General features: G+C 59.9%; 75 protein-coding genes (1 of these 75 running past the window's edge). 30 read left to right on the plus strand and 45 right to left on the minus strand.

The features are described from left to right. The 7 genes from cmk to mtnA all read right to left on the minus strand — a co-directional run. Window positions 1-601: the 5' portion of a (d)CMP kinase gene (gene cmk, locus GPL81_RS25045; RefSeq protein ID WP_007939921.1), read on the minus strand. It extends 89 nt beyond the left edge of the window; the window shows 601 of its 690 coding nt (coding positions 1-601); its start codon is at window positions 599-601; its stop codon lies beyond the left edge, outside the window. Further along, window positions 598-2,805, minus strand: a complete 2,208-nt coding sequence (locus tag GPL81_RS25050) for a bifunctional prephenate dehydrogenase/3-phosphoshikimate 1-carboxyvinyltransferase (protein ID WP_246218983.1) — start codon at window positions 2,803-2,805, stop codon at window positions 598-600. The genes cmk and GPL81_RS25050 overlap by 4 nt, the downstream gene beginning before the upstream one ends. 28 nt (window positions 2,806-2,833) lie before the next feature. Then, the gene (hisC, locus tag GPL81_RS25055) at window positions 2,834-3,946 is read right to left on the minus strand and encodes a histidinol-phosphate transaminase (RefSeq protein WP_160108894.1); all 1,113 of its coding nucleotides are present in this window, start codon (window positions 3,944-3,946) and stop codon (window positions 2,834-2,836) included. Between the two features lie 12 nt (window positions 3,947-3,958). Further along, window positions 3,959-5,053 (minus strand): prephenate dehydratase, encoded by a 1,095-nt coding sequence (gene pheA, locus GPL81_RS25060; RefSeq protein WP_007939916.1) that lies wholly within the window; start codon window positions 5,051-5,053, stop codon window positions 3,959-3,961. Then, on the minus strand, window positions 5,053-6,138 hold the full coding sequence (serC, locus tag GPL81_RS25065; RefSeq protein ID WP_160108895.1) for a 3-phosphoserine/phosphohydroxythreonine transaminase: 1,086 nt from the start codon (window positions 6,136-6,138) through the stop codon (window positions 5,053-5,055). Before serC ends, pheA begins: the two co-directional genes overlap by 1 nt. Before the next feature lie 239 nt (window positions 6,139-6,377). Further along, window positions 6,378-9,047: a DNA gyrase subunit A gene (gyrA, locus tag GPL81_RS25070; protein WP_160108896.1), complete on the minus strand. Its 2,670-nt coding sequence runs from the start codon at window positions 9,045-9,047 to the stop codon at window positions 6,378-6,380. Window positions 9,048-9,472: 425 nt separating this feature from the next. Beyond that, complete coding sequence (mtnA, locus tag GPL81_RS25075; RefSeq protein WP_096512819.1) at window positions 9,473-10,549, minus strand: S-methyl-5-thioribose-1-phosphate isomerase; 1,077 nt, start codon at window positions 10,547-10,549, stop codon at window positions 9,473-9,475. Window positions 10,550-10,657: 108 nt separating this feature from the next. Here mtnA and GPL81_RS25080 point away from each other — a divergent pair, with 108 nt between their 5' ends. The 5 genes from GPL81_RS25080 to GPL81_RS25100 all read left to right on the plus strand — a co-directional run bounded on the left by GPL81_RS25080 (window position 10,658) and on the right by GPL81_RS25100 (window position 15,438). Next, window positions 10,658-11,989 (plus strand): TRZ/ATZ family hydrolase, encoded by a 1,332-nt coding sequence (locus GPL81_RS25080; protein WP_160108897.1) that lies wholly within the window; start codon window positions 10,658-10,660, stop codon window positions 11,987-11,989. A 62-nt stretch (window positions 11,990-12,051) separates the two neighbouring features. After that, complete coding sequence (gene ubiG, locus GPL81_RS25085) at window positions 12,052-12,750, plus strand: bifunctional 2-polyprenyl-6-hydroxyphenol methylase/3-demethylubiquinol 3-O-methyltransferase UbiG (RefSeq protein ID WP_096512821.1); 699 nt, start codon at window positions 12,052-12,054, stop codon at window positions 12,748-12,750. Window positions 12,751-12,754: 4 nt separating this feature from the next. Further along, the gene (gene mupP, locus GPL81_RS25090) at window positions 12,755-13,426 is read left to right on the plus strand and encodes an N-acetylmuramic acid 6-phosphate phosphatase MupP (protein WP_160108898.1); all 672 of its coding nucleotides are present in this window, start codon (window positions 12,755-12,757) and stop codon (window positions 13,424-13,426) included. A gap of 159 nt (window positions 13,427-13,585) precedes the next feature. Next, entirely contained in the window at window positions 13,586-14,326 is a 741-nt protein-coding gene (locus tag GPL81_RS25095; RefSeq protein ID WP_160108899.1) for a YciK family oxidoreductase, read from the plus strand. Between the two features lie 185 nt (window positions 14,327-14,511). Continuing rightward, window positions 14,512-15,438 (plus strand): GGDEF domain-containing protein, encoded by a 927-nt coding sequence (locus tag GPL81_RS25100; protein WP_160108900.1) that lies wholly within the window; start codon window positions 14,512-14,514, stop codon window positions 15,436-15,438. Between the two features lie 138 nt (window positions 15,439-15,576). Here the strand turns inward: GPL81_RS25100 and GPL81_RS25105 are convergent, their stop codons facing one another. The 7 genes from GPL81_RS25105 to GPL81_RS25135 all read right to left on the minus strand — a co-directional run bounded on the left by GPL81_RS25105 (window position 15,577) and on the right by GPL81_RS25135 (window position 23,628). Next, window positions 15,577-16,338: an iron-containing redox enzyme family protein gene (locus tag GPL81_RS25105; protein WP_372237723.1), complete on the minus strand. Its 762-nt coding sequence runs from the start codon at window positions 16,336-16,338 to the stop codon at window positions 15,577-15,579. Window positions 16,339-16,416: 78 nt separating this feature from the next. Further along, complete coding sequence (locus GPL81_RS25110; protein WP_160108901.1) at window positions 16,417-18,876, minus strand: EAL domain-containing protein; 2,460 nt, start codon at window positions 18,874-18,876, stop codon at window positions 16,417-16,419. 329 nt (window positions 18,877-19,205) lie between these two features. Next, complete coding sequence (locus GPL81_RS25115) at window positions 19,206-21,023, minus strand: ABC transporter ATP-binding protein (RefSeq protein ID WP_160108902.1); 1,818 nt, start codon at window positions 21,021-21,023, stop codon at window positions 19,206-19,208. Beyond that, window positions 21,016-21,654, minus strand: coding sequence for a DsbA family protein (locus tag GPL81_RS25120; RefSeq protein ID WP_160108903.1), 639 nt, complete (start codon window positions 21,652-21,654; stop codon window positions 21,016-21,018). Before GPL81_RS25120 ends, GPL81_RS25115 begins: the two co-directional genes overlap by 8 nt. Window positions 21,655-21,657: 3 nt before the next feature. Beyond that, a complete protein-coding gene (gene trhO, locus GPL81_RS25125) occupies window positions 21,658-22,599 on the minus strand; it encodes an oxygen-dependent tRNA uridine(34) hydroxylase TrhO (RefSeq protein WP_096512829.1) in 942 nt (313 codons plus the stop codon). A 192-nt stretch (window positions 22,600-22,791) separates the two neighbouring features. Further along, on the minus strand, window positions 22,792-23,091 hold the full coding sequence (locus GPL81_RS25130; protein ID WP_160108904.1) for a BolA family protein: 300 nt from the start codon (window positions 23,089-23,091) through the stop codon (window positions 22,792-22,794). Between the two features lie 12 nt (window positions 23,092-23,103). Next, window positions 23,104-23,628, minus strand: a complete 525-nt coding sequence (locus GPL81_RS25135; protein ID WP_096512831.1) for a DUF2059 domain-containing protein — start codon at window positions 23,626-23,628, stop codon at window positions 23,104-23,106. Between the two features lie 192 nt (window positions 23,629-23,820). On the opposite strand from GPL81_RS25135, the gene GPL81_RS25140 reads away from it, so the two are divergent. Then, window positions 23,821-25,215 (plus strand): class II fumarate hydratase, encoded by a 1,395-nt coding sequence (locus tag GPL81_RS25140; RefSeq protein WP_160108905.1) that lies wholly within the window; start codon window positions 23,821-23,823, stop codon window positions 25,213-25,215. A gap of 125 nt (window positions 25,216-25,340) precedes the next feature. Here GPL81_RS25140 and GPL81_RS25145 read toward each other — a convergent pair whose 3' ends face one another. Beyond that, window positions 25,341-26,300 (minus strand): DMT family transporter, encoded by a 960-nt coding sequence (locus GPL81_RS25145; RefSeq protein ID WP_160108906.1) that lies wholly within the window; start codon window positions 26,298-26,300, stop codon window positions 25,341-25,343. 210 nt (window positions 26,301-26,510) lie between these two features. Here GPL81_RS25145 and GPL81_RS25150 point away from each other — a divergent pair, with 210 nt between their 5' ends. Then, window positions 26,511-26,705: a DUF6316 family protein gene (locus tag GPL81_RS25150; RefSeq protein WP_160108907.1), complete on the plus strand. Its 195-nt coding sequence runs from the start codon at window positions 26,511-26,513 to the stop codon at window positions 26,703-26,705. A gap of 113 nt (window positions 26,706-26,818) precedes the next feature. Here the strand turns inward: GPL81_RS25150 and GPL81_RS25155 are convergent, their stop codons facing one another. Both GPL81_RS25155 and pap read right to left on the minus strand, forming a co-directional pair. Continuing rightward, window positions 26,819-28,003, minus strand: a complete 1,185-nt coding sequence (locus tag GPL81_RS25155; protein WP_160108908.1) for a thiolase family protein — start codon at window positions 28,001-28,003, stop codon at window positions 26,819-26,821. A gap of 102 nt (window positions 28,004-28,105) precedes the next feature. Further along, window positions 28,106-29,620 (minus strand): polyphosphate:AMP phosphotransferase, encoded by a 1,515-nt coding sequence (gene pap / locus GPL81_RS25160; protein WP_160108909.1) that lies wholly within the window; start codon window positions 29,618-29,620, stop codon window positions 28,106-28,108. 203 nt (window positions 29,621-29,823) lie between these two features. Here pap and mnmC point away from each other — a divergent pair, with 203 nt between their 5' ends. Beyond that, entirely contained in the window at window positions 29,824-31,806 is a 1,983-nt protein-coding gene (gene mnmC, locus GPL81_RS25165) for a bifunctional tRNA (5-methylaminomethyl-2-thiouridine)(34)-methyltransferase MnmC2/FAD-dependent 5-carboxymethylaminomethyl-2-thiouridine(34) oxidoreductase MnmC1 (protein WP_160108910.1), read from the plus strand. 5 nt (window positions 31,807-31,811) lie between these two features. Here mnmC and GPL81_RS25170 read toward each other — a convergent pair whose 3' ends face one another. Then, on the minus strand, window positions 31,812-36,620 hold the full coding sequence (locus tag GPL81_RS25170) for an NEL-type E3 ubiquitin ligase domain-containing protein (RefSeq protein ID WP_160108911.1): 4,809 nt from the start codon (window positions 36,618-36,620) through the stop codon (window positions 31,812-31,814). 284 nt (window positions 36,621-36,904) lie between these two features. Here GPL81_RS25170 and GPL81_RS25175 point away from each other — a divergent pair, with 284 nt between their 5' ends. The 4 genes from GPL81_RS25175 to GPL81_RS25190 all read left to right on the plus strand — a co-directional run bounded on the left by GPL81_RS25175 (window position 36,905) and on the right by GPL81_RS25190 (window position 42,187). Beyond that, complete coding sequence (locus GPL81_RS25175; protein ID WP_160108912.1) at window positions 36,905-38,677, plus strand: N-acetylglutaminylglutamine amidotransferase; 1,773 nt, start codon at window positions 36,905-36,907, stop codon at window positions 38,675-38,677. Between the two features lie 3 nt (window positions 38,678-38,680). Then, the gene (ngg, locus tag GPL81_RS25180) at window positions 38,681-40,429 is read left to right on the plus strand and encodes an N-acetylglutaminylglutamine synthetase (RefSeq protein WP_160108913.1); all 1,749 of its coding nucleotides are present in this window, start codon (window positions 38,681-38,683) and stop codon (window positions 40,427-40,429) included. A 157-nt stretch (window positions 40,430-40,586) separates the two neighbouring features. Next, complete coding sequence (locus GPL81_RS25185) at window positions 40,587-41,777, plus strand: osmoprotectant NAGGN system M42 family peptidase (RefSeq protein WP_160108914.1); 1,191 nt, start codon at window positions 40,587-40,589, stop codon at window positions 41,775-41,777. Window positions 41,778-41,959: 182 nt separating this feature from the next. After that, window positions 41,960-42,187, plus strand: coding sequence for a YheU family protein (locus GPL81_RS25190; protein WP_160108915.1), 228 nt, complete (start codon window positions 41,960-41,962; stop codon window positions 42,185-42,187). Here the strand turns inward: GPL81_RS25190 and csrA are convergent. The 3 genes from csrA to GPL81_RS25205 form a co-directional block, all read right to left on the minus strand. After that, window positions 42,176-42,367 carry a carbon storage regulator CsrA gene (csrA, locus tag GPL81_RS25195; RefSeq protein WP_160108916.1) on the minus strand — a complete coding sequence of 64 codons (192 nt, stop codon included), beginning with the start codon at window positions 42,365-42,367 and terminating at the stop codon, window positions 42,176-42,178. The two genes, GPL81_RS25190 and csrA, sit on opposite strands and share 12 nt — an antisense overlap. A gap of 153 nt (window positions 42,368-42,520) precedes the next feature. Next, window positions 42,521-42,853, minus strand: a complete 333-nt coding sequence (locus GPL81_RS25200) for a YnfA family protein (protein ID WP_096512842.1) — start codon at window positions 42,851-42,853, stop codon at window positions 42,521-42,523. Between the two features lie 64 nt (window positions 42,854-42,917). Then, window positions 42,918-43,733 (minus strand): SDR family oxidoreductase, encoded by an 816-nt coding sequence (locus GPL81_RS25205; protein ID WP_160108917.1) that lies wholly within the window; start codon window positions 43,731-43,733, stop codon window positions 42,918-42,920. A gap of 280 nt (window positions 43,734-44,013) precedes the next feature. Here GPL81_RS25205 and GPL81_RS25210 point away from each other — a divergent pair, with 280 nt between their 5' ends. Beyond that, the gene (locus GPL81_RS25210; RefSeq protein WP_170948722.1) at window positions 44,014-44,172 is read left to right on the plus strand and encodes a DUF3309 family protein; all 159 of its coding nucleotides are present in this window, start codon (window positions 44,014-44,016) and stop codon (window positions 44,170-44,172) included. Between the two features lie 73 nt (window positions 44,173-44,245). Here GPL81_RS25210 and GPL81_RS25215 read toward each other — a convergent pair whose 3' ends face one another. From GPL81_RS25215 to GPL81_RS25260, 10 genes are all read right to left on the minus strand, one after another. Beyond that, entirely contained in the window at window positions 44,246-46,345 is a 2,100-nt protein-coding gene (locus GPL81_RS25215; protein ID WP_160108918.1) for an LTA synthase family protein, read from the minus strand. A gap of 390 nt (window positions 46,346-46,735) precedes the next feature. Continuing rightward, the gene (locus tag GPL81_RS25220; protein WP_160108919.1) at window positions 46,736-47,341 is read right to left on the minus strand and encodes an START domain-containing protein; all 606 of its coding nucleotides are present in this window, start codon (window positions 47,339-47,341) and stop codon (window positions 46,736-46,738) included. A 40-nt stretch (window positions 47,342-47,381) separates the two neighbouring features. Continuing rightward, window positions 47,382-47,636, minus strand: coding sequence for a YkgJ family cysteine cluster protein (locus GPL81_RS25225; protein WP_160108920.1), 255 nt, complete (start codon window positions 47,634-47,636; stop codon window positions 47,382-47,384). 165 nt (window positions 47,637-47,801) lie between these two features. Continuing rightward, entirely contained in the window at window positions 47,802-48,269 is a 468-nt protein-coding gene (locus tag GPL81_RS25230; RefSeq protein WP_160108921.1) for a translation initiation factor 2, read from the minus strand. Between the two features lie 99 nt (window positions 48,270-48,368). After that, window positions 48,369-49,808, minus strand: coding sequence for an aminotransferase-like domain-containing protein (locus tag GPL81_RS25235; RefSeq protein ID WP_096512847.1), 1,440 nt, complete (start codon window positions 49,806-49,808; stop codon window positions 48,369-48,371). Window positions 49,809-50,118: 310 nt separating this feature from the next. Beyond that, the gene (locus GPL81_RS25240; protein ID WP_160108922.1) at window positions 50,119-50,931 is read right to left on the minus strand and encodes an OmpA family protein; all 813 of its coding nucleotides are present in this window, start codon (window positions 50,929-50,931) and stop codon (window positions 50,119-50,121) included. Beyond that, a complete protein-coding gene (locus GPL81_RS25245; RefSeq protein ID WP_096512849.1) occupies window positions 50,928-51,284 on the minus strand; it encodes a DUF4398 domain-containing protein in 357 nt (118 codons plus the stop codon). The genes GPL81_RS25240 and GPL81_RS25245 overlap by 4 nt, the downstream gene beginning before the upstream one ends. A gap of 9 nt (window positions 51,285-51,293) precedes the next feature. Further along, window positions 51,294-52,118 carry a substrate-binding periplasmic protein gene (locus GPL81_RS25250; RefSeq protein WP_160108923.1) on the minus strand — a complete coding sequence of 275 codons (825 nt, stop codon included), beginning with the start codon at window positions 52,116-52,118 and terminating at the stop codon, window positions 51,294-51,296. Between the two features lie 163 nt (window positions 52,119-52,281). Continuing rightward, the gene (locus tag GPL81_RS25255; protein ID WP_160108924.1) at window positions 52,282-53,211 is read right to left on the minus strand and encodes an electron transfer flavoprotein subunit alpha/FixB family protein; all 930 of its coding nucleotides are present in this window, start codon (window positions 53,209-53,211) and stop codon (window positions 52,282-52,284) included. Next, the gene (locus GPL81_RS25260) at window positions 53,212-53,961 is read right to left on the minus strand and encodes an electron transfer flavoprotein subunit beta/FixA family protein (protein WP_007987229.1); all 750 of its coding nucleotides are present in this window, start codon (window positions 53,959-53,961) and stop codon (window positions 53,212-53,214) included. A gap of 62 nt (window positions 53,962-54,023) precedes the next feature. Between GPL81_RS25260 and GPL81_RS25265 the strand changes: the two genes are divergently transcribed. Both GPL81_RS25265 and GPL81_RS25270 read left to right on the plus strand, forming a co-directional pair. After that, on the plus strand, window positions 54,024-54,365 hold the full coding sequence (locus GPL81_RS25265; protein ID WP_160108925.1) for a hypothetical protein: 342 nt from the start codon (window positions 54,024-54,026) through the stop codon (window positions 54,363-54,365). 143 nt (window positions 54,366-54,508) lie between these two features. Beyond that, complete coding sequence (locus GPL81_RS25270; RefSeq protein ID WP_160108926.1) at window positions 54,509-56,173, plus strand: electron transfer flavoprotein-ubiquinone oxidoreductase; 1,665 nt, start codon at window positions 54,509-54,511, stop codon at window positions 56,171-56,173. A 234-nt stretch (window positions 56,174-56,407) separates the two neighbouring features. On the opposite strand, the gene GPL81_RS25275 is transcribed toward GPL81_RS25270, so the two are convergent. The 6 genes from GPL81_RS25275 to GPL81_RS25300 form a co-directional block, all read right to left on the minus strand. Next, window positions 56,408-57,826 carry an amino acid permease gene (locus GPL81_RS25275; RefSeq protein WP_160108927.1) on the minus strand — a complete coding sequence of 473 codons (1,419 nt, stop codon included), beginning with the start codon at window positions 57,824-57,826 and terminating at the stop codon, window positions 56,408-56,410. Window positions 57,827-58,704: 878 nt separating this feature from the next. Further along, the gene (gene rluB / locus GPL81_RS25280) at window positions 58,705-59,937 is read right to left on the minus strand and encodes a 23S rRNA pseudouridine(2605) synthase RluB (RefSeq protein WP_160108928.1); all 1,233 of its coding nucleotides are present in this window, start codon (window positions 59,935-59,937) and stop codon (window positions 58,705-58,707) included. A gap of 261 nt (window positions 59,938-60,198) precedes the next feature. Next, on the minus strand, window positions 60,199-61,188 hold the full coding sequence (scpB, locus tag GPL81_RS25285) for an SMC-Scp complex subunit ScpB (protein ID WP_160108929.1): 990 nt from the start codon (window positions 61,186-61,188) through the stop codon (window positions 60,199-60,201). A gap of 11 nt (window positions 61,189-61,199) precedes the next feature. Beyond that, window positions 61,200-61,898 (minus strand): segregation and condensation protein A, encoded by a 699-nt coding sequence (locus GPL81_RS25290; protein WP_172901685.1) that lies wholly within the window; start codon window positions 61,896-61,898, stop codon window positions 61,200-61,202. Window positions 61,899-62,018: 120 nt separating this feature from the next. Then, window positions 62,019-62,648, minus strand: coding sequence for an L-threonylcarbamoyladenylate synthase (locus tag GPL81_RS25295; protein ID WP_160108930.1), 630 nt, complete (start codon window positions 62,646-62,648; stop codon window positions 62,019-62,021). A 13-nt stretch (window positions 62,649-62,661) separates the two neighbouring features. Then, window positions 62,662-63,525: a PHP domain-containing protein gene (locus GPL81_RS25300; protein WP_160108931.1), complete on the minus strand. Its 864-nt coding sequence runs from the start codon at window positions 63,523-63,525 to the stop codon at window positions 62,662-62,664. Window positions 63,526-63,612: 87 nt separating this feature from the next. Here GPL81_RS25300 and GPL81_RS25305 point away from each other — a divergent pair, with 87 nt between their 5' ends. From GPL81_RS25305 to GPL81_RS25330, 6 genes are all read left to right on the plus strand, one after another. Beyond that, window positions 63,613-64,209, plus strand: a complete 597-nt coding sequence (locus tag GPL81_RS25305) for a septation protein A (protein ID WP_160108932.1) — start codon at window positions 63,613-63,615, stop codon at window positions 64,207-64,209. Between the two features lies 1 nt (window position 64,210). Further along, entirely contained in the window at window positions 64,211-64,510 is a 300-nt protein-coding gene (locus GPL81_RS25310) for a YciI family protein (protein WP_160108933.1), read from the plus strand. Window positions 64,511-64,632: 122 nt separating this feature from the next. Then, entirely contained in the window at window positions 64,633-65,043 is a 411-nt protein-coding gene (locus GPL81_RS25315) for an SH3 domain-containing protein (RefSeq protein WP_160108934.1), read from the plus strand. A 7-nt stretch (window positions 65,044-65,050) separates the two neighbouring features. Further along, window positions 65,051-65,728 (plus strand): response regulator transcription factor, encoded by a 678-nt coding sequence (locus GPL81_RS25320; protein WP_096512861.1) that lies wholly within the window; start codon window positions 65,051-65,053, stop codon window positions 65,726-65,728. A gap of 223 nt (window positions 65,729-65,951) precedes the next feature. After that, entirely contained in the window at window positions 65,952-66,401 is a 450-nt protein-coding gene (locus tag GPL81_RS25325; RefSeq protein WP_160108935.1) for an LTXXQ domain protein, read from the plus strand. A 175-nt stretch (window positions 66,402-66,576) separates the two neighbouring features. Beyond that, complete coding sequence (locus GPL81_RS25330; RefSeq protein WP_160108936.1) at window positions 66,577-67,920, plus strand: sensor histidine kinase; 1,344 nt, start codon at window positions 66,577-66,579, stop codon at window positions 67,918-67,920. Window positions 67,921-68,029: 109 nt separating this feature from the next. Here GPL81_RS25330 and GPL81_RS25335 read toward each other — a convergent pair whose 3' ends face one another. Then, window positions 68,030-68,596, minus strand: coding sequence for an NAD(P)H nitroreductase (locus tag GPL81_RS25335; RefSeq protein ID WP_096512864.1), 567 nt, complete (start codon window positions 68,594-68,596; stop codon window positions 68,030-68,032). A 120-nt stretch (window positions 68,597-68,716) separates the two neighbouring features. Between GPL81_RS25335 and GPL81_RS25340 the strand changes: the two genes are divergently transcribed. Beyond that, entirely contained in the window at window positions 68,717-70,171 is a 1,455-nt protein-coding gene (locus tag GPL81_RS25340) for a TrkH family potassium uptake protein (protein ID WP_096512865.1), read from the plus strand. On the opposite strand, the gene GPL81_RS25345 is transcribed toward GPL81_RS25340, so the two are convergent. Beyond that, a complete protein-coding gene (locus tag GPL81_RS25345; RefSeq protein ID WP_218585664.1) occupies window positions 70,128-71,189 on the minus strand; it encodes an AraC family transcriptional regulator in 1,062 nt (353 codons plus the stop codon). The genes GPL81_RS25340 and GPL81_RS25345 overlap by 44 nt on opposite strands. Before the next feature lie 160 nt (window positions 71,190-71,349). Here GPL81_RS25345 and GPL81_RS25350 point away from each other — a divergent pair, with 160 nt between their 5' ends. Then, window positions 71,350-71,661 (plus strand): Mpo1-like protein, encoded by a 312-nt coding sequence (locus tag GPL81_RS25350; RefSeq protein WP_096512867.1) that lies wholly within the window; start codon window positions 71,350-71,352, stop codon window positions 71,659-71,661. Window positions 71,662-71,676: 15 nt separating this feature from the next. Further along, the gene (locus GPL81_RS25355; RefSeq protein WP_160108937.1) at window positions 71,677-72,267 is read left to right on the plus strand and encodes an HD domain-containing protein; all 591 of its coding nucleotides are present in this window, start codon (window positions 71,677-71,679) and stop codon (window positions 72,265-72,267) included. A gap of 128 nt (window positions 72,268-72,395) precedes the next feature. Here the strand turns inward: GPL81_RS25355 and GPL81_RS25360 are convergent, their stop codons facing one another. Further along, window positions 72,396-73,211 carry a UDP-2,3-diacylglucosamine diphosphatase gene (locus tag GPL81_RS25360; protein ID WP_096512869.1) on the minus strand — a complete coding sequence of 272 codons (816 nt, stop codon included), beginning with the start codon at window positions 73,209-73,211 and terminating at the stop codon, window positions 72,396-72,398. 146 nt (window positions 73,212-73,357) lie between these two features. Here GPL81_RS25360 and GPL81_RS25365 point away from each other — a divergent pair, with 146 nt between their 5' ends. Both GPL81_RS25365 and GPL81_RS25370 read left to right on the plus strand, forming a co-directional pair. Beyond that, the gene (locus tag GPL81_RS25365; RefSeq protein WP_096512870.1) at window positions 73,358-74,116 is read left to right on the plus strand and encodes a helix-turn-helix transcriptional regulator; all 759 of its coding nucleotides are present in this window, start codon (window positions 73,358-73,360) and stop codon (window positions 74,114-74,116) included. 76 nt (window positions 74,117-74,192) lie between these two features. Continuing rightward, window positions 74,193-75,086, plus strand: coding sequence for a DMT family transporter (locus GPL81_RS25370; RefSeq protein WP_160108938.1), 894 nt, complete (start codon window positions 74,193-74,195; stop codon window positions 75,084-75,086). Here GPL81_RS25370 and GPL81_RS25375 read toward each other — a convergent pair. The 4 genes from GPL81_RS25375 to recQ all read right to left on the minus strand — a co-directional run bounded on the left by GPL81_RS25375 (window position 75,080) and on the right by recQ (window position 80,006). Further along, a complete protein-coding gene (locus tag GPL81_RS25375; RefSeq protein WP_160108939.1) occupies window positions 75,080-75,367 on the minus strand; it encodes an Rdx family protein in 288 nt (95 codons plus the stop codon). The genes GPL81_RS25370 and GPL81_RS25375 overlap by 7 nt on opposite strands. A gap of 153 nt (window positions 75,368-75,520) precedes the next feature. Then, window positions 75,521-77,197 carry a motility hub landmark protein FimV gene (locus GPL81_RS25380; protein WP_160108940.1) on the minus strand — a complete coding sequence of 559 codons (1,677 nt, stop codon included), beginning with the start codon at window positions 77,195-77,197 and terminating at the stop codon, window positions 75,521-75,523. Window positions 77,198-77,325: 128 nt separating this feature from the next. Further along, entirely contained in the window at window positions 77,326-77,760 is a 435-nt protein-coding gene (locus GPL81_RS25385; RefSeq protein ID WP_096512873.1) for a MarR family transcriptional regulator, read from the minus strand. A 119-nt stretch (window positions 77,761-77,879) separates the two neighbouring features. Continuing rightward, window positions 77,880-80,006 carry a DNA helicase RecQ gene (gene recQ / locus GPL81_RS25390; RefSeq protein ID WP_096512874.1) on the minus strand — a complete coding sequence of 709 codons (2,127 nt, stop codon included), beginning with the start codon at window positions 80,004-80,006 and terminating at the stop codon, window positions 77,880-77,882. Between the two features lie 274 nt (window positions 80,007-80,280). On the opposite strand from recQ, the gene GPL81_RS25395 reads away from it, so the two are divergent. The 4 genes from GPL81_RS25395 to lapD all read left to right on the plus strand — a co-directional run bounded on the left by GPL81_RS25395 (window position 80,281) and on the right by lapD (window position 84,128). Continuing rightward, complete coding sequence (locus tag GPL81_RS25395) at window positions 80,281-80,868, plus strand: UPF0149 family protein (protein WP_007975277.1); 588 nt, start codon at window positions 80,281-80,283, stop codon at window positions 80,866-80,868. 10 nt (window positions 80,869-80,878) lie between these two features. Beyond that, on the plus strand, window positions 80,879-81,274 hold the full coding sequence (locus tag GPL81_RS25400) for a YbaN family protein (protein ID WP_160108941.1): 396 nt from the start codon (window positions 80,879-80,881) through the stop codon (window positions 81,272-81,274). Between the two features lie 184 nt (window positions 81,275-81,458). Beyond that, a complete protein-coding gene (gene lapG, locus GPL81_RS25405; protein ID WP_160108942.1) occupies window positions 81,459-82,166 on the plus strand; it encodes a cysteine protease LapG in 708 nt (235 codons plus the stop codon). Window positions 82,167-82,187: 21 nt separating this feature from the next. Further along, on the plus strand, window positions 82,188-84,128 hold the full coding sequence (lapD, locus tag GPL81_RS25410; RefSeq protein WP_160108943.1) for a cyclic di-GMP receptor LapD: 1,941 nt from the start codon (window positions 82,188-82,190) through the stop codon (window positions 84,126-84,128). Window positions 84,129-84,263: 135 nt separating this feature from the next. On the opposite strand, the gene GPL81_RS25415 is transcribed toward lapD, so the two are convergent. After that, a partial coding sequence (locus GPL81_RS25415; RefSeq protein WP_160108944.1) for a beta strand repeat-containing protein occupies window positions 84,264-88,408 on the minus strand: 4,145 nt, incomplete at its 5' end.

Here is an 88,408-nt window from a genome sequence, read left to right on the forward strand (position 1 = left end):
CGTCAGCCGCCGGCTTGAGCGGGGCTACCGCTCGCTGGGTGTCACGCTCATCGCGTGCACGTATCTCATCTAGCAGACTCGACAGACTAACACCATCGACTTTGCCCTTCAACTGCAAGTATCGACGGCGCGCACGCTCCTCGGCACTGGCAGTGAGGAAAATCTTCAGTGGCGCATCCGGAAAAACCACTGTACCCATGTCGCGACCATCGGCTACCAGACCCGGTGCTTCCTGGAAAGCTCGTTGCCGTTGCAGCAGCGCCTCGCGTACGGCGGGCAATGCAGCCACCTGGGAGGCGCCGGAGCCAACGCTTTCCGTACGGATCACGTCACTGACTTCGTCGCCTTCCAGAATGATGCGCTGCAGCTGACCGTCGGTCGCAGCAATGAACTGCACATCCAGATGAGCGGCCAGTTTTTTCAGCAGCTCTTCATTGGTCAGGTCGACACCGTGGTTATGCGCGGCGAAGGCCAGCAAACGGTACAACGCACCGGAGTCCAGCAGGTTCCAGCCCAGGCGCTTGGCCAGTATCCCGGCGACGGTGCCTTTTCCGGAGCCGCTTGGCCCATCAATAGTGATGACCGGTGCAATGCTGATCACGACTGAGCCTCTTGTGCCACGCGAATGCCAGTTTGTGCACACAGCGCCAGGAAGTTGGGGAACGAGGTCGCGACGTTGGCGCAATCATGGATACGGATCGGCGCAGTAGCACGCAGCGAGGCAACGCTGAACGCCATGGCAATCCGGTGATCGCCGTGACCGTGCACTTCGCCACCACCGATCGAACCACCATCGATAATGATCCCGTCCGGAGTCGGCTCGCATTTGACGCCCAGCGCCAGCAAACCATCGGCCATGACCTGAATACGGTCCGACTCCTTGACGCGCAATTCCTCGGCGCCACGCAGCACGGTGCGCCCTTCAGCGCAGGCAGCAGCCACGAACAGCACCGGGAATTCGTCGATAGCCAGCGGAACCAGCTCTTCCGGAATCTCGATACCTTTGAGTTTAGCTGCACGTACACGCAGGTCAGCCACCGGCTCGCCGCCAACTTCACGCTGGTTTTCCAGGGTGATGTCAGCGCCCATCAGACGCAGGATGTCGATCACCCCGGTACGGGTCGGATTGATGCCGACGTGCTCGAGCACCAGTTCCGAACCCTCGGCGATAGATGCTGCCACCAGGAAGAACGCCGACGACGAGATGTCGCCCGGTACTTCAATGTGGGTCGCGGTCAGCTTGTTGCCGGACTCGACCGATGCGGTTGCGCCGTTGACAGTGACCGGGTAGCCAAAGCCGCGCAGCATGCGCTCGGTATGGTCACGGGTCGGTGCAGGCTCGGTGACGGTGGTCTTGCCATCGGCGTACAGACCCGCCAGCAGCAGGCAGGACTTCACCTGGGCACTGGCCATCGGCATGGTGTAGGTCAGGCCCTTGAGCTTGTTGCCACCACGAATGGTCATCGGTGGACGGCCATCAGCGGCAGTCTCGATCACGGCACCCATTTCACGCAGCGGATTGGCTACGCGATTCATCGGCCGCTTGGACAGCGAAGCGTCGCCGGTCAGGGTGCTGTCGAAGTTCTGCGCGGCCAACAGACCGGACAGCAGACGCATCGAAGTACCGGAGTTGCCCAGATAGATCGGACCCGGCGCAGGCTTCAGTCCATGCAGGCCGACGCCGTGAATGGTCACGCGACCGTGGTGTGGACCTTCGATCACGACACCCATGTCACGGAAAGCCTGAAGTGTCGCCAGGGCGTCTTCGCCCTCGAGGAAACCTTCCACTTCAGTGACGCCCTCGGCCAGGGAGCCAAGCATGATCGAACGGTGGGAAATCGATTTGTCACCCGGTACGCGAATCCGACCGGACAGGCGGCCACCAGGTTGAGCCAGGAAAATCAGATCGTTGGAATTCATAGCGTCCACATAGGCCCTGCGGGCCAGGATTTTACTGAAATGCTCGCGGGCAACCCGGGCGCGAGTGAAAACGCCCAACAATTGGTGCCCATCCCCTGCATCGACCGCGTCGCGCAAGGCGTCGAGGTCGCTGCGAAATGTATCGAGTGTGCGCAGGACAGCTTCGCGGTTAGCGAGGAAGATGTCGTGCCACATCACCGGGTCGCTTCCGGCGATTCTTGTGAAATCGCGGAAACCGCCCGCAGCGTAACGGAAGATCTCAAGGTTTTCATTGCGCTTGGCCAACGAATCGACCAGGCCAAACGCCAGCAAGTGCGGCAAATGACTGGTAGCAGCCAATACTTCATCGTGGCGCTCGACCTGCATGTGCTCGACATCGGCGCCCAATTCGCGCCACAAGCGGTCAACCACAACCAAGGCTTCTGGATCGGTCTGATCCAGCGGCGTCAGAATCACTTTATGGCGACGGAACAACTCGGCGTTGGAGGCTTCCACCCCGCTCTGTTCGGAGCCGGCAATTGGATGGCCCGGCACAAAACGCGACGGCATGCCGCCGAACGCTTCGGTAGCAGCACGCACGACATTGCCTTTGGCACTGCCGACGTCGGTCAGGATGGCTGCGCCCAGATCCATGCCCGCCAGTCGAGCGAGCAGTTTTTCCATGGCGAGGATCGGTACCGCCAACTGAATGACGTCCGCCCCCTGACAAGCCATTGTCAGGTCGTCTTCACAGCGATCCACCACGCCCAACTCAACCGCGAGCTTGCGCGACTGAGGATCGAGATCGACCCCGACCACTTCGCGGCACAGGCCACTTTCACGCAAACCCTTGGCAAACGAACCACCGATCAAACCCAGACCGACCACCACCAGGCGACCGATCATAGGTTCAGCAGATTGCAGCGCAGTGACATCAACCACGAGCCAGAACCTTGGTCAGCGCCTCGAGGAAGCGACTGTTTTCAGCCGGCAGACCAATGGTGATGCGCAAGTGATTCGGCAGGCCATAGTTAGCCACCGGGCGCACGATGACGCCTTCGCGCAGCAGGCCCTGGAACACAGGGGCCGCTTCACGCCCGACATCAACACAGATGAAGTTGCCCTTGGAAGGAATCCAGCTCAGCCCCAGCTCGCGGAACCCTGCTTCCAGTTGCTGCATACCGGTTTCGTTCAGGCGACGGCTTTCGGCCAGGTATTCGGCGTCTTGCAAGGCCGCGCAGGCAGCGGCCAGGGCCAGGCTGTTGACGTTGAAGGGCTGACGCACACGATTCAGCACGTCGGCAACCACAGCGGTGGACAAACCGTAACCCACACGCAGCGCCGCCAGGCCATAGGCCTTGGAGAACGTCCGCGAAACCAGCAGGTTCGGGTAGGCCGCGAGGAAATCCAGACCGTCCGGCAAGTCGCTGCCCTCGGCGTACTCGATGTACGCCTCGTCCAGCACCACCAGCACATGCTCCGGCACGTCCTGCAGGAATTCGTCCAGCGCCTCGGTATCGAACCAAGTGCCGGTCGGGTTGTTCGGGTTGGCAATGAAAACCACGCGGGTATTGGCGTCAATCGCCGCCAGCATGGCCGGCAAATCATGCCCCCAATTCTTGGCCGGGATCACCTTGGCCTGGGCGCCGACGGCCTGGGTCACGATCGGGTAGACCGCAAACGCGTGTTCGCTGAACACTGCATTGAGGCCTGGCGCCAGATAGGCACGGGCGACCAACTCAAGAATGTCATTGGAGCCGTTGCCCAATGTCACCTGATTCAGCTCGACGCGGCATTGGTCGGCCAGCAGGGTCTTCAGCGCAAAGCCGTTGCCGTCCGGATAGCGGGTCAGCTCGGCCAGCTCTTCACGGATCGCAGCCAGGGCCTTGGGGCTCGCGCCCAGCGGGTTTTCGTTGCTTGCCAGTTTGACGATGCTGGCCGGATCGATGTTCAGTTCACGCGCCAACTCGTCCACAGGCTTGCCCGGAACGTAAGGAGAAAGTTGTTGCACGCCCGGCTGTGCCAGAGCGAGGAAATTGCCACTCATTTGCTACCGCCCTTAGAGAACTGCTTTCGGGTAGGAACCCAGCACCTTGAGTGCTACTGCTTCCTGACTGATCTTTTCCAGCACACCTTTTACCAGCGGATCGCGGTGGTGGCCGACAAAGTCGATGAAGAACACGTAGGTCCATTTACCGCTGCGCGACGGACGGGTCTCGATTCGCGTCAGGTCGATGCCGTTGTCATGGAATGGCACCAGCAACTCGTGAAGCGCACCAGGCTTGTTGCTCATGGAAACGATGATCGAGGTCTTGTCGTCGCCGGTCGGCGGCACTTCCTGGTTGCCGATCATGAGGAAACGCGTGGAGTTGTCCGGACGGTCCTCGATTTTCTCGGCCAGGCGAGTCAAGCCGTACAGGCCGGCCGCCATGTCGCCAGCAATCGCCGCCGAATTCCATTCACCCTTGACCCGCTTGGCCGCTTCGGCGTTGCTGGACACTGCCACGCGCTCGACATTCGGGTAATGGGCGTCCAGCCACTTGCGGCACTGAGCCAGGGACTGGGCATGGGAGTAGATACGACTGATGCTGTCGGTCTTGGTATTTTCACCGACCAACAGGTGATGGTGGATGCGCAGCTCGACTTCGCCGCAGATCACCATGTCATGCTCGAGGAAACTGTCGAGAGTATGGTTGACCGCGCCTTCGGTGGAGTTTTCCACCGGAACCACACCGAAGTTCACCGCACCGGCCGCCACTTCGCGGAACACTTCGTCGATCGCCGCCATCGGCTTGCTGATTACGGCGTGACCGAAATGCTTCATCGCAGCGGCTTGAGTGAAGGTGCCTTCAGGGCCGAGGTACGCCACTTTCAGCGGCTGCTCGAGCGCCAGGCACGACGACATGATTTCGCGGAACAACCGCGCCATCTCTTCATTGCCCAGCGGCCCCTGATTGCGCTCCATGACACGCTTGAGCACCTGAGCTTCGCGCTCAGGACGATAGAACACCGGCACTTCGCCTTCGGCCAGCGAGGCCATCTTTACTCGCGCGACTTCCTGGGCGCAGCGCGCACGCTCACTGATCAGCTCCAGGACCTTCTCGTCCAGGGCATCAATGCGCAGGCGCAGTGCCTTGAGTTCTTGCTCAGACATTAGCCGTGTTCCTTCTCGAACTCTGCCATGTACGCCACCAGCGCGTTGATCGCGTTGATGTCGACGGCGTTATAGATGGAGGCGCGCATGCCGCCCACGGAGCGGTGGCCCTTGAGGTTCAACAGGCCGCGCTCTTCGGCACCCGCCAGGAACGGCTTGTCCAGACGGTCGTCTGCCAGGCGGAACGGAACGTTCATCCACGAGCGGTCCGACTTGTTGATCGGGTTGCTGTAGAGGCCGCTGGCATCGATGAAGTCATACAGCGTGCGCTGCTTCACTTCGTTGAGCTTGCCGATGGCTTCAACGCCGCCCTGCTCTTTGAGCCACTCGAACACCAGACCGGACAGGTACCAGGCCAGGGTCGGCGGGGTGTTGTACATAGAACCGTTATCGGCCGCGACCTTGTAGTCGAGCATGGTCGGGCAGAAAGAACGGGCGTGACCCAACAGGTCTTCGCGCACGATATTGACCACGATGCCGCTCGGGCCGATGTTTTTCTGGGCGCCGGCGTAGATCATGCCGAAGCGCGAAACATCCATCGGACGCGAGAGAATGTCCGAAGACATGTCGGCGACCAGCGGAACATCGCCGGTTTCCGGAACCCACTGGAACTCCAGGCCACCAATGGTTTCGTTCGGTGCGTAGTGAACGTAGGCCGCGTCCTTGGACAGCTTCCACTCGTTCTGGCCAGGGATGGCGAAATAATCGTAAGGCTTGGCGGTAGCGGCTACGTTGACGTGGCCGAAGCGCGAGGCTTCTTCGATGGCTTTCTGCGACCAGATACCGGTGTCGATATAGTCGGCAGTGCCGTTTTCCGGCAACAGGTTCAGAGGAATCTGAGCAAATTGCTGGCTGGCGCCACCTTGCAGAAACAGGACTTTATAGTTCGAGGGGATATTCAGCAGATCACGCAGATCCTGCTCGGCCTTGGTGGCAATGGACACGAACTCATCACTGCGATGGCTCATTTCCATGACCGACAGGCCCTTGCCATGCCAATCAAGGAGTTCACCCTGGGCGCGCTGCAGGACAGCTTCGGGAAGCGCCGCAGGACCGGCACAGAAGTTATAGGCTCTCTTGCTCACATCCAATCTCGCTCTGATTTGGTAGTAACACGCGATAAATCACAATATCAATCGACACACGATTCCTGCCGAAGCAGGCAACCTGTGGGAGCGAGCCTGCTCGCGAATGCATCACCGCGGTGTTTCAGAGGTACCGCGGCGCCTGCTTCGCGAGCAGGCTCGCTCCTACAGGGGATCTCATTATTTCAAAAGGGACAAACAACAAGGGGGCGAATTTTCATCCGCCCCCTCATGTCCACTTACTCTTGTGGCTCTTCGTCAGCAGCGGCGTCGAGTTGCTGGTCTTCTGCGGCGTCGTCGATCACGACCTTACCGACAAACCCTGCACCCTCTTCACCTTCAAAGCCTTCACCTTCGAGCTCTTCACCCTCGACTTCCGAAGGCTCCTGAACCCGCTCGAGGCCGACCAGGGTTTCATCCTTGGCCAGTTTGATCAGGGTCACGCCCTGGGTGTTACGACCCAGGCTGGAGACTTCGTCGACACGGGTGCGCACCAGGGTGCCCTGGTCGGAAATCAGCATGATTTCCTCACCGTCGAGCACCTGGACCGCGCCGACCAGACGGCCGTTACGCTCGTTGCTGACCATGGCGATAACGCCCTGACCGCCACGCTTGTACTCAGGGAACTCGGTGATCGCCGTGCGCTTGCCGTAGCCACGCTCGGAAGCGGTGAGGATCTGGCTGCCTTCTTCCGGGATCAGCATGGAAATCAGCTTCTGGCCTTCCGGCAGACGCATGCCGCGTACACCACGGGCAGTACGGCCCATGGCGCGAACGTCGGATTCCTTGAAGCGAGTCACCTTGCCGCCATCGGAGAACAGCATGACTTCACGTTCGCCATCGGTGATCGCAGCCGAAATCAGCACGTCACCTTCGTCCAGCTCCAGCGCGATCAGACCAACGCTGCGCTGACGGCTGAAGGATTCCAGCGGGGTCTTCTTCACGGTGCCGTTAGCGGTCGCCATGAAGATGTAGTGACCTTCGGTGTATTCCTCGACCGGCAGCATGGTGGTGATGTATTCACCGTCATCCAGCGGCAGCAGGTTGACCAGTGGGCGACCACGGGCTGCGCGGGATGCTTCAGGGATTTCGTAGGTCTTCAGCCAGTACACCTTGCCCTTGCTGGAGAACAGCAGCAGCGTGGTATGGCTGTTGGCAACCAGCAGGTGAGCGATGTAATCCTCATCCTTGACGCCGGTAGCCGACTTGCCTTTACCGCCACGACGCTGAGCCTGGTACGCAGCCAGCGGCTGGGTCTTGGCGTAGCCGCCGTGGGAAATGGTCACGACGCGCTCTTCTTCCGGGATCATGTCACCCAGGGTCAGGTCGAGTCGGGCGTCGAGGATCTCGGTGCGACGCACGTCGCCGTATTCGGCGCGAATCACTTCCAGCTCTTCGCGGATCACTTCCATCAGGCGCGTGGCGCTGTTGAGGATGCGGATCAGCTCGCCGATCTGGTTGAGGATCTCTTGATACTCGGCCAGCAGCTTTTCGTGCTCCAGACCGGTCAGACGGTGCAGACGCAGTTCCAGAATGGCTTGCGCCTGTTCTGGCGACAGGAAGTACTTGCCGTCGCGCAGGCCGTATTGCGGATCGAGGTTTTCCGGACGGCACGAATCGGCGCCGGCACGCTCGACCATCGCGACCACCGCGGAGGACTCCCAAGGGGTGCTGACCAGCGCTTCCTTGGCTTCCGACGGAGTTGGCGAGGCCTTGATCAGTGCGATGACCGGGTCGATGTTCGACAGGGCAACCGCCTGGCCTTCCAGGATGTGACCGCGCTCACGCGCCTTGCGCAGTTCGAACACGGTACGACGGGTCACGACTTCGCGACGGTGACGGACGAAGGCTTCCAGCAGGTCCTTGAGGTTCAGGATCCGCGGACGGCCGTCGATCAGCGCGACGATGTTGATACCGAACACCGCTTGCAGCTGGGTCTGGGCATAGAGGTTATTGAGGATGACCTCCGGCACTTCGCCACGACGCAGCTCGATCACGACGCGCATACCGTCCTTGTCGGACTCGTCGCGCAGTTCAGTGATGCCTTCGAGTTTCTTCTCTTTTACCAGCTCGGCGATCTTCTCGATCAGACGCGCCTTGTTCAACTGGTAAGGGAGTTCGGTGATGACGATCTGCTGACGGCCACCGACCTTGTCGATGTCTTCGATGATCGAGCGGGCGCGCATGTAAATGCGGCCACGACCGGTGCGGTAGGCTTCGATGATGCCGGCGCGACCGTTGATGATCGCGGCGGTCGGGAAGTCCGGACCGGGGATGTATTGCATCAGTTCATCGACGGTCAGCTCGGGATTGTCGATGAGCGCCAGGCAACCGTCGATGACTTCACCGAGGTTGTGCGGTGGAATGTTGGTCGCCATGCCCACGGCGATACCGCTGGAGCCGTTGACCAACAGGTTGGGAATACGGGTCGGCATGACCGCAGGGATCATTTCGGTGCCGTCGTAGTTCGGCACCCAGTCCACGGTTTCCTTGTGTAGGTCAGCCAGCAGCTCGTGCGCCAGTTTGGTCATGCGCACTTCGGTGTATCGCATGGCCGCGGCGTTGTCGCCGTCCACCGAACCGAAGTTGCCCTGACCGTCTACCAGCAGGTAGCGCAGGGAAAATGGCTGCGCCATCCGAACGATGGTGTCGTACACCGCGGTATCACCGTGCGGGTGATACTTACCGATCACGTCACCGACAACACGGGCAGATTTCTTGTACGGCTTGTTGAAGTCGTTACCCAGCTCGCTCATCGCGAACAGCACGCGCCGGTGCACGGGCTTCAAGCCATCGCGCGCATCCGGCAGTGCCCGCCCGACAATTACGCTCATCGCGTAGTCGAGGTAGGACTGCTTCAGCTCGTCTTCGATATTGACCGGGAGGATTTCTTTGGCCAGTTCGCCCATGAGAAGCCTGATTCCTTTTTCTGGTGAAACTTCGTCACATCCATATGGGACGAACGAAGCTCGCCGCTGCAGGCTGAGTGCCATGCACCGACTTACGACAAATCAACGAGTTATGCCATGGATCTGCGCAGTAAAGGTTGCCCTGCCGGGCAACTCTGGAAACCGCCGGATGTTATCACAAGAGCCGCCACGCACCTATCCCCCAGATGCGCATGGAGTGTAGTTAGTTGACTGGTGGCAGGCTTGAAGGGGATCAGAGGGGCTTAGAGCCGGATTGAATGTAGAAATCGGGCCTGATTCAGGGATTTCATTGACCTTTAGGGCCTCATCGCTGGCAAGCCAGCTCCCACAGGATCTGCGTGCGCCGCAAAACACTGTGGGAGCTGGCTTGCCAGCGATAGCAATTTATCAGACGCCAGAGATCATTAGTGCAGACGCTTGCGGCACATCAACTGCGCCATCTTCGCTGTATCCGGCCGCTCGACGATGCCTTTTTCGGTGACGATGGCATCGATCAGGTCCGCAGGCGTCACGTCGAACACCGGGTTGAACGCATCGACCTCAGCCCCGACCCGCTTGCCGCCGACCTCCAGCAACTCACGGCCATCACGCTCTTCAATCGGAATGTCGTCGCCGCTGGCCAGGTTCATGTCGATGGTCGAACTCGGCGCCACCACCATGAAACGCACGCCGTGGTGCATGGCGTTGACCGCCAATTGATAAGTGCCGATCTTGTTCGCTACATCACCGTTGGCGGTGATCCGGTCCGCGCCCACGATCACCCAGGTAATACCCTTGGTTTTCATGATGTGGGCGGCGGCGGAGTCGGCATTGAGGGTCACCGGGATGCCCTCGTTGGCCAGCTCCCAGGCCGTCAGCCGCGAGCCCTGCAGCCATGGACGGGTTTCGTCGGCATAGACACGCTCGACCATGCCTTCGATGAACGCCCCGCGAATCACCCCCAGCGCCGTACCGAAGCCACCGGTGGCCAGCGCACCCGTATTGCAATGGGTCAGGATCGCCTGAGCATTACCCTGATGCTTGCGGATCAGATCGACGCCCAGTTGCGCCATGGTGAGGTTGGCTTCGCGATCACTTTCGTGAATAGCGATCGCCTCAGCCTCCAGCGCTGCCAGCGGATCGGCATTGTCTTTCAGACGATCAAGCCGATCGTGCATGCGACCCAGGGCCCAGAACAGATTGACCGCGGTTGGGCGGGAATCGGCAAGCAGCATGAAATCCTCTTCCAGCGCCGCGTACCAGTCGCCCCCTTCGGCAATCCGGGTACGGGCTGCCAGTACGATGCCATAGGCGGCACTGATACCGATCGCCGGCGCACCGCGCACCACCATCGAGCGAATGGCCTCGGCCACACCAGCGGCGCTGGTGTAGGCAATCCAGGTTTCCTCGAACGGCAAAATACGCTGATCCAGCAGGTACAGGGCGCCATCACGCCAATCGATGGCCTTCACCTTCTCCGCAGCCAACAGTCGATCGCGCATCCCACACCCCGCACTCATGAACAAAAGCCGCCGATTATAGCGATCCCCCCGCGAAGACGCTCGGGTATACTTCGCCATCCTTCACAAAAGCACTGGAACCGACCCTCGATGCCGAACACCGCCGCTGCGCTCGACCTGTTATTGCTGCCGACCTGGCTGGTACCCGTCGAACCCGCCGGCGTTGTCCTCAAGGACCATGGCCTGGGCATCCGCGACGGGCGCATCGTCTTCATCGGCCCACGCTCCGCCGCACTGAAGCTTAACGCAACCGAAACCCGCGAACTGCCGGACATGTTGCTCAGCCCCGGCCTGATCAATGCCCACGGGCATGCGGCAATGACCCTGTTCCGTGGTCTGGCCGATGATTTGCCCCTGATGACCTGGCTGGAAAACCATATCTGGCCGGCCGAGGCCAAATGGGTTGACGAGGATTTCGTTCGCGACGGCACGGATCTGGCCATTGCCGAACAACTCAAGGGTGGCATCACCTGCTTCTCTGACATGTATTTCTTCCCGAAGGTTGCCAGCGAGCGTGTACACAACAGCGGTATTCGGGCGCAGATCGCGATCCCGATCCTCGACTTCCCGATTCCAGGCGCCAGCACGGCGGACGAAGCCATTCGTCAGGGCGTCGAGTTATTTGGCGATCTCAAGCACCATCAGCGCATAAAAATCACCTTCGGCCCCCATGCACCCTACACCGTGGGCGATGAAAACCTGGAAAAAATCCGGGTGATCACCGAAGAACTGGACGTTGCGATCCACATGCACGTGCATGAAACCGCTTTCGAAGTGCAGCAATCGGTCGAGCAACGTGGCGAACGCCCACTGGCCCGCCTCGCTCGGCTGGGCATGCTGGGGCCGCGCTTCCAGGCGGTTCATATGACCCAGATCAGCGATGAAGACCTGGCCCTGCTGGTAGAAAGCAACACCAGCGTGATTCATTGCCCGGAGTCGAACCTGAAGCTGGCCAGCGGGTTTTGCCCGGTAGAGCGCTTGTGGCAAGCCGGCGTCAATGTCGCCATCGGCACCGATGGCGCCGCCAGCAACAACGATCTGGACCTGCTCGGCGAAACCCGCACCGCTGCCCTGCTGGCCAAGGCCGTGGCTGGCTCGGCAACCGCCCTGGATGCCCATCGCGCCCTGCGCATGGCCACCCTCAACGGCGCCCGCGCCCTGGGAATCGAAGCTGAAGTCGGGTCGCTGGAAGTCGGCAAAGCCGCCGACATCGTCGCGTTCGACCTCTCGGGCCTTGCCCAGCAACCTGTTTATGACCCGGTTTCGCAGCTTATTTACGCCACGAGCCGGGACTGCGTGAAACACCTTTGGGTCGCCGGCAATCAACTGCTCGATGATCGTCGCCTGACACGCCTGGATGAACAACAGCTGGTCACCACCGCCAAGGCATGGGGCCAACGCATCAGCGGTCGCACCGAATAGATAGCACCCCGGATTCAACGCCGGGACATCAGGATTTTTCAAGTTTTTCGAGGACTTAAACCATGAGCAACGTCGACTACGCCGAAATCGCCAAATTCGAAGCCCTGGCCCATCGCTGGTGGGACCGCGAAAGCGAGTTCAAACCGCTGCACGACATCAACCCGCTGCGGGTCAACTGGATTGATGAGCGCGTCAATCTGGCCGGCAAAAAAGTCCTCGACGTCGGTTGCGGCGGCGGCATCCTCAGCGAATCCATGGCTCAGCGCGGCGCCACCGTGACGGGCATCGACATGGGCGAAGCCCCGCTGGCGGTCGCGCAGCTGCATCAGTTGGAGTCCGGTGTGAACGTCGAGTACCGGCAGATCACCGCCGAAGCCCTGGCCGAGGAAATGCCGGAGCAGTTCGACGTGGTCACCTGCCTGGAAATGCTTGAGCATGTGCCGGACCCGTCCTCGGTGATCCGCGCCTGCTTCCGCATGGTCAAGCCCGGCGGCCAGGTGTTCTTCTCCACCATCAACCGCAACCCGAAGGCGTACCTGTTCGCCATCGTCGGCGCCGAATACATCATGAAGCTGTTGCCCCGCGGCACCCATGACTTCAAGAAATTCATCCGACCTTCCGAACTCGGCGCCTGGAGCCGCATGGCCGGCCTGACCGTCAAGGACATCATCGGCCTGACCTACAACCCGCTCACCAAGCACTACAAACTGGCGGCCGACGTGGACGTCAACTACATGATCCAGACCCTGCGCGAGGAGTAAGCCGATGCCAATCAGAGCAGTTCTTTTCGACATGGACGGCACTCTGCTCGACACCGCGCCGGACTTTATCGCGATCTGTCAGGCGATGCGTGCCGACCGTGGCTTGCCGCCAATGAACGACAAACACATCCGCGACGAAATCTCCGGTGGTGCCAAAGCGATGGTTGCCGTGACCTTCGCCATGGACCCGGAGTCACCGGGGTTCGAGGAACTGCGCCTGGAGTTTCTAGAGCGCTACCTCGTGGGCTGTGCAGTCCATAGCAAACTGTTCGACGGCATGGGCGAACTGCTGGCCGACATCGAAAAGGCCAATCTGATCTGGGGCGTGGTAACCAACAAGCCGCTGCGCTTTGCCGAGCCGATCATGCAACAGCTTGGGCTGGCCGAACGTTCGGCGCTGCTTATTTGCCCGGATCATGTGAAGAACAGCAAACCGGACCCGGAGCCGCTGATCCTCGCCTGCAAGATGCTCGACCTGGACCCGGCCAGCGTGCTGTTCGTGGGTGATGACCTGCGCGATATCGAATCGGGTCGCGATGCCGGCACCAAAACCGCGGCGGTCACCTTCGGCTATATCCACCCGGACGATAATCCGCGGCATTGGGGGGCGGATGTGGTGGTCGATCATCCGCTGGAGTTGCGCAAGGTTTTGGATAGCGCGCTCTGCGGCTGCTGAGTTTTTTGAGACCGACCCTTGTGGGAGCGAGCCTGCTCGCGAAAAACCTGAGAGCGCCACGGGGCACCAGGCTTATCGTGTAATCGTTGACGACCATCGCGAGCAGGCTCGCTCCCACAGGGATAGCGCTGGACCTGAATATTTTTTGTTGAGGTTTTTATGTTTGATTATTCCGCCCGCCCCGACCTGCTCAAGGATCGAGTCATTCTGGTTACCGGCGCCGGTCGTGGCATCGGTGCCGCCGCGGCAAAAACCTATGCTGCCCACGGCGCGACCGTACTGCTCCTGGGCAAGACCGAAGCCAACCTGACCCAGGTCTACGACGAAATCGAATCCGCCGGCCACCCGCAACCGGCCGTGATTCCGTTCAACCTGGAAACCGCCCTGCCCCACCAATACGATGAGCTGGCGGCAATGATCGAAAGCGAATTCGGCCACCTCGACGGTTTGTTGCACAACGCCTCGATCATTGGTCCGCGCACACCGATCGAGCAGCTCTCCGGCGAGAACTTCATGCGCGTGATGCAAGTGAACGTCAACGCCATGTTCATGCTCACCAGCACCCTGCTGCCACTGCTCAAACTGTCCCAGGATGCCTCGGTGGTGTTTACTTCCAGCAGCGTCGGACGCAAGGGACGTGCGTACTGGGGCGCTTACGGCGTCTCCAAGTTCGCCACCGAGGGCCTGATGCAGACCCTGGCCGACGAAGTCGATACCGTGGCGCCGGTGCGCTCCAACAGCATCAACCCGGGCGCCACTCGCACCAGCATGCGCGCCCAGGCGTATCCAGGGGAAAACCCGCTGAACAATCCAACGCCCGAGGAGATCATGCCGGTCTACCTGTACCTGATGGGGCCGGACAGCACCGGCATCAACGGCCAGGCATTCAACGCCCAGTAATGCCGTACGTCGCTTTTGTGCCGCGCCGACTTCCCGTCGCGGCATTTGAGCAACCTATTCTTGTACAAAGCAGATTAAACTTGTACGAAATGTCCTACGGGACTGACGGACCAGTATGACGCGCAGCCCAAAGCCGCTCTCACCCAGCTTGTAAGACAGCCTTACTGCTCAAGGGCGCACGCCATATGAAATCACCTTCCCAGACCAACGCAATTGACTTCGATAGCGCCAAATTGCAACGCCTGGGCTTTGGTCAGCAGCAACCGACTCTGGAAAGGCCCGTCAGTCTTGCGCAACTGCGCCAGCAACTGAGCATGCAGCTGCAAACCAGTCTTGAGCCACAACGTATTCTCGGGCTGTTTTTTCGCGAAATTCAACGCCTCGTACCGCTTGATGCCTTGAGCTATGAGCACAAGAGCAGTGACCTGCGCCTGGAATTCGGCCAACGCGGCCACCACTCGATCAGCTACAGCCTCAGCCATGAAGGCGAACATCTGGGAGAGCTGGTGTTTCGCCGCAATCAGCGTTTCAGCGAACAGGAACAGGGCAGCCTCGAGTCGCTACTGGCCGCGCTGCTCTACCCTGTGCGCAACACCTTGCTCTACCGCGCCGCGACCCAAAGCGCATTGCGCGATCCGCTCACGGATACCGGGAACCGCATCGCCATGGACCAGACACTGTTGCGGGAAATCGAAGTCTCGCGACGTCATCTGCAGCCGTTGTCGTTGCTGATGCTGGACATCGATCACTTCAAACAGATCAACGACACCCATGGGCACAGTGTCGGCGATGACGTGCTCAAAGCGGTCGCCGCCTCGATCAAGCACCAATTGCGCAACGTGGACATGGTGTTTCGTTTTGGTGGGGAAGAGTTCCTGATCGTGCTGTCCAACACCAGCCGCGAAGCAGCGGCCATGGTCGGCGAGCGGCTGCGATTTGCGATACAGGCCGAGGAGTATGTGGCTGAGGAACGCTCGATCCTGCTGACTGTGAGCCTCGGCTGCTCGACCCTGCTGCCCGGCGAATCCGCCGAGAGCCTGTTGCGAAGGGCCGATAATGCGCTGTACGTCGCCAAGCGCGAAGGGCGTAATCGGTTGACGATGGCAGGGTGAGCTTTTAACAGCACTGCAGAACCAATGTGGGAGCGAGCCTGCTCGCGAAAGCTTTCTAACATTCAACATCTTTGGTGAATGTCAGGCAGCCATCGCGAGCAGGCTCGCTCCCACCGTTTTTATTGCCTGGTAATTGGATCAGCTTTCGGCCAACGCCAGTCGCTCACGGGCCACCGGCATTTTTTCCGCGTGCTCCAGCTGCATGCAGCGTTCCAGGAACAGGTACATGTAGTCGTAGCTCTTGCACACGGCCTGGCGCAATTCCACTTGCAGGGCCCTGCTCGGGTTCATGCCCGCCAGCGTGCAGATGATTTCCAGCGCTTCCCATGGATGGGCATCGTCGTACTGGGCGTGCATCTTCAGCCACTTCATGGCGCGCTTGCGATCTTCCTCGGGGAACGATGCCGCGTACACACCATTGGAACAGACGACCGCCGACCACTCTCCGGTCGCGCCCTCAATGGCATAGTTGGTGGCGGCAATGGCGACGATCAGAGAATCCGCAGAGCTGGTGTGCCAGCACCAGTGACTCAAGGCGTGAAGTTCCGGTGCCACTTGTTGCGCCTGCAGGTCTTCCAGGCTGACACCGTGAGCGCGGCTCCAATTCACCCAGTAGTCGGCATGGTTCAATTCGACGCGAATGTTGCGCATCAACCAGCGACGCGCCATGTCTTCGCCCGGATGACGGGCAAAACGGGTCTTGGTCAGGTTTTGTGCCATATATAACGCGAACTGTTCGACCACCGGCCAGCCACCGATCAGGTACTGACGCATGGTCTTTGCGCTGAGCTTGTTGTCACGCATGCGCTGATACAGTTCGTGTTCGACAACCCGGCGCTTGCTCTCGCTGCAATCCTGGATCAGGCGCTGGGCCCAGGCAGGATAACTTGCAGCTTCCATGAGGGGTCCGGTTCTGTTGAATGTGTCGATCACTGTCGAGCTCCTTTTGATTGTGATTGTTTTGACCGGCAAGAGACTTCAACGGAACGTGCCAGGTGCCTTGAACAAAAGAGGCTGAGGCCTGGCGGGACGACTTTGCAAACTGTCGCAGGTAAACAGTTGCGGGCGTTCAATGACATACCCTTGAGCGTAATCCACCCCGATCTCCAGTAATGCCTGCTCGATCTGGGGCGTCTCTACAAACTCGGCAATCGTACGTTTACCCATGACATGGCCGATGTGATTGATCACCTCGACCATGGCGCGGTTAATCGGGTCGTCCAGCATATCCTTTACGAAACTCCCGTCGATCTTCAGGAAGTCTACAGGCAAATGTTTCAGGTAAGCGAATGAAGACATACCGGCGCAAAAATCGTCCAGCGAAAAATGGCATCCCAAGCCTTTGAGTTCATTGATAAAACGAATTGCGCTGCCAAGATTTGAAATTGCACTGGTTTCGGTGATTTCAAAACAAATCATTTCAGGCGGAATGGAATAAGCGACGAACTGCTCCCGCAGGAAGTCCAGAAATGCCTCATCTCCAATGGTCGTGCCTGACAGATTGATCGCACACATGGCCAGTGGCCCCTGCCGTTTCTCGACGCGGCATTGGGCGATGATCTTGAAAACATTCTCCACCACCCAGCGGTCAAGGGACGTCATCAAACCATAGCGTTCGGCGGCCGGGATGAAACTGTCGGGAAGAATCATGCGGCCGGTTTCATCATGCAGGCGCAACAGGATTTCGATATGCCCGGCGTCCCTTTCGGTGCTGCCCAACGGCGCAATTTCCTGGGCATACAGGCAGAAGCGATCCTCTTCCAGCGCCATGTGCAGGCGCTGCACCCAGGCCATTTCGCCGAAGCGCAGGGACAGTTCCGAATCGTCGGGGTGATAGACCTGAACCCGATTGCGACCTTTTTCCTTGGCCATGTAGCAGGCCATGTCGGCAGCACGCAACGAGGCTTCAAGGGTCGTCGGATTGTGCGCGACATGGACCAGACCGATGCTCACCGTGGTCACGAAAGGCCGGCCCTTCCACACAAAGTGCAGGTTCTGCACGGTCTGACGCAGACCCTCGGCAATTTTCTCCGCCGCCTCCGGCCCACAGTTCTCCAGCAAAATGCCGAACTCGTCGCCGCCAAGCCGCGCCAGTGTGTCGCCCTCACGCAGACCTGATTGCAGCAACGCGCAGATATGCCGCAGCAGTTCGTCACCCGCCGCATGGCCGCAAGTATCGTTGACCAGTTTGAACTGGTCCAGATCGAGGAACATCAAGGCATGCCGCCCCGGCTGCCGCGTCAGGTTGTGCAGCGCCTGCTCCAGGCGATACTCGAATTCGCGGCGGTTGGCCAGGCCGGTCAAGGCGTCATGGGTTGCTTGCCAGGACAGATTGGCAATGTATTGCCGCTCCTGAGTCATGTCGTGCAACACCAGCACAGTGCCGCTGACCTTGCCGGCGTTGCGGATCGGCGCGCCAACCAGCGTCACCGACACCGTGCTGCCGTCCAGGCGTTGAATCAGCTTGGAATGCTCGCTGCCGCCGCTGAGCTGGCCGCTCAAAATGCGTTCGATGAGGGTGAAACCATCGGTCTGCGCGTTGTCGTCCAACAGATTGAACAGCGCCGCCAACGGTAAACCGGTCGCCTGCTCCGCCTTCCAGTGGGTCAATGCCTCGGCGGCCGGGTTCATGTAGGCGATGGCACCCTCCACATTGGTGGTGATCACCCCGTCACCGATCGATTGCAGAGTGATCTGCGCCCGGTCTTTTTCCAGCTGAAGGGCGTCGGCAAAGGCATGGCGCTGCTTGAGCAGTTTACGGGTGCGCATCAGGGCCAACGCAATCAAGCCCAGGGCAGTGGCAAGGTTAATCACCAGCAGCAAACGAAGAATGACCCGCGACCCTTCCCCCAAGGCATCGCTGAAGGCTTTCGCCGCCGGCGTCACCTCATCGTTGATTGCGAAAATCTGCGCCTTCCAGCGCTGGATGTCCGCATCGGAGGCCGGGCTGGCAGTGATAAGCCGATGCATGTCCTGCGCAACGTCATCGAGCTTGACCAGATACGCGTCACCCACGGTCCAGAGATCGATGGCCTTTTCGAGGTAGCTGAAGTGACGGAAATTGAGGTACAGCCAGATCAGGCTGGAGACGTCATCGGGATGGTTACCGCCCTTGAGGATCGCCGCGCGTGCCGCTTCGATATTCGGTGGCTGGTGATCCAGTGCCACACGCAACTCGTGACCACCCTGGGGCACGGCAATGGCGTTCTGGTACTTATGAAAAATCGCTTCATCGCCGTTGTCGGCATAAAGATTGAGGTAATAAATGGCGTCTTTCTGACCCTTGGACCATAGGCTTTCGCCGGCAACGTAGCCACGGACAGCCGAAAGTACATAAAGACTGACACCGCCCAACAAGGCCTGAAACACCACAACGGCGATAAATGGCCAGACGATGCCCAACAACCGGGGCGTTCCGAGAGTCCGCGTTTGATTCATGAGTTCCCTTGCATTAGCACTGCTTGATCGTCTTCCGGACGAAATCGCTACAACGAGACTAGGTTGCGTTCCAAGTCCCGGCAAGTAAGAACCTGTCGTTACCAGCGAGCGACCAAGGGATGAATAAGAATCCATCCTTGAGCCCCCACTCAATATACATGTACTGCACGGATTCTATTGCGGGTCGTTGTAATCGGTAGCGATCCCCCTTGCAGAGCCGCAGGGAACCGCCCAAAACAATACAAGAGAAGACCTACCATGCAAACAACGGCCCTGAAAATCGATGACACGATACGGCAATTGCAAAAAATCAGGCAGCGCGAGATCTGTCAGTGCTGCTGCAAATGCCCATACAGCTTGGCGTACAGCCCACCATCGGCAATCAGTTGCTGATGGTCGCCATCTTCGGCAATTTGCCCGCCATCAAACACCAGTACCCGATCGGCCTGTTTAACCGCTGACAACCGGTGCGCAATGATCAACGTGGTGCGGTTGCTCAGGAAACGCGACAACGCCTGGTGCAGGTTGTATTCGGTGGCGGCATCCAGCGCTGAAGTGGCCTCATCGAGGATCACCACTTTCGGTTCCGCCAACACCATCCGCGCAATCGCCAGGCGTTGCCGCTGGCCGCCGGACAAACGCACGCCGGAACGCCCGACGATACTGTCCAGACCGTTGGGCAATTCACGAATCGTGGCATGCAATTGCGCAATTTCCAGGGCCTGCCAGCAAGCTTCATCGCTGCGTTCGCGGCCCATGGTCAGGTTGGCACGTACGGTGTCGTTGAACAGTGCCGGGTGCTGCAGGACCACGGCGACATTTTCGCGCACGGTTTCCAGGCCGATTTCCTGCTGGGTAGAACCGCCGAAGCGGATGGTTCCGGCCAGCGGCGTGTATAGACCCAGCAGTAACTGCACTAGCGTACTTTTACCGCCACCGCTGGCACCGACGATCGCCACTTTTTCACCCGGGGCGATGGACAGATTCATCTGGTTCAACACCAACTCGTCGCCATAACCGAAGCTCAACCCCTGAACTTCGATGCCCACGGTCTCGCGGCCGTGGAATGGGTCGACGCCGCTGGGGTACTCCGGCTCATCGGCGCGGGATAACAGTTCATTGATCCGCGACAGCGCACCGCCGGCCGCGTAGTAGGCATATTGCAGGTTCAGCAATTGCTCCACCGGACCGATCATGAACCACAGGTAGCTGAACACCGCGAGCATCTGGCCGATGGACAGGTCGGAAAACAGCACGGTCAGCATGGCGGCGGCACGAAAAATATCGATGCCGAACTGGAACAGCAAGCCGCTGGCACGGTTCGAAGCGTCGGTTTTCCACTGCGAACTGACCGCGTAATCGCGAACTTCCCTGGCGCGCAGGCCCAGTCGGCCGAGGAAAAAGCCCTGGCGGTTACCGGCGCGGACTTCCTGGATGGCGTCCAGGGTTTCAGTCAGTGCCTGAGTGAAACGCGAGGTACTGTCGTTCTCGAGCTTCTTCAGGTGCTTGACCTTTTTGCCCAACTGCACGGTGGCGTAGATCACCAGCGGATTGAACAACAGAATCAGCAGTGCCAGCTTCCAGTGCATCCACATCAGGATCCCTGCGGTGCCGACCAGCGTCAGCATCGCCACGAGGAAACGGCTGAGGGTTTCGCCGACGAATTTGTCCAGGGTGTCGAGATCGGTCACCAGGTGGGTGGTCACCGTGCCACTGCCGAGGCTTTCGTATTCCCCCAGCGAGATGCGCTTGAGGCGCTCAATCAGGCGGATGCGAATGCGGTACACGATGTCCTTGGCCAGTGCGGCGAACAACCGCGCCTGCACCACGTTGAACAGCAATGCCGCGCAACGCAGGGCCAGGGTCACCAGCAGCATCAAGCCGATGTAGCCCGCGGCTTTTTGCCAGACCGCGGGAAGTGCGAGGTTCATGATTTGCAATGCCGCATCACCGTGTCCCAGCAGTACTTCGTCCACCAGCAGCGGCAGAAGCAATGGGATGGGTACGCTGCACAGGGTCGCCAGCACGGCCACGCCGTTGGCGATCCACAGGGATTTCTTGTGATGAAGGGCCAGACGTCGGATTTCCGCCCAGCTCAAGCGGTCGACACGTTTTGCGGTTGGAACGTCGTCGGGCAGGTCATGCACAGGCGGCGCGCTCCAGCCAGCGGCCGAGCAGTGGAGACAGCACACTGAGCGGCTGATAGCCGTTGGTCAGCAATGCCAATTGACCATTTCGCTCAGCCAGCAAGGTAGGGAAGCCGGCAATGCCCAGATCCTGGACCCAGGTGAAGTCGGCGGCCGTTGCGGTATGCATATCGGCACGGTCAAACGCGGCGGCGAATTCGATACGCGGCAAACCCGCCTGTTCAGCCAGCTCAACCAGAACACTGGCGTGGGTCACATCGCGGCCTTGCGCGTAAAACGCATGTTGAATAAGCCCGAGCAATTTCCACGCACAGTCCGGCGCCAGGTTGCGTGCCGTCACCAGTGCCCGGCACGCAGGCTCCGTGTCGTAGACGAATCCCTCAGGCAAGGCACCTTCCAGCTTGAACGGCTGGCCGGTGGCTTCGGTGACCGCCTGCCAGTGTTCAAGGATATAGCGCCGGGTCGTTGGTTCCAGCGCCGAGCCGCTGCCGGTGCGCAAACCGCCCACCACCAGATGCACGTCCACACCCGCGGCGGCCGCCTGCTCGACCAATGCATTGGCCACCGGCGCAAAACCCCAGCACCAGGAACACATCGGGTCCATCACATAGAGCAGGCGCGCAGCGTTCATGGTTCAGGCCTCGGAGGATGCTTGTTTGTAGTTGTAGCCGATCGGGTGAGGCATGTTGCGAGCCTTGGCCAATTCGATCTGTTTTTGCCGATCGATGGCGCTGCGGCGGGTTTTCTCGCTCAGCGAGTTCCAGCAATGCGGGCAACTGATACCGGCTACATAATGTTCGGATGCGCGATCTTCGACGCTGACCGGTGTGCGGCAGGCATGACATTGATCGTAGTCGCCTTCGCTCAGGTCGTGGCGAACCGTCACGCGGTTATCGAACACAAAGCAGTCGCCCTGCCACTTGGTTTCTTCCTGAGGTACTTCTTCGAGATACTTCAGGATACCGCCCTTGAGGTGGTAGACCTCATCGAAACCTTCGCTGAGCATGTAGCTCGACGCTTTTTCGCAACGAATGCCGCCGGTGCAGAACATCGCAACCTTCTTGTGCACGGCCGGGTCGAAGTTGGCTTTGATGTAGTCGGGAAATTCGCGAAAACTGGTGGTTTTCGGATCGATCGCGCCTTCGAAGGTGCCAATCGACACTTCGTAGTCGTTGCGGGTATCGATCAGCAGCACTTCCGGATCGCTGATCAGCGCGTTCCAGTCCTGCGGATCAACGTAGGTACCGACCTTTTTGTTCGGGTCCACGCCGTCAACGCCGAGGGTCACGATTTCTTTCTTGAGCTTGACCTTGGTGCGGTAGAACGGCTGCTCATCGCAGTACGACTCTTTGTGGTCGATGTCGTCCATGCGCGGGTCGTTCTTGAGCCAGGCCAATAGCCCGTCGATACCTTCGCGGCTGCCGGACACGGTGCCGTTGATGCCTTCTTCGGCAATCAGCAGCGTGCCTTTGATGCCATTGTCGACCATCGCTTGCAGCAGTGGCTCGCGCAGGGCGACGTAATCTTCCAGGGTGACGAACTTATACAGTGCCGCCACGACAATCTGTTGTGTCATGGGTAAATCTCCAGGTGGCTACCCTCGTAAGGGGTGAACCGGATGCGAAAAAAAACGCGCCGGGTTAGCGGCGCGTTGCATAGTCTAACAAAATTTGTGGGAGCAAGGCTTGCCCGCGATTGCGATCTCAAATACGCCATCGCGGGCAAGTCGGATCGCCGCACCGCTTGCTCCCACAGGTACTGCGGCGTGTCAGTGTTTACTGCCACCGGCACAGGTCGGCGAGGCCGGAGCCGCGTCGATCTGCGCCCATTCTTCAGGCGTATAGGTATGCAGCGCCAACGCATGGAATTCGCCCATCAGCTCGCCAAGCGTGCCGTAGACTTTCTGGTGACGCTTGACGCGATTGAGCCCTTCGAACTGCTGGCTGACCACCACGGCCTTGAAATGGGTCTGCAACCCGCGGCTGTGCATGTGGCTTTCATCCAGCACTTCCAGATGCTGGGGCTGAAGCAGGCCCAGCGTCGATTCGATGCGTTGTTGCATGGTCATACCGAACTCCGCTTACGGCTTTTTCTTGGCTGGAGCCGCTGCGTCTTTCGGCGTCAGCTCGGCAGTCATGTCAGCCAGCAGTTTGTTGACCACAGGCACCGCGCTTTCCAGCTTGGCCTGAGTCATCTGGGCCGATTGCTGGGTCAGCTGCGGCATTTTTTCCAGGACTTTCTTGCCCAGCGGCGACTGGTAGAACGCCACCAGGTCCTTGAGCTCGGATTCGGTGAAGTTGGTGGTGTAGAGCTTGACCATGTCCGGTTTCAGCTTGTTCCAGCCGATGGCCTGGTCCAGGGCGGCATTGGCCTTGGCCTGGTAGGTTTCCAGTACGGCTTTTTTCGAGTCCGGCGCTTTGGTTTGCTGGAAGCGCTGAGCAAACATCTGCTGGACTTGCATGTACACCGGAGTGCCCAGTTTGTCAGCATGTGCCAGGGTCAGGAAAGCCTCGGCACTGGCGTTGTGGCTGGCGGTATCGGCAAAAACCTGGCCGCTGGCACAAACCAATGCAACCGCGGTACAGATGGCACGAAGACGAGTCATCGAGTTTCCTTTTCTAGCAGGCGAGGTAAAACCCCAAGGGCGACCATTCTGCGCCTAAAAAAGTGTGTCGCTCAACCCCAAGCCTTGTCGGGCCTGATTTAGAGGGGTTCAATGGACAGAATTGAGACTGATGGAACCCCGGCCGTCGATCACGGCCTAAACTGCGCAATCAGACTTACAGGAGTGTGACCGATGAGCCGTATCGAAACCGACAGCCTTGGCCAGGTTGAAGTCCCGGATGAAGCCTACTGGGGCGCTCAGACGCAACGCTCGCTGGTCAACTTTGCCATCGGCAGCGAACGCATGCCGCTGGCGGTGCTGCATGGCCTGGCGCTGATCAAGAAAGCCGCGGCACGGGTCAACGACCGCAATGGCGACCTGCCCGCCGATATCGCCCGCCTGATCGAACAGGCTGCCGACGAAGTGCTCGACGGCAGCCACGACAGCCAGTTTCCACTGGTGGTCTGGCAGACCGGCAGCGGCACCCAGAGCAACATGAACGTCAATGAAGTGATCGCCGGGCGCGCCAACGAACTGGCCGGCAACCCGCGTGGCGGCAAGTCCCCGGTACACCCCAACGATCACGTCAATCGCTCCCAGAGCTCCAACGACTGCTTCCCCACGGCCATGCACATCGCCGCGGCCCAGGCCGTGCAGCAACACTTGCTGCCGGCCATCGCCGAGCTGTCCGGGGGCCTTGCCGAGCTGTCGGCTCGGCACATGAAACTGGTGAAAACCGGACGCACCCACATGATGGACGCGACGCCGATCACCTTCGGCCAGGAAGTGTCCGGATTCATCGCGCAACTGGATTACGCCGAACGGGCAATCCGCGCTGCGCTGCCGGCGGTCTGCGAACTGGCCCAGGGCGGCACGGCGGTGGGTACCGGACTGAACTCGCCCCACGGCTTTGGTGAAGCGATCGCTGCCGAGCTGGCGGCGCTTTCCGGCCTGCCCTTCATCACCGCACCGAACAAGTTTGCCGCGCTGGCCGGCCATGAGCCGCTGACAACGCTCTCCGGTGCGCTGAAAACCCTCGCCGTGGCCCTGATGAAAATTGCCAACGACTTGCGCTTGCTCGGTTCAGGCCCACGCGCCGGTTTCGCCGAAGTGAAGTTGCCAGCCAATGAGCCGGGAAGCTCGATCATGCCTGGCAAGGTCAACCCGACCCAGTGCGAAGCGCTGTCGATGCTGGCCTGCCAGGTACTGGGCAACGACGTCACCATCGGTTTCGCCGCGAGCCAGGGGCACTTGCAACTGAACGTGTTCAAACCGGTGATCATCCACAACCTGCTGCAATCGATTCGCCTGCTGGGCGATGGCTGCAGCAACTTCCAGCAGCATTGCATCGCCGGCCTGGAGCCGGACGCCGGGCAAATGGCTGAACATCTGGAACGCGGCTTGATGCTGGTGACGGCACTGAACCCGCATATTGGCTATGACAAATCAGCGGAAATTGCCAAGAAGGCTTACAGCGAAGGGCTGACGTTGCGTGAGGCCGCGTTGCAGCTGGGGTATCTGACCGATGAGCAATTCGATGCGTGGGTGAGGCCGGAGAATATGTTGGAGGCTGGGGCCAAGGGCTGAAATTTTCGGTGATTGATAGTCAGTCATCGCGAGCAAGCTTTGCTCCCACAGGTTTGGTGCAGTACACAAGGATCAACACCAAACCTGTGGGAGCAAAGCTTGCTCGCGATGAACGATAACGCGAATTAACCTGCTGCCATCCTCACCTTCCGGGCCTTGAGCCCGGCAATCAACGAAGGCCCCAACGCCACCAGCGCCGACCCCAGCACCACCAGTATGGCGCCGCCATACCCCAGGCCATTGATCGTCTCGGCATGTACAAAATCCGGCCACCACCACGCGGCCAGGGCGACGGCGCCGAAGGTCACCAGCGGCGTGATTGCCAGTGTCGCGCTGACCCGGGACGCTTCCCAGTGGGCCAGGGCTTCGGCAAAGGCGCCGTAGGCAATCAGGGTGTTCATGCAGCACGCCAACAGCAACCAGCCTTGCAGCGGATTCAGTTGCAACGCTTGCAGCGGATGCACCCACGGTGTCAGCAACAGCCCGCAGAACAGGTAGATCACCATCATCACCTGCAGCGAATTCCACACCGTCAGCAATTGCTTTTGCCCAAGCGCATAAAAGGTCCAGACCGTGGACGCCAACAGCACCAGCAACACACCGGCGGTGTAATCGGTCAACGAGGTGAGCAGCTCACTCAGACGCTGATTGAAAAACAGCGCGAAACCGATCAGCAAAACCAGCAAGCCAATCCCCTGCCCCAGGCTGAAACGCTCCTTGAACACAAACACGCTGGCGATCAGCAGCATGATCGGCCCCATCTGCACCACCAGTTGCGCGGTGCCGGGGCTGAGCAGGTTCAGCCCCATCAAATACAGCACGTAGTTGCCCACCAGGCCGAGCACCGCCATCAACACCAGCCAGCCGCCGCGCGGCCCGAGCACTTTGCGGCTCGGCAGGCGCCTGGTCGCAGCCAGGTAAATGAACAGGCAGCCACCGGATACCATCAGGCGAAACCAGGTCACGGTGACCGGGTCCATCACCAACAACACCTGTTTGAGTTTGATCGGCAGGATTCCCCACAGCAGCGCGGTCAGCAAGGCCAGGAATAAACCGTAAACCCAGCGACCGGATGAAATGTGCATGCGAACCCCATAGCCAAGTGTCAAGAACCGTCATTCTAGGCGCACTGCCGTGTGGCACACAGGGACAGTTTGCACCTCGCCGCGAACGAAACTGTGCAGGTCGCACCATTAAATTGGCGATATGCCGTCGATCCGATAACCAGGCATCGCAAGTGGTTCATGCATAAGCTCATTGGATCCACTCACCGCAACCTCCCGCAGGAGATCGCCATGTACGGCAAGCGCGCCCAGGACAACGCCCCCGCCACGCGTTTTCGCAGTGACCGGTTATGTCGGGTGAATGGGGAGTTGTACTTCAGCACTCGGGAAAACACGCTGGAGGGGCCGTTTGCCAGTGCCGAGGTGGCTGCGCGGGAAGTTCAGGCTTATATCGAGCGGATGCAATCTTTGAGTTTGAACAGGTAGACCGAGTCGTCTGCATCGCGGGCAAGCCTTGCTCCCACAGGATTCGTGTAATCCCTGTGGGAGCAAGGCTTGCCCGCGATGGCTATTAGACAGTCACTACGAATGCCAGAGATTTAACGCACCGCCTCGAACAATCCAGTAGCCCCCATCCCACCGCCCACGCACATGGTCACGATGCCGTACCGCAGATTGCGCCGCTGCAATTCACGAACGATGTGCCCGACCTGACGCGAACCGGTCATGCCGAACGGGTGGCCAATGGAAATCGAGCCGCCATTGACGTTGTACTTGTCGTTATCGATCTCCAGCCGATTACGTGCGTACAGGCACTGCGAAGCGAACGCTTCGTTGAGTTCCCACAAGTCGATATCGCTGATCTGCAAGCCTTTGGCCTTGAGCAGCTTCGGCACGGAAAAAACCGGACCGATGCCCATTTCATCCGGCTCACAACCCGCCACGGTGAACCCGCGGAAGAACGCCTTGGGCTTCAAGCCCAGCGCCAGGGCTTTTTCCAGGCTCATCACCAGCGTCATGGAAGCACCGTCTGACAGCTGCGAAGAGTTGCCGGCGGTGACCGAACCGTCTTCGGCGAATACCGGCTTCAACCCGGCCAGGCTTTCCAGCGTGGTGTCGGGGCGGTTGCAGTCATCGCGATCAACGATTCCGTCGAGGATCTGCACCTGGCCGGTGGCCTTGTCTTCGACACGGTATTTCACCGCCATCGGCACGATTTCATCGCCGAACAGCCCCGCTGCCTGCGCCTGGGCGGTGCGCTGCTGGCTTTGCAGGGCGTACAGATCCTGTTCTTCGCGGCTGACGTTGTAGCGGCGCGCGACGACTTCGGCCGTCTGCCCCATCGGGAAGTAGATACCCGGCACCTGCTCCTTGAGCAGCGGGTTGATCAGGTTGTCGGTGTTGACGCTTTTCATGGTCAGGCTGATCGACTCGACGCCGCCAGCGACGATGATGTCGCTGCAACCCGAAGCAATCTGGTTGGCGGCGATGGCAATCGCCTGCAAGCCCGACGAACAGAAACGGTTGAGGGTCATGCCGGCGGTGCCGATACCCAGTCGCGACAGCACCGCAACGTTACGACCGATGTTGAAGCCCTGTGCCCCTTCGTTGGAGCCGGCGCCGACGATGCAGTCCTCGACGCTGGCCGGGTCGATGCCGGTGCGCGCCAGCAATGCATTGACGCAGTGCGCGGCCATGTCGTCCGGGCGGGTCTGATTGAATTTTCCGCGAAAGGATTTGGCCAGGCCGGTCCGCACGCTGTCGACGATCACCACTTCACGCATGGCATACCTCATTGTTGTTGTCGGTTTAGAGTGAACCGAGCATAAGCCCACCCAATTACCGACCGCGACAATCATTCACCCCGCGTATGCGCAACCATCGCCTCACTTCTTGCCCTTGCGCTCTTGCTTGTCGGACCTTTCGAACGCTTCTTCCAGCGCACGGTTGATCGTGCGCAGGACCTTGACCCGTGCCCAGCGCTTGTCATTGGCTTCCACCAGGGTCCATGGTGCGATCTCGGTGCTGGTGCGGTCGACCATGTCGCCGACGGCGGTGCGATAGTCATCCCATTTGTCGCGATTGCGCCAATCGTCCTCGGTGATCTTGAAGCGCTTGAAGGGTATTTCCTCGCGCTCCTGGAAGCGCTCCAGTTGCGTCTGCTTGTCGATGGCCAACCAGAACTTGACCACGATCACCCCGGCGTCGGTGACCTGTTCTTCGAAGTCGTTGATTTCACTGTAGGCGCGCAACCAGTCCGCCGGACTGCAAAAGCCTTCGACGCGCTCGACCAGCACCCGGCCATACCAGGAGCGATCGAAAACGGTAAATTTGCCCCGCGCCGGAATATGCCGCCAGAAACGCCAGAGGTAGGGCTGCGCCCGTTCCTCTTCGGTCGGCGCGGCAATCGGCACGATGTTGTACTGGCGCGGATCCAGTGCCGCCGCCACCCGGCGAATCGCCCCGCCCTTACCCGCCGCGTCGTTACCTTCGAACACCGCCATCAGCGCGTGGCGGCGCATGCGTTTGTCGCGCATCAACCCGGAAAACCGCGCCTGCTCGGTGATCAACTGTTCCTCATAATCGTCCTTGGTAAGACACGAGGCCAGGTCGAGGCTGTCGAGCAGGTTCACTTGGTCAACGCTGGGGAGCACCGGTGCGGCACTGACTTTTTCCGGATGAATTTTCGGACGTTTCAACGCGGCTAGCAGGCCTTCGAGCAAAATTTTCCCCACCACCAGACTGCGATAGTGCGCATCCATTCCCGCGATCACGTGCCAGGGCGCATAGTCCCGGCTGGTGCGACGCAGTACCCGTTCGCCGAATTTCACGAACTTGTCGTAGGTTTGTGATTGCTGCCAGTCCAGCGGACTGATGCGCCAACTGTGCAGCGGATCATCGGCCAGCGCCTTGAGGCGCGCTTTCATCTGTTTCTTGGATAGGTGAAACCAGAACTTGAAGATCAGTGCGCCTTCGTCGCACAACATTTTTTCCAGGCGTTCGGCGGCATTGATCGCCTGATCCAGCCGAGGGTCCTTGAACTCCCCATGGACCCGCCCCTGCAACATCTGGCTGTACCAGTTGCCGAAAAAAATCCCCATGCGTCCCTTGGCCGGAAGCATCCGCCAATAGCGCCAGGCCGGTGGCCGCGCCAGCTCTTCGTCAGTTTGCTGATCGAAGGTGCGGACCTCGATCAGACGCGGGTCCATCCATTCATTGAGCAATTTGACCGTCTCGCCCTTGCCGGCACCTTCGATGCCGTTGATCAGGATGATCACCGGGAAGCGTTTCTGCTGCTGAAGTTCGAACTGTGCTTCGAGCAAGGCTTCGCGCAGGGCCGGGACTTCGGCTTCGTAGGTTTCTTTGTCGATGGCGTGATCGATTTCGGCGGATTCGAACATGGATGGCTCCCTTCCAGATGTGAGAAGACTAGCGGATAGACCCTGTAGGAGCGAGCCTGCTCGCGATGAACTCAAGAGCGGTGCGTTTATTCAGAAAGCACGCCTCATCGTTAACGTCCATCGCGAGCAAGCTTGCTCCTACGGGATCAGGCACCTGGCCCGCGATCGGCTAGAATGGCCGCCTTGCCGTTGCCGAGCCTGCCATGAAACCTGTAATGCCCCACGCCCAGCTCGACTGGGACGACCAGGGACGCCCGTATTCGCGAGTGTTCGATGATGTGTACTTCTCCGATCTATCGGGGCTGGACGAAACCCGCTACGTGTTCATCGAACAGAACCGTTTGGCCGAGCGCTTTGCCGCCTTGCCGCAAGGCGGTCGCCTGGTCATCGGCGAGACCGGTTTCGGGACGGGGCTGAATTTCCTGTGCGCCTGGCAAGTATTCGAACAACATGCGCCGACCGATGCGCGACTGCATTTTGTCAGCGTTGAAAAGTACCCGTTGAGCCCTGCCGACCTGCAACGTGCCCTGGCCCTATGGCCGGAACTCAAGGTGTTTGCCGACCAGCTGCTGACGCAGTACGTAGCCATCCATCAAGGCTTTCAGCGGCTGGTGCTCGATGGCGGTCGCGTCACCCTCACCCTGCTGATCGGCGATGCCCTGGAGCAGTTGCCACAACTGGATGCGCAAATCGACGCCTGGTTTCTCGATGGTTTCGCCCCGGCAAAAAACCCGGACATGTGGACCGCCGAACTGTTTGCCGAACTGGCAAGGCTGGCGGCGCCCGAATCAACCATCAGCACCTTCACCAGCACCGGTTGGGTACGGCGCTTGCTCAACGCCGCCGGTTTCAAGATGAAACGTACGCCGGGCATTGGCCACAAATGGGAAATCCTGCGGGGCACGTTCATCGGCTGGCCCGCAGAAATTCCCGCGCCTGCCGTGGCCAAACCGTGGTTTGCGCGCCCGGTGCCGCTGGCCGGTGAACGTCGAGCACTGGTGATCGGTGCCGGCCTGGCCGGCTGTGCGACAGCGGCCAGCCTGGCTGCACGGGGTTGGCAAGTGAATCTGCTGGAGCGTCACGATGCACTGGCGCAAGAAGCCTCGGGCAACCCTCAGGGCGTGCTTTACCTCAAGTTATCGGCCCATGGCACGGCGTTGTCGCAACTGATTGTCAGTGGATTCGGTTACACCCGACGCTTGCTCGAGCAGTTGCAACGGGGCGTCGATTGGGACGATTGCGGCGTCTTGCAACTGGCGTTCAACGAAAAGGAAGCCGAACGTCAGGCGCAATTGGCGGCAGCCTTTCCCGAAGACTTGCTGCACACGCTCGATCAAGCGCAGGCCGAGGCTCGCGCCGGTATCGCGCTGCAATCGGGTGGCCTGTTTTACCCCGAAGGCGGTTGGGTGCATCCGCCTGCCCTGTGCCAATGGCAGGCGGCGCAATCGAACATTCAGTTGCAGACGCATAACGAAGTGCTGGAACTGCGCCGTTTGGACGGGCGGTGGCAAGCGTGGGATGGCGACAGGTTGCTGGCCGATGCGCCTGTGGTGGTATTGGCCGGTGCTGCCGAGATCAAGCGCTTCCCGTACAGCAGCGAGTTACCGCTCAAACGCATTCGCGGGCAGATCACTCGTTTGCACCAGACACTTGAAAGCCAAAGCCTGAGCACCGTGGTCTGCGCCGAAGGTTATGTTGCTCCGGCACGATTGGGTGAACACACGCTGGGTGCCAGTTTCGATTTCAACAATGACGACCTGACACCGACAGCGGCCGAGCATGCAGGCAACCTGCAGATGCTCGAAGAAATCTCGCTGGATCTGGTCGCCCGGCTCGGCGCAGACACCTTGCAGCCGGCAGCACTTGAAGGTCGCGCAGCGTTTCGCTGCACCAGCCCGGATTACCTGCCGATTGTCGGTCCCTTGGCCGACAGCCCGGCATTCGTCGACGCCTACAGCGTCTTGAGCAAGGATGCCCGGCAAACCCCGGACATCCCTTGCCCATGGCTGGACGGTTTGTACGTCAACAGCGGCCATGGTTCGAGAGGACTGATCACCGCGCCGTTGTCGGGCGAATTGATCGCTGCGTGGCTGGACAACGAACCGCTGCCATTGCCCAGGGCCGTGGCCGAGGCGTGCCATCCGAACCGCTTTGCCTTGCGTCGCTTGATTCGAGGCAAGGCCTGAGGCGTTCAATCCAGCGCAAAACAAGCCTTTGACTGGTCAGCCGTCATGGCCGCTTCGGTCAAACGCTTCAACAAGGCGTCCTCAGCCCTGTTTTGTTCGGCTGCAATACTGCCCACTTCTGTCAGGTAGTCCACGCCAAACGTCGGGTCGTTTTCAGCCGCCGTCTCCATCCGCACGTGAAAAGGCGCAGTCAGGTCGTTGAACTGTTTGCCATGGTGCTGTCGCAAAAAATCGCTCCAGAACGTGCGGCCGCTGATGTAAGTCGATAGTTCAGCAGGTGTTTCTGCGGCGAGGACCTTGTTGTAGGCCGTATCCAGATCGTTTGGTTTTACGCCACTTAGCGATGCGTAACGCATATGCAGGGGCTGGCCGACCAGTTCAAGCCTGTCGGCCAGGCCAGTGCGGTAGGCCAGTTCCACTTCCACCGGATCGAGCGCCTGATTGGCCAATGCATGCTCCCGAGCGAGTCTGGCGAGATAATCCAGTCGAAACAGGCGCCGTCCAAGACTCAGCAGCCGCGCCGCCTGATCGTGAGCATTGCCGGACTGGCGCACCACCCGATCGATATCCACTGCCACCTCAAGATTGCTGAAGATGGTGGCCGCAGAATCAGCGCAATTGGCTTTTACCGCCATCGACAGCAATTGAGCGCGTAATGCCGAGTCAATCTGAGTCGCTTCAATGACACTCCAGACTCGCCGGGTCATGTCTTCATGCACAAAACGGCTATCCGCGGAACTTCCAAGTTCTGACAGCAGCTCAAGGAATCCATTGGAATCGGGTTCGTTTTTCAGGGCCAGCCATGCCCGATTACAACTGGCATAGGTTTCTTCAACCGTTTTTGGCATCCACAAATCTCGAGCCCGTTGCTCGCTGAGCACCTCGGCTCTGTCGTCCAGAACCCCCATTCCGATGCCCGTGTTGTCACGGTAGTTTTCCAGCCTGGTACGGCTCGCTGCGGAGATGGGGTTGAAGCGCAGGTTGATTGCCCGGGTGAATCGCTGAGGGGCCCGGAGCAGCCAGTCCGGCAGCTCCCGAATCTGGTTACCTCGCAAGTCCACCATGTCCAGATAGGGCGGCCGGGAAAGCCCGACGGGTAGCTCCGTGGCGTGGGTATTGCTCAGGAACAGAGATTGCAGATCCAGCATCTTGCTGACATCGATCGTCGCCCCCAATTGATTGCCACTGAGCCCCAAGGTACGCAAATTTCGCAGGTCGGCCAGTTTGCGCAACGTGTGTTCGGTCAGCTTTATCTGATTGCCGTCCAGACTCAAGTGCTCAAGATTGGGCATCTGCGACAACGCCTCAGGCAATCGTGTGAGTCGATTGCGGTCCAGCTCCAGAGTGACCAGGCCTTTGAACGGTCTGAGGAAATACGCCAGCTCATCACCGGCCTGCATGTCCTTGATGGAAAGGCTGCGCACATGGGCGACATCCTGCTCCGTCAACGTCGGCAACGGCCCCACCGGGCTACGGTCCACCGTGAGCGCTGTAGAAGGCTGATTTTGCCGAGCCACCCGGCGCCAGCAGTTTTCGATGGCATTGGCCACCTGACGACGATTCACACGTATGTCGTCGAGTTGCCCCGGTAGCGTCTTCATTTGCGCTTCATCGTCACGCCAGGCATGCAGCACCCCGAGCAACTTCTTCAACTGCTGCCCCAGCTCCTTGATTCGATTCACCCGCGCCAGCTGAGTACTGCCGGCGTTGTCGAGAAATGACGAAACCTGGGCATCGGTGAACAACGGATAGAGTTTTCTGACTTTACGAACCAGGCCCAGCGAATAGGAACTCGCAGCGGGAGGATTCGCCTGGACACAGGCAGAAAGGTGTTTCGGTGTCTCACTGCGCTCCCCCCGTAGCAGCCGAGCGGTATGCACCGGATCGCCGGTAGCTGCCCTGGACAAGCGTGAACGCAATGTTGGGACATCCAATGCATCGTTGCCCGTGAAACCCATGCCGGTGCGTTGAGTGGCAGGCAGCGCATCCAGTATCGACTGAAGGAGCGTTTCGCTCTTCAGCGTGGAAGACACACTGCCATTGATTTGAGTGACCTGAAAGCCGCTGGACGTCTTGATGATCACTGCGCGCGACTGCGCACCCGCATCGCCCACACTGTCCAGCAAGGTGCCGGTCATTGAGCCCTGCCGTACTTCAAGTCGACAGCCGTCACCCCAACCCTGCACCCGATCCATCAGCCCGAGCGTCAGATTGTCAGTATCGGGATTGGCCAGTTGCGGCAGATGCAAGCCCGTAATTGCGCGGTCCTGCCTTAACACAGCCTGGGCTTCGTCGACCTGCCGGGCGAGTTCCATTCCAAGGGTCTTGCGATCACGCAGAAAGCTGCGATCCCTGCCAGAGGCGTTCTCCAGCAACTCCTGGCGCACACGGACGGGAAGGTCGGCAGCGTGTTCGCCCAGCGTAGCAACCTCACCGGTGGCGGTGCCGTCCCAGGATTTATAGAGCCACTCAAACAACGGCTGGCGATTGCTCTTGAGATGGCTGGCGATTTTCCGCGCCAACAGCAGCGACTTCGACTCGGTAGTCGACACACCAATCATCGCCTCGACTTCTTTCGGATAGAGGCCCGGGATGACGGTATCGAGCAGTTTTCCTGAATCAAGCTGCACCTGGGAAACATGCACAGAGTTGATCTCGTCATCCGTTGGTGCCGCTTCCGGGTAACGCGCGATAATCGCTTCTTCTCCGTCGAGCACTTTAATAAAGCGCTCCGCCGGCCAGCCAGGTAACCTCGGTAGCGTATGAAGTTGCTCCTGAATGAAGTCCGTATTCGCAGTTTCTCCCCGATCCATCGCCTCGACCAACGCGCTGATGCGCCGGTCGATCTTGAAGCGCTCGACACTATCATTCAGCCATTGCGGTAACTTGAGGTGGCTTTCATGGAGCTGGTGCAGCTTGTCAGGCGTCATGTCGGTGATGTCGGCAATGGCTTCCAGGTCAGTGCCGAGATCGTTCAGGCGCGGGTCCGTGCGCCCCAACGCATAAGCACCGTCACGCCACTCGTGCGCATGTTCGTGAACATGCCGCCAGCCACCTTCCACGTTTCGCTCGACGGCAGGCTGATAGGCGTCAGTGCGCACAGGATGGTTGAGGGTCCAGGCCGATCCGGCAGTTTTGCGGGTGACTTGAAAGGTTGCTCCATCCATGACGATCGATGTCTGTCCGGCATGCTGGAGGAGCCCTTGCGAATCAGGTTGCACGTTGGCTGGCAGCGTCCTGATTTGTTGATAGGGTTTGAGATCGGGTTTCCATAACCTCGCTTTACCATCATGAGTGATGGCCTCTAAGCCGTCGAAGAAGGCCTCCTGCTCTTTCACGCCTTTACTGATAGCAGTCGCGATTATTTTTCCGCCCGCGACAAACGCCGCCAACTGCGCGACGTTTTCGACCACATTCAGCAAATGGGACAACGCCTCTGTCCGCTCGCCATGGGTCCAGTCAACCACACCTTCATACACCTCGCTGACGATGTCGACGACCGCCGCTGCCAGCATCAATTGGCCAATCACCGGGACGAAAAAAGAAGCCGCGTTCAATAGCATTAGCCCGCCATCCAGCAATAATTGAATGGTTTTTTCCCGTAGTTGCTCATCGACGTCTTCGGTTGGAACGGCAAGGATCCGCGCGTCTGCTTGAGTCGTGCTGATAAATGCACTGAAGAAAAAATCGCCAATACAGGTATCGGCGGGGGCGGCTTTAAGCGTGCCCAAGGTCTTGCCCTTGTCAAACGAAGTAAAGAATCCGGTTTTATCGTGGCCGTGCAGATACTGCTCGACGAACGATTTTCTGTAGCTTTTGCTTTGCAAATGGAGGGTCAGGTAAACCTTGAATTCATCCAGCGAAGCGTATTCATACAACGGTCGTCGGGGTTCGTTGGGCATGTAAACCACGCATCTGGCCTTCGGGGCGGTATCGATGGAGACTTTGGTAAACACCAGCACCCCACAAATGCAGGCGTCATGAATCATCAGCCCCTGCCAAACCACTGGCCCGCCATCGAACAGCGCGTCCCTGGTTTGGCCCGCAGGGGCGTCCTGTTCGACCACGCTCAGCAACATCGTATAGGCAGCCTGGGTGATGTCCTTTTTCAGGTAGGCCATGTGAAGGGCGACTTGCATGTCCAGCACCTTCAAACGCCGGATGTCAGCCGCGGAAGCTCGATCATCGACAGGCATACCCCTCACCGGTTTGACCGGCAACGCCAGGGCTTCATCGATATGGCGCTGATACCGGGTGCCCAGGTCGAGTTCGCGACAGAGCGTCGCGAAATTTTCTGGGGTTATTACAGTGCCTGATTGGGCCTTCGCATCGATTCGTATCAGTGAGCCTGCCGCCATCCCGCCGATCTCCGCTTCCCCGGAGGTGAAATTTTCCATGGCGGCATGGAGCAAGCTGCGTGAGAGGGTGTCAGCGTTATTCAAGTAGCCGATAGGGAACAGTCCCGTTGACGAATACTCTTTTTTTGGGCCTTCCAGTGTGTCTCGCCCGACGTCGAGATCGACCGCCCATTTACCCTTGAGGAAGACGGTCAATTGCTCTTTGCAGAATTCGTCCAGCGGCTTGAGCTTTTCGAGCGCTGCCCTGGCCTTGGTTTGAGCCAGAAAAGACTGCTCGAACGCGGCTTTCAGCGCCTGCACCACGCTCAAATCCGCTTTCGCCAGCCATTCTGGAATGGACGCTTGCAGCACCTGGGCCTTGTCCAGATCGCCTGTGCGTTCCAGCAACGCCTCGAGACGTTGTGCCGGTGTCATCGGTACCGCCGCAGGGGCGGCCTTGGGTGTTGTGGGTTGCATGAGCAATGTCCTTATTGCGTTGAGGGCTGCTCAGTTTATGAAGCTCGACAGCCGTTTGATAATTCGAATACCGGGTCGAATCGGAGCGCATCCCAGCAACTATTTCCATGCATCACCTCATTAATTACCACCACCGCCCTGCGCGCCTGTGCTTGTCCGGCAACGCCTGCTTATAACCGATCGGTCTAAAACTCCCGTTACCGAGGCGGGTCAGTTTCTGAGTACCCGCCGTTTTGGCCGGGTATCGATTGACCCTCCCCAACGGAAAAACCGGTAAGGAATTTATGTGCGGATTAGCTGGCGAGTTACGTTTTGACGATCAACCTGCAGACCTTGCAGCCATTGAGCGAATCACCCATCACCTGGCGCCACGCGGCCCTGACGCCTGGGGTTTTCACAGCCAGGGGCCGATTGCCCTGGGCCATCGACGCCTGAAAATCATGGACCTGTCGAACCGCTCGGCGCAGCCGATGATCGACCATCAACTGGGTCTTTCCCTGGCCTTCAACGGCGCGATCTACAATTTCCCCGAACTTCGCACCGAGCTGGAAAGCCTGGGGTATGCCTTCTATTCCGGTGGCGACACCGAAGTGCTGCTCAAGGGGTTTCACGCCTGGGGTGAGGCGCTGCTGCCCAAGCTCAATGGCATGTTCGCGTTCGCCATCTGGGATCGCGATGCCAAACGTCTGTTCATCGCCCGCGACCGCCTCGGCGTGAAGCCGTTGTACCTGTCGCGCACCGGCCAACGCCTGCGCTTCGCCTCGTCGCTGCCGGCGTTGCTCAAGGGCGGCGACATCAACCCGGTCCTCGATCCGGTCGCACTCAATCACTACTTGAACTTCCACGCCGTGGTCCCCGCGCCACGCACCTTGCTGGCGGGCATCGAAAAACTGGCGCCGGCCACCTGGATGCGCATTGAAGCGGATGGCACCACCGAGCAGAAAACCTGGTGGAGCCTGCCCTACGGTCCTCGCGCCGATGAGCTGAATCTGACCCTCGAAGACTGGCGCGACCGGGTGCTCGACAGCACCCGCGATGCGGTGGCGATCCGTCAGCGCGCGGCGGTAGACGTCGGCGTGCTGCTGTCCGGCGGTGTCGACTCGAGCATGCTCGTCGGTCTGTTGCGTGAGGTCGGCGTGGAAAACCTCTCGACCTTCTCCATCGGATTCCAGGATGCCGGCGGCGAGCGTGGCGACGAGTTCCAATACTCAGACCTGATCGCCAGACATTACGGCACCGAGCACCATCAATTGCGCATCGACGAAAAAGAGATCATCGAACAACTGCCCGCCGCGTTCCGCGCGATGAGCGAGCCGATGGTCAGCCATGACTGCATCGCGTTCTACCTGCTGTCGCGGGAAGTGGCCAGGCACTGCAAAGTGGTGCAAAGCGGCCAGGGTGCCGACGAATTGTTTGCCGGCTACCACTGGTATCCGCAGATTGACGGCGCCGACGATCCATACGCGGCCTATCGCGAGGCGTTTTTCGACCGCAGCTACGAGGACTACGCCGCCACCGTGCAACCGAAATGGCTGACCGCAAACGACGCCGCCGGTGACTTCGTCAAAGAGCACTTCGCACAACCGGGGGCCGACGCAGCGGTGGACAAAGCCCTGCGCCTGGACAGCACGGTGATGCTGGTGGATGACCCGGTCAAACGCGTCGACAACATGACCATGGCCTGGGGCCTGGAAGCGCGCACGCCGTTTCTCGACTATCGCCTGGTGGAGCTGTCGGCCCGGGTGCCGGCCAGGTTCAAGCTGCCGGACGGCGGCAAGCAGGTGCTCAAGGAAGCGGCACGGCTGGTGATTCCAAGCGAGGTGATCGACCGCAAAAAAGGCTACTTCCCGGTGCCAGGCCTCAAGCATTTGCAGGGCGATACGCTGAACTGGGTGCGTGAACTGCTGCTCGATCCGAGTCAGGATCGCGGCCTGTTCAACCCGGCGATGCTCGACCGTCTGCTGACCGACCCGCAAGGCCAATTGACCCCGTTGCGCGGTTCCAAGCTGTGGCAACTGGCAGCGCTGAACCTGTGGCTCAGCGAACAAGGAATCTGAGCGATGAAACCCCACTCCACTGCAATCAACCAACGCCTGTTGCGCGGTCAGGCGCCCTCTTACGAACGTTTGCAGGCACGCCTGGCCGAAGATGGCAGCGAACTGGGCGCGGCACCGATCGCGGTCCACTGCGGCTGGGGCCGGTTGCTGATCGGTCACACCTTTGCCGATGCAGCCAGCCTCGCCCGGGAGCTGCTCAACGAGCAGCCCGGTGAACGCGACATTGCGTTGTACGTCGCCGCCCCCCAACAGGTGCTGGGGCTGGAGCCGACCCAGCTGTTCCTCGACCCGTCCGATACCTTGCGCCTGTGGTTCAGCGATTACCGCCAGGCCACCCGGGTGTTTCGCGGGTTTCGTATCCGTCGTGCCCAGAGCGACGCCGACTGGAGCGCGATCAATCAGCTGTACCACGCACGCGGCATGCTGCCGGTCGACACCACTTTGCTCACGCCGCGACACTTGGGTGGTCCGGTGTACTGGCTGGCCGAAGACGAGGACAGCGGCGCGGTGATCGGCAGTGTCATGGGCCTCGATCATCACAAGGCCTTCAACGATCCGGAAAACGGCAGCAGCCTGTGGTGCCTGGCGGTTGATCCACACTGTTCCCGGCCGGGGGTCGGTGAAGTGCTGGTGCGGCATTTGATCGAACACTGCATGAGCCGCGGGCTCAGTTACCTCGACCTGTCCGTGCTGCATGACAATCGCCAGGCGAAGAACCTGTACACCAAGCTCGGTTTTCGCAACCTCTCGACCTTCGCCATCAAGCGTAAGAACGGCATCAATCAACCCCTGTTTCTCGGCCCCGGCCCCGAAGCCGCCTTCAACCCCTACGCGCGGATCATCGTCGAGGAAGCACACCGGCGTGGCATTGATGTGCAGGTGGATGACGCCGATGCCGGGATGTTCACCCTCAGCCATGGTGGACGCCGGGTGCGCTGCCGCGAGTCCCTCAGCGACCTGACCAGCGCTATCAGCATGACGCTGTGTCAGGACAAGAGCCTGACCCACAAAGTACTCAAGGGTGCGGGCCTGAACCTGCCGGCTCAGCAATTGGCGGGCAATGCCGATGACAACCTGGCGTTTCTCGACGAGCACCACAGGGTGGTGGTCAAGCCACTGGACGGTGAGCAGGGACACGGCGTGGCGGTGGATTTGCAGACCATCGAAGACGTTCAGCAAGCCATTGAAGCTGCCCGCCGATTCGACAGTCGCGTGCTGCTGGAAAGTTTCCACGAGGGCCTCGACCTGCGGATTCTGGTGATTGGTTTTGAAGTGGTGGCCGCTGCGATTCGCCGACCGGCTGAAGTGGTGGGTGATGGTCAACACTCCATCGGCGCGCTGATCGAAGCCCAGAGCCGGCGGCGACAGGCGGCCACGAGCGGCGAAAGCAAAATCCCGCTGGACCCGGAAACCCAACGCACCTTGCATGCAGCCGGCCACGACTACAGCAGCATTCTGCCTGCCGGCGAGCATCTGTTCGTCCGGCGTACGGCGAATCTGCATACCGGCGGGGTGCTGGAGGATGTCACTGCGATCCTCCACCCGACCTTGCTTGATGCCGCCGTGCGAGCTGCGCGGGCGCTGGATATTCCCATGGTCGGCCTCGACTTGATGGTCTGCGCCGCCGATCAACCGCAGTACGTGTTTATCGAAGCCAACGAACGCGCCGGACTGGCCAACCATGAGCCGCAACCGACGGCGGAACGGTTTGTGGATTTGTTGTTTCCGCATAGTCAGTCGGTCGCCTTGTAGAGAGGATCGTCTGGTCGACCGCCTTCGCTGGCAAGCCAGCTCCTACAGAAATTGCGCAAAACCTGTAGGAGCTGGCTTGCCAGCGAAGACGGCCTGACAGCCAACGAATGTCTTCCTCATCGAAACCATCGATGGCCTCAACTCATCAGGAGTTTCCATGACCCGCAAAATTCCCGAACCGGACCTGACCTACCTGCAAAAAGTCCTGCTGGAAATGCTCGCCATTCCCAGCCCCACCGGGTTCACCGATACCATCGTGCGCTATGTCGCCGAACGCCTTGAAGAGTTGGACATTGCGTTCGAGATGACTCGGCGCGGCACGATCCGCGCCACCCTCAAGGGCAAGAAAAACAGCCCCGACCGCGCCGTGTCGGCACACCTGGATACCATCGGCGCGGCTGTGCGTGCGATCAAGGACAACGGCCGCCTGACCCTCGCACCGGTCGGCTGCTGGTCCAGCCGTTTTGCCGAGGGCAGCCGGGTGAGCCTGTTCACCGACAATGGCGTGATCCGTGGCAGCGTGTTGCCGCTGATGGCGTCCGGGCACGCGTTCAACACTGCCGTGGATGAAATGCCGATCAGTTGGGACCACGTCGAATTGCGCCTGGACGCTTACTGCGCGACGCGAGCCGATTGCGATTCCCTGGGAATCAGCGTCGGTGACTTCGTGGCCTTCGATCCCTTGCCGGAGTTCACCGAAAGCGGCCACATCAGCGCCCGTCACCTCGACGACAAGGCCGGTGTCGCGGCGCTGCTGGCGGCGCTGAAAGCCATCGTCGACAGCGGTGAAGAACTGCTGATCGACTGTCACCCGCTGTTCACCATCACCGAGGAAACTGGCAGCGGCGCTGCCGCGGCGTTGCCATGGGATGTCAGCGAATTCGTCGGCATCGACATCGCACCCGTCGCACCCGGCCAGCACTCCAGCGAACACGCCGTGAGTATCGCAATGCAGGACTCCGGTGGCCCCTATGACTATCACCTGTCACGACACTTGCTGCGCCTGGCCAGCGACAACGAGTTGCCGGTACGCCGCGACCTGTTTCGCTACTACTTCAGCGACGCCCATTCGGCGGTGACGGCCGGTCACGATATCCGTACCGCCCTGCTCGCCTTCGGCTGCGACGCCACTCACGGCTACGAACGCACCCATATCGACAGCCTCGCCGCCCTCAGCCGCCTGCTCAGCGCCTACATCCTCAGCCCGCCGGTGTTCGCCAGCGATGCGCAACCGGCCAAGGGTTCGCTGGACCGGTTCAGTCATCAGCTCGAACATGACACGCAGATGGAGAGCGATACACGGGTGCCTTCGGTGGACAGCCTGGTGGGGCAGCGATCGGATACCTGACCAAAAATCTGTAATGGATGATCTGACGCCTTCGCGAGCAGGCTCGCTCCCACAGGAGCACGCGGTTCACTGTGGGAGCGAGCCTGCTCGCGAAGGGGCCGGATCAAACGACACAAAGCCTGGAGGCTAGCGGCGTCCTCCCATTCGCCGTAGCATCGCGCCATTGCTTACCCGAGGTGCCTATGCTGATTCCCCACGAACAACTTGAAGTCGACACCCTGACCCGCCTGATCGAAGATTTCGTCACGCGCGACGGCACCGACAACGGCGATGACACACCGTTGGAAACCCGTGTCCTGCGTGTGCGCCAGGCTTTGACCAAGGGCCAGGCATTGATCGTCTTCGACCCGGAAAGCGAGCAATGCCAGTTGATGCTCAAGCACGATGTGCCCAAGCATCTATTCGACTGATTTTTTCTTTCGGGGCTCCTTACGCTGGATCCGCTCGTGGATCTCGGCCCGGTGCACATTGACGCTGCGCGGCGCCTCGACGCCGAAACGCACGGTGTTCCCGTTGACGGCCACGACGCGTATGGAAATGGTGTCACCGATGGAAATCAATTCGCCTACAACACGACTGAGTACAAGCATGGCCTTCGTCCTTCAGGGTTACCGGACCTTGAAGATGCCCGGCGCAGGACTGGCCTACAAGGCAGCGGCAGTAATCCAGACCGAACTGACAGCCGCCGGCCAACTCCCCTGACGGAAACGTCTGACAGGTCGTTGGGTTGAAGGCGTGATACGTCAGGAGGCGGAAAAGCGCGGGCCAAACAGGATGACGCTCGCCCCGATCACGCACAGCGCCACGCCGATCCAGTCCGAGCCCAGCGGGCGAATCCGCTCGACCACCGCCAACCAGCCAATCGAAGCAATGATGTAGATACCGCCGTAAGCGGCATAGGCGCGACCGGCGTAGGTGGCTTCGATGCGGGTCAACAACAGGGCGAACAGGGTCAGGCTGAGCAATGCCGGGAGTACCCACCAGAAACTTTTGCCCTGGCGCAGCCACATCCAGAAAGCGAAGCAACCGGCGATTTCAAACAGCGCGGCAAGAAAAAACCACAGGTAATTGAGCATGTAACTGTCTCGCGAGGATGGCCGATGGCGGCCATCCTGACGAGGCTGCGGCCTACGGGCAAGTTCAGCCTGTGGTTTGTTTGGCCTTGGCGCGCATTTTGTCGGCCATCAGGGTCATTTCGTTGTACAGCAGTTGCGGGTTCTTCTGCTTGAGCGCCCAGGCCATACGGCCCTGTTCGTGAGGCAGGATCATGAACTCGCCGGTGGCGACCTGACGGTAGATGTAATCGGCGATGTCGGCTGCACTGATGGGCGAACTTTCCAGCAACTTGCCGACCTGGGCCTTCATGGCCGGGGTCGGGCCACGGAATGAATCCAGCAGATTGGTCTGGAAGAATGACGGGCAGACCACATGCACGCCGACTTCCTGGTGCGCCAGTTCGATCAGCAGGCTTTCGGACAACGCCACCACGCCGGCCTTGGCCACGTTGTAGTTGCTCATGGCCGGGCCTTGCATCAACGCAGCCATCGACGCGATGTTGATGATCTTGCCTTTGCTCTTTTCCAGGAGCGGCAGGAAGGCCTTGCAACCCTTGACCACCCCCATCAGGTTGATCGCGATCTGCCAGTCCCAGTCTTCCAGGGACAGTTCATTGAAGAACCCGCCGGAGGCCACGCCCGCATTGTTGACAATCACATCGATGCCACCGAGTTTCACTTCGCAAGCCTGTGCGAAGGCGGTCAGCTGGCTGTAATCGCGCACGTCACAACGCTGGATAAAACCGTCGCCACCCGCTTCGCGCACCAACCTCAGGGTTTCCTGCAAGCCGGGCTCGCTGACGTCGGACAAGGCCAGCTGCCAGCCTTCGCGCGCCCAGCGCAGCGCGATTTCGCGACCCAGGCCAGAGCCCGCACCAGTGATCATCATGCGATTTTGCATAGCAAACAGCCTTGTTGTTCCGGGGAAGATGCGTCGAGTGTAGCGAAGGACACCGCCCGACCCACGCTCCATCAAATTGCTGAATGGCCCGAGCAAACCCTGGAAGCGTCGCCCACAACTAACGCCAATGGAAACGAAATAATCCCTTGTTCGAAAAACATTAAAAAAACTTGGAATTTTCTTCGATGCGCAGCAGTCGGATTTTTTAAGCAGCTCGAATTAATTGCATTCCCGCTGACCATTAACGACTAGGTCATTCCTGAATTCTTACAGCAAGGAAATAGACATGGGCACAATTCTACTCATCATTCTGATCCTGTTACTGATCGGTGGTCTGCCGGTCTTCCCGCACTCCAGAAGTTGGGGTTATGGCCCGTCCGGTATCATCGGTGTGGTGTTGGTGGTGATATTGATCCTGTTGTTACTCGGCAAGATATGAAGAACTGATCGGCAAAAAAAAGAGGCCCTTTATGGGCCTCTTTTTATTGCGTTGTCACTCTTTTACCGGCTCGTTAGTCCGGCTTGCCGTCGACAACACCGGCGGTGTTATCGAGCAGGCTCTTGGTCGCCGTCTGCAGGAACGCTTCCAGCTTGGTTTTCATCTCGGCGGTACGCGGTGCATCCGGTATCACTTCGGCGTGCGGGTTGGCGCCCAGCTCGTACTGGTACATCTTCGGCGCCATGTCCTTGTCCTTCGGCAGCACCAGAATCTGGTCAGCCGTCACGATGGCCGTGGTCTGCTCGCTCCCCGATGGCTTGATCACGCCAAAACCGGTATCGCCTTCAGGCAGGTTCAGCAGGTCGCGGCCCCAGCACTGATGGCGCACTTCCCCGCCGATCCGGCCCATGATGGTCGGCACGATGTCGACTTGAGTACCGACAGTGTGATCCAGCTTGCCAAACTTCTCCTGGATGCCCGGTGCGATCATCAGCATCGGCACATTGAAACGACCCAGGTCCATTTCGGTGATCTGACGCTCGTTGCCAAAACCGTGGTCGCCGACAACGACAAACAGGGTTTCCTTGAAGTACGGCTCCTTGCGAGCCTGTTCGAAGAACTGACCCAGCGCCCAGTCGGCGTATCGCATGGCGGTCAAATGTTCGTTCAGGCTGCCGCGATCGGTCACGCGCTCGACCGGCAATGGCGTCGGCAAGGCGTACGGGGTGTGGTTGGACAGGGTTTGCAGCAAGGCATAGAACGGTTTCTTGTCCTTGCCGTCGCGGGCTTTCAGCTCTTCCAGGCCACGGTTGAACATGTCCTGGTCGGACACGCCCCAGGTCGGATCGGAGAACACCGGGTTGACGAAGTCGTTACGCCCGATGAAGTTGGTCATGCCCTGGTTGCTGAAGAAACCCGACTGGTTGTCCCAGGCGAAGTCACCGTTGTAGACGTATACGTCGTCGTATTTGCGGGCGCTGAGCAACTGCGGCAGGCCGGACAGTTTGTGGCTGCCTTCCGGGGTCTGCATCAGGTATTCAAAACCCGGCAGGTTCGGGAAGCACGCCATGGTGGCGAACATGCCCTGATGGGTGTGGGTACCGTTGGAGAAGAAGCGGTCGAACAGCAGGCCTTCCTTCGCCAGCTTATCCATGTATGGCGTGATATTACCCGGTGCGCCCAGTGCGCCCACCGAGTGACCGGCCATGCTTTCCATCAGTATCACGACGACGTTCTTGATCGGCAGGGTCTTGTCGGCCGGTGGCGTGTAGTCGCGACGCACCGCGGCGGTCTCGCTATCCACCAGTTTGTCGTCCTTCATCAGCAGCATGTCACGCACGGTCTGCTGCGCCATCGGTTGTGGCAACGTGGCTTTCCAGATGTTGTCGCGATCCTGGGACATCCGGTCCTTCGCCGCCGCCGCCAGGGACAGCGTGCCGTTGAGGCCCAGCTGGTTGGCAAAGTTGGAATCGGTGGTGTAGGCGTCACCCCAACGCATTGGCGGGCCTTGACGCAGGGTGCCACGGGCCGCGACCACGCAGATCAGCAGGCAAACCGCGAACACCATGATGCGTACATACCAAGGCGCGACCTGGCGTGTGCTGATGCTGCCGCCACTGAAGGGGCCACGGGGACGGGTGGCACGGTCGGCGCCCTTGAATGCCAGGCTGAGGATCCAGGTGCCTACGGCCCAGGCCAGCAGGTAGCGGACCACAGGGAAACCGTACCAGAGCATGCTCATTACGGTTTTCGGGTCTTCCTTCACATACTGGAAGACCAGGCCGTTCAGGCGCTGGTGGAATTCACGGTAGAAGTCCATCTCCATCAGGCCCAGGAACAGCGCGATGCTGGAGGCCACCGTCAGCCAAAAACGGAAGAACCCGCGCGCCGCCATGGCCCGCGCGCTGAACAGCGCCAGCAGTAATGGAACGCTCAGGTACACCACCAGACGCAGGTCGAAACGCAGGCCGTTGGCAAACGCTTCGACAAAGGTCGAGGCCGGTGTGTTGAGGATCATTTCGCGGTTGTAGACCAGCAGCGCGAGGCGCAGCGCGGAAAACATCACCATCATGACCAGCGCGCACAACAACGTGTAGGCCAGATGCGATTTGACGGTCGGTTGCAGCAGGCGACTAGAAGCTCGCTGCTGATTCAGGGCGTCCGGAATTGCCATGTCGTTTTAGGACCCATTGGAAGTTGAAGTTTCAAAAATTCAGCTGCGCCCTGCCCTCTATTGGCCACTACTTGGCCCCGGGACTTGCGCGGTGCGCAAATGGTGCACGATCGATCGCGGCATTGCCATTGATTACTGACAGGTCATGCCGGCGCGCGCGAATTGTCTTGGAGCCTTTGTGAAAATTTTGTGCAACGCATATCTGGAAACACAATAAAGGCTTTGATGGGGTGTTGGATTACAGGGGGGGCGTGCGGCCACTTCATACCTGTGGGAGCGAGCCTGCTCGCGAAAAACGCCCGAACAACGCGATCATTCAGACCGCGCGCGTTATCGTTGACGTCCATCGCGAGCAGGCTCGCTCCTACAGAGAGCAAATCGATATCGCGCTTATTTCTCAGCGCGAGCCTTGAGGTTTTTCAAGGTATCGAACGGCGCATCGACCACGAATTTATTGGCAACCATCGACGGCACGCTGCCGCCCGGCTCGGTGTGTACCTGATAAGTCACTTCAACCTGATCGCCCTTGGGAACGAACTTCCAGAAGCCGTCGACCTTGGCAACCCGCACAAAGCCTTTTTCTTCAGGGAGGTACTTGGGCACACCTTCGAGCTTGCGGGTCAGGCTGCCGTCGGCGCCTTCGATGGTGGTGACATGCAGCACCGAATCGCGCGGGGTGACCGGCCATGGCGTATTGAATTGGGTGTAGGTCCAGCTCTGATCGCCTTCGTGCTTGAGCAACTTCTGGGTTTTGCACTCGTGAATCCAGGCACAGGCGCCAGACACGTCTTCCTGCAATGCGCGCAGTTTGGCCACGGTGGTTTTCATCAGGGTGACACCCTGATAAGCCTTGTAATCGGAACCGGCCACTTCACTCAGGGACACCTTGATGCCGTCTTCGTTTTTTGCGACTTTCCAGTCTTCGGCCTGGGCGAACGAGGTGGCCAATACAGCCGACAACCCACACAGAACAGCCATACGATGCAGCGAACCCATAGTCTTATTCCTTATTGTTGAAGTTCCGTTCGTTGACACATCACGCGGCGGTCATCTGCTCCCACCAGCCCAGCAACCGGATCGCTTCTTCACTACTGCTCCCGCACACCTCGGGATCAGCTTCAAAGGCCGAGCACACCGCCGGACGCTCCGGTTCACCGAAAATATTGCACAGATTATCGGCAGACAGTTGCAGGCAACGCTCCCCGGCGGCTTTGCCGTTGGGCATACCGGGAATGGGTGAACTGATGGATGGGGCAATACAACAGGCGCCACAGCCTTCACGGCATTTCATGACGACGAGCTCCTCGCGACGGGCAATGTGTAAACGGACGGGACACAGAGTAACCGCTAAAACAGTTGTTTTAAATTACCGGGCCGCGGGTTTTTCCACGCAAAGTGGTGTGACCGGGCAGTCTCCGACAAAGCGTCTACCCGGCGGGTTACGAACTGTCTGGATTTACCGCTTGAATTCGAATTCCAACGCTGCGCCTTCGACTTCACGGCGCTCTTCGTTGCGCATTTGCAACTGCATTTCGTTGCTGATCAAGCGACCGTTGAGCTGGAACTGACTGCTCTTGTCACCGAACATTTGCGGCAGCACCGTTTCGTGCTTGGGCAATGGTACGGTGCCGACCGGTTTCAACTCATCGACCATGTCCTTGGGCAGGCTCAAATCCAGGTCGGCCGGAGGGAGTTGGGTTTTCACCACTTCACTGGCCGGTTTCGACTTGGAGACGATCGGTGGGCGTTTTTTTTCCGCAGCCGTTTTCTTTTTAACCGGTGCAGTTTTCTGGATGGGCGTATTTTTCTTTGAAGGTGTGCTTGCCGCCGGTTTTTCCTGATCGGAAGCGGCCATAACGGATACCGGCTGAGCGCTGACTAACAGGCAGATCAACAACCAGGCGGCAGTAAAAATCGGTTTCATGGATCCAACGGCGCACATCGCGCAAACGACAGAGGGGCCATATGCTCGCTTGTTGCAGACGCCATGACAAGCACGGGCAGCAATAACCCGCCCGCCCCGTTAAAAGCCGCCCGCCATCTCCTGGCAGAGTTGAGTGGCCAGCATGCCCAAGGTCATCAATGCGCGTTCGGCTTCCCGATTCCAGGGAATGCCACAGTTCAGTCGAATACAGTGATTGAACTGCTCGGTGTTACTGAAAATCAGCCCCGGCGCAATACTGATGCCCTGCTGCAACGCACGCACGTGCAGCTCCTGGGTATTGACCCGCCCCGGCAGGCTCACCCACAAAATGAAACCGCCGGTCGGCCGGGTCATTTGCGTGCCTTCCGGGAAATACTGCTGCACCGCCAGCTGGAAGGCACTGAGGTTCTTGCGGTACTCCTGACGGATGTAACGCAAATGGCGGTCGTAACCACCATTCTCCAGATAAGCGGCAATGCCCATCTGCGTGACGCTGCAGGCCGAATGGGTGCTGAAGGTCTGCAAGCGCTGAATTTCCTGTTGATACTTGCCGGCAATCATCCAGCCGATCCGCACACCGGGCGACAGGGTTTTGGAGAAGCTCGAGCAATAGATCACCCGGTCCAGCCGGTCGTAGGCCTTGAGCGCCTTGGTGCGTCCCTGCTCGAACATCAGCTCGCCGTAGATGTCGTCCTCGACCACCTGAATGTCGAAATCCGACGCCAGGCGCAGCAATTGTTTCTGCCGCTCTTCGGGCATGGTGCCGCCCAATGGATTGCTCAGGCGCGTGGTCAGCACCAGCGCCTTGATCGACCATTGGTTGGCGGCCAGTTGCAGGGCTTCGAGGCTCATGCCGGTAGAGGGATCGCTGGGGATCTCGATGACCTTGAGCCCCAACAGATCCGCCAGTTGCAGCAAACCGTAGTAGGTTGGCGATTCGGCAGCGATGAGATCGCCCGGCCGGGTCAGCACTCGCAAGGACATTTGCAAGGCATCGACGCAGCCGTGGGTGATCACCACTTCCGACGGGTCGACCACCACCCCGGCATCGCGCATGCGGATGGCCACTTGTCGGCGCAACGGCTCGAAGCCTGGGCTGAACATGTAGCTGAATGCACGGGGACTATGGAAACGGGTGACCTTGGCCAGTTGCTGATGCAGTGCCCGTACCGGCAGATAGTCGACGCTCGGCACCGCGGCGCCCAACGGGAACACACCTTCGCGGCGGGATTCGACCAGTACTTGCTGGATGATGCTGCTGCGGGTGACCAGGCCTGGACGCTCGACCCGGGCAATGTCCGGCGTCGGTGCGGTCAGGGCCGGCGTCTGGTGCACGTAATAACCCGACTGCGGCCGGGCACGGATCAACCCCTGATCTTCGAGGTTGGCATAGGCCTGTAACACGGTGGCATGGCTGACATTGAGCTGCGAGCTCATCTTGCGTACCGAAGGCACGCGCTCTCCAGGTTGATACACACCGCGGCGGATGTCTTCAGCCAGTTGCTGAGCAATACGTTGGTAGAGCAAGAGATTGGTCATGACGCAGCACTCGATTTCACAGGCATTTTATTCTTGTAGGAAACGATACCGGAACAGTTTAGAAGTGTACTGGGACAGTTGCCACAATAGTCGACCGTACAGTGCAGTGTCAGCAAAATCTGTACTGCTTTTATCGGAAAGCTCGACTGTTTGGCAGGCACAAAAAAACCCGGCACTGACTGGCAGGCCGGGCTTGTAGGAGCCGGCTTGCTGGCAATGGCATCACTTCGGCGCCTCTGAAACACCGCGGTGATGTGATCGCCAGCAAGCCGGCTCCTACAGAGATTGTGGTTTCAATGGGAAGCCGTTCTCAGCGGGCGGCGCCGAGCTGGCCTTTTTCGTCGGAGAACACAATTTCCACCCGACGGTTCTGTGCGCGCCCCCGCTCGGAAGCGTTGGCGTCCACCGGGTACTCATCGCCATAACCTTCGACCTGAATGCGCTTGTCTTCGATACCCAGGTCCATCAGCACATCCGCCACCGATTGCGCACGGTCACGGGACAGCTTGAGGTTTTCCTGCTTGCCGCCAGTACTGTCGGCATAGCCTTCGATGCGCACCACGCGCTTGGGGTTGAGCTGCAGGAACTGCACGATCTTCAACACCACACGGTTGGCCGAGTTATTCAGCTCCGCCTCTCCGGTGTCGAACAGCACATCACCCAAGGTCATCACCAGGCCCCGATCGGTCTGGGTGGTGGCCAGCGCCACAATCTGTTCTTCGAGCCATTTTCCCTGCTGCTGTACGTTGAGCAGCTTGGATTCGCGCAAGGCCAGTTGCAGGCGTTGACGCTCCAGTTCCAGCTTCGCGGCGCGCTCTTCGTTGAGCACCCGATTGGTGTGCTCGCGGGCGATTTCGCTGTAGCGTTGACTCAGGTAGGCGTAATGCGCGACATCCGAACCGCTGCCCCAATAGCTGGATAACCGGTCGGCGCGCGCCAGGGACTCACCGGCGCGAATCACATCCTTGGGCGCGATTCGCAACACGTTGGCATCTTCCTTGACCTTCTGGAAGTCAGCACCAGCCTGCTGCAACACCGCCTCGCTGTGCTGACCGGCGCAGCCGTAAAGACTCGCGCAACCTGCCAGGATAAAACCGCCGAACATCTTGGACCCGAGGCTCATTGGGTATCTCCCAATTGCTTGCGCAGGCGGGTGATGCGGGTATTGAGCACGTTCAACTGCTCCTCGCTCTTGAGGGTCAGGACCCGTGCCTCAGCCAGGCGCGCGTCAAGCTCGGCCTGCTCGGAGCGCATGCGCGCATTTTTGTAGGATTGATCGGCCATGCTGCCCTTGGCGCGATTGTACTTGTCTTCGGCCAGTTTCATTTCCGGCACTTCATCGGCCGTGGCGCCAACGGCCTTGGCCTGTTCGAGTGCCTGTGCGGTCAGGCGCATTTGTTCATTCGGCGCCGGATCGGCTGCACAACCCGCCAGAGCCAGAACGGCCAGGGCAGCGAAAAGAGGTCGAATACTCACTAAAAATCCCTACTGTTTTGGGGTACTGACAGGTTGTTTCTGCTGCGCGTTCCAACGCTCGATATTGCGCTGCAGCACGGCCTCGGTCAGTCCGGACGCGGGCAATTCTGTCATCTTTTTGGCCAACTGTCCGCGCAACCACGGATCGTTGCAGGCCGAGTTATGGGAAACCGCCAGATACAGTCCCGGTTTGTCGACCGGTTGCGCGCGAGCGATCAGGTCGTTGGCCATGCCGAGCGTTTGCGCCATTGCCATGCCGGAATAGCGCCCGGCCAGGACGAATTCCACCTCACTGAGCAGCAACTTCTGAAAGGCCTCAGTCAAGTTGGGTGTACGGACAAGGGTCAGGTGCTGCTCGGCGTAAATACCGAAGGCGGAGGTCAATCGAGACTTTTCCGACAACGCGCCGGTATGACCGTGCAGGTCCTGCACGTCGTTGTAGACCAGCGGCGAATCCTTGCGGGTCCAGACCAGATAATCGTTTTCCAGCAAGGGCGGATGGATATAGTCCAGAGACTCCAGCTCGCCGACCGTCAACGGTGCATCGGCCAACATGTCCATGCGACCACTGCGCACCTCATCCAGGGCCTGGGAGCGTTTGCCGGCGTAAAGCAGTTCAACCTTGATGCCCAACTCTTGCGCCACTTGCTGCAACAGATCGGCGCTGGCGCCTATCAGGTGCCTGGGGTTTTGTGGGTCTTGCCACAGATAGGGTGGCGCATCCGGGCTGCCGGTGACCACCAGGCGCTCGCATTTGCCGGCCGCATTCGACAATACCGGCAACATTGTCAAACTCAGCAGCAATGACCAGCCACACATTCGACGCGGATCCATGGCATTACGCTCCACTCAAATCTGGTTAGATCTTCCCTTGTAGGAGCCGGCTTGCTGGCGATGGCGTCCTTGAGATCGCCATCGCCAGCAAGCCGGCTCCTACAGAAAGGGCAAAAAAAAGCCCGACCAGAAGGTCGGGCTCTTTATAAGTGAAGCAGCCGGATTAGACCAGCTTCTCCAGCTCAGGGATGGCTTCGAACAGGTCTGCCACCAGGCCGTAATCGGCCACCTGGAAGATCGGCGCTTCTTCGTCCTTGTTGATCGCTACGATCACTTTGGAGTCTTTCATGCCGGCCAGGTGCTGGATCGCGCCGGAGATACCGACCGCGATGTACAGCTGTGGAGCAACGATCTTGCCGGTCTGACCGACCTGCATGTCGTTGGGTACGAAACCTGCGTCGACCGCGGCGCGGGAAGCACCGACGGCAGCGCCCAGCTTGTCGGCCAGGGCGTACAGGTGTTTGAAGTTGTCGCCGTTTTGCATGCCGCGGCCGCCGGAAACGACAATCTTGGCAGCGGTCAGTTCCGGACGATCGGACTTGGCCAGCTCTTCGCCGACGAAGCTGGAGATTGCAGCATCGTGAGCAGCAGCAACGGATTCAACCGAAGCCGAACCACCAACAGCTGCAACCGGGTCGAAACCGGTGGCACGCACGGTGATCACCTTGACCGCAGCGTTCGACTGAACGGTGGCGATGGCGTTACCGGCGTAGATCGGACGCTTGAAAGTGTCAGCGCTTTCTACCGAGATGATCTCGGAGATCTGGTCAACGTCCAGTGCAGCGGCAACGCGCGGCAGGATGTTTTTGCCGTTGGAAGTGGCGGCAGCCAGGATGTGGCTGTAACCCTTGCCCAGCTCGGCAACCAATGGCGCAACGTTTTCCGGCAGCTGATGCGCGTAAGCAGCATTGTCAGCGTTCAGGACTTTGCTCACACCAGCGATTTTCGCTGCGGCTTCAGCCACGGCGCCAGCGCCTTGACCTGCAACCAGCACGTGGATGTCGCCGCCGATTTTGGCAGCGGCAGCAACGGTGTTCAGCGTGGCCGGGGCCAGCACTTTGTTGTCGTGTTCAGCAATAACCAAGATAGTCATTTAGATTACCTTCGCTTCGTTTTTCAGTTTCTCGACCAGTTCAGCCACCGACTTGACCTTGATACCCGCGCTGCGTGCAGCAGGCGCTTCGACTTTCACGGTCTTGTTGGTGGAGGCGGTGGAAACGCCCAAAGCGTCCGGAGTCAGCACTTCGAGAGGCTTCTTCTTGGCTTTCATGATGTTTGGCAGGGACGCGTAGCGCGGCTCGTTCAAACGCAGGTCGGTGGTGACGATGGCCGGCAGTTTCAGGGAAACGGTCTGCGCGCCGCCGTCGATTTCACGGGTGACAGCCACGCTGTCGCCGCTGATTTCGACTTTGGAGGCGAATGTGCCCTGACCATAGCCGCTCAATGCAGCGAGCATCTGGCCAGTCTGGTTGTTGTCGCTGTCGATGGCTTGTTTGCCAAGGATCACCAGCTGAGGCTGTTCCTTGTCGACAACAGCTTTCAACAGTTTGGCAACGGCCAGGGAAGTCAGATCTTCGGCGGATTCGACGAGGATGGCGCGGTCGGCACCCAGAGCCAGCGCGGTGCGCAGTTGCTCTTGAGCGGTGGACGGGCCGACGGAGACGACGACGATTTCAGTCGCAACGCCTTTCTCTTTCAGACGTACGGCTTCTTCCACTGCGATTTCGCAGAACGGGTTCATCGACATCTTGACGTTGGCAAGATCGACGCCGGAATTGTCCGCCTTGACGCGGACCTTGACGTTGTAATCCACAACGCGTTTGACAGCTACAAGAACCTTCATGGATTCCTCGTTACTCTCCGGTGAAAAGAAAGTCGCCTAGGCGAACCTGGCGGTTGATGCTCATGGGGCGCAAGGGCACCTCTAAAAACGCCGGCATTCGTGTCAAAGTGACCATCGCTCACGATGTTCATGACCGTTCGTCAGTGGTGACCAACGAGTCATTCAATATCGCGGCGTGTAAACTGCGCGCAACCCCGAACGGCGCGTCACCTTGTACTGCCATCGCCCTGTCTTTAGAGGTGCTCTTGAAACCAACAGTCAGCCTACGGCGAGCGCAAAACCGCCCGTATCTTGACCGGAACACCTATTCCGGTCAATACGGCAAAATAGCCGTTCATAACCCGCGTGACTTTGATTTCTCTGGCTTTGCGGCAATTCAAACAAACGTTTGTATTGGACGCTAGGAGTGGTGTAGATATAATGCGCCACCCAGAGAGAAAGGTGGTTCATCGATTGTCCTCTTCCCGCATTGTGCAGGGATTCATGGATGCGACACCAAACTTCCAATTAGAAAAAAAACTGTTGAGCCTTGAGTAGGAGATAACCTGTGGAACGCGAATACATGGAATTCGACGTGGTCATCGTCGGTGCCGGCCCCGCTGGTCTTTCCGCCGCCTGCCGATTGAAGCAGAAGGCCGCCGAAGCCGGTAAGGAAATCAGCGTCTGCGTGGTTGAAAAAGGCTCCGAAGTCGGTGCTCACATCCTGTCCGGTGCGGTGTTCGAGCCTCGGGCCCTGAACGAATTGTTCCCGAACTGGAAAGAACTCGGCGCACCGCTGAACACGCCGGTCACCCGCGACGACATTTTCGTGCTGAAAAACGCCGAAAGCGCGCAGAAAGTTCCAGACTTCTTTGTGCCCAAGACCATGCACAACGAAGGCAACTACATCATCTCCCTGGGCAACCTGTGCCGCTGGCTGGCCCAGCAGGCCGAGAACCTGGGCGTGGAAATCTACCCGGGCTTCGCCGCCCAGGAAGCGCTGTTCGACGAAAATGGTGTGGTCCGCGGGATCATCACCGGTGATCTGGGCGTTGATCGCGAAGGTCATCCGAAAGAAGGCCTGTACACCCCGGGTATGGAACTGCGTGGCAAGTACACGCTGTTCGCCGAAGGTTGCCGTGGCCACATCGGCAAGCAACTGATCAAGCGCTTCAACCTCGACAGCGATGCCGACGCCCAGCATTACGGCATCGGCCTGAAGGAAATCTGGGAAGTTGACCCGGCCAAACACCAGCCAGGCCTGGTGGTACACACCGCCGGTTGGCCGATGGACATCATGGGCACCGAGAACACCGGCGGCTCGTTCCTCTATCACCTGGAAAACAACCAGGTCGTCGTCGGCCTGATCGTCGACCTGTCCTACAGCAACACCTTCCTGTCGCCGTTCGACGAGTTTCAGCGCCTCAAGCACCACCCGGTGCTCAAGCAGTACCTCGAAGGCGGCAAGCGCATCAGCTACGGCGCCCGCGCCATCTGCAAGGGCGGCCTGAACTCGCTGCCGAAAATGGTGTTCAAGGGCGGCGCGCTGATCGGTTGCGACCTCGGCACCCTCAACTTCGCCAAGATCAAAGGCAGCCATACCGCGATGAAGTCCGGCATGCTCGCTGCCGAGTCCGTGGCTGACGCGCTGTTCGCCGACCTGGACGGCACTGCAGAACTGACCACCTACGTGGACGCGTTCAAGAAGAGCTGGCTCTACGACGAACTGTTCGCCAGCCGTAACTTCGGCCCGGCGATCCACAAGTTCGGCGCCATCGTCGGTGGCGGTTTCAACTGGCTTGACCAGAACATCTTCGGCGGCAAACTGCCGTTCACCCTGCACGACACCAAGCCAGATTACGCTTGCCTGAAACTGGCGGCCGACTGCAAGAAGATCGACTACCCGAAACCGGACGGCAAGATCAGCTTCGACAAATTGAGCTCGGTGTTCATCTCCGGTACCAACCACGAAGAAGAGCAGCCGTGCCACCTGAAGCTGGCTGATGCGAGCATCCCGATCACCAAGAACCTGCCGCTGTACGACGAACCTGCCCAGCGCTACTGCCCGGCCGGCGTGTATGAAGTAGTTACCAAGGAAGACGGCGAGAAGCGCTTCCAGATCAACGCCCAGAACTGTGTTCACTGCAAGACCTGCGACATCAAGGATCCTGCGCAGAACATCACCTGGGTCACCCCGGAAGGCGCTGGCGGCCCGACTTACCCGAACATGTAAGCCGAACGCCACAACAAAAAATGCCCCGACTGGTCGGGGCATTTTTTTTGCGAACGTAAACCTGCAGGAGCTGGTTTGCCAGCGAAGAGGCCTGCACATCCAACATCGACGTCGCCGGACACACCGCCTTCGCCAGCAAGCCGGCTCCTACAGATCAGAGGTGCGCACCAAGGCCATAAAAAATGCCCGTATCTCGCGACACGGGCATTTTCTTTAGCCGGCCAGCCGATATTCCTATCGGGTGGCGGAACCCACCACAGCAGCCCCTGCATCACGGCGCTTGTTCTTGATGCCGTAGCAGCCCCACATGAACACGAGCCACACCGGAATCGCGTACACCGATGTCTGGATCCCCGGAATCAACAACATCACACCGAGAATGAACACCACGAACGCCAGGCAGATGAAGTTGCCATACGGATACCACAAGGCCTTGAACAGCGGCGTTTGTTTGGTCTTGTTCATGTGCTGGCGGAACTTGAAGTGCGAGTAGCTGATCATCGCCCAGTTGATCACCAGGGTGGCCACCACCAGCGACATCAACAGTTCCAGCGCGTTCTGCGGGATCAGGTAGTTCAGCAGCACCGCAATCAGCGTCACGGCAGCCGAAGCCAGGATCGAACGCACCGGCACGCCGCGCTTGTCGATCTTCGCCAAAGCCTTCGGTGCATCGCCCTGCTCGGCCATGCCCAGCAGCATGCGGCTGTTGCAGTAGGTGCCGCTGTTGTACACCGACAGCGCCGCGGTCAGGACCACGAAGTTGAGGATGTGCGCGGCGGTGTTGCTGCCGAGCATAGAGAACACTTGCACGAAGGGGCTACCGCTGTAGGAGTCACCGGACGCGTTCAACGTGGTCAGCAGGCTATCCCAAGGTGTCAGCGACAGCAGGATGACCAGGGCGCCGATGTAGAAAATCAGGATCCGGTAGATCACCTGGTTAATGGCTTTCGGGATCACGGTTTTCGGCTTGTCCGCTTCGGCAGCGGTAAAACCGAGCATTTCCAGACCACCGAAGGAAAACATGATGAACGCCATGGCCATTACCAGACCGCTGACACCGTTCGGGAAGAAGCCGCCGTGGGACCACAGGTTACTGACCGCCGCTTGCGGGCCGCCATTGCCGCTGACCAGCAGGTAGCTGCCCAGGGCAATCATGCCGACGATCGCCACGACCTTGATGATCGCGAACCAGAACTCGGCCTCGCCAAAGACTTTGACGTTGGCCAGGTTGATGGCGTTGATCAGCACAAAAAACGCAGCCGCGGAGACCCAGGTCGGGATGTCCGGTGCCCAGTAGTGGATGTATTTGCCGACCGCTGTCAGCTCAGACATGCCCACCAGAATGTACAGGATCCAGCAGTTCCAGCCCGACAGGAAGCCGGCAAAGCCGCCCCAGTACTTGTGCGCGAAATGGCTGAAGGAGCCGGCCACCGGATCTTCGACGATCATTTCGCCCAGTTGGCGCATGATCATGAAGGCGATGAAGCCGCAGATGGCGTAGCCGAGGATCATCGACGGGCCGGCGGATTTCAGCACCCCGGCCGAGCCGAGGAACAAACCGGTACCAATCGCGCCACCGAGGGCGATCAATTGAATGTGGCGATTTTTCAGGCCGCGTTTCAGCTCGCCTGAATGCGAGTTTTGTCCACTCATGAAAAGGGTCTCACGCAAGGTTTGATGATGTTCAGTAGACGTTGCTGCTTGTAAAGGGCGTTAAGCGGCACCGATCAAACCCCAGCGCAGGCACCAGGAGTTCAGCGTATTTACAACGGTCATGCGTCACCTGTTTGTTTTTATCTGTGACGAAATCGAACCCGACACGCTCGTGACGCGGCGGAGTGAACAAGGCGGATAGCCTTGAGGTTTGCGCAGATGCGCAGGAGGTCACAGGTAAAACGCGGCGCATTGTACACCGCTAACCCCCTGCTGCCAGACACCACTGGATCAGTGTGTTGGTTGCCGGGATTGCCTGTGTCCACCCCGAGAGGCTCGGGCGGCTGCAAAAAGGGAGTCAGGCCTTTGCAGGCCTTTGAAGGGGACAGTCGAAAAACCGGCCCACGCTGAGAGCTGGAAACGGATTGCGGCGTTCATTGCGCCTCCTTTTTGTTATGCACCTGCACGACAGGCATGGCGCGCATAACACCTTGCCTGGGGTGGGGAAACAAGCGGGATAGAGCGGTGAATAGAGATCGAAAGGGTTATGGAGCGGAAGAAATTTCTTACAGTCTCTGCGCAATGAAGATTTCTCGGGGCCAATCGGCAAAATTCGTCAGGTTTTCTTTACGGATCGTAAAACTGTCTTTCCAACCTGAGCAATGCAGCGATCCTGCCGACGCTTTCGCGGGCAAGCCCGCTCCCACAGGTATTGGTGCTCCCACAGATTTTGGGCTCGGCCCAATCACTGTGGGAGCGGGCTTGCCCGCGAAGAGGGACTGGCAGAAACCACATCACTTAAGCCAGGTAAAAAAAAACGCCAACCCGAAGGCTGGCGTTTCTCACTTGCAGCTCAAAGCTCGAAGCTTACCGCTGCTTCACTCCGGCTTGCGACGACCAAAGCCCGGACGCTGACCGGAACCGGCCGGCGCTCCGCGACGCTTGCCCGACGGTTTGTCACCGTCGACCAGCTTGATCCCCGGACGCTTCGGCGCCGGCTTGGCCGGGCGCTTGGTCTCGGCCGGACGATCCGCCACTGGCGTACCGCGACCTGCTGGAGCACCACGACCTTCGCCACGCTCGGTGCGGCCGCTGGCCGGACGCGGAGTGCGTGGGCCGCGCTCACCGTCCTGGCGTGCAGCAGGCTTGCGACCTGGACGCTCGCCTTCGATCTGCGGCTCACGATTGACTCGCGGGCTGGTGGCCGGCTCACCGGTGGCTGGACGCAGAGTGCGCACGCGGTCGGTCTTGGCCATTGGCCGCGACGATTTACGCTGCATGCGCTCAAGCTTGTCTTTGCTCTTGGCGGTCATTTGCGGCATGGCCACCGGGGTCAGACCTACTTCAGCACTCAGAATGTCGACTTCGTACTGGCTCATTTCGCGCCAGCGGCCCATCGGCAGGTCGGAGTTGAGGAACACCGGACCAAAACGCACGCGTTTCAGACGGCTGACCACCAGGCCCTGGGATTCCCACAGACGACGAACCTCACGGTTACGGCCTTCCATCACCACGCAGTGATACCAGTGGTTGAAGCCTTCGCCGCCGGGCGCCTGCTTGATGTCGGTGAACTTGGCCGGGCCATCTTCGAGCACGATGCCCGCTTTCAGGCGCTCGATCATCTCGTCGTCCACTTCGCCACGCACACGTACCGCGTATTCACGGTCCATTTCGTAGGACGGGTGCATCAGGCGGTTGGCCAACTCACCGTCGGTGGTGAACATCAGCAGACCGGTGGTGTTGATGTCCAGGCGACCGATGTTGATCCAGCGGCCTTCTTTCGGGCGCGGCATCTTGTCGAACACGGTCGGACGACCTTCCGGGTCGACACGGGTGCAGATTTCGCCATCGGGCTTGTTGTACATGATCACGCGGCGTACCGACTCGGCGGCTTCTTCGCGCTTGATCACCTTGCCATCAATGGTGATGGCGTCGTGCATATCGACGCGCTGCCCGAGGGTGGCGTCTTTGCCGTTGACCTTGATACGGCCGTGGCTGATCCAGGCTTCCACGTCACGGCGCGAGCCAACGCCGATACGGGCGAGGACTTTCTGCAGTTTTTCGCCTGCTGGGCCAATTGGCTGGTCGTCTTTCTGGTCGTTGATACTCATCTGGGCACCTCCCGGTGTGGTCTGAAAACTGGGTACTTGGGCGAAGGGATCGCCGAAGGGTCGCGAATCATACGCGCATGAGTGCGTTTGCGCATCAGAGACTAGCTGATCAATGCAAGGTTACTTGCTTTTCCGCCGACCGGTGGTGCGTCACAAATCTCTGTAGGAGCTGAGCTTGCTCGCGATGGCGGTGTGTCAGTCAATTCGATGTCGAATGTGCCGCCGTCATCGCGAGCAAGCTCAGCTCCTACAGGATGGGTGTCAATCGTCAAATTGGCGGCGTTCGGCCTCGATGGCTTCGGCCAAGGCCAATGCTTCCGCTTCTTCATCACTAAGCTCAGGTTTCGGCTGCTCAAGGGCAGCAACAGCGGCCAGCAGTTTTTCGCGAGCTGCGGCAACGCCCAGAATGTCCTCTTCCTGCTCAAGCTCGCTTTCTGGTTCGGGCTCGTCTTCAGGCTCAGGCACTGATCCGACCTGGACGCCTTCGGTTTCCGGCTGTATGTCAGCGAATTCAGGATCAGACTCTGTCACCTCACCATCTCGCAACAAATCATCGAAATCCGTCTTGATCCCCTCCTCCATGCTATCCAGCTCCAGCAACAGCGTATGGAAACTGGTTTCCTCCTTGGGCTCTTCCGGTTCGGCGCTGGCATCGGCCAGTTCCTGCAACGAAGCAGGTACGGGTGCGTCGTCGAAGTCGAGCACCGGATCAGGTTCCAGCTCGCGCAACTCCGCCAATGGCGGCAAGTCGTCGAGGTTTTTCAGGTTGAAGTGATCGAGAAACGCCTTGGTGGTAGCGAACATCGCCGGTTTTCCCGGTACGTCGCGGTAACCGACGATACGAATCCACTCGCGCTCCATCAGCGTCTTGACGATCTGGCTGTTGACTGCCACACCCCGCACATCTTCAATCTCGCCGCGGGTAATCGGCTGGCGATAAGCAATCAACGCGATGGTTTCGAGCATCGCGCGGGAATAACGCTGCGGACGCTCTTCCCACAAACGACCGACCCATGGCGAAAACTTTTCGCGGATTTGCAGGCGATAGCCGGAGGCGACTTCCTTCAACTCGAATGCGCGACCCTCGCAGGACTTGCCCAAAATGGTCAGGGCTTTCTTGAAAACCGCCGGCTCAGGCCGCTCGGCTTCTTCGAAGAGTTCGAACAGGCGCTCCAGGGATTGCGGTTTTCCCGAGGCCAACAGAAAGGCTTCAAGCAGTGGCGCCAGCTCGCGGGGTTCACTCAGGTTCATGATTCAACTCGTTATTCGGCTCGGGCTCGCACGTGGATCGCTGCGAACGGCTCATTCTGCACCAGCTCGACCAAGGATTCCTTGACCAGCTCGAGGATTGCCATAAAGGTCACTACCACGCCCAGCCGCCCTTCTTCAGCGGTGAACAGCTCGACAAACGGTACAAAACCGCCGCCCTTGAGCCGTTCCAGCACGTCGCTCATGCGTTCGCGGGTGGACAGCGCTTCGCGGCTTACCTGGTGGCTTTCAAACATGTCGCCACGGCGCAATACCTCGGCCATGGACAGCAGCAGTTCCGACAGACGCACGTCCGGCAACAGCTTGCGCGCCCGTGCTTCCGGTGCGTCGAGCTTGGGCACCACCACATCACGACCGACGCGGCTCAAGCCATCGATGCCTTCGGCGGCAGCCTTGAAACGCTCGTACTCCTGCAAGCGGCGGATCAGTTCGGCGCGCGGGTCTTCTTCCTCGTCTTCGACGGTTTCCGCCCGGGGCAGCAGCATCCGCGACTTGATCTCGGCCAGCATCGCGGCCATCACCAGGTACTCGGCAGCCAGTTCCAGGCGCACCGATTGCATCAACTCGACATAACCCATGTACTGGCGGGTGATTTCCGCTACCGGGATGTCGAGAATGTTGATGTTCTGCTTGCGGATCAGGTACAGCAACAGGTCGAGCGGGCCTTCGAAGGCTTCGAGGAAGACTTCCAGCGCATCCGGCGGGATGTACAGGTCCAGCGGCATTTCCATGACCGCCTGGCCATAGACCATGGCGAAGGGCAGCTCTTGCTGGGCTCCGGCCTGACTGTCGACGGGTTCTACTGCGGACATCTAGGCCTCGGCCATGAACGGCGCAGGGTCGCCGCAGCCAGCGCGGATCACTTCCGGCTCGCCGTCGGCGAGGCTGATCACGGTGGAGGCCTTGATGCCACCGAACCCGCCGTCGATGATCAGGTCGACCTGATGTTCGAGCAACTGGCGCATTTCATAGGGATCGGTGAGCGGATCTTCGTCGCCGGGCATGATCAGGCTCACGCTCATCAGCGGTTCACCCAACTCGGCCAGCAAGGCCAGGGCGATCGGGTTGCTCGGCACCCGCAGGCCGATGGTGCGTTTTTTCGGGTGCAACAGCAGCCGCGGGACTTCGCGGGTGGCGTTGAGAATGAAGGTGTAGGGTCCGGGCAGATGAGCCTTGAGAATGCGGAAGGTGCCGGTGTCGATCTTGGCAAACAGGCCCAGCTGTGACAGATCGCTACAGATCAGCGCGAAGTTGTGCTTTTCATCGAGCTGACGCAGGCGTCGAACGCGCTCCACGGCGACCTTGTCGCCGATCTGGCAACCGATTGCGTAGGAGGAGTCTGTGGGATAAATCACCACCCCGCCGTTGCGGATGATCTCGACAGCCTGTTTGATCAGGCGCGCTTGCGGGTTTTCCGGATGAATCTGGAAAAATTGACTCACATTCTCTACCTGTTCAGACGACGGCAATAATTGGGTCATGTTTGAACCGACACCACAGTGGTGGCAGATCGTCCGGGAGCGGGCGGTATTCACCGATCTCGGACCAGCCTCCAGGGCCATGAAAATCACTGCCGGCGCTGACCAGCAGACCGAATTCGCGGGCCAGAATGGCCAGGCTGCCCACTTGCTCGGCAGGCTGATGGCCATTGACCACCTCGATCGCGTGGCCCCCTGCTTGAATATAGTCGGCAATCAGGCGGCGACGCTTGCTGCGGGTGAAATCATAGTGCCAGGGGTGCGCCAGACTGACCCAGGCCTTGGCCGCGCGCAGGGTTTCGACCGTTTCTTCCAGGGTCGGCCAGTGTTGCTTGACGTCCCCCAGCTTGCCGGCACCCAACCATTTGCGAAACGCTTCGGCGCGATCCTTGACGAAACCCTCGCGCACCATCCAGTCGGCAAAGTGCGGCCGGGCCGGCGCATTGCCGCTGTCACCCAGCTCCTGCTGGATTTCCCGGGCACCGTCCAGTGCGCCGGGCATGCCCTTGAGCGCCAGCTTGCGACTTATTTCCTCGGACCGTAGCCAGCGGCCGTCGTGCAATTTGGCAATTGCCTCGACCAATGGCGCGGCATTGACGTCGAAACCGTAGCCGAGCACATGAATGGTCGCGCCGCCCCAGGTACAGGACAATTCGACGCCATTGACCAGTTGCATCCCCAACGCATCTGCTGCGTGGCGTGCCTCGTCGAGCCCCTCCAGGGTGTCGTGATCGGTCAAGGCCAGGACTCGCACGCCTTTCTCGAACGCACGCGCAACCAGAACCTTAGGCGCCAGGGCGCCATCGGAGGCCGTGCTATGGCAGTGCAAATCAACATTCACAGGGCTTTGTAACCTCAAATCAGCTGGCGCTATCGCGCGCCCATATGTTTGTTATTATGCCGCCACATCCTGCTTCTGGCTGCCACTGTGAAACAATTCATCGATTTCATCCCGCTCCTGCTGTTTTTCATCGTCTTCAAGATCGATCCACGGGTCGTCGACATCGCCGGCCACGAGGTAACTGTAGGCGGTATTTACAGCGCCACCGCGATGCTGATCATCAGTTCGCTGGTGGTCTACGGCACGCTGTTCATCAAACAGCGCAAGCTGGAGAAGAGCCAGTGGCTGACGCTCATCGCCTGCCTGGTCTTCGGTAGCCTGACCCTGGCCTTCCACAGCGAGACCTTCCTGAAATGGAAAGCCCCGGTGGTCAACTGGCTGTTTGCCCTTGCCTTCATCGGCAGCCACTTCATCGGGGATCAGTTGCTGATCAAACGCATCATGGGCCACGCGCTGACACTGCCGGATGTGATCTGGACCCGCCTGAACATCGCCTGGATCGTCTTTTTCCTGTTTTGCGGGGCCGCCAACCTGTTCGTCGCGTTCACCTTCCAGAGCTACTGGGTCGACTTCAAGGTCTTCGGCAGCCTGGGCATGACGTTGCTGTTCCTGGTCGGCCAGGGCATCTACCTGTCCCGCCACCTGCATGACGCCGATACCACATCGCCTAAAACCGAGGACTGACATGCTTTACGCAATCATTGCCACAGACGTCGCCAACTCCCTGGAAGCCCGCCTGGCCGCACGGCCTGCACACCTTGAGCGCCTGCAAGTGCTCAAGGGCGAAGGTCGCATTGTTCTGGCGGGCCCGCACCCGGCGGTCGACAGCAATGATCCGGGCGCAGCGGGTTTCACCGGCAGCCTGATCGTCGCCGAATTCGACTCCCTGATCGCCGCCCAGGCTTGGGCGGATGCCGATCCGTACATCGCTGCCGGCGTCTACGCCAACGTTTCGGTCAAGCCGTTCAAGCAAGTCCTGCCGTAATTTTCTTCTCGCAATGCCCCCACGCGATGAACCTTGTCGGTTCATCGCGCTCTCAATCGCTCATTATTCTCGTTTGCCGGCCGACAACCTGCCCAATACTCGTATTGGAACCAGGAGTCGCGATGCGCATAGGTCCGTTGTGTCTGATGTTGGTCACGTTGTCGATCGTGGCCCCCGCCCACGGTGAAGAAAATGCCCAGGGCGCATCTACGCCGCTGTCCTTGAGCGCCGGTAGCCAGATCAACGAGTTGCAGCAGCGCTTGAAAGAAAGCGAGCGGCAACGGGAAGAATTGAGCAAACAATTGCAAAATACCGATGGTGAACGCGAGAGTGCCCAATTGGCGCGGTTGCGCCAGGAGAACCAGCGTCTGAAGCTGCAACTCAGGGAAACCCAGGCCGGCAGTTCGATTCCACGCTTGCTGACCGATCAGCAACAGTGGTTCGTCATCGGCGCCGGAGTTGCGCTATTGGCCCTGCTCTGCGGTATCTTCGCCAGTGGCGCAAGTCGAAAACGTCGGCAATGGCTAAATTGAGTGAGTCATGAGCGAGTTGTTACTGATTGATGATGACCAGGAGCTGTGTGAGCTTCTGAGCAGTTGGCTGAGCCAGGAAGGCTTTCAGGTGCGTGCCTGTCACGATGGCCAGAGTGCCCGTCGTGCGCTGGCTGAGTCCTCCCCGGCAGCCGTGGTGCTGGATGTGATGTTGCCGGACGGCAGCGGCCTGGAACTGCTCAAGCAGTTGCGCAGTGATCATCCGGACCTGCCGGTGCTGATGCTTTCGGCCCGGGGCGAACCACTGGACCGCATCCTCGGCCTGGAACTGGGTGCCGACGATTACCTGGCCAAGCCCTGCGACCCCCGGGAACTGACAGCCCGCCTGCGCGCCGTGTTGCGCCGCAGTCATCCGGCGGCGACATCCAGCCAGATGGAGCTGGGCGACCTGTGCTTCAGCCCGGTACGCGGCGTGGTCAGCATCGATGAACAGGAATTCTCCCTCACCGTTTCCGAAAGCCGGTTGCTGGAAGCCCTGCTCAAGCAACCTGGCGAGCCACTGGACAAACAGGAACTGGCGCAAATAGCGCTCGGCCGCAAGCTGACGCTGTACGACCGCAGCCTCGACATGCACGTGAGCAACCTGCGCAAGAAAATCGGCCCGCATCCCGATGGCCGTCCGCGCATCGTGGCCCTGCGCAGCCGCGGCTATTACTACAGCCTCTAACCCTCCTGTAGGTGCTGGCTTGTGAGCGAAAGCGGTGTGACAGACATACCGCGTCGCCAATTTCGCCAGCAAGCCGGCTCCTACGAGGCCTGACCAAGGGTTTGTCAGGAAGGCACAAATTCATCTTTACCCAAGCTTTACGCTCCGCTGACCGCCGCTGACCTTGATCTCCGTAATCTGTACTCATCCGGAACGTACCGGGAATGAGACAAGGAGATTCACCATGCGCAAGACTCTTATCGCTCTGATGTTCGCCGCCGCCCTGCCGACCGTAGCCATGGCCATGCCTGAAGGCGCCGGGTCCATGGGTGGCCCGATGGACGGCTCGCACCACGGCGGTCAGATGCACGGCATGCACGGCAAAGGCCCGTACAGCCAGCTGGACCTGAGCCGCGAACAGCGCGAGCAGATCCGTAAAATCATGGGCGAGCAGATGCATGAGCGTAAGCAAGTGGTCGAAAAATACCTGGAGAAACTCTCGCCAGCCGACCAAAAAGCGATGAAAGACGAAATGGCGGCCAACCACAAAAAAGCCGAAGCCGATGTGCGTGCCCTGCTGAAGCCGGATCAACAGAAGAAATTCGACGAGATCCAGAAAAAACAAGCTGAGCGTCGCGCTGAATGGGCGGAGTTCAAGGCTTGGAAAGCGCAACAGGCGCAAAAAGCGCAATAATGATCTAACCCCTAGCCCAGCGGCTGAACACCGTTGGGTCTGAAACTTTTGATCTAATGTGGGAGCGAGCCTGCTCGCGAAGGCGGTATGTCAGGCAGAAGTGATGTCGTCTGTCACGCCCTCTTCGCGAGCAGGCTCGCTCCCACATGGATTTGTGTTTGCTTGAGGATTTTCTGTGCGCTCATTGTTCTGGCGTATCCTGGCCAGTTTCTGGCTGGCCATCGCTCTGGTTGCAGGCCTGTCCATTTTGCTCGGCCACATGCTCAACCAGGATGCGTGGATTCTCAGTCGCCACCCCGGCCTCAACACCTTGGCCGAGCAATGGACGCAAACCTACGAATCCGAGGGTGAAGAAGCAGCCCAGGACATTCTGGAACAGCGCAAACGCCAATATCACATCGACGTTCAGGTACTCAACGAGAGTGGCGACCCGGTGGTACACGGCACCTTTCCGCGACGCGCGGCGGCTTTCGAAGCGCGCCAGAACAATGATGACCGGCGCCTGCCATGGCGTCGTCTGACCGTTGAATACACCAGTGAAAAGACCGGCGACACCTACCTGTTGATCTATCGCATCCCCCACCCGGAACTCGATGCCTGGCATCGCGAAAGCCTGCTCTGGCCACTGAGTGCACTGGGCATCGCGCTAGTGGTGCTGACCCTGTTCAGCTTGCTGGTGACCTTTTCCATCACCCGCCCTCTCAGTCGCTTGCGCGGTGCAGTGCATGATCTGGGGCAAACCACTTACCAACAGAACAGCCTGGTTAAACTGGCCAATCGTCGAGACGAATTCGGCGTGCTGGCTAACGATTTCAACCGCATGGGCGCGCGTCTGCAGAGCCTGATCGGCAGCCAGCGACAACTGTTGCGGGACGTCTCCCACGAACTGCGCTCGCCCCTTGCCCGCCTGCGTATTGCGCTGGCCCTGGCGGAACGGGCCACGCCGGATGAACGGCAAAAACTCTGGCCGCGCCTTACCCGGGAGTGTGACCGGCTTGAAGCACTGATCAGTGAAATCCTGGTACTGGCGCGGGTCGATGCCGACAACGCCAGCGCCGAAGAGGTAGACCTGAACGCGCTGCTCACGACGCTGCAACGGGATGCACAGCTGGGATCACCGGAGCAGAATGTTCAACTTGAGGCCGAGCCGCAACTGAACCTCAGGGGGTGGCCGACCATGATCGAGCGCGCCGTGGATAACCTGCTGCGTAATGCCCAGCGCTTCAATCCGGTGGGCGGGCAACCGATTGAAATGCAGGCGCTGCGCCAGGGCGAGCGGATTGTAGTGACCGTACGTGACCATGGCCCGGGCGTTGATACTGAACATTTGAATCAGCTCGGCGAGCCGTTCTACCGGGCGCCAGGGCAGACCGCGGCTGGACACGGCCTGGGGCTGGCCATTGCCCGCCGCGCGGCGGAGCGGCACGGCGGGAGTCTGGTGCTGGCCAATCATCCGGAGGGCGGATTCATTGCCAGCCTGGAATTGCCGTTGGTGCCAGGGGCCATTCCCCAACCCTGATCCCTTGTGGGAGCGAGCCTGCTCGCGAAGACGGCTTATCAGTCAATGCATATGGCGACTGACACGGCGCTTTCGCGAGCAGGCTCGCTCCCACAGGGGAATGATGGCGTCAGGCTTTACCAGGCCAGGCGCTGACGAACTCAGCCAAATCCACCTTCTCCGCCACGCGCGGCTCCTTCAGCGGCGTGCCAAGGTACAGAAACGCAATCACCTCTTCCCCCTCGGCCAGTCCCAACCCTTTGGCCACATGCGGCGAATAGGCCAGGTCACCGGTACGCCACACTGCGCCAATGCCTTGTGCATAGGCCGCCAGCAAGATGCCGTGCGCCGCACATCCAGCCGCGAGCAGCTGCTCGGATTTCGGATATTTGACGTGATCCTGCAACCGGGCAATCACCACGACCACCAACGGCGCGCGCAGGGGGCCGTTGCGCGCCTTGTCAATGGCCGCTTCAGTGACTTCGCCATCCTGCAGCTTCGCCGCTTCGGCCAACAACTCGCCCATTTGCTCGCGCGCCGCGCCTTCGACCGTCAGAAAACGCCACGGCTGCAAATGACCGTGATCCGGTGCACGCATGGCGGCGCCAAACAGCACTTCGCGCTGTTCTTGGGTAGGTGCCGGCTCGACCAGGCGTGGAACGGAAACACGGTTGAGCAAAACGTCGAGAGCCTGCATCGGCCACCTCCTGAAAAAAATGTGCGGCTATTCTAGCTGCAAGTACTACCGGAGTGCCGGTTTACATGCCCTGCCCCGCAGGTAGAATGGCGCCTTTCTTATTTCAGCCGAGCGGAATTCATGGCGTTGCCGACCCTGCGTCTCATTGGTTTCATCATCGGCATCTTCCTGATAACGCTGGCCATCGCCATGGTCGTACCCATGGCCACGCTGGTGATCTTCGATCGCACCGGCGACCTGCCGTCGTTTCTCTGGGCCAGTATGATCACCTTTGTCGCCGGCCTGGCCCTGATCATTCCGGGGCGCCCCGAGCATATCCATTTGCGGCCACGGGACATGTACCTGCTGACCGTCAGTAGCTGGCTGGTGGTGTGCATCTTCGCCGCGCTGCCGTTTTTGTTGACCCAACACATCAGCTACACCGACTCGTTCTTCGAAAGCATGTCCGGCATCACCGCCACGGGTTCGACCGTGCTGAACCACCTCGATGACATGTCTCCCGGCATCCTGATGTGGCGCTCGTTGCTGCACTGGATCGGCGGCATCGGCTTCATCGGCATGGCGGTGGCGATCCTGCCGCTGCTGCGCATTGGTGGCATGCGGCTGTTTCAGACCGAATCGTCGGACCGCTCCGAAAAAGTCATGCCCCGTTCGCATATGGTGGCGCGGCTGATCGTGGCGGCCTACGTCGGCATCACTATCCTCGGCAGCCTGGCGTTCTGGTGGGCTGGGATGAGTCCGTTCGACGCGATCAACCATGCAATGTCGGCGATTTCCACCGGTGGGTTCTCCACCTCGGACCAGTCGCTGGCAAAGTGGACGCAACCGGCCGTGCACTGGGTGGCCGTTGTCATCATGATTCTCGGCAGCCTGCCGTTCACCCTGTACGTGGCGACCCTGCGCGGCAACCGCCGGGCGCTGATCAAGGATGAGCAGGTTCAAGGCCTGCTCGGCATGTTGCTGGTGACTTGGCTGGTCCTCGGCACCTGGTACTGGTGGACCACCCAACTGCATTGGCTGGACGCGCTGCGGCATGTGGCGCTGAACGTGACATCGGTGGTGACCACGACCGGTTTCGCCCTGGGGGACTACAGCCTGTGGGGCAATTTCTCGCTGATGCTGTTCTTCTATCTGGGCTTCGTTGGCGGCTGTTCGGGCTCGACCGCCGGCGGGATCAAGATTTTTCGCTTCCAGGTGGCCTACATCCTGCTCAAGGCCAACCTTAACCAGTTGATTCACCCCCGCGCGGTGATCAAGCAGAAGTACAACGGTCACCGCCTCGATGAAGAGATTGTGCGTTCGATCCTGACTTTTTCGTTCTTCTTCGCCATCACCATCTGCGTGATCGCGCTGCTGTTATCGCTGCTCGGCGTGGACTGGATGACCGCCCTTACCGGCGCGGCCAGCACCGTATCCGGTGTCGGCCCCGGCTTGGGTGAAACCATTGGCCCGGCCGGCAACTTCGCCTCGCTGCCGGACGCCGCCAAGTGGATTCTTTCGTTCGGCATGCTGCTGGGCCGACTGGAGATCATTACGGTGTTTGTGCTGTGTATACCGGCGTTCTGGCGTCACTGACCGGCACTGGCACTTGCATCAGCCGCGAACGGTACTCACCGGGCGTGGTGTCGAACCAGCGACGGAAGGCGCGGAAGAAGTTGCTCGGATCGGCGAACCCCAGCAGGTAGGCAATCTCCAGCAGGGTCATGGTCGGTTGCGCCAGGTACTGCTCGGCCAGCTCTCGCCGGGTGTCGTCGAGCAGCGTCTGAAAACTCGTGCCCTCTTCCTGCAAGCGTCGCTGCAACGTGCGTTGGGACAAGTGCAGTGTCTGCGCCACCGCATCGCGTTTGGGTTCGCCCTGGGGCAACAAACGGCACAGCACCTGGCGTGCCTTGTGGGTCACACGACTCTCGGAAAACCGCGCCAGGTACTCGCCGGCGAACCGGTCATGCAGCAGCGCCATGGCCTCGTTGGCGGTCGGTAGCGGTGCTTCCATGTCGGCGCGTTCGAAAATCAACGCATCGTAAGGCGCATTGAACACCAACGGCGCATGGAAGGCTTGTTTGTAGGGTTCGAGATTGACGGGTTGGTCACCCTGCACCAGCACCTTGCGCGGCTGCAGTGTGCGTCCGGTCAACCAGCCGCACAGCGCCAGGGCGCAGGCCAGTGACGCTTCGGCGCTTTGCCGGGTCGGCGGCAGATGATCGCCGTGCACCGTCAGAATCAGCCCGTAGCCCTCATCCAGCAGCCGGAAACTCAGGTCGGCGCTTTCGGCAATGATCCGCTGGTACCGCACCAGACGCTGAAAGCCCTCGGCCAAGGTCTGGCTGGACATCAATGCGTAACCCGCCACATGAAACTGCGCAGGTCGCACCACCTTGCCCATGTTCAGGCCAATCGCCGGGTTACCGGACAGCTCGACCGCACGCTGCCACAGTCGTGTCATGGAATCTTGCGGGAAGCGTGCATCCGGATCTTCCAGTGCCGCGTAGTCGAGCCCCAGTTGCTTGAACAGAACCCGGCAATCCAGGCCGTCCATTTCCAGTGCCTTGACAATCCCCATCGCCCAGCTTGCAGAAGTCGTTCGTTCGCTCATGTCGGGTTCTTACATGATGAGCCGCCAATCACGGCCAATTTCCGAAGGATACTAAAGTGGCGCCGATTGTCACTGGCTGCCGCCATTGATCACTCTAGACTTAAATAAGCTACCCGCCGAACAACTTGCAGTCAGAACAATAACCACAGAGATCGCAGTCGTGGAAAACATCAGACGGTTCAACAGCTTCGCCGAGTTCTACCCGTATTACCTCAGCGAACACAGCAACAGTACCTGCCGCCGATTACACTTCATCGGCACCACACTGGTCATTTTCATTTTGGCGCTGACCATCGGCCGAGGCGCCTGGATGCTGTTGTGGGCCTTGCCGCTGGCGGGTTACAGCTTCGCCTGGGTCGGGCATTTCTTCTTTGAAAAGAACCGTCCTGCGACCTTCCAGCATCCCTTCTACAGCCTGCTTGGCGATTTCGTCATGTATCGGGACATGATTCTGGGACGCGTATCGTTCTAGACAAGAGGATTGCCGATGAATGCCAACGCCCGTTTCACCCACATGAAAGATGGCACACAGGAAGACTGGGCGATCATCGCCGCGGATTTCAGTGCCTACGCCCGGCAATTGCCGACCCGGATCGTGGCACACCTGAAGCTGCTGGAAGGTGATTTCGGTGGTTTTCCAGTGGATCGCCTGACCCACTCCCTGCAAACCGCCACCCGCGCCTGGCGTGATGGCCGCGATGAAGAATACGTCATCTGCGCCCTGCTCCATGATATCGGCGACACTCTGGGCTCCTACAATCACCCGGACATCGCGGCGGCGATTCTCAAGCCTTTCGTCAGCGCCGAGAATTTGTGGATGGTGGAAAAGCACGGGATCTTCCAGGGCTACTATTTTTTCCATCACCTGGGCATGGACCGGCACTTGCGCGAGCAATTCAAAGGTCATCCGCAGTATCAGGCGACCATCGAGTTCTGCGCGAATTACGATGCGGCGGCGTTCGATCCGGCGTATGACACACTGCCGTTGAGCTTTTTTGAACCGATGATGGAGCGGTTGTTTGCGCAGCCGAAGAACTCGATCTACAAGGCGGCGATGGAAGAGCACGCCCCAGCCTGACAGATCCAGTGGGACCGCTTCGCGGTCCATCGCGAGCAGGCTCGCTCCCACAGTGGATCTGCGGTGCATCGCAAATCATTGTGGGAGCGAGCCTGCTCGCGAAGAGGCCCGTCCATACACCGCGACTTTCAAGCCAACTCTGCGACCTTCGCCGCCTTCAACTGCGCCTCCCGCGCCTGAGCATCGGCCAATCGATACAGCTCGATCGTGCCATCCCAATGCTCGATCAACGCCGTGCACGACTCCACCCAATCGCCGCAATTGAGGTAATCGACCCCACCCACTTTGCGAATCTCTGCATGGTGAATGTGCCCGCACACAACGCCATGCAGTTCGCGCTTGACGCATTCATGGGCAATGGCTTCTTCAAAGTCGCTGATGAAGCTGACCGCGGTTTTCACCTTGTGCTTGAGGTACGCCGACAGCGACCAGTAGCCGTAGCCATAACGAGCGCGCCAATGGTTGAGCCAGCGATTGAGGGTCAGGGTGAATTCGTAGGCTGAGTCGCCGAGAAATGCCAGCCAGCGGTGGTAGCGGGTAATCACGTCGAACTGATCGCCGTGGATCACCAGCAGATGCCGGCCATCGGCGGTAACATGCACTGCTTCGTCCACCAACTGGATGTTGCCCAGGATCAGCTTCGAATAGCGGCGCAGGAATTCGTCGTGATTACCCGTGACGTAGATCACCTCGGTGCCGCGCTTGCTCATGGTCAACAGGCGTCGGATCACATTGGTGTGCGCCTGTGGCCAGTACATGCCGCCGCGCAGTTTCCAGCCGTCGATGATGTCGCCGACCAGGTAGATTTTATCCGCGTGATAACCCTTCAGAAATTGCGACAAGTGCTCCGCCTGGCAATCGCGCGTGCCCAAATGCACGTCGGATATCCACAAGGTCCGCACACGTTGCTTACGACTGGGTTTGGCGAGCTCGGCGCTGGTCATGGATAACCCTCAAGACTGGTTTTGGCAAGCTTGCGCCAGCCGGGTTAATTGCCCATGACAGCGACAAGTCAGTCCTGTGACAGCGCGCGCCCGCCGGGTCGGTGTAGACTGCCGACTGACTCATCAAACCTGCCATGAGACCCGCGATGAGACCGATCCTCACACTTCGCCAATACACCGAAGACCTGATCGTCCACAGCCACGAGCACGCCCAACTGGTGTTCGGGCTGTCGGGTGCGCTGGATTTCGAAGTCGACGGACGTGGCAGCCAGGTGGTTCAACAGAGTTTCGTGGTGGTTCCTTCGGGTTTTCATCATGCGTGCGGCAGCACCAATGGCAGTCGTTGCCTGGTGCTGGATGTGCCCGATGATCAATGGCTTTGCCGGTCCCTGGGCGATCATGCCGAGGCCAGTCGCCGCCTGCTCGACAACGCCGGCCGATTATCACTGGATGCCGGGCAAAGCCAATTGGTCAATTGGCTGGCCAACAGCCCGGTCGATGACCCGGTGATTGCGCAACAAGGCGCGGTGCTGTTACTGGCCAGCCTCAACAACGCCAGGCCCGACAGTGTGGGTGGTCGACGCCTGCCCTATGCTGCGCTGAATGCACACATCGACCAATACGCCGCCTACCCGCTGCAAGTCGCCGATCTGGCCCGCGTCGCCGGTCTCTCCAGCGCTCGCTTGCATGCGCGGTTCGTGGCCGAATGCGGGCAGACGCCAATGGATTACATCCGCAGCCGACGCCTGCACAAGGCCGTGGCCTTGCTGCGCGACTCTGCCCTGCCCATCGGCGAGATCGCCTCTCGCGTCGGTTACAGCTCCCAGAGTGCCTTTGCCGCCGCGGTGCTGCGTGAGTTCGGTGCATCGCCCGGCAAGTTGCGGCGCGAGGCTGGCGACAAATAACGCGAGTCTGGCGACAGACACAACGGCAACGGGCGCGGTTAAATGGCCGGGTTCATTACGTTTACCAAGGATTGCCATGACTCCCCGTACCGCCCTTGGCGCCCTGCATATCGGCGCACTGATGTTCGGCCTCACTGGCGTGTTCGGCAAACTCGCAGCCGCTTCGCCGGCCATCATCGTCTTTGGCCGAGCGGCATTCGCGGTGTTGGCGCTCGCGTTCTTTGCGCGATTGGCCAGCAACACCCGCTGGCAAAAACTCGAAGCCGTGGATTGGCGCCGCCTGTTGCTCAGCGGCTTGTTGCTGGCCGGACACTGGGTCAGTTTCTTCATTGCGGTAAAGGTTGCCGGCGTGGCCATCGCGACCCTGGGCTTTGCCAGTTTCCCGGCTTTTACCGTGATCCTCGAAGGGCTGGTTTTCCGCGAGCGGATTCGGACCAATGAAATTCTGCTGGTGGCGCTGGTCAGTGCCGGGCTGGTGTTGGTGACACCTGAATTCGACCTGGCCAGTGGCGCCACCACCGGCCTGCTCTGGGCGGTGGCTTCCGGCTTGCTGTTCGCCCTGCTGTCGCTGACCAACCGCGCCAGTTCTGCACGCATCCCGCCGGTGCAGGCGGCGCTGTGTCAGAACGTGGTGGTCGCTTTGTGCCTGCTGCCGGTGGCGGCACCGCAATTGAGCGAAGTGCGTCCCATCGACTGGCTGTGGATCGGCCTGCTCGGGGTATTTTGCACCGGCGTTGCCCATAGCCTGTTCGTTGCCAGTCTGGCGGTGATCAAGGCCCGGACCGCCGCCGTGGTCTTCGCCCTGGAGCCGGTTTATGGCATCACCGTGGCCTGGGTGTTGTTCGATGAAAACCCGACCCTGCGCATGCTGCTCGGCGGCGCGCTGATCATCGTCGCGATCGTGGTATCCAGCAGGCTCTCAAGTAGCTCGAGCAAGAAAGCCGTTACCGCTGAAGCGGCATCTCACTGAGTACGGTCGTTGTGCCCAAGGTCGCGGTCCGGATCGATCCGGTCGCGAACCCGCTGCTTGAGCACCTTCGCTTCCGGAAAACCGCCGTCGGCCTTGCGCTCCCAGATCTGCACCTCGTCGCAGAAAATGTGAAAAACCCCACCGGTTCCCGGCACCAGGGACACTTTGCCAAGATCGTCGCCAAACGTACTGAGCAACTCCTGGGCCAGCCAGGCTGCTCGCAGCAGCCACTGGCACTGGGTGCAATAGGTGATGACGATTTCGGGTTTGCTTGCAGTCATGATCGGCGAAATTCCTGAGGCAGAGGGCGCCATCATGATAACCGCACTCACTGCTTTTGATCTGTAGGAGCAAAGCTTGCTCGCGATGAACGATGAAGTGGTCTGACAGACTCTCCGCGGCGCCTGCTTCGCGAGCAAGCTTTGCTCCTACAGTTATCGGATGCCAGCCAACAAATTGCGGGCGGTCTGCTGGAGTCGGTCATCCCCCTCCTTCAGCAACTCGTTGAGCAGTTCAATGGCGCTGTCCAGGTCGCCGTCATCGATGCAGGTCTGGGCTCGTTCCAGTTTGCCACCATGACTCGGTTCGACCGGTTCAAGCTCCAGCGATGGGGCCGGCTCACTGAATTCGTCTAGAAAGCTGTCACCCAGGGACTGGGAGACCGACTCGACTTCCCAGTCGATCCCGGGTTCGCTCAGCACCGGCTCACTCGATGGTCGGGTTGGCGAGTCTTCGAACGGGCCAGCCAGGTCCCAGCTCGTATCCATCGACAGCTCATCGAGGTTCAAATGAAACGCGTCGCCGGAGATGGTTTCAGGTGCCGCGACCATGGGCGGTGCGATAGTCGTGGCGAGGGCGATCGGTGCGACCAGATCCAGCTTCGGATGGTGCGCCCGTATGCCCTGAAGCTTATGCGTATCAAACCCGGCGTTTCGCAGGCTGGTTTCTTGTGCCTCATAGGCCGCGACGTCACCTTGCTTGCCCAGCACCTCCAACAGTTGCACGCCCAGTTCGGTGCGTTGCGGCTCCTTGACCATCGCCTCTCGCAAAAGACTGACGGCTTCGCCATAACGGCCGTAAGTCAGATAGATCGCGACCACTTCCATCACATCGTTTGCAGGCGTCTCTTCAGGGTGAGCGTGTGCCGGTTGCAGCACACTCGCGTGCGCTACGGGTTCTACTGCGCGACTGAGCAGTGGTTCATGCCGAGACGGCTGCCCCTCTTCCGCTCCGAACGTTGCCTGCCCCTGCTGTCGTTGACGGCGAACCAAAACAGCCAGCAATACCAACGCCACCAATACCAACAATCCGCCGATCAACAGCCAGTCAGGACCGGACGTTTCAACAATGGCAGGCGTTGGCGCCACAGCGACCGGGGCGACAGGTTCCGCAGGCGTTTGCCTGATCTCGGCCAATTGGGTTTGCAGCGAGGTCACCTGCTGTTTCTCGACAGCGATCCGCTCTTCCTGAGCCTGAAGCTTCACATTGAGTTCATCAATGGTGGCTTGCAATTGCTGGTTCTGCAGGGCGCTGGCAGCCAGTTGTTCGGCAAGAGGGTCCGACGCGGGTACGGCAGCAGGTTCTGGCTGCGATTCCCTGGGCGCAGGCGCGGGCGCAACGGTGGGCTGGACGCTCGGAAAAGCAGAAGCCGGGCGACTGGCCAGCGGCTCATCACTGGGGGGCACAATCCCCGGCGTACCCGGGGGATCGATCAAGACCGTGTACTCTCGCAGCACGCGGCCATTGGGCTGGTTGAGCTGCACCAGGAAATTCAGAAAGGGTTCATTGACCGGTTTGTTGGAAGTCACCTGAATCAAGCTGCGGTTGCCCCGCAGGTTAGGAGTGAATTTCAGGTCATTGAGGAAAAATACCCGCTCGACACCCGCGCGGTTGAATTCGTCCGCCGTTGCCAGACTGACCGAAAGTTCGCCCTCCTCCAGACCGGCGGCATCCACCAGGGCAATGTCGGCGCGCAGCGGCTGATTGAGCGCCGAATGCAGGGTGATTTCACCCAGGCCCAGCGCCGGCGCCAGGGCCGACCAAGTGACAGCAGCAGCGGCCAGCAACCCTCTGGCGCAACAACGTACAACGAATAGCCGACTCTCAAGCATGAGCATCCCTTAGGTAACCAGAACCACCTTGCACGTGTTCGCACATCCGGTACGAACACGATATCGCGCAGTAGTTCTTATAGTCGGCTAAAAGCGCTATCTCAAAAGTCTGGCCCGGGGGTTATGCCTCAAGATTTTTCCAGGTTCGCCAGAATGTGCCCGTGAACCCGCATGCAGACCTTCAAATCCTCCTCATCGACGCCTTCGAACAATTCGTGGCGCAGTTGGTTGGCGATGGTTTCAATTTGTTCGATCAGAGGGCGCGCCGGAGCGCACAGGACAATTTTCTTAGCACGGCGGTCTTCCAGAACCGATTGACGTTGCACCAGCCCTTGGCTCTCCAGACTGTCGAGCAGCCGGGCCAGGGTAGGTCCCTCGACGCCGACGCTTTGTGCCAGCTCTCGTTGGGTCGGGGCTTCATCGAAACGCGCCAGGTGCAACAGCACCAGCCAGCGTGCCTGGGACAGTCCAAGGCCAGCCAGACGGCGGTCCAGTTCGGCACGCCAGCCACGCGACATCTGGGCCAGTTGCATGCCAAAGCGGTGTTGTTCGGTTAACGGCATAAAACACTCATGGTTAGACTGAAATAGAGAAAAACTAATTATTAGTCAGCTAAGCATGAGCCTCGATTTGAGGCAAGGCTTGTTCTGTACTGAATCGTTACATCAGTGAATCCAGTCACTTAAATCTCGAATTCGGACTGTAGTGCCGCCCGGACACAGTACAAAACACCCTCCGGCACTCGACCCGCAAACAGTGCGGAAATCTCCGATACGGGCGGTAATTCACCCTCTCCATCGAGAAACGCATCCTGGACTTCGCCCATCAAGTCTTCGGGCAGATCCAGCGCCTGTTCCAGGGACAACTGCTGCTTGCCAATGGCTTCGGCGAGCATGGTGTAGACGTTCTTTTCCGAGCATTGCAGCTGGCCGGCGATCTGCATCGGTGTCATGCCGGCTCGCGCCAGGGTGATCAGCTCGTGGCGCACATCGGCCACCGGCTTCGGTGCCTCGACCTGACCGCCGAGGACTTCGAGGAAGGCCTCGCCATAACGTTCCAGCTTGCGGGCGCCGACTCCGCTGACCCTGGCCATTTCCGCCAGCGAGGTCGGTTGGCTGCGCAGCATTTCCAGCAAGGTCGAGTCAGGGAAGATGACGTACGGCGGCACGCCATGCTCTTCGGCGAGTTTGCGACGCAGGGCGCGCAAGGCTTCCCATTGTTCGCGCTCTTCGCCACGCACCAGCTGGCTGGCCTGGCTCTTGCTGGTTTTCACAGTGGTTTGCGCCTTGAGGTCGCGGCGCAGTTCCAGGGTCACTTCCCCCTTGAGCAGCGGCCGGCACGTGTCGCTCAGGCGCAGGCCGCCGTAGCCCTCATGATCAACGTCGGCCAAGCCACGGGCCACCAACTGGCGGAACAGCGAGCGCCATTCGCTTTCGCCAAGCGCCTTGCCGACACCGTATACCGACAGGTGCTGATGACCGAAGCTGCGTACCTTTTCGTTATCCTTGCCCAGCAGCACATCCACCAGATGGCCCACACCGTAGCGCTGACCGGTGCGGAAGATCGCCGATAACGCCTGACGTGCTGGCTCGGTCGCATCCCAGGTCTGCACGCCATCAATGCAGTTGTCGCAGTGGCCACAGGGCTGCGGCATGTCTTCGTCGAAATAGGCCAGCAGGGTCTGGCGGCGGCAGCGGGTCTCTTCGCACAACGAAAGCATCGCGTCGAGCTTGTGCTGTTCCAGGCGCTTGTGACGTTCGTCACCCTCGGAGTTCTGCAGCATCTGCTTGAGCATCACCACATCTTGCAGGCCGTAGGCCATCCAGGCATCCGCCGGCAGACCGTCACGGCCGCCGCGCCCGGTTTCCTGGTAATAGGCCTCAAGAGACTTCGGCAAATCCAGGTGTGCGACGAAACGTACGTTGGGTTTGTCGATGCCCATGCCGAACGCTACGGTGGCAACCATGATCAGGCCTTCCTCGTTGAGGAAGCGCTTCTGATGATAGGCGCGCAAATCGTTGGGCAGGCCGGCGTGGTACGGCAGCGCCGGGAAGCCCTGTTCGGTGAGGAATGCAGCGACTTCCTCGACTTTTTTGCGCGACAGGCAATAGACGATACCGGCATCGCTGCGCCGCTCGGCGAGGAACGCCAGCAGCTGTTTGCGCGGCTGTTCCTTGGGCACGATGCGGTAAAAAATGTTCGGCCGGTCAAAGCTCGACAGGAAACGCTCGGCGTTTTGCAGGTGCAGACGAGTGACGATTTCCTCGCGGGTACGTTTGTCCGCGGTTGCGGTCAGGGCGATACGCGGCACGTCGGGAAACATTTCCGCCAACTGGCCCAGTTGCAGGTATTCCGGGCGGAAGTCGTGGCCCCACTGTGACACGCAGTGTGCTTCGTCGATGGCGAACAGGGCGATGTTCAGCCCTTGCAGAAAGGCCAGCATGCGCGGCTGGACCAGGCGTTCCGGCGCAAGGTAAAGCATTTTCACCTCACCGCGCCGAATGCGGGCCGCCAGATCACGTTGTTGCTCGGCGCTGAGGGTGGAGTTCAATGCAGCGGCGGCCACGCCGAGCTCTTCGAGGGTGGCGACCTGATCGTCCATCAAGGCGATCAGCGGCGACACCACCACCGCCAGGCCTTCGCGCAAGAGCGCAGGCACCTGGAAGCACAGGGATTTGCCGCCACCGGTAGGCATCAGAACCAGGGCATCGCCGCCACTGGCCACGCGCTCAATGATTGCACCCTGACGGCCACGGAAACTGTCGTAGCCGAAGATGTCCTTGAGGACGCGTTGAGCCTGTTCGAGCATAAAAACTCCAAAAATCACCGAAACATCCCTGCCAAGGCTGGTGCAGAACGCGCAATGTTGCACCGACAAATCGTAAGTGCGCATTGCATGACGCTTCACATTTCAGCCATGACGCCAGCAGGGCATCACAAAACGCGCGAGTATACCCGAGCCCCGTCCGGCAAAGGGCGCCGCTGAGAAGACACACTGAGATGCAAAAATGCCTTGCGGCTGGCCCAAGCGCTCAAGAAGGCCTAGAATTCCCGCATCGAATATTCCCCAAGGTAGTCCTTTAATGTCCTTCGCTGAGCAACTAACCCGCCTGCAAGTCTTCCTCGACGCCGATGAACTGCATGACGAGGCGCTGGACTACGTGGCCGCCCACGGCTACCTCACCGCCCTGTCGATCTGTTCCGAAGTCGTACCCGATCGTGAGTGGATCGACGCTTTGTTCGCCGAAGAGCCACATTACAGCGGCGAAGCCCAGCGCGAAGAGATCGAAGCCACGCTGATCGGCCTCAAGGCACACATCGCCCGTCAACTGGCTTCGGACGAAGAGTTCGAGCTGCCATGCGACCTGGATCTGGGCGACGACCCCGATGACTCCGAACTGCGCGGCTGGTGCATCGGTTTCATGGAAGGCGTGTTCCTGCGCGAAGAAGCCTGGTTTGAAACCGCCGAAGACGAAGTGAGCGAAATGCTGTTGCCGATCATGGTCGGTTCGGGCCTGTTCGACGAGCAACCGGAGTTCTCCGACATTGCCGCCGACGCCAACCTGATGGACGACATGATCGTACAGATCCCGGAAGCCCTGACTGCGCTGTACCTGCTGTGCAACGCACCAGACGAAAAGCCGGCGATCCTCAAGCCTCGTCACCACTAAGGTCCTGCCTATGGACAACCCCATAGGCAACCGCCCCCTGATGTTGCGCTACGTGCTGCTGGCCATCGGCTGGCTGAGCGTAGCGCTGGGGGTGATCGGGATTTTCCTGCCGGTGTTGCCCACCACGCCTTTCCTGTTGCTGGCGGCCGCCTGTTTCGCCCGCAGCTCGCCACGCTTCTATCAATGGCTGGTCGATCATCCACGGCTCGGCCCATGGATTCGCGACTATCTCGACGGCAACGGCATTCCGCTCAAGGGCAAGGTCTACGCCATCGGCTTGATGTGGGCGAGCATTCTGTTTTCCTGCTATCTGGTGCCAATGCCCTGGGCACGCGGGTTCATGCTGACCAGTGCGGTGTTGGTGACGGTTTACATCCTTCGGCAGAAGACCCTGCGTAAATCCTGATACCCGCCCCCTGTAGGAGCGAGCCTGCTCGCGAAGAACGCCCTGGCAACGCGATCATTCAGGCAGTACGCGTTATCGTTCACGTCCTTCGCGAGCAGGCTCGCTCCCACAATTGCCGACGACCAGCCCTCCCCCACACCAAACACCACCTAGACTTCACCAATCTGCACCCGAGCCGCCCGCCATGCCCCGCAGTCCGCGTAGTCCAGGATGGCCAACGCCCCGGCTTCGGTTCGGCGGCTGGCTGCTGCTGAGCGGTTTGCTGCTGAGCATGCTTGGCAGTGCCTGGGCCGACTGGGATTTTGCGCAGATCCTGCTAGCCGCCGAAAATCACTACGGCACCCTCGACCCGGCGCGGGGACGAATCGAGGCCTGGGGTCAAATGCTGCAAGACGAACGCAATGCACCCGAGCGCGAACAGCTGAACGCGGTCAATCGCTTCTTCAATCAGCAACTGAGTTTTCAGGACGACACGCGCATCTGGCATCAGACCGATTACTGGGCCACACCCGTCGAGTCCCTGAGCAAGGGTGCCGCCGACTGCGAGGACTACGCCCTGGCGAAATATTTCAGCTTGCGCCATCTCGGGATTCCCAGCGAAAAGCTGCGCATCACCTACGTCAAGGCGCTGACCCAGAACCAGGCGCACATGGTGCTAACGTTCTATAGCAGCCCCACCGCCGACCCGCTGGTACTGGACAACCTGATCGGCGACATCCGCCCGGCTTCGCAACGCAAAGACCTGCTGCCGGTGTACGCCTTCAACGCCGAGGGCCTGTACCTGCCGGGGAGCAATGGCGGCAAACGCAGCAGCGACTCGAAAAAATTGTCGCGCTGGCAAGATGTATTACAAAAGATGCAGACTGAAGGCTTCGCCGTAGGTGATGGTTGAAGCTGCCGCAAGGAGCGATCCATGAAACTGCGCAATCAATTGTTTCTCGCCATATGCCTGTTCCTGCTGGTGGCCTTCAGCGGCAGCTTTTTTGTCAGTCTGGAAAGCTCACGCGAACAGATGCTCGGCCAGTTGCGCTCCCACGCCCAGGACGCAGCCACGGCACTGGGTCTGTCGCTGACCGCGCAGATCGATGATCCGGCGATGATGGAACTGATGGTCAGTTCGATTTTTGACAGTGGCTACTTCAGCAGCATTCGCATCATCGACGTCGAGGGTGAACAGGTACTGGTAGAGCGCAACGCACCGGCACGGATCGAGGGCGTGCCAGGCTGGTTTGTCAGTCTGGTCAATCTGCATCATCAGGGCGGTGACGCGTTGATCATGCGCGGCTGGGAACAGGCGGCACGGGTCGAAGTGCTCAGTAATCCGCAATTTGCCCTGGCCAAACTCTGGGACAGTACCCTCGGCAGCCTGATCTGGCTGATCGTGTGCGGATTGCTCAGCGCCGTGTTCGGGGGTTGGCTGTTGCGTCGGCAACTCCGTCCACTCGAAACCTTGGTCAAACAGGCAGAAGCCATCAGTAAACGCGAATTCCTGAGCCTGCCGAAACTGCCCCGCACACCGGAATTGAAACGCGTCGTGCTGGCAATGAACCAGATGGTCGAGAAGCTCAAGGCGTTGTTCACTGAAGAGGCGGCGCGCAGTGAGAAGCTGCGCAGCGAATCCTATCAGGACAGCCTGACCGGGCTGGCCAACCGACGCTTGCTGGATGAACAACTGGCAGACCACTTGCTGGTCGCCGAGCAACATTGCGATGGTCATTTGCTGATGTTGCGGATCAATGACTTGACCGGTCTCAATCAACGCCTGGGCGGGCAACGCACCGATGCGTTGATCGGCACAGTCGGCGAACTGCTCAAGCGTTTGACCCAACTGCCTGAACGACGCACCTGGCTAGCGGCGCGCAATCGGGGGGGTGAATTCAGCCTGCTGACGCAGGGTCTGAGTACCGAGGACGCCGCACGCCTCGCCGCCGAAATCAGTGCCACTCTGGAAAACCTGCGTCAGACCGGTGCCAGTGACTGCATGCCAGTTGCGCATCTGGGTATCGTCGCCTACCACCCCGGTGAACCGGCCAGCGAGGTGCTCATGCGACTTGATCAGGCGCTGACCCAGGCCCAACAACACCCCGAGCGACCGTGGGTCCAACTGAGCCACCTCGAGACCCCACCGACCCCGTCCCAATACGATTGGCGCAGCTGGATCGACGACGCCCTGAGCCAAGGTCAATTGCTGCTGTATTTTCAGCCGGTGGTGCAATGCGCCGACACCAGTGAAGTGCTGCATCACAAAGTCCTGGCACGCTTGCTCGATCCGCAGGGCCACGCAATTGCCGCCGGGCATTTCCTGCCGTGGATCGAGCGTCTCGGCTGGTCCGCACGTTTCGACCTGGCCATGCTCGAAGCGACCCTCGAATACCTCGCCGTCAATCGTTGGCCGTTGGCGCTGAGCCTGTCGGGCAGCACCTTGCGCGATCAGCCGCAGCTGCAACTGATCCTCGACATGCTCGAATCACTGCCGGAACTGGCACCGTTGCTGACCCTGGAAATCGATGAACGCCAACTGCCGCCTCCCGAGGAACTGCAGCGATTGAGCCATAGCCTGCTCGACACCGGCTATCGCATCGGCCTGCAGCATTTCGGAGGCAGCTTCAGCCAGATCGGTAACCTCACCCAATTGGGCCTGGCGTATCTGAAAATCGATGGTGCCTACATTCGGCATATCGATGAACAACAGGATAAACGCCTGTTTATCGAGGCGATCTTCAGGGCCACCAACAACATTGATTTGCCATTGATTGCAGAAATGGTCGAGACCCAGGGAGAGCTGGATACGATCAAGGCGTTGGGGGTATTCGGGGTGATGGGCAGATTGATTGGACCGCCGGAGCCGATGTGAATAACTCCATGTAACCCTGTGGGAGCGAGCCTGCTCGCGAAAGCGGTGGCTCAGTCAACATCACTGTTGAATCTGAGTCCGCATTCGCGAGCAGGCTCGCTCCCACAGGGGATTTGTGTGAACCAGGCCTTCAGATCACACGGTATCCACCTTCAACGAATGATCGTTAAGCATGCCGTTGATGATGGTTGCCGAGTCTGCACCGGAAATCACCCCGCCCGCCCCCGGCGTGACGCCGTAATGGCTGGCCAGGTTGACGCCGGCCAGGTCGATGGTCTGGTTCGGTGCCGCGCCTGCCATGGCGCTGACGTCGATGCTGGTCACCAGTGACGCGCCGCTGCCACTGACGGTGAAGTGCAGGTAGTCATCCAGCGAGGCCGCGGTGCCGTTCTCCCCTTGCAGCAGTTGCGACAGGTCGAGTTTGTCGGTGCCCGGCGTAAAGTCGGTGATCACGTCATGGCCGCTGTTGCCCTTGAGCCACTGGAAGGTGTCCGCACCGCTGCCGCCGGTCAGGGTATTGTTGCCCAGGCCGCCGATCAGCAAGTCGTCCCCGCCGCCGCCATTGAGCACGTCGTTGCCCAGGCCGCCGGTGATGATGTTGCTGTTGTTGTCACCGGTCAGGTTGTCGTTGTAGTTCGAACCCACGAGATTCTCGATGCCCGTCAGGGTGTCGGTGCCGGCGCCGAAAGTATTCTGCGCCCCGGCCAACCCCAGATTGACCGTGACACCAGCCGTGGCATGGGCATAGCTGGCGGTATCGTTGCCGGTGCCGCCGTCGAGCAGGTCATTGCCCGGCCCGCTGAACAGCAAGTCATTGCCGGCACCGCCGTGCAACTCGTTGTTGCCGGTGCCAGCGACGAGGATGTCGTTGCCGTCACCGGCATTGAGGATGTTGTCGCCGCTGCCCGCCACCAGCGTGTCGTTGCCGGCGGTCCCGGTGAGGGTGTGCCCATCCTGGTAGCTGATTGACACGTTGGCGCTGTCGCTGCCGCCATGGCTATCGCTGACGGTGTAGGTGCCGTGGTAGTCCGGGGTGATGTCATGCGCCCCGGAATAGTCGAGTTTCATCGTCAGCTGGTAGTTTTCCGAGTTGTTGACGCCGCTGCCGCTGGTGTTGGTGATGTTGGTGACGTGGATCTGGTACACGCCGTCCGACGCCGCCGTGATGGTCTGGCCATCGGCGAGCGCAATCCAGGCGCCGCCGTTGATGGAGTACTCCATGGTGATATGGCCGGCGGCCAGGTTGTGGTCCAGGTTGAGGGTTTCGCCCTGTTTGAGGTTGACGGTGATGCGGTCCTCATCGTTGGTGTTGGCCGCGGTGACCGGCCCCAGATAACCACTGATCACCAGCAATGCCGTCATCGTGGCGGTATTGGCCGCGAATGCACCGCGCACATCGGCCAGGCTCTGGTTGCTCGGTTTGACACCGCTGCCGGAGAAGTTGATCACACCGGTACCGGTGAAGTCCGCGCCCTTGGCCAACCAGCCCGTAGTGAAGGTGGTTGGCGATGCGTTGAGCGAATCGCCATTGGGGTCGGTGTCATTGGCCACCAGTAACTCGCCCGGCACCGATATGTTGCCCGAGAGCACGTTGGTAATGATGTGATCATCGGTGGCCACCGGTGGCGCATTCGGAATGACTTTGACTACCAGGCTCGAACTGGCGAGATCGCCATCGTTGTCGCTGACGGTGAAGCCGATGTTTTCGGTGAGCACCACCGAGGTGGTTTTCTGCGACACATAGCTGTATTCGCCGGTATCGAGGTTCACCACCAGGGTGCCTTTGTTGTCGGTGGCGATGCTCAACGTGTTGTTGGTGGTGTTGAAGGTGCCATGGTTGGCACCGCCGCTGAAGCTCAGCGAACCCTGGTTGCTGTTGCCTTTCGGGTCATAGGTGTAAGTGGTGCCATCGACGGTGATGGTTTTGATGAAGCCGCCGTCGGCCCCGAACGAACCGCCCTCGCCCAGCAACGAACCGGTGACAGGCACGCCGATAACGGTGCCCGAGAGCACCGAGTTGAGTTGCCCCAGGTCGGTGACGATCACCGCGTTGGTATTGGTGCCTGTGCCGGTACCGTCATAGGCCAGCGGATCGAGGGCAGCGTTATCGACGCCTTTGCCCAGGCCGATCGCGTAGCTCTTGATCTGATTCTCGGTGAGGAAATCTTTCCAGTTCGCCTCGTCCCCTCCACCAATGGAGCCTTCGTTGGGTTTGCCGTCGGAGAAGAAATAACCGACGTTCTGTGCCCCTGTGAGTTTGCCGTTGGTGTTAAACGCATCTTGCGCCACAGCCACCGCCGCGTCGTAGTTGGTACCGCCGCCCGCCGACAGGCCGGAGATGATCGACTTGGCCGTGGCCACATCCACCCATACCGAGGTTTTGTCGGTGGCGTTGCTGCTGAACGTCACGATCTGCACTTTGACATCGCCAAGGTCGTCGTACTTGTCGAGCAATGCACTGATCGCCTGCTTGGCCAGCTCCAGCCGCGAGAGGCCCGGTACACCCGATGAGTCGGCCATGCTGCCGGACACGTCAATGATCAGCAGCAGGTTGGAGTCGATCTCGACCGCTGACACCGACCGCTCCGAGGCCACGGCTTTGGGCACGTCATCGACGATGTTCACCACGATGGTGCTGGTGGTGCTGTTGCCCAGCGCATCGGTGGCTTTGTAGGTAAAACTTTCGCTCAGAGTGTTCGGGCCATCGTTGGCGCCCGGCGCGGTTTTCGGCGCCGAGGTCAGGGTGTAGGTGTAGGTGCCGTCGGGGTTGAGCAGGATCTGCCCATACGTTCCGGTGGCGCTGCCGACCAGGGTGTAGGTGATCGTCCCGACAGCGCCGGTGACCGAGCCGACCAGCGTGCCGCTGGCGGTTTCGCCGGTATTGCCCGGTTCGCTGCCGGTGACGCTGCCGGCGGCCAGGTCCTGACCGTCCTTGCTCAGGTCCAGGGCTTTTTCGTACACGGTGACGTCGCTGTCGCTGACGGCTTTCAGGCAGCTGTTGTACACGTCGATGGTGATAGTGGTGGTGCTCTCGTCGCCATCGGCATCGCGTACGGTGTAAGTGAAGGTATCGGTAGCGCCCGGCGCACCGACCGAGTTCTGGTTGCTGTGATAGACCGCGTTGCCGTGGGCATCGAGGGTCAGGTAGCCGTAGGTGCCGTTGATCTGGCTGTTCAAGCCACCGATGGCCGAGGTCGAGGTGTCCGAACCGGCGCGCACGCCCACCACCGCGCCGCTGGCGGCCGGGCCGTCGGCGCCGCCGATGTCGTTGTCCAGCACGTTGCCACTGACGGTGCCGCCTTCTACCACGGAATCGTGATCCGCCTTGGCGGTCGGCACGTCATCGACGATGTTCACCACGATGGTGCTGGTGACGGTGTTGCCCAGGGAATCGGTGGCCTGATAGGTGAAACTTTCGTGGGTGACGTTGGCGCCGTCATTGGCGTGCGGCGTCGTGCTCGGTGGTGACGTCAGGGTGTAGGTGTAGGTGCCGTTCGGGTTGAGGTGAATTTGCCCGTACGTCCCGGTGGCGCTGCCGACCAGGGTGTAGGTGATCGCCCCGACAGCCCCGGTCACCGAACCGACCAGGCTGCCGCTGGCGGTTTCGCCGGTGCTGCCCGGCTGGCTGCCGGTGACGCTGCCGGCGGCCAGGTCCTGGCCGTCCTTGTTCAGGTCGAGGGCTTTTTCGTACACGGTGACGTCGCTGTCGCTGACCGCTTTCAGGCAACTGTTGTACACGTCGATGGTGATAGTCGTGGTGCTCTCGTCGCCATCGGCATCGCGCACGGTGTAGGTGAAAACATCGGTCGCCCCGGGGCCGCTCACGCTGTTCGGGTTGCTGTGATAGACCGCGTTGCCATGGGCATCGAGGGTCAGGTAACCGTAGGTGCCGTTGATCTGGCTGTTCAAGCCGCCGATGGCCGAGGTCGAAGTGTCCGAGCCGGCGCGCACACCGACCACCGCGCCGCTGGCGGCCGGACCGTCGGCGCCGCCGATGTCGTTGTCCAGCACGTTGCCACTGACGGTGCCGCCTTCTACCACGGAATCGTGATCCGCCTTGGCGGTCGGCACGTCATCGACGATGTTCACCACGATGGTGCTGGTGACGGTATTGCCCAGGGAATCGGTGGCCTGATAGGTGAAGCTTTCATGGGTGACGTTGGCGCCGTCGTTGGCGTGGGGCGTCGTGCTCGGTGGTGACGTCAGGGTGTAGGTGTAGGTGCCGTTCGGGTTGAGGTGAATTTGCCCGTACGTCCCGGTGGCGCTGCCGACCAGGGAGG

The sequence above is a fragment of the Pseudomonas izuensis genome, from assembly GCF_009861505.1.
In the GTDB taxonomy this organism is placed as follows: Bacteria; Pseudomonadota; Gammaproteobacteria; order Pseudomonadales; family Pseudomonadaceae; genus Aquipseudomonas; species Aquipseudomonas izuensis.

Excerpts from the sequence above, each read along its gene's own strand:
- GPL81_RS25340 (WP_096512865.1), top strand. The coding sequence starts at position 68,717 with ATGGCGTTGCCGACCCTGCGTCTCATTGGTTTCATCATCGGCATCTTC.
- rluB (WP_160108928.1), bottom strand. The coding sequence starts at position 59,937 with ATGAGTATCAACGACCAGAAAGACGACCAGCCAATTGGCCCAGCAGGC.
- GPL81_RS25150 (WP_160108907.1), top strand. The coding sequence starts at position 26,511 with ATGTACGGCAAGCGCGCCCAGGACAACGCCCCCGCCACGCGTTTTCGC.
- GPL81_RS25120 (WP_160108903.1), bottom strand. The coding sequence starts at position 21,654 with ATGAACGCTGCGCGCCTGCTCTATGTGATGGACCCGATGTGTTCCTGG.
- GPL81_RS25395 (WP_007975277.1), top strand. The coding sequence starts at position 80,281 with ATGTCCTTCGCTGAGCAACTAACCCGCCTGCAAGTCTTCCTCGACGCC.
- GPL81_RS25105 (WP_372237723.1), bottom strand. The coding sequence starts at position 16,338 with ATGGAAGCTGCAAGTTATCCTGCCTGGGCCCAGCGCCTGATCCAGGAT.
- pap (WP_160108909.1), bottom strand. The coding sequence starts at position 29,620 with ATGTTCGAATCCGCCGAAATCGATCACGCCATCGACAAAGAAACCTAC.
- GPL81_RS25145 (WP_160108906.1), bottom strand. The coding sequence starts at position 26,300 with ATGCACATTTCATCCGGTCGCTGGGTTTACGGTTTATTCCTGGCCTTG.
- mtnA (WP_096512819.1), bottom strand. The coding sequence starts at position 10,549 with ATGCGCGATCGACTGTTGGCTGCGGAGAAGGTGAAGGCCATCGATTGG.
- GPL81_RS25310 (WP_160108933.1), top strand. The coding sequence starts at position 64,211 with ATGCTTTACGCAATCATTGCCACAGACGTCGCCAACTCCCTGGAAGCC.
- GPL81_RS25130 (WP_160108904.1), bottom strand. The coding sequence starts at position 23,091 with ATGACCATGCAACAACGCATCGAATCGACGCTGGGCCTGCTTCAGCCC.
- GPL81_RS25185 (WP_160108914.1), top strand. The coding sequence starts at position 40,587 with ATGACCCGCAAAATTCCCGAACCGGACCTGACCTACCTGCAAAAAGTC.
- GPL81_RS25250 (WP_160108923.1), bottom strand. The coding sequence starts at position 52,118 with ATGGATCCGCGTCGAATGTGTGGCTGGTCATTGCTGCTGAGTTTGACA.
- pheA (WP_007939916.1), bottom strand. The coding sequence starts at position 5,053 with ATGTCTGAGCAAGAACTCAAGGCACTGCGCCTGCGCATTGATGCCCTG.
- csrA (WP_160108916.1), bottom strand. The coding sequence starts at position 42,367 with ATGCTTGTACTCAGTCGTGTTGTAGGCGAATTGATTTCCATCGGTGAC.
- GPL81_RS25235 (WP_096512847.1), bottom strand. The coding sequence starts at position 49,808 with ATGACCAATCTCTTGCTCTACCAACGTATTGCTCAGCAACTGGCTGAA.
- GPL81_RS25375 (WP_160108939.1), bottom strand. The coding sequence starts at position 75,367 with ATGACTGCAAGCAAACCCGAAATCGTCATCACCTATTGCACCCAGTGC.
- GPL81_RS25265 (WP_160108925.1), top strand. The coding sequence starts at position 54,024 with ATGGGGCGCAAGGGCACCTCTAAAAACGCCGGCATTCGTGTCAAAGTG.
- GPL81_RS25355 (WP_160108937.1), top strand. The coding sequence starts at position 71,677 with ATGAATGCCAACGCCCGTTTCACCCACATGAAAGATGGCACACAGGAA.
- ngg (WP_160108913.1), top strand. The coding sequence starts at position 38,681 with ATGAAACCCCACTCCACTGCAATCAACCAACGCCTGTTGCGCGGTCAG.
- GPL81_RS25230 (WP_160108921.1), bottom strand. The coding sequence starts at position 48,269 with ATGAAACCGATTTTTACTGCCGCCTGGTTGTTGATCTGCCTGTTAGTC.
- GPL81_RS25220 (WP_160108919.1), bottom strand. The coding sequence starts at position 47,341 with ATGGGTTCGCTGCATCGTATGGCTGTTCTGTGTGGGTTGTCGGCTGTA.
- GPL81_RS25325 (WP_160108935.1), top strand. The coding sequence starts at position 65,952 with ATGCGCAAGACTCTTATCGCTCTGATGTTCGCCGCCGCCCTGCCGACC.
- GPL81_RS25205 (WP_160108917.1), bottom strand. The coding sequence starts at position 43,733 with ATGCAAAATCGCATGATGATCACTGGTGCGGGCTCTGGCCTGGGTCGC.
- GPL81_RS25190 (WP_160108915.1), top strand. The coding sequence starts at position 41,960 with ATGCTGATTCCCCACGAACAACTTGAAGTCGACACCCTGACCCGCCTG.
- ubiG (WP_096512821.1), top strand. The coding sequence starts at position 12,052 with ATGAGCAACGTCGACTACGCCGAAATCGCCAAATTCGAAGCCCTGGCC.
- GPL81_RS25260 (WP_007987229.1), bottom strand. The coding sequence starts at position 53,961 with ATGAAGGTTCTTGTAGCTGTCAAACGCGTTGTGGATTACAACGTCAAG.
- GPL81_RS25135 (WP_096512831.1), bottom strand. The coding sequence starts at position 23,628 with ATGACTCGTCTTCGTGCCATCTGTACCGCGGTTGCATTGGTTTGTGCC.
- GPL81_RS25315 (WP_160108934.1), top strand. The coding sequence starts at position 64,633 with ATGCGCATAGGTCCGTTGTGTCTGATGTTGGTCACGTTGTCGATCGTG.
- gyrA (WP_160108896.1), bottom strand. The coding sequence starts at position 9,047 with ATGGGCGAACTGGCCAAAGAAATCCTCCCGGTCAATATCGAAGACGAG.
- lapG (WP_160108942.1), top strand. The coding sequence starts at position 81,459 with ATGCCCCGCAGTCCGCGTAGTCCAGGATGGCCAACGCCCCGGCTTCGG.
- GPL81_RS25215 (WP_160108918.1), bottom strand. The coding sequence starts at position 46,345 with ATGGCAATTCCGGACGCCCTGAATCAGCAGCGAGCTTCTAGTCGCCTG.
- GPL81_RS25345 (WP_218585664.1), bottom strand. The coding sequence starts at position 71,189 with ATGAGCGAACGAACGACTTCTGCAAGCTGGGCGATGGGGATTGTCAAG.
- GPL81_RS25380 (WP_160108940.1), bottom strand. The coding sequence starts at position 77,197 with ATGCTTGAGAGTCGGCTATTCGTTGTACGTTGTTGCGCCAGAGGGTTG.
- GPL81_RS25175 (WP_160108912.1), top strand. The coding sequence starts at position 36,905 with ATGTGCGGATTAGCTGGCGAGTTACGTTTTGACGATCAACCTGCAGAC.
- GPL81_RS25275 (WP_160108927.1), bottom strand. The coding sequence starts at position 57,826 with ATGAGTGGACAAAACTCGCATTCAGGCGAGCTGAAACGCGGCCTGAAA.
- GPL81_RS25100 (WP_160108900.1), top strand. The coding sequence starts at position 14,512 with ATGAAATCACCTTCCCAGACCAACGCAATTGACTTCGATAGCGCCAAA.
- GPL81_RS25080 (WP_160108897.1), top strand. The coding sequence starts at position 10,658 with ATGCCGAACACCGCCGCTGCGCTCGACCTGTTATTGCTGCCGACCTGG.
- trhO (WP_096512829.1), bottom strand. The coding sequence starts at position 22,599 with ATGACACAACAGATTGTCGTGGCGGCACTGTATAAGTTCGTCACCCTG.
- GPL81_RS25240 (WP_160108922.1), bottom strand. The coding sequence starts at position 50,931 with ATGAGCCTCGGGTCCAAGATGTTCGGCGGTTTTATCCTGGCAGGTTGC.
- hisC (WP_160108894.1), bottom strand. The coding sequence starts at position 3,946 with ATGAGTGGCAATTTCCTCGCTCTGGCACAGCCGGGCGTGCAACAACTT.
- GPL81_RS25335 (WP_096512864.1), bottom strand. The coding sequence starts at position 68,596 with ATGCAGGCTCTCGACGTTTTGCTCAACCGTGTTTCCGTTCCACGCCTG.
- GPL81_RS25400 (WP_160108941.1), top strand. The coding sequence starts at position 80,879 with ATGGACAACCCCATAGGCAACCGCCCCCTGATGTTGCGCTACGTGCTG.
- GPL81_RS25050 (WP_246218983.1), bottom strand. The coding sequence starts at position 2,805 with ATGATCGGTCGCCTGGTGGTGGTCGGTCTGGGTTTGATCGGTGGTTCG.
- GPL81_RS25110 (WP_160108901.1), bottom strand. The coding sequence starts at position 18,876 with ATGAATCAAACGCGGACTCTCGGAACGCCCCGGTTGTTGGGCATCGTC.
- mnmC (WP_160108910.1), top strand. The coding sequence starts at position 29,824 with ATGAAACCTGTAATGCCCCACGCCCAGCTCGACTGGGACGACCAGGGA.
- mupP (WP_160108898.1), top strand. The coding sequence starts at position 12,755 with ATGCCAATCAGAGCAGTTCTTTTCGACATGGACGGCACTCTGCTCGAC.
- GPL81_RS25365 (WP_096512870.1), top strand. The coding sequence starts at position 73,358 with ATGAGACCGATCCTCACACTTCGCCAATACACCGAAGACCTGATCGTC.
- GPL81_RS25360 (WP_096512869.1), bottom strand. The coding sequence starts at position 73,211 with ATGACCAGCGCCGAGCTCGCCAAACCCAGTCGTAAGCAACGTGTGCGG.
- scpB (WP_160108929.1), bottom strand. The coding sequence starts at position 61,188 with ATGAACCTGAGTGAACCCCGCGAGCTGGCGCCACTGCTTGAAGCCTTT.
- recQ (WP_096512874.1), bottom strand. The coding sequence starts at position 80,006 with ATGCTCGAACAGGCTCAACGCGTCCTCAAGGACATCTTCGGCTACGAC.
- GPL81_RS25170 (WP_160108911.1), bottom strand. The coding sequence starts at position 36,620 with ATGCAACCCACAACACCCAAGGCCGCCCCTGCGGCGGTACCGATGACA.
- GPL81_RS25140 (WP_160108905.1), top strand. The coding sequence starts at position 23,821 with ATGAGCCGTATCGAAACCGACAGCCTTGGCCAGGTTGAAGTCCCGGAT.
- GPL81_RS25200 (WP_096512842.1), bottom strand. The coding sequence starts at position 42,853 with ATGCTCAATTACCTGTGGTTTTTTCTTGCCGCGCTGTTTGAAATCGCC.
- GPL81_RS25370 (WP_160108938.1), top strand. The coding sequence starts at position 74,193 with ATGACTCCCCGTACCGCCCTTGGCGCCCTGCATATCGGCGCACTGATG.
- GPL81_RS25225 (WP_160108920.1), bottom strand. The coding sequence starts at position 47,636 with ATGAAATGCCGTGAAGGCTGTGGCGCCTGTTGTATTGCCCCATCCATC.
- GPL81_RS25320 (WP_096512861.1), top strand. The coding sequence starts at position 65,051 with ATGAGCGAGTTGTTACTGATTGATGATGACCAGGAGCTGTGTGAGCTT.
- GPL81_RS25095 (WP_160108899.1), top strand. The coding sequence starts at position 13,586 with ATGTTTGATTATTCCGCCCGCCCCGACCTGCTCAAGGATCGAGTCATT.
- lapD (WP_160108943.1), top strand. The coding sequence starts at position 82,188 with ATGAAACTGCGCAATCAATTGTTTCTCGCCATATGCCTGTTCCTGCTG.
- GPL81_RS25255 (WP_160108924.1), bottom strand. The coding sequence starts at position 53,211 with ATGACTATCTTGGTTATTGCTGAACACGACAACAAAGTGCTGGCCCCG.
- GPL81_RS25155 (WP_160108908.1), bottom strand. The coding sequence starts at position 28,003 with ATGCGTGAAGTGGTGATCGTCGACAGCGTGCGGACCGGCCTGGCCAAA.
- GPL81_RS25385 (WP_096512873.1), bottom strand. The coding sequence starts at position 77,760 with ATGCCGTTAACCGAACAACACCGCTTTGGCATGCAACTGGCCCAGATG.